The sequence below is a fragment of the Dyadobacter sp. BHUBP1 genome, assembly GCF_050587785.1.
Taxonomy (GTDB): domain Bacteria; phylum Bacteroidota; class Bacteroidia; order Cytophagales; family Spirosomataceae; genus Dyadobacter.
In genome coordinates, this window is record NZ_JBOBIH010000007.1 from 1 (window position 1) to 115,343 (window position 115,343).

Annotated in this window: 103 protein-coding genes (1 of these 103 running past the window's edge); 56 read left to right on the forward strand and 47 right to left on the reverse strand. The window is 50.0% G+C overall.

Going from position 1 to position 115,343, the window contains the following annotated elements:
• A partial coding sequence (locus ACQ4MZ_RS23715) for a phytanoyl-CoA dioxygenase family protein (protein WP_430849210.1) occupies window positions 1-725 on the reverse strand: 725 nt, incomplete at its 3' end.
• Window positions 726-830: 105 nt separating this feature from the next.
• On the opposite strand from ACQ4MZ_RS23715, the gene ACQ4MZ_RS23720 reads away from it, so the two are divergent.
• Window positions 831-1,331, forward strand: a complete 501-nt coding sequence (locus ACQ4MZ_RS23720) for a hypothetical protein (RefSeq protein ID WP_430849212.1) — start codon at window positions 831-833, stop codon at window positions 1,329-1,331.
• A 3-nt stretch (window positions 1,332-1,334) separates the two neighbouring features.
• Here ACQ4MZ_RS23720 and ACQ4MZ_RS23725 read toward each other — a convergent pair whose 3' ends face one another.
• The 11 genes from ACQ4MZ_RS23725 to ACQ4MZ_RS23775 all read right to left on the reverse strand — a co-directional run bounded on the left by ACQ4MZ_RS23725 (window position 1,335) and on the right by ACQ4MZ_RS23775 (window position 9,179).
• The gene (locus tag ACQ4MZ_RS23725) at window positions 1,335-1,490 is read right to left on the reverse strand and encodes a hypothetical protein (protein ID WP_430849214.1); all 156 of its coding nucleotides are present in this window, start codon (window positions 1,488-1,490) and stop codon (window positions 1,335-1,337) included.
• A 539-nt stretch (window positions 1,491-2,029) separates the two neighbouring features.
• A complete protein-coding gene (locus tag ACQ4MZ_RS23730; RefSeq protein WP_430849216.1) occupies window positions 2,030-2,908 on the reverse strand; it encodes a DUF6544 family protein in 879 nt (292 codons plus the stop codon).
• A 231-nt stretch (window positions 2,909-3,139) separates the two neighbouring features.
• Window positions 3,140-3,304, reverse strand: a complete 165-nt coding sequence (locus ACQ4MZ_RS23735) for a hypothetical protein (protein WP_430849218.1) — start codon at window positions 3,302-3,304, stop codon at window positions 3,140-3,142.
• Between the two features lie 83 nt (window positions 3,305-3,387).
• Window positions 3,388-3,843: a DinB family protein gene (locus ACQ4MZ_RS23740; RefSeq protein ID WP_430849220.1), complete on the reverse strand. Its 456-nt coding sequence runs from the start codon at window positions 3,841-3,843 to the stop codon at window positions 3,388-3,390.
• Between the two features lie 33 nt (window positions 3,844-3,876).
• The gene (locus ACQ4MZ_RS23745; protein ID WP_430849222.1) at window positions 3,877-4,215 is read right to left on the reverse strand and encodes a hypothetical protein; all 339 of its coding nucleotides are present in this window, start codon (window positions 4,213-4,215) and stop codon (window positions 3,877-3,879) included.
• 119 nt (window positions 4,216-4,334) lie between these two features.
• A complete protein-coding gene (locus ACQ4MZ_RS23750; protein ID WP_430849224.1) occupies window positions 4,335-5,354 on the reverse strand; it encodes a zinc-dependent alcohol dehydrogenase family protein in 1,020 nt (339 codons plus the stop codon).
• Between the two features lie 26 nt (window positions 5,355-5,380).
• Complete coding sequence (locus ACQ4MZ_RS23755) at window positions 5,381-6,397, reverse strand: hypothetical protein (protein ID WP_430849226.1); 1,017 nt, start codon at window positions 6,395-6,397, stop codon at window positions 5,381-5,383.
• 4 nt (window positions 6,398-6,401) lie between these two features.
• Window positions 6,402-6,890: an AAA family ATPase gene (locus ACQ4MZ_RS23760; RefSeq protein WP_430849228.1), complete on the reverse strand. Its 489-nt coding sequence runs from the start codon at window positions 6,888-6,890 to the stop codon at window positions 6,402-6,404.
• Between the two features lie 66 nt (window positions 6,891-6,956).
• A complete protein-coding gene (locus ACQ4MZ_RS23765) occupies window positions 6,957-8,282 on the reverse strand; it encodes a PAS domain-containing sensor histidine kinase (RefSeq protein WP_430849230.1) in 1,326 nt (441 codons plus the stop codon).
• 168 nt (window positions 8,283-8,450) lie between these two features.
• Complete coding sequence (locus ACQ4MZ_RS23770) at window positions 8,451-8,963, reverse strand: Hsp20/alpha crystallin family protein (RefSeq protein ID WP_430849232.1); 513 nt, start codon at window positions 8,961-8,963, stop codon at window positions 8,451-8,453.
• A 45-nt stretch (window positions 8,964-9,008) separates the two neighbouring features.
• Window positions 9,009-9,179: a hypothetical protein gene (locus tag ACQ4MZ_RS23775; protein ID WP_430849234.1), complete on the reverse strand. Its 171-nt coding sequence runs from the start codon at window positions 9,177-9,179 to the stop codon at window positions 9,009-9,011.
• Between the two features lie 279 nt (window positions 9,180-9,458).
• Here ACQ4MZ_RS23775 and ACQ4MZ_RS23780 point away from each other — a divergent pair, with 279 nt between their 5' ends.
• Together ACQ4MZ_RS23780 and ACQ4MZ_RS23785 are read left to right on the forward strand one after the other, a co-directional pair.
• Entirely contained in the window at window positions 9,459-10,646 is a 1,188-nt protein-coding gene (locus ACQ4MZ_RS23780) for a S1C family serine protease (RefSeq protein WP_430849237.1), read from the forward strand.
• A gap of 215 nt (window positions 10,647-10,861) precedes the next feature.
• Window positions 10,862-11,110, forward strand: a complete 249-nt coding sequence (locus tag ACQ4MZ_RS23785; RefSeq protein ID WP_430849239.1) for a hypothetical protein — start codon at window positions 10,862-10,864, stop codon at window positions 11,108-11,110.
• Between the two features lie 32 nt (window positions 11,111-11,142).
• On the opposite strand, the gene ACQ4MZ_RS23790 is transcribed toward ACQ4MZ_RS23785, so the two are convergent.
• Window positions 11,143-11,607: an NUDIX domain-containing protein gene (locus ACQ4MZ_RS23790; protein ID WP_430849241.1), complete on the reverse strand. Its 465-nt coding sequence runs from the start codon at window positions 11,605-11,607 to the stop codon at window positions 11,143-11,145.
• Window positions 11,608-12,014: 407 nt separating this feature from the next.
• Between ACQ4MZ_RS23790 and ACQ4MZ_RS23795 the strand changes: the two genes are divergently transcribed.
• From ACQ4MZ_RS23795 to ACQ4MZ_RS23830, 8 genes are all read left to right on the forward strand, one after another.
• Window positions 12,015-12,473, forward strand: a complete 459-nt coding sequence (locus ACQ4MZ_RS23795) for a DUF3659 domain-containing protein (protein ID WP_430849243.1) — start codon at window positions 12,015-12,017, stop codon at window positions 12,471-12,473.
• Between the two features lie 79 nt (window positions 12,474-12,552).
• A complete protein-coding gene (locus ACQ4MZ_RS23800) occupies window positions 12,553-12,834 on the forward strand; it encodes a YtxH domain-containing protein (RefSeq protein ID WP_430849245.1) in 282 nt (93 codons plus the stop codon).
• 123 nt (window positions 12,835-12,957) lie between these two features.
• Window positions 12,958-13,476 carry a hypothetical protein gene (locus tag ACQ4MZ_RS23805; protein WP_430849247.1) on the forward strand — a complete coding sequence of 173 codons (519 nt, stop codon included), beginning with the start codon at window positions 12,958-12,960 and terminating at the stop codon, window positions 13,474-13,476.
• A gap of 245 nt (window positions 13,477-13,721) precedes the next feature.
• On the forward strand, window positions 13,722-14,093 hold the full coding sequence (locus ACQ4MZ_RS23810) for a rhodanese-like domain-containing protein (RefSeq protein WP_430849249.1): 372 nt from the start codon (window positions 13,722-13,724) through the stop codon (window positions 14,091-14,093).
• A gap of 123 nt (window positions 14,094-14,216) precedes the next feature.
• Window positions 14,217-14,777, forward strand: coding sequence for a class I SAM-dependent methyltransferase (locus tag ACQ4MZ_RS23815; RefSeq protein ID WP_430849251.1), 561 nt, complete (start codon window positions 14,217-14,219; stop codon window positions 14,775-14,777).
• Between the two features lie 36 nt (window positions 14,778-14,813).
• Window positions 14,814-14,993, forward strand: coding sequence for a hypothetical protein (locus ACQ4MZ_RS23820; RefSeq protein ID WP_430849253.1), 180 nt, complete (start codon window positions 14,814-14,816; stop codon window positions 14,991-14,993).
• Between the two features lie 482 nt (window positions 14,994-15,475).
• Window positions 15,476-16,348 carry a helix-turn-helix domain-containing protein gene (locus ACQ4MZ_RS23825; RefSeq protein ID WP_430849255.1) on the forward strand — a complete coding sequence of 291 codons (873 nt, stop codon included), beginning with the start codon at window positions 15,476-15,478 and terminating at the stop codon, window positions 16,346-16,348.
• Window positions 16,349-16,422: 74 nt separating this feature from the next.
• Window positions 16,423-16,839 (forward strand): ester cyclase, encoded by a 417-nt coding sequence (locus tag ACQ4MZ_RS23830; protein WP_430849257.1) that lies wholly within the window; start codon window positions 16,423-16,425, stop codon window positions 16,837-16,839.
• A 104-nt stretch (window positions 16,840-16,943) separates the two neighbouring features.
• On the opposite strand, the gene ACQ4MZ_RS23835 is transcribed toward ACQ4MZ_RS23830, so the two are convergent.
• The gene (locus ACQ4MZ_RS23835) at window positions 16,944-17,861 is read right to left on the reverse strand and encodes a helix-turn-helix domain-containing protein (protein ID WP_430849259.1); all 918 of its coding nucleotides are present in this window, start codon (window positions 17,859-17,861) and stop codon (window positions 16,944-16,946) included.
• A gap of 59 nt (window positions 17,862-17,920) precedes the next feature.
• Window positions 17,921-18,721, reverse strand: a complete 801-nt coding sequence (locus ACQ4MZ_RS23840; protein WP_430849261.1) for an SDR family oxidoreductase — start codon at window positions 18,719-18,721, stop codon at window positions 17,921-17,923.
• A gap of 284 nt (window positions 18,722-19,005) precedes the next feature.
• Between ACQ4MZ_RS23840 and ACQ4MZ_RS23845 the strand changes: the two genes are divergently transcribed.
• Window positions 19,006-19,530: a TetR/AcrR family transcriptional regulator gene (locus ACQ4MZ_RS23845; RefSeq protein ID WP_430849263.1), complete on the forward strand. Its 525-nt coding sequence runs from the start codon at window positions 19,006-19,008 to the stop codon at window positions 19,528-19,530.
• 24 nt (window positions 19,531-19,554) lie between these two features.
• Window positions 19,555-19,965, forward strand: coding sequence for a DUF1348 family protein (locus ACQ4MZ_RS23850; protein WP_430849265.1), 411 nt, complete (start codon window positions 19,555-19,557; stop codon window positions 19,963-19,965).
• A gap of 184 nt (window positions 19,966-20,149) precedes the next feature.
• Here the strand turns inward: ACQ4MZ_RS23850 and ACQ4MZ_RS23855 are convergent, their stop codons facing one another.
• Both ACQ4MZ_RS23855 and ACQ4MZ_RS23860 read right to left on the reverse strand, forming a co-directional pair.
• Window positions 20,150-20,701, reverse strand: coding sequence for a DJ-1/PfpI family protein (locus tag ACQ4MZ_RS23855; protein ID WP_430849267.1), 552 nt, complete (start codon window positions 20,699-20,701; stop codon window positions 20,150-20,152).
• 341 nt (window positions 20,702-21,042) lie between these two features.
• Window positions 21,043-27,222 (reverse strand): T9SS type A sorting domain-containing protein, encoded by a 6,180-nt coding sequence (locus tag ACQ4MZ_RS23860; RefSeq protein ID WP_430849269.1) that lies wholly within the window; start codon window positions 27,220-27,222, stop codon window positions 21,043-21,045.
• A 587-nt stretch (window positions 27,223-27,809) separates the two neighbouring features.
• Between ACQ4MZ_RS23860 and ACQ4MZ_RS23865 the strand changes: the two genes are divergently transcribed.
• On the forward strand, window positions 27,810-31,844 hold the full coding sequence (locus tag ACQ4MZ_RS23865; RefSeq protein WP_430849271.1) for a response regulator: 4,035 nt from the start codon (window positions 27,810-27,812) through the stop codon (window positions 31,842-31,844).
• Window positions 31,845-31,955: 111 nt separating this feature from the next.
• Here the strand turns inward: ACQ4MZ_RS23865 and ACQ4MZ_RS23870 are convergent, their stop codons facing one another.
• A complete protein-coding gene (locus tag ACQ4MZ_RS23870; protein ID WP_430849273.1) occupies window positions 31,956-32,708 on the reverse strand; it encodes a helix-turn-helix domain-containing protein in 753 nt (250 codons plus the stop codon).
• A 694-nt stretch (window positions 32,709-33,402) separates the two neighbouring features.
• Here ACQ4MZ_RS23870 and ACQ4MZ_RS23875 point away from each other — a divergent pair.
• Window positions 33,403-33,693, forward strand: coding sequence for a hypothetical protein (locus ACQ4MZ_RS23875; RefSeq protein ID WP_430849275.1), 291 nt, complete (start codon window positions 33,403-33,405; stop codon window positions 33,691-33,693).
• 124 nt (window positions 33,694-33,817) lie between these two features.
• Here the strand turns inward: ACQ4MZ_RS23875 and ACQ4MZ_RS23880 are convergent, their stop codons facing one another.
• Window positions 33,818-36,913 (reverse strand): T9SS type A sorting domain-containing protein, encoded by a 3,096-nt coding sequence (locus tag ACQ4MZ_RS23880; protein WP_430849277.1) that lies wholly within the window; start codon window positions 36,911-36,913, stop codon window positions 33,818-33,820.
• Between the two features lie 199 nt (window positions 36,914-37,112).
• Between ACQ4MZ_RS23880 and ACQ4MZ_RS23885 the strand changes: the two genes are divergently transcribed.
• Together ACQ4MZ_RS23885 and ACQ4MZ_RS23890 are read left to right on the forward strand one after the other, a co-directional pair.
• Complete coding sequence (locus ACQ4MZ_RS23885) at window positions 37,113-37,823, forward strand: hypothetical protein (RefSeq protein ID WP_430849279.1); 711 nt, start codon at window positions 37,113-37,115, stop codon at window positions 37,821-37,823.
• A 50-nt stretch (window positions 37,824-37,873) separates the two neighbouring features.
• A complete protein-coding gene (locus tag ACQ4MZ_RS23890) occupies window positions 37,874-39,508 on the forward strand; it encodes an alpha-amylase family protein (protein WP_430849281.1) in 1,635 nt (544 codons plus the stop codon).
• A 26-nt stretch (window positions 39,509-39,534) separates the two neighbouring features.
• Here the strand turns inward: ACQ4MZ_RS23890 and treY are convergent, their stop codons facing one another.
• Together treY and treZ are read right to left on the reverse strand one after the other, a co-directional pair.
• Window positions 39,535-43,752, reverse strand: coding sequence for a malto-oligosyltrehalose synthase (treY, locus tag ACQ4MZ_RS23895; protein ID WP_430849283.1), 4,218 nt, complete (start codon window positions 43,750-43,752; stop codon window positions 39,535-39,537).
• On the reverse strand, window positions 43,745-45,589 hold the full coding sequence (treZ, locus tag ACQ4MZ_RS23900; RefSeq protein WP_430849765.1) for a malto-oligosyltrehalose trehalohydrolase: 1,845 nt from the start codon (window positions 45,587-45,589) through the stop codon (window positions 43,745-43,747). The genes treY and treZ overlap by 8 nt, the downstream gene beginning before the upstream one ends.
• A 295-nt stretch (window positions 45,590-45,884) precedes the next feature.
• Between treZ and ACQ4MZ_RS23905 the strand changes: the two genes are divergently transcribed.
• The 5 genes from ACQ4MZ_RS23905 to ACQ4MZ_RS23925 all read left to right on the forward strand — a co-directional run bounded on the left by ACQ4MZ_RS23905 (window position 45,885) and on the right by ACQ4MZ_RS23925 (window position 50,081).
• Complete coding sequence (locus ACQ4MZ_RS23905; protein WP_430849285.1) at window positions 45,885-46,850, forward strand: TIGR03885 family FMN-dependent LLM class oxidoreductase; 966 nt, start codon at window positions 45,885-45,887, stop codon at window positions 46,848-46,850.
• Window positions 46,851-46,988: 138 nt separating this feature from the next.
• The gene (locus tag ACQ4MZ_RS23910; RefSeq protein ID WP_430849287.1) at window positions 46,989-48,146 is read left to right on the forward strand and encodes a zinc-dependent alcohol dehydrogenase; all 1,158 of its coding nucleotides are present in this window, start codon (window positions 46,989-46,991) and stop codon (window positions 48,144-48,146) included.
• Between the two features lie 7 nt (window positions 48,147-48,153).
• The gene (locus ACQ4MZ_RS23915; RefSeq protein ID WP_430849289.1) at window positions 48,154-48,645 is read left to right on the forward strand and encodes a hypothetical protein; all 492 of its coding nucleotides are present in this window, start codon (window positions 48,154-48,156) and stop codon (window positions 48,643-48,645) included.
• Between the two features lie 42 nt (window positions 48,646-48,687).
• Window positions 48,688-49,404, forward strand: coding sequence for a DUF421 domain-containing protein (locus tag ACQ4MZ_RS23920; RefSeq protein WP_430849291.1), 717 nt, complete (start codon window positions 48,688-48,690; stop codon window positions 49,402-49,404).
• Window positions 49,401-50,081 (forward strand): DUF421 domain-containing protein, encoded by a 681-nt coding sequence (locus ACQ4MZ_RS23925; protein ID WP_430849293.1) that lies wholly within the window; start codon window positions 49,401-49,403, stop codon window positions 50,079-50,081. The genes ACQ4MZ_RS23920 and ACQ4MZ_RS23925 overlap by 4 nt, the downstream gene beginning before the upstream one ends.
• Before the next feature lie 102 nt (window positions 50,082-50,183).
• On the opposite strand, the gene ACQ4MZ_RS23930 is transcribed toward ACQ4MZ_RS23925, so the two are convergent.
• The 6 genes from ACQ4MZ_RS23930 to ACQ4MZ_RS23955 form a co-directional block, all read right to left on the reverse strand.
• Window positions 50,184-51,329 carry an epoxide hydrolase family protein gene (locus ACQ4MZ_RS23930; protein WP_430849295.1) on the reverse strand — a complete coding sequence of 382 codons (1,146 nt, stop codon included), beginning with the start codon at window positions 51,327-51,329 and terminating at the stop codon, window positions 50,184-50,186.
• 209 nt (window positions 51,330-51,538) lie between these two features.
• Window positions 51,539-51,892 (reverse strand): DoxX family protein, encoded by a 354-nt coding sequence (locus ACQ4MZ_RS23935; protein ID WP_430849297.1) that lies wholly within the window; start codon window positions 51,890-51,892, stop codon window positions 51,539-51,541.
• Between the two features lie 6 nt (window positions 51,893-51,898).
• A complete protein-coding gene (locus ACQ4MZ_RS23940; RefSeq protein WP_430849299.1) occupies window positions 51,899-52,636 on the reverse strand; it encodes a uracil-DNA glycosylase family protein in 738 nt (245 codons plus the stop codon).
• A 54-nt stretch (window positions 52,637-52,690) separates the two neighbouring features.
• A complete protein-coding gene (locus tag ACQ4MZ_RS23945) occupies window positions 52,691-53,404 on the reverse strand; it encodes a 3-keto-disaccharide hydrolase (protein WP_430849301.1) in 714 nt (237 codons plus the stop codon).
• A gap of 71 nt (window positions 53,405-53,475) precedes the next feature.
• Window positions 53,476-53,730, reverse strand: coding sequence for a hypothetical protein (locus tag ACQ4MZ_RS23950; RefSeq protein ID WP_430849303.1), 255 nt, complete (start codon window positions 53,728-53,730; stop codon window positions 53,476-53,478).
• Between the two features lie 194 nt (window positions 53,731-53,924).
• Complete coding sequence (locus ACQ4MZ_RS23955; protein WP_430849305.1) at window positions 53,925-56,240, reverse strand: hypothetical protein; 2,316 nt, start codon at window positions 56,238-56,240, stop codon at window positions 53,925-53,927.
• Window positions 56,241-57,381: 1,141 nt separating this feature from the next.
• Between ACQ4MZ_RS23955 and ACQ4MZ_RS23960 the strand changes: the two genes are divergently transcribed.
• Both ACQ4MZ_RS23960 and ACQ4MZ_RS23965 read left to right on the forward strand, forming a co-directional pair.
• Entirely contained in the window at window positions 57,382-58,368 is a 987-nt protein-coding gene (locus ACQ4MZ_RS23960) for a DUF1259 domain-containing protein (protein ID WP_430849307.1), read from the forward strand.
• A 42-nt stretch (window positions 58,369-58,410) separates the two neighbouring features.
• A complete protein-coding gene (locus ACQ4MZ_RS23965; RefSeq protein ID WP_430849309.1) occupies window positions 58,411-59,601 on the forward strand; it encodes a chromate transporter in 1,191 nt (396 codons plus the stop codon).
• 99 nt (window positions 59,602-59,700) lie between these two features.
• On the opposite strand, the gene ACQ4MZ_RS23970 is transcribed toward ACQ4MZ_RS23965, so the two are convergent.
• On the reverse strand, window positions 59,701-60,528 hold the full coding sequence (locus ACQ4MZ_RS23970; protein WP_430849311.1) for a universal stress protein: 828 nt from the start codon (window positions 60,526-60,528) through the stop codon (window positions 59,701-59,703).
• A gap of 34 nt (window positions 60,529-60,562) precedes the next feature.
• Window positions 60,563-60,784 carry a dodecin family protein gene (locus ACQ4MZ_RS23975; RefSeq protein ID WP_430849313.1) on the reverse strand — a complete coding sequence of 74 codons (222 nt, stop codon included), beginning with the start codon at window positions 60,782-60,784 and terminating at the stop codon, window positions 60,563-60,565.
• Between the two features lie 73 nt (window positions 60,785-60,857).
• On the opposite strand from ACQ4MZ_RS23975, the gene ACQ4MZ_RS23980 reads away from it, so the two are divergent.
• The gene (locus ACQ4MZ_RS23980) at window positions 60,858-61,070 is read left to right on the forward strand and encodes a hypothetical protein (RefSeq protein WP_430849315.1); all 213 of its coding nucleotides are present in this window, start codon (window positions 60,858-60,860) and stop codon (window positions 61,068-61,070) included.
• A 160-nt stretch (window positions 61,071-61,230) separates the two neighbouring features.
• Here the strand turns inward: ACQ4MZ_RS23980 and ACQ4MZ_RS23985 are convergent, their stop codons facing one another.
• The gene (locus ACQ4MZ_RS23985) at window positions 61,231-63,603 is read right to left on the reverse strand and encodes a phosphoketolase family protein (RefSeq protein WP_430849317.1); all 2,373 of its coding nucleotides are present in this window, start codon (window positions 63,601-63,603) and stop codon (window positions 61,231-61,233) included.
• 10 nt (window positions 63,604-63,613) lie between these two features.
• Window positions 63,614-64,786: an acetate/propionate family kinase gene (locus ACQ4MZ_RS23990; protein WP_430849319.1), complete on the reverse strand. Its 1,173-nt coding sequence runs from the start codon at window positions 64,784-64,786 to the stop codon at window positions 63,614-63,616.
• Between the two features lie 327 nt (window positions 64,787-65,113).
• Between ACQ4MZ_RS23990 and ACQ4MZ_RS23995 the strand changes: the two genes are divergently transcribed.
• The 6 genes from ACQ4MZ_RS23995 to ACQ4MZ_RS24020 all read left to right on the forward strand — a co-directional run bounded on the left by ACQ4MZ_RS23995 (window position 65,114) and on the right by ACQ4MZ_RS24020 (window position 72,238).
• Window positions 65,114-67,600 carry a YbcC family protein gene (locus tag ACQ4MZ_RS23995; RefSeq protein WP_430849321.1) on the forward strand — a complete coding sequence of 829 codons (2,487 nt, stop codon included), beginning with the start codon at window positions 65,114-65,116 and terminating at the stop codon, window positions 67,598-67,600.
• 34 nt (window positions 67,601-67,634) lie between these two features.
• Window positions 67,635-69,503 carry a proton-conducting transporter membrane subunit gene (locus tag ACQ4MZ_RS24000; RefSeq protein WP_430849323.1) on the forward strand — a complete coding sequence of 623 codons (1,869 nt, stop codon included), beginning with the start codon at window positions 67,635-67,637 and terminating at the stop codon, window positions 69,501-69,503.
• Between the two features lie 139 nt (window positions 69,504-69,642).
• Window positions 69,643-70,071 carry a DUF983 domain-containing protein gene (locus tag ACQ4MZ_RS24005; RefSeq protein ID WP_430849325.1) on the forward strand — a complete coding sequence of 143 codons (429 nt, stop codon included), beginning with the start codon at window positions 69,643-69,645 and terminating at the stop codon, window positions 70,069-70,071.
• A gap of 92 nt (window positions 70,072-70,163) precedes the next feature.
• Window positions 70,164-70,544: a helix-turn-helix domain-containing protein gene (locus ACQ4MZ_RS24010; RefSeq protein WP_430849327.1), complete on the forward strand. Its 381-nt coding sequence runs from the start codon at window positions 70,164-70,166 to the stop codon at window positions 70,542-70,544.
• Between the two features lie 76 nt (window positions 70,545-70,620).
• Entirely contained in the window at window positions 70,621-71,379 is a 759-nt protein-coding gene (locus ACQ4MZ_RS24015; RefSeq protein WP_430849329.1) for an SDR family oxidoreductase, read from the forward strand.
• 271 nt (window positions 71,380-71,650) lie between these two features.
• Window positions 71,651-72,238: a Crp/Fnr family transcriptional regulator gene (locus tag ACQ4MZ_RS24020; protein WP_430849331.1), complete on the forward strand. Its 588-nt coding sequence runs from the start codon at window positions 71,651-71,653 to the stop codon at window positions 72,236-72,238.
• A 20-nt stretch (window positions 72,239-72,258) separates the two neighbouring features.
• Here ACQ4MZ_RS24020 and ACQ4MZ_RS24025 read toward each other — a convergent pair whose 3' ends face one another.
• Window positions 72,259-72,846 (reverse strand): hypothetical protein, encoded by a 588-nt coding sequence (locus ACQ4MZ_RS24025; RefSeq protein WP_430849333.1) that lies wholly within the window; start codon window positions 72,844-72,846, stop codon window positions 72,259-72,261.
• Window positions 72,847-72,937: 91 nt separating this feature from the next.
• A complete protein-coding gene (locus tag ACQ4MZ_RS24030) occupies window positions 72,938-73,606 on the reverse strand; it encodes a hypothetical protein (protein WP_430849335.1) in 669 nt (222 codons plus the stop codon).
• A gap of 268 nt (window positions 73,607-73,874) precedes the next feature.
• On the opposite strand from ACQ4MZ_RS24030, the gene ACQ4MZ_RS24035 reads away from it, so the two are divergent.
• On the forward strand, window positions 73,875-74,921 hold the full coding sequence (locus ACQ4MZ_RS24035; RefSeq protein WP_430849337.1) for a sensor histidine kinase: 1,047 nt from the start codon (window positions 73,875-73,877) through the stop codon (window positions 74,919-74,921).
• Window positions 74,921-75,652, forward strand: a complete 732-nt coding sequence (locus ACQ4MZ_RS24040; RefSeq protein ID WP_430849339.1) for a LytR/AlgR family response regulator transcription factor — start codon at window positions 74,921-74,923, stop codon at window positions 75,650-75,652. Before ACQ4MZ_RS24035 ends, ACQ4MZ_RS24040 begins: the two co-directional genes overlap by 1 nt.
• 45 nt (window positions 75,653-75,697) lie before the next feature.
• Here the strand turns inward: ACQ4MZ_RS24040 and ACQ4MZ_RS24045 are convergent, their stop codons facing one another.
• The 5 genes from ACQ4MZ_RS24045 to ACQ4MZ_RS24065 form a co-directional block, all read right to left on the reverse strand.
• Window positions 75,698-77,950 (reverse strand): molybdopterin cofactor-binding domain-containing protein, encoded by a 2,253-nt coding sequence (locus ACQ4MZ_RS24045; RefSeq protein WP_430849341.1) that lies wholly within the window; start codon window positions 77,948-77,950, stop codon window positions 75,698-75,700.
• Between the two features lie 32 nt (window positions 77,951-77,982).
• Window positions 77,983-78,438 (reverse strand): (2Fe-2S)-binding protein, encoded by a 456-nt coding sequence (locus tag ACQ4MZ_RS24050; RefSeq protein WP_430849343.1) that lies wholly within the window; start codon window positions 78,436-78,438, stop codon window positions 77,983-77,985.
• 232 nt (window positions 78,439-78,670) lie between these two features.
• The gene (locus ACQ4MZ_RS24055) at window positions 78,671-79,627 is read right to left on the reverse strand and encodes a ketopantoate reductase family protein (protein ID WP_430849345.1); all 957 of its coding nucleotides are present in this window, start codon (window positions 79,625-79,627) and stop codon (window positions 78,671-78,673) included.
• Between the two features lie 35 nt (window positions 79,628-79,662).
• Complete coding sequence (locus ACQ4MZ_RS24060; protein ID WP_430849347.1) at window positions 79,663-80,553, reverse strand: EamA family transporter; 891 nt, start codon at window positions 80,551-80,553, stop codon at window positions 79,663-79,665.
• Between the two features lie 98 nt (window positions 80,554-80,651).
• The gene (locus tag ACQ4MZ_RS24065) at window positions 80,652-82,067 is read right to left on the reverse strand and encodes a PLP-dependent aminotransferase family protein (protein WP_430849349.1); all 1,416 of its coding nucleotides are present in this window, start codon (window positions 82,065-82,067) and stop codon (window positions 80,652-80,654) included.
• A gap of 81 nt (window positions 82,068-82,148) precedes the next feature.
• Here ACQ4MZ_RS24065 and ACQ4MZ_RS24070 point away from each other — a divergent pair, with 81 nt between their 5' ends.
• Window positions 82,149-82,778, forward strand: coding sequence for a hypothetical protein (locus ACQ4MZ_RS24070; RefSeq protein ID WP_430849351.1), 630 nt, complete (start codon window positions 82,149-82,151; stop codon window positions 82,776-82,778).
• 35 nt (window positions 82,779-82,813) lie between these two features.
• Here ACQ4MZ_RS24070 and ACQ4MZ_RS24075 read toward each other — a convergent pair whose 3' ends face one another.
• Window positions 82,814-83,227: a hypothetical protein gene (locus ACQ4MZ_RS24075; protein ID WP_430849353.1), complete on the reverse strand. Its 414-nt coding sequence runs from the start codon at window positions 83,225-83,227 to the stop codon at window positions 82,814-82,816.
• 232 nt (window positions 83,228-83,459) lie between these two features.
• Here ACQ4MZ_RS24075 and ACQ4MZ_RS24080 point away from each other — a divergent pair, with 232 nt between their 5' ends.
• On the forward strand, window positions 83,460-83,792 hold the full coding sequence (locus ACQ4MZ_RS24080; RefSeq protein WP_430849355.1) for an ArsR/SmtB family transcription factor: 333 nt from the start codon (window positions 83,460-83,462) through the stop codon (window positions 83,790-83,792).
• 57 nt (window positions 83,793-83,849) lie between these two features.
• Window positions 83,850-84,689, forward strand: a complete 840-nt coding sequence (locus ACQ4MZ_RS24085; RefSeq protein ID WP_430849357.1) for an arsenite methyltransferase — start codon at window positions 83,850-83,852, stop codon at window positions 84,687-84,689.
• Between the two features lie 197 nt (window positions 84,690-84,886).
• On the opposite strand, the gene ACQ4MZ_RS24090 is transcribed toward ACQ4MZ_RS24085, so the two are convergent.
• The gene (locus ACQ4MZ_RS24090) at window positions 84,887-85,120 is read right to left on the reverse strand and encodes a hypothetical protein (RefSeq protein WP_430849359.1); all 234 of its coding nucleotides are present in this window, start codon (window positions 85,118-85,120) and stop codon (window positions 84,887-84,889) included.
• Window positions 85,121-85,282: 162 nt separating this feature from the next.
• Between ACQ4MZ_RS24090 and ACQ4MZ_RS24095 the strand changes: the two genes are divergently transcribed.
• Entirely contained in the window at window positions 85,283-85,507 is a 225-nt protein-coding gene (locus ACQ4MZ_RS24095; RefSeq protein ID WP_430849361.1) for a Kazal-type serine protease inhibitor family protein, read from the forward strand.
• A 112-nt stretch (window positions 85,508-85,619) separates the two neighbouring features.
• On the opposite strand, the gene ACQ4MZ_RS24100 is transcribed toward ACQ4MZ_RS24095, so the two are convergent.
• The gene (locus tag ACQ4MZ_RS24100) at window positions 85,620-86,441 is read right to left on the reverse strand and encodes a universal stress protein (protein WP_430849363.1); all 822 of its coding nucleotides are present in this window, start codon (window positions 86,439-86,441) and stop codon (window positions 85,620-85,622) included.
• 3 nt (window positions 86,442-86,444) lie between these two features.
• Window positions 86,445-86,681 (reverse strand): BON domain-containing protein, encoded by a 237-nt coding sequence (locus ACQ4MZ_RS24105; protein WP_430849365.1) that lies wholly within the window; start codon window positions 86,679-86,681, stop codon window positions 86,445-86,447.
• A 234-nt stretch (window positions 86,682-86,915) separates the two neighbouring features.
• Here ACQ4MZ_RS24105 and ACQ4MZ_RS24110 point away from each other — a divergent pair, with 234 nt between their 5' ends.
• Window positions 86,916-87,758: a universal stress protein gene (locus ACQ4MZ_RS24110; protein WP_430849367.1), complete on the forward strand. Its 843-nt coding sequence runs from the start codon at window positions 86,916-86,918 to the stop codon at window positions 87,756-87,758.
• A 16-nt stretch (window positions 87,759-87,774) separates the two neighbouring features.
• A complete protein-coding gene (locus ACQ4MZ_RS24115) occupies window positions 87,775-88,608 on the forward strand; it encodes a CPBP family intramembrane glutamic endopeptidase (protein WP_430849369.1) in 834 nt (277 codons plus the stop codon).
• Window positions 88,609-88,701: 93 nt separating this feature from the next.
• Here the strand turns inward: ACQ4MZ_RS24115 and ACQ4MZ_RS24120 are convergent, their stop codons facing one another.
• On the reverse strand, window positions 88,702-89,529 hold the full coding sequence (locus ACQ4MZ_RS24120; RefSeq protein WP_430849371.1) for a hypothetical protein: 828 nt from the start codon (window positions 89,527-89,529) through the stop codon (window positions 88,702-88,704).
• A gap of 408 nt (window positions 89,530-89,937) precedes the next feature.
• Complete coding sequence (locus tag ACQ4MZ_RS24125; protein WP_430849373.1) at window positions 89,938-92,295, reverse strand: T9SS type A sorting domain-containing protein; 2,358 nt, start codon at window positions 92,293-92,295, stop codon at window positions 89,938-89,940.
• 431 nt (window positions 92,296-92,726) lie between these two features.
• Here ACQ4MZ_RS24125 and ACQ4MZ_RS24130 point away from each other — a divergent pair, with 431 nt between their 5' ends.
• The 9 genes from ACQ4MZ_RS24130 to ACQ4MZ_RS24170 all read left to right on the forward strand — a co-directional run bounded on the left by ACQ4MZ_RS24130 (window position 92,727) and on the right by ACQ4MZ_RS24170 (window position 106,137).
• Window positions 92,727-93,359 (forward strand): response regulator, encoded by a 633-nt coding sequence (locus tag ACQ4MZ_RS24130; protein ID WP_430849375.1) that lies wholly within the window; start codon window positions 92,727-92,729, stop codon window positions 93,357-93,359.
• Window positions 93,360-93,417: 58 nt separating this feature from the next.
• Window positions 93,418-96,438: an ATP-binding protein gene (locus ACQ4MZ_RS24135; protein ID WP_430849377.1), complete on the forward strand. Its 3,021-nt coding sequence runs from the start codon at window positions 93,418-93,420 to the stop codon at window positions 96,436-96,438.
• Window positions 96,439-96,571: 133 nt separating this feature from the next.
• Entirely contained in the window at window positions 96,572-97,240 is a 669-nt protein-coding gene (locus tag ACQ4MZ_RS24140; RefSeq protein ID WP_430849379.1) for a response regulator transcription factor, read from the forward strand.
• 11 nt (window positions 97,241-97,251) lie between these two features.
• Window positions 97,252-98,643, forward strand: coding sequence for an ATP-binding protein (locus ACQ4MZ_RS24145; protein WP_430849381.1), 1,392 nt, complete (start codon window positions 97,252-97,254; stop codon window positions 98,641-98,643).
• An 84-nt stretch (window positions 98,644-98,727) separates the two neighbouring features.
• On the forward strand, window positions 98,728-99,168 hold the full coding sequence (locus ACQ4MZ_RS24150) for a Rieske 2Fe-2S domain-containing protein (RefSeq protein WP_430849383.1): 441 nt from the start codon (window positions 98,728-98,730) through the stop codon (window positions 99,166-99,168).
• 3 nt (window positions 99,169-99,171) lie between these two features.
• Complete coding sequence (locus ACQ4MZ_RS24155; protein ID WP_430849385.1) at window positions 99,172-100,092, forward strand: DUF5777 family beta-barrel protein; 921 nt, start codon at window positions 99,172-99,174, stop codon at window positions 100,090-100,092.
• Entirely contained in the window at window positions 100,082-100,645 is a 564-nt protein-coding gene (locus ACQ4MZ_RS24160) for a YceI family protein (RefSeq protein ID WP_430849387.1), read from the forward strand. Before ACQ4MZ_RS24155 ends, ACQ4MZ_RS24160 begins: the two co-directional genes overlap by 11 nt.
• A gap of 7 nt (window positions 100,646-100,652) precedes the next feature.
• The gene (locus ACQ4MZ_RS24165; protein WP_430849389.1) at window positions 100,653-104,996 is read left to right on the forward strand and encodes a CusA/CzcA family heavy metal efflux RND transporter; all 4,344 of its coding nucleotides are present in this window, start codon (window positions 100,653-100,655) and stop codon (window positions 104,994-104,996) included.
• A gap of 4 nt (window positions 104,997-105,000) precedes the next feature.
• A complete protein-coding gene (locus tag ACQ4MZ_RS24170) occupies window positions 105,001-106,137 on the forward strand; it encodes an efflux RND transporter periplasmic adaptor subunit (protein WP_430849391.1) in 1,137 nt (378 codons plus the stop codon).
• Window positions 106,138-106,213: 76 nt separating this feature from the next.
• Here the strand turns inward: ACQ4MZ_RS24170 and ACQ4MZ_RS24175 are convergent, their stop codons facing one another.
• From ACQ4MZ_RS24175 to ACQ4MZ_RS24185, 3 genes are all read right to left on the reverse strand, one after another.
• Window positions 106,214-107,815 (reverse strand): Na+/H+ antiporter, encoded by a 1,602-nt coding sequence (locus ACQ4MZ_RS24175; protein WP_430849393.1) that lies wholly within the window; start codon window positions 107,813-107,815, stop codon window positions 106,214-106,216.
• A 102-nt stretch (window positions 107,816-107,917) separates the two neighbouring features.
• Complete coding sequence (locus ACQ4MZ_RS24180; RefSeq protein ID WP_430849395.1) at window positions 107,918-108,907, reverse strand: helix-turn-helix transcriptional regulator; 990 nt, start codon at window positions 108,905-108,907, stop codon at window positions 107,918-107,920.
• A gap of 114 nt (window positions 108,908-109,021) precedes the next feature.
• The gene (locus ACQ4MZ_RS24185; RefSeq protein WP_430849397.1) at window positions 109,022-109,675 is read right to left on the reverse strand and encodes a DUF5683 domain-containing protein; all 654 of its coding nucleotides are present in this window, start codon (window positions 109,673-109,675) and stop codon (window positions 109,022-109,024) included.
• A gap of 155 nt (window positions 109,676-109,830) precedes the next feature.
• On the opposite strand from ACQ4MZ_RS24185, the gene ACQ4MZ_RS24190 reads away from it, so the two are divergent.
• The 8 genes from ACQ4MZ_RS24190 to ACQ4MZ_RS24225 form a co-directional block, all read left to right on the forward strand.
• Window positions 109,831-110,754 (forward strand): DUF6454 family protein, encoded by a 924-nt coding sequence (locus ACQ4MZ_RS24190; protein WP_430849399.1) that lies wholly within the window; start codon window positions 109,831-109,833, stop codon window positions 110,752-110,754.
• A 239-nt stretch (window positions 110,755-110,993) separates the two neighbouring features.
• Window positions 110,994-111,374 carry a DoxX family membrane protein gene (locus tag ACQ4MZ_RS24195; protein WP_430849401.1) on the forward strand — a complete coding sequence of 127 codons (381 nt, stop codon included), beginning with the start codon at window positions 110,994-110,996 and terminating at the stop codon, window positions 111,372-111,374.
• Window positions 111,375-111,422: 48 nt separating this feature from the next.
• Window positions 111,423-111,746, forward strand: a complete 324-nt coding sequence (locus ACQ4MZ_RS24200) for an ArsR/SmtB family transcription factor (protein WP_430849403.1) — start codon at window positions 111,423-111,425, stop codon at window positions 111,744-111,746.
• A complete protein-coding gene (locus tag ACQ4MZ_RS24205) occupies window positions 111,743-112,252 on the forward strand; it encodes an SRPBCC family protein (protein WP_430849405.1) in 510 nt (169 codons plus the stop codon). The genes ACQ4MZ_RS24200 and ACQ4MZ_RS24205 overlap by 4 nt, the downstream gene beginning before the upstream one ends.
• Window positions 112,253-112,345: 93 nt before the next feature.
• Window positions 112,346-112,912: a dihydrofolate reductase family protein gene (locus ACQ4MZ_RS24210; protein ID WP_430849407.1), complete on the forward strand. Its 567-nt coding sequence runs from the start codon at window positions 112,346-112,348 to the stop codon at window positions 112,910-112,912.
• Between the two features lie 208 nt (window positions 112,913-113,120).
• Window positions 113,121-113,684 (forward strand): RNA polymerase sigma factor, encoded by a 564-nt coding sequence (locus ACQ4MZ_RS24215; RefSeq protein WP_430849409.1) that lies wholly within the window; start codon window positions 113,121-113,123, stop codon window positions 113,682-113,684.
• Between the two features lie 75 nt (window positions 113,685-113,759).
• Window positions 113,760-114,731 (forward strand): FecR family protein, encoded by a 972-nt coding sequence (locus tag ACQ4MZ_RS24220; RefSeq protein ID WP_430849411.1) that lies wholly within the window; start codon window positions 113,760-113,762, stop codon window positions 114,729-114,731.
• 569 nt (window positions 114,732-115,300) lie between these two features.
• Window positions 115,301-115,343 carry the start of a SusC/RagA family TonB-linked outer membrane protein gene (locus ACQ4MZ_RS24225; RefSeq protein WP_430849767.1) on the forward strand. Its footprint extends 3,113 nt past the window's final position, so only the first 43 of its 3,156 coding nucleotides appear in the window; the start codon lies at window positions 115,301-115,303; the stop codon falls past the right edge of the window.

The window sequence follows — 115,343 nt, forward strand, 5'->3', positions numbered from 1 at the left end:
CAGCAGAGCCCCTCGGGCAATGATTTTCTGCCAAATTCTATATGTATCACGCGGCGGCGATGGTTAGAAGTTGTGCGGCTGGAAGCATGAAGCAATAAAGGCTTCATCAGCATGATCCCACCGCACCTGACATCGCAGATAACCTCACGCTCAGTAGACCAGTCAATGTCCTCGGCGCGGTATACCCCTTTGCCATGGGATCCTGGCACCACCCGGAGGGCCCCGTTTGTGTGATCGGTATCATCCAGGTGAACCCGGATCGTAAAATTATCTTCCAGGATTTCCAGTGGCGGCTGAACCGCAAATTGCCCCTGTTTGACAGTCCATGGCCCAAAGCCGGGATAATCACCTCTTTTGTCGACCGAGATCGTAAGGTCCTGGTGATAAGGCACAAACCAGTTCGACTTTTCTGGCTTATCAAAATAGATAGATTTAATAATAAAGTAATCGTTTCCGAAAAGCCGGTTAATCAAATGGCTAAGCCGCTGATTCATAACCTGAAGTTGAATCTGCGGAATTTCTTTTACAAACTGCCTGATAGCGAACAGGTCGCCGTTCTGACGAAATGTATCACTGCTGGCATCCGCATTGGCAATGGTTTGCAGCAACATTTCAATTTCGTCACCAGTAAAAATCTCATTGATTATAAAAAAGCCATCGCTGGCGAACTGGCTTTGAACGTCGTCATAATTGATCACAGGTACTTGCGGGTAGATTTGAAGCAAGTAAGTGAAAATGATTAATGTTTGCGCTCAATATCTGAGGCCAATAAATGAATGTTGGATTTATATTAAATTTTCTTTTATATTGTCGACATAATCTGTTTTGCTATGAAGTACTTCTCTTTTCTTTTTGTCGTTTTTTTAATCAGCGCGTGTCGGCAGGAACAAATGCCTGTTCAACGGGAGCCGAACTTCAACATCATACTTTCATCCACAGATGATTACGGAGATAGCGTCAATCTGAAAGAGGGTTCTGTTGGTTATCCGCGCCGAATGGATGTCGGTTTCGTTGACATTAGTCTTACTGAACAGGAATGGCAACAGATTTTCCAAATTGTCCCCTGGAACTCGATAAAAGACCTACCCAACTATTATGAGCCGCACGGGCAACATCTTTTTGACGCCGGGACTTATGATAAAATCACATTTATTAATGGTAAGCTCAGGAAGACAGTAATGCTGAAGTCGTGGGATAAATTTTCGGACAATCCCGAACTGGTGGAACAAATACGTGACTGTGTAGGCCTTGTTCATCAAACAGTCCGACCCAAAACCGATATACCACCTTTGAAAAAATTTGAATGCGGAGTCGGATTTGAAGCTCGCTAGCTGCTACAAGCATTTACCATCGGCACAGGAGGTAATTCCATTACTTTCCGCTTCACAACTATTCCCGTATGTTTTTCCGTCAAACCCGCAAACTGACCCGTAAATATCCGGGCAGTTAAGCGGCTCCGGTGCATCTTCCTTACAGTTAAGGCAGGCCAAGCATCGGTATTGGCAGTAGGAATGGCGCGCATAAAAATTTTCGAACTATCATAGCCTGATGATTTTACCTGGGACGAATCGAGGATATGGTGATCCAGTTTCCATATTTTTTTTAGCCATCGCTCTCATCTTTTTGGAACCTCAACCAAACTGCTTGATTACCTGACATGTAAGACTCGGGAGCATTCGATCGATACTTAATTGAATCGACCGTGACAAACATCCGTGCTATTGAAGGAAATGTTAGGCGATTAGATACGCACGATGCCCGGCATTTCTTCGCAAACATGATGCTTAACATTGGCATTCCTCTGGAAGATGCCAGCAAATGTTAGGCCACCGAAGTATCAGAACAACGACGCGCTACTGCCGAGTGAGAAAGTCGAGGATTAACGCGAACGTTGCACCAGTGAAAAACAAGCTATTTACCAGGGCGGGTAAACTTCCGCAAGCCTCTTGACTGTCAGGAGTGGTTTGTGCGCTCGGGACCATCGCCCGATCGCACAGCCAGAATACGGCAGCATCGTTTGGCCGGTCGCTCAAATCGAGGTGTTGTAATCGATTTCTTTGATCGTGAACCGTGCATAGGGGTAATAGCGGCCATTAATCTGCCAGCCCGCTTCCAGAACGGTCGGAATGCGTATGCCATCGTGCAGCTCATAGTCGCTCAAACGGTTTACCCATTTTTGCCTTGGCCCCTCCCCCATACTCCGCATAGCGCTCATCTCAACGATTTCATGCCGGGAATTAAAAATAACCATATAGTTGATCGATATGCCAAGGTAATTATATTCCAGTCTGGCAGAATGCGCACCGATCGGAAACCACTTCAAGTTCTGTGAAGGAAGTAAATTGGTCGGAAAGCAAACGCTTTCTCCCAGCCACCGCATTAATTCGCCACGGTTGTATTTCTCACCATAGCTGTCCTGTATCTTAAAAAGAGAAAACAAAGAAACTACCAGCCTTCCCTTGCCATTGATAAACATATCCCGTGCGGTAAACATGGCAGTCTTTCCTTTCCAGACGAAGCCGGGGCGCTTTGCAGAGAAGTACTCATCGCCAGAGATCGTCATCCAACCCTTTTTCAAATCCGACTTGAATAACCCGCTGTGCGTTAGATGAACGCTACTGATGTAAGACTGTCCCGGTGAAAGCACATGCCGAAAGTATAGCTGGACCGGTTCGGGCAAACCTTTCAGTTGTTGATAGCTAAATTTCTGAGCAGAAATATCTACCGAGTTGGCCATCAATCCTGCTACTTCGCCGCTGAATCGAAGATACAAATTCAGACTACCGGCAAAAAAAGTCACAAACAACAAAGTAGCCGTCCATAGTGCCCATTTCATGAGCGCCAAAAGCTGTTTCGAGCCATTGCTTTGTGCGCCTTTGACCTTTAGCGGTGACCTGGTGGTTTCCATATCGGCTCAATGCCTGAAACGTTCAGCACCGGTTTTAACTCTGGTCATAAATGCGTGAAAATCATCCGACGGCTTTGGCATCGGCTTCTTTGGACCAGTAATTAAAGGTCCGAAAAACCGGTCAGTCATTCTTTGTATGGATGTGAGAATAGCGTTCATAATATCATTTTGGTTGAGATTGCAGACTACGTAAGTTCATACCGGTAATGCATATACGACGCCAAAAAGACCTCAATAGCGTTCATACTCGAAAAACAGCGTTTCCGATAGCACCGCAGGAAGGTCAAGAAATTGCCTTACAAATGTGTTGCGTCTTTCAGGTAACCCTTCCGGGTTGTACTGTACTCGTATGACGGCTATGCCGGTTGCCAGTAACAAGCAGTAAAGTGTTTTCATATTTGCTCAGATTTTAATGGTCCGACTTCTGGCTTGGTAATTCTTACCATACTACATCATGAGTATAAACACGGCCAAACTGACTAAGGCGCGTATTTGAGAATAAGAGCCATCTGCCCCCCATGATGGGCCGTGTGGGAAATGATCCCTCCCAGTGCCTCAGCTAATGTCATACTGCCCACATTTGTTACTGCAATCCGGTCCCAATCCTGATCCGCGTGGCCTGCAATGAGCGTTTCGAGTAATTTCCCGGATTGTTCGACATAAGCCAACAGCTCATCCAGCTTTGTCCATTCTCCTGTGTCCCGCTGGGCTATCAGTGTCGAAGGGTGTACTTCGATTGGCTCACCAAGCGTATTCTTGGCAAACATCAATTCGATTTCCGCTACGTGCCGGATCAGAAAGCCGACGCTATTTTGCGTTTCGGACAGCCTTTTTTTCAGGTCCCGCTCGGTAATACCACCGAGCTGATCTGAGAATCTTTTGCGCGCACGCCGCCATAATGAAAGCAGCATCTGGGTCGTTGTTGATTGTTTCATTGTCGCTTTTATGATCAACTGCCATCGGTTTTGTTAATCCCGAAAAATAACCGGGGCATTTTTAGAGAATAGCAAGAAAAACACTACCAAAAGAACCAATCCGTTGATTACAGTACCGAAGCGGGCCTGGCTCCATTCTGACACGATAACTGCCTGCGAAGCAATCACCGACACCAGCGCTACCGCAATCCAAAGCTTCTCGCTAAAAAGAAAGAGGATCGAAGTCATGCAAAAGAGGATCGCGCAGCCCACCCAGAAAGCTCCGGGCGCATTATAGATCTCCATCCTATCGCTCGTCGCCGGAGCGAAAAATCCTGCCAGGTGAATCAAACCATGCAGCATCAGCAGGGCGAAAAACAGGTAACGTGCCATGTTTTCTTCTATTGGTTACCCGACAAAAATTGCGCTTAATGCGGTGAAAAATCATGACCATAGTCACCCTAAAAACAATTGGTTATCAATCACATGCAATCCTATTTCGTTACATCCGATCAATCCATATATAAAACGGCTGCTCCATGGATTTTCCCCTCACGCAAGGCCCGTAAAGCCAGGTCAGCCTCAGCCAGCGGGAAAAGCTCGGTCCGTGTTTGAACCGGGGAAATACAGATTTGCTCAAAAAAGTCATGGCCATCGGCAACAGTCAGGTTTGCCACCGACCTTACCACCCTTTCCTGCCATAACAGCTTGTAGGGAAAAGAAGGGATATCGCTCATATAAATCCCTCCGCAAACGACAGTCGCCCCTTTGCCCGTATCGGAAAGCGCTTTGGGCACAAGCTCTCCTGCCGGTGCGAACAAAATCGCTCCGTCGAGCTGACCGGGCGGTTTCTGTGAGGAATCCCCGGCCCATACCGCGCCCAGCTCGATGGCTAGTTGCTGAGCCGCAATATCCCCTTTCCGTGTGAAGGCATAGATTTGCTTTTGATGCGCCACCGCAATCTGGATTAAAATATGGGCCGCTGCCCCAAATCCGTATATACCAATTTGGGTACAATCGCCGGAAAGCATCCTGTATGACCGGTAGCCGATCAGACCGGCACACAACAGCGGCGCGGCCCATGGATGCTGGTAAGCCGGTGGGATTGGAAAACAGTACCGCTCATAAGCGACATGGTATTCGGCATACCCTCCATCTGTGGTGTAACCGGTAAATAATGCACGTTCGCACAAATTTTCTTTCCCATCCCGGCAGTACTGGCATTTGCCACAGGTGTAGGCCAGCCAGGGCACTCCGACAACGTCTCCTTGCCTTAGAGCGCTCACGCCCGGGCCAACCGCGATAACCTTGCCAACCACCTCATGCCCGGGAATCAAAGGGTATTTCCCCTCTTTCAAATCGCCATCCACGATATGAAGATCGGTCCTGCAAACGCCGCAGGCCGTTACTTTGATCAGGACCTGCCCTGAATCAGGTTTTGGAACAGGTACCTGCATCTGGGTCAACACAGCACCGGGCGCTGGCAGCACCATCGCGCGCATGGTATCTGGAATATCCTCTGTTTTTTTCATCGGTAAATTGCTTTTGAAGAACATCCTTACTTTTCGGCGATCAGATCAATGTAGGATTCCATCAGATCCAGGTATTTCCGGCATTTGGCCAGCGCGACTTGCCTCACACTTCTATTTGCGGATGACTGAGCGGCGATAGCGAATACCTTTGCCCTGATATTCGCTCTCAGGCACTTGTAGTAGATGAAAACGAGAGAGTCCTCTGGAACCTGAAAACATGGAAAATAATCGCAGTAGGTCGATAAAAAGATCTCCGAAAAGGCCTGTTTGCAGTAAGACTCCATGTCCATGCAAAGAAATGCGAGTTCGTCGATAACGTCGATCTGTCTGAATGTGTCGTTGTATTCCAGGCAATCGAACAGTACCGGCTTTTTGTATAAAAATATATTGCCGCAATGAAGGTCGCCGTGAACGTCCCTGCGATAGCCCAGCCCAACCCTTTCATTGATCCGGCCGCCGTAGCGGGAAAGGCATGCGGCACTAAAAGACCTGGCTCGTTCAATCAAATCGCCGTAGCGTTGTCCGAGCTGCTCGCTGGCAAAGCTTGTCACTCCCCCAAGATCATCAAAGGTCCGGGCCAATTCAGCCAGATCAAAAGGCTTCGCGATAGTCTGGGAGCGGCTGTGCATGAAAGCGATTTCCTGGGCCAGGGCTACAATGTGCCCGGCACTAACTTTTTCCACATTAAGCATGGCGTCCATTTTTTTGGTCGCCGCCAGCCGCCGCATCACTACCGCGTAGTCCACGATCCGGCCCTTGGCCCCGCCTATGGAGAACTGCCCGTTGTGCTCTCTGACGGGCAGCACCTGCTGATAAATAGGCGAAAAGCGGCTGTTAAGCCTCAGTTCTTTCCGGCAAGCCTGTCTGCGCTGGCTGACCCGGGAGAAATCCAGGAACGAGAGCCTGACCGGCTTTTTGATTTTAAAAGCGCATCCGGCACCCAGTAAAATCCACGAAATATGGGTCTCTTCCAACGATGCATGCAGCGGCGCGCCGTTGAAATCACCCCTGCTGGCCAAACTTTCGATTTCAGACCGGTCCATCTTTCTACCCCAGATATTTCAATGCAACTTCAATCATTTCTTCGACATTATCATTCTTTGAATGCAGTAACAGGTGCGGCCCTTCGAATTTTTCAAACAGGTGCTTCATGGACTGATACACGCCAAAATCCGCTTCGCTGTCGGGTCTGGGCCAGCTTAACCGTTCTCTTGTGAGCGCCTCGCTGGCAGTAACAAGTATGAAGCGGATCTCGCAATGACAGTCCCGGGCCGTTCCATTAAATAAATCGCGCATGCTATGATGGTAAAAAGTAGCGTCGACCACGGCCGGTTTTCCAGCCCGAACGGCGGCCGCCGCCATTTGGGCCATATACTCATAAATACGGAGCTTATCGTCAAACGAGTATTTTCCCATTGCCGCAAAACGCTTTCTGACCCGGTCACTATTCAAATATTCAGCGCCAAGCCTTGCGGCAAGTCGAATGGCGAAATAACTTTTACCTGAGCCTGGTAGTCCTGCAACAACAATGATCATAGCTTCTGGAAAGTTTTCGGAGAAAAAGCTGATATAGTCGCGCTCCGGACACCAACCAGCTTCCGCTCATATCATCGAAGTTTCAGCGGGCAAAGTCGCAGGCTGTTTGTTGGCCAGTGAAACATGAAAGGTTGTCCCTTTTCCCAACGCACTTGTCAAAGAGACAGTTCCCCCCATAAGTTCGACATAGCCCTTCACAATGTTCAAGCCCAGGCCAGTCCCCTGCCCTGCACCGGCATTCGAAGCCCGGAAAAAACGGTCGAAAATGTATGGCTGATCCGCTTGTGAAATCCCAATTCCATGATCCTGTATATCCATTTTGACCTGCCGTTCACTGCAAGTTGCTTCCACAAGAATCTGCGTTCCCTCACCGGAGTACTTGATCGCATTGGAAAGCAGATTCAACAGCACGTTCCTTAAAAGCTGCGTGTCAAGCCAAACCTCAGAAATGCCATAATGTACCAGGCTGATCCTCTGGTCGGGCTTACATAACTCCTTTATTTCTTCAATCAACTCTTCGCAGAAGACCTTTAAATCAAGTAATACCGGAATGCTCTTTATTTTGCCCTCCTCGAGTTTGCCGATGGAAAGAAAATCATTAAGTATCTCAGTAAGGCCGTTTACTGTGGTCTTTATTCTTTGGATGTGTTTTTGGCGCTTCTCATTATCGGCCGTCGTTGTGTACTTACTGATCAGCGAGCTCGAAGACAAAATTGTGGCCAGGGGTGTCCGGAATTCATGCGAGGAGACGGTAACAAACTGGCTTTTCATCAGATTTAATTCACGCTCCTTTTCAAGTGCCTTCATGACTTCGCGTTGTGAGCGTTTGACTTCCTGAATCGCTTCTGCAAGCTCAGCTGTACGCTGCTGAACCCTTTTTTCAAGGTTCTGATTAAGTCTTTGAATTTGAAGGTTCGCGTCCAGGATTGCCATTTCCTGTCTTTTACGCTCGGTGATATCAATAATAAAGGCAACAACAAACTGACCTTCGCTGGTGTGAAATGGGCTTAGGCTAACCTCGACCGGAAACTCGCTGGCATCCCTACGTTTGGCATAAAGCTCTGTTTGGTTGTTCATTCCCCTTACTTTTGCGTCAAGATCGTACCGCTCGCGGTAAGCAACATGCTTGTCTGCGAACCTATCCGGGATCAGCACTTCTATCTTTGTACTTTGCAACTCTTGCTGGCCATATCCGAATAGCTCAGCGGCTTTCGGATTGACCATCACAATCCGCCCGTCGCTACCAACGACAATAATCCCTTCGGTGGCATGCCTGAACAGCGCATCCAACATTTCTATGTGACGGGTTATTTCTTTTAATGACCCAAAAAGTCTGCTCGAGCTCATGGCATTTAACAAAAACAAACGACAAAAATCAACAGTAAATAACATCCCGGTCCGGGATAACCAAATGAAAGTGAGACTACTCACTGAACACGCATACTTTCCAAAAATAGCTATCCGGGCAGGTCCTTGTAATGACTTACATCATAGTAATTTCTATTCGCAAGAAGCTCACCCGCGGTTTACGGGTGAGCTTCTTACTTGTGTTCGCCACGGTTAATTGACAGTAATCTGTTTGACCGAATTCTGGTTTCCAGCTTCCTCCATTTTAGGAATCCGTAATTTAAGGATACCGTCTTCGTAATTCGCTTCGATTTTGTCTTTATCTACCTGTTCTGGTAAGGTAAAGCTTCTGCTAAATGAGTTATAGCTGTATTCTTTTCGTTTGTATCCTTCTTGTTCTTGTTCCGTGTCCTTTTCGGTTTGCGAACTAATTGTTAACAGATTGCTTTTCACATCGATTTTAAAATCGCTTTTTTTCAGCCCGGGGGCCGCCATTGTGACTGTAAAATCGGTCTCGTTCTCGGAAATATTTACAGCAGGGACTGAATTTTGACGAAGCAAACTGCCAAAACCATTCCTGCCCGCCCAGTCGTCCCATGGCCGAAAAAAGTCTTCAAAAAGGGGATAAAGCCCGGTAGATCTCATTAAAGATGTAGTTGACATAATCTGATTATTTAAAGGTTGACAACTAGATAACAGTTCAAAATTACATCCCTGGTTTGGCATGCCTGATGAGCTAAAAAAGCATATAAGATGATAGATGTCAGCGTTTTAAAACAATTGAGTACCTGAGCGTATCAGGAGCCCGGCGGGTAATACATTGACGCTGCCGGACTGACCATAAATGAAATTGAATACACCTCCCTTCGGATTGAGTAAAGGGTCCACCCGCACATATTCCTCGTCCTCCTCAACCAGCGAACTATTGTATGCGACTATCATCTCGTGATCATATAACACGCGTGAAAATGCTAAAAGGCACTTTTCAAAGGTGGGCAATGAGAAATTTTTCCCATCAGCCGATAGCTTGCGTCATCAGCACAACTGACTGTAATCATTCATTGCCTGCCTTGCATGTAATAATTTCAACAATGAACAACTTCAAAATTGCTGTCAAGCCGGCCCAAAAAGCCATCGAATCGAGCCGCTAATCTCGGACTCTTGTATTTGTAAAAGCACTCACTGGTTTTGCTTTAAACCCAGACCTAAATCATACATACAGTGAAAGTCATCTCCTCATACAACCCCAAATCGCTTATAAAATGGCTGTTCCCGTCGGCGCTGTCGATGTTGGCATCGGTCTGTCCGGGACAAGACCATCAGAGTACCCGAAAAAGCTCCCGGACGCCGGTAGAGACGATCAAGCGCGCCCATCAAAGTACCGAAAGCTCAAGGCCGGCAAATGCTGCACATATGGCGGCCTTGAGCTTTCGGGACGCTGCCCGAGTGGCAACGCTGGCAACCGTAAAAATCAAATTGCGTTTTGATTATACCCCAATTCCGCTTCCGGATTTCTATTTCGAGTTTTTTGACCAAAAATTTGTTGGCCCATACCTTCCAGAAACGCAGAAAGACCCGACCGGCAGTGCTTCCGGTGTGCTAATCAGCAGCGACGGCTACGTGGTCACCAACTACCATGTAGTAAACGGGGCAGATAAAATACAAATTGCCCTTAACGACGGACTCGACTACGAGGCTTCCGTGGTCGGAACAGATAAAGCGGCAGACCTTGCATTGCTGAAAATCAACGGGAACGACCTGCCTTTCATCGAATTTGGAAATTCCGATTCGGCGGCCGTCGGCGACATCGTGCTCATAGTCGGAAACCCGTTAGCCTTCACCTCTACTGTCACGCAAGGAATTATCAGCTACAAAGCCAGAAACATTGCCCAAAGCACTGAGAGGTGGACCCTGCAGTCTTACATTCAAACTGACGGTGTGGTCAATATAGGCAACAGCGGTGGCGCCTTAGTCGATCTGTCGGGCAGACTTATCGGGATTGTCACCGCAATTGCTTCCCCAAACGGTGTATACGCCGGGTACTCATTTGCCATTCCTGTTCAGGTGGTCAAGAAGACAGCCGACGACCTGCGCCGTTATGGCTATGTTCGCCGGGGCAGTTTTGGAATTAAGGTAAGCGAGATTAGTCCAGAGAAAGCTAAAAAACTGAACATTCCCTTCTCTGTCGGCATCTTTATTGATAGCATCGATACAGGCGGAGCTGCTGATATTGGCGGATTGCGCACTGGCGACATAATCACCCGCATTGACGGTCGGCGGATGGATTCGAGGGCCCAGCTCAGCGAGTTTGTTGCCTGCTCATATCCTGGTCAAAAAGTAAGGATAACATTTTTCAGAAATGGCAAGCAACAAGAAATTCCGATCACCTTGCAGGATGGAAAATTATAATGCGGTGAGCGATCCGCGTCCTGACATTCAGGCGAGTTCAATAGTTTCCCTTTTCATAAAGCTCAACATCCGCTATTTCCGGACGCCATGCACATCGGTTGAGAACTGCCACTGATGACTAGGGTCATAACCCGGTGTGATTGCAATCGTTCTGCCTAAACGGGGATAAGGCTAGTTTTAATAGCATTACCATTTTCAACTAAATGTTGCAAGCGATGAAAAAGATTATTGCGGCAATTGACGGGTTAAAATACTCGGAAAGCACAGCTCAATACGCGGCGCAGATGACCAGAGAAATCGCTGGTCATTTGGTTGGCATATTCAACGAAAGTCCGGATTATCATGATTACGCTATTTATGACCTAGCCTTTGAGGATGCGCCGCTGCAGGATGGTTTGGCAGAGCTCGATGAGCATGACAAAATTACGAGAGCATTTATCCATGGAGGTTGTAAGGTTAATTGAGTTCTCTGAAGTTAATTCAATAGCGGTCAGTTTTAATTGCTAAGCATTTGGCGGAGTTCTTCTAACAGGGGAATCTGCTGCTTGTTTATCATGGATTTCGCCTCGTCAAGGCAAAACCATGCTGCTTTATCGATTTCCGGATAAAAACGTGTTCCAGTATTTTTCGGCCATTGAAGCGCAAACATATTGCTGCTAATCGCTGCCGCGTCCAAATCTCCTTCCGCAGCCCAAGCTTGAACAACCTTTCCACCTTTCTGCCGCACATGGGCCAGCGGATAAAACCGGGTTGTTGATGGAAGCAACGTGCCGGTTTCTTCGAAGAACTCCCGTATCGCAGCCGATCTCGGATCTTCCTCCACAGCAAAGTTCCCCTTGGGGATACTCCAAAAGCCGGCATCCTTATCTTTAAAGAAAGGTCCCCCCGGGTGAACCAACAACACCTGCGGCTCTCCTCTCAAAATTCTGTAGAGTAATATACCTGCGCTCTTACTGTTCATAAAATACCCGGTAATTTGACAGAAAACCGTTTATCTAAAGTCCCACAAAAATCTTACCGTGGCATGGGTAACATCTAGGGATTTACTTTGCCCTTGTAAGTTTATACCTATCTGGTACACATCCGATCAAATGGACCCAGTTCCAAGGTTCCCGCCACCATTAAAACCAAATCCCTCCCAAGTTCTTATGCGCAAAATACTGATAGCGATAAGCATAGCAGCGATTCAGTAACCAAAACGAGCCTTTCGCTTCATGGCGGGCTTCACACTTGCTGAATATCACAAAGAAGTAAGCGCGTCCCTGGCAGGCACCAACCATGAGATAAAGCTGCTGATTATGTGACCATTGTCATAATTAACCATCTCGTGCGGCGGTAAATTTGGTAAACAATTAAACAGCCAATCACATGAAGAAGATTCAGTTGTTGCTCCTATTCGTGCTGCTGGTTTCAGCGATCAGCAATGCCTATTCACAAAACTACAAGCAGCCAATACCCTCGATCAATGCAGCGGGTGAGGTGGCTGATGCTAAGGGAAAACACATTGGGTGGATAACAAGTGACGGAGTGATTAAAGATGCTGCCGGTGCTAAAATTGCCCATATCGACGATAAAGGAAACGTTGTCGACAGCCACACGGGCAAAGTAATGGGCAAAGCCGCTAAAAACGGCACATACCTGTATCATGTAAAAGGTGGCGCCGCTGACAGTCTGACAATATCTGCCCCAATGAACGGAACTTGTGAAGTGAAAGATAAAAATGGCAAGGTAGTTCTCCTGGTTCATCAAAACTACAAGCAATATGGGGCTTGCGCACTGCACTGCCTTCAAATGAAAAAAGAGAGCAAGGACATGAAAATGAAATAAATCCTTGCTTCCGGCGGGAATTCGCGAAGCATTCGTATGCCCCGTCCTATTAACGACTATTTAACTAACTATTTAAACTATGAAATATACCAGGATTGCACTCGCCATAGCCCTCGCAGCCGCAGCAGGTTTTACTGCGGGCGTTTTAACTGCTCCGGATAAAGGAAAGCGTACCCGACGGAAACTGAGCGACGCCGCCTTAGACCTGATTGAAGACCTGGAACAAAATTGCCAGGACACACTGGAAGACCTTAAGGTCAAAGCTGAAAAAGAGTACCGTAAAATGGCGCAAGGTTGCGGTTCTATGTGCCGAAAGGAGGATCAACAGCGTGAGGCTCCGGCGGCTAATACAGTTGCATAAACTCTTATGAGCACTGGAACAGTACTTATTACCTAGCTGCAATAAACAGCGGACCTGGTCATGACCGGCGCCCGGCACAATGACATCTGCAACCATTTGGACAGTATCCATCCGTCAATCACAATGGAAGTATTTGAAATCTCTTCATCATTTTCCTGGACGGCCTATTGGCTCAGCAATGCTTTTGCAGTTGTCCTGATAGCGACAAGCAAAAGGTATATTCCATTCACCCGACTAATGGTCCTGCTGATTTTCCTGGCGGCCGCGGCAGTCAACACCTACATCGCAATCGACGCCCCGTGGGCATATCAGGACTATGCGGATACAGCGATACCACTCTACAAAAAATTCATATTGGGAGCATTTATGTCGATTATCACCCCAATGGTATTAACCATTGCATTCTGCCAGTTGCTGATCGCCATTTCTATGTTTGCCGGCCGGCAGGCATTGAAAATAGGTTGCTGGGCGGGTATTATTTTTTGTGTTAGCATCGCCCCACTGGGGTTATATGCCGCTTTTCCCGCAACACTACTGCTGGCAATCGCGCTTTTCCGCCTTGAACGGGCAGTGAACCCCAACGTTAAACCCGCATCTAAGCACCTCTCCTACACGGGCTCACGCAGGACGTCTTCAAAATAACGAAGTTACCTGGCCGCAATCCGGTCACATTCCCAGTTGACCGTAAGGCGCACACACCCTTCAGGTCTTTGCAGGTGACGGGTGATTCATCCGTACAAAGGTTTGTTGATCATCTTCCAAATGACTGGGTCTTTGACCGCGGAATATCATGCTCTTCGCCATCAGCGCTCTGTGGCCGGAAATTTCCCTTACGTGACAAATGTCACTGACGAGCTCGCCGCACGGCCCGAAATTTGTATCATTCATTGAGAAAAACAAATAACAGAAGTCCACAGCAATCGAGCCAGATCATTGAAGAAAAAAATAAACTTATGGGAATCTTGTCATCATTCTTTGGATTAAAAAGTGTGGATTACCTAACCCTTGTTGAACAAGGGGCGCTTATCGTCGATGTTCGCTCTGCCCAGGAGTTTGCAGCAGGGCATATCGAAGGGAGCATCAATATCCCCCTGGGTGAAATCAACGCAAAGACAGATATGTTGTTGAAAAAAGGCAAACCAGTAATTACTTGCTGCCGCAGCGGCGCCAGAAGCGGCTTGGCAGAAAGTATGCTGAGAACGGCCGGAATAAACGCCTATAATGGAGGCGCCTGGGAGAGTCTGCTGCAGAAAATCTAAATATACAGATCCAGCATGCTGGTAACCAAATGGTTTTACCAGCCACACTCAGCTTGTAACATTATGAACGACACCTTGAGAATATATTGGGAGGATGTATACAGAACCAAACAATCCGACCAGATGAGCTGGACCCAGCCCAGGCCAGATACTTCCCTGACTTTGATAAATGACTTGCAGCTTGATAAAAACGCCCCCATCATTGACGTTGGTGGCGGAGAAAGCAGGCTGGTCGACTACTTATTACAAGAGGGCTTTACAGATATTACCGTTTTGGATATCTCACAAACGGCAATCGATCGTGCAAAGGCCCGACTGGGCCCGTTATCAGACCGGGTGACCTGGATTGTCAGCAACGTTCTGGAATTTATACCAGAACGTCCTTACACGCTCTGGCACGACAGAGCTACTTTTCATTTTTTGACCGAAAAGCAGGACATCGAAAAATATGTCGGAATCGTTGAAAAATGCGTCATTGAAGGAGAGGTAATATTAGGCACTTTTTCGACGGCCGGTCCGGCAAGGTGCAGTGGATTGCCGGTTAAACAATATGACTTTGACTCGATTCAAGAGGTTTTCGGCCAAAGCTTTCGATTGACCAGAAGTCTACGGGTAGATCACATTACTCCATTCAACACCACTCAGAATTTTATCTTTTCGAATTTTAGAAAAGTAATACAGTAATAACTGAGCAACTCCGGCCAACACGTATGGGCCCGCATGCCGACTCGGGGAACGTTGGGTCAGCTCGCGACGCACCTCTTCGAAGGGAAACGATCTGACAAAGCTCACTTTCAGATCGATCTTCCCGGCCACAGTACGGGCATGGTCGGATACATGCCGGCCAGTAATGCAGGCTGGATCAGGCGCTCCCAGACCCTGTTTTTCAGTATCCTTTAGGCCTCCAGGCCGAGATGGACCGTTCTATAAATTCTATGTTAAATAGAATACCGATAAAGACAATCTCATTGAAAAGGCAAGAGAAAACGTAGGTACGATTAAATTAAAAGGTTGTTTAGAAACACCATCTCCCAGCGTCCTAGGCTTCAATGAACGATAACTTATTTTGATTTTAAATATCTGGATCGTTCAAACATAAATGAAGCATATCTGAACATATTCTATGAGCAATTTCTTGATTTTTATAGATATTGTGTTAACCTGATTTGAGATCTACGAAGTCCAATTTCATCCATGATGAAAAGTTATGTCATGCATTGCTGTCACATAAGACTCACAGACTGGGAATACAATAAGCTCGTTTACTCTCGGATGTATTTTGATCGTCTATTGTTGGGTTCGCGAAGAGCAATCAGGAGTTCATTGTTAGATTGATCAATATCCGGTGTAGCGGGAGAAAAAAAGACATACCTTTTTGCATAATGAATACGTACTACTTGCCTGATGATCTTTTAGATGGCGCCCCGTCTTCGCCGGACGAGGTCGTGATCCGTTATTACAATTCCAATCGTGATTCGGTCAAAAACAGGATTGTCCTCAGTCAGAACATGATCAACGTTCTGGTCAGCGGAACCAAGACGATTATCTATCCGGATGCGACAGCGGTTGTTAATTCAGGCGAACTTGTCGTCCTGTCTACCGGGAACGTCCTTACATCCGAGCTGCTTGCTCATACGGACCAGTTTACCAGTATCCTCTTCTATTTTAGCAATGAGGTGTTTAGTCGTTTCCTGATCAAATATGAGCACTTGATAAAACGGATTACTCCGACGGCCAGCAGGCAGCCATTTTTGATTTTCAAGCAAGACAGCTTTATAAAGCACTTCATTACGTCGTTGATGTCCTTGCTCAGCAACGGCAGTATTCTACCTGCCGAGATCCGCCTGCTTCGGATCGAAGAGCTGTTATTGTACATGCTTCATGCCGATCCACAAAGGTTCCATTCCATTCAAATCATCACCCGCGACAAACAGCAATTGCAGATTAAGAAAGTTGTCGAAAGTCAGATAGGTCAGCCGACTACGGTGGACGACCTGGCATTCCTGTGCCACATGAGCACTTCAACATTCAAAAGGAAGTTCAACGAAATCTATCGGACCTCGCCTCAAAAATGGCTGATCGCCAAAAGACTTGAATTGGCGGCCGACTTATTGAAATCTTTCGATCAAAGTCCTTCCGGCGTATATATGAAAGTTGGTTATCAGAATCATTCAAGCTTTTCGGAAGCATTCAGAAACCACTTTGGCATTACGCCCAGCGACTACCAACAAATGCATTTGAGCGTCTTGCCATAGTTCTTGGCCGTCTATCCCTAACAGCCTCGCTGACTGCACCGGTACTTTTGAGTCATTAAATAAACACAGCAACTATGGAAACAATGACCGAAGACAACAAAGCAGTCGTACGCCGCTTCAACCAGGAAGTAATTGCCGAAGGTAACCTTGAAAGCTTTAAGGAGCTTATGGACGAGCAATTTGTCAATCACTCTGCGCCTGAGGGCATGGATAACGGCCAGGCAGGAATGATTTACTTTTTTAATGAAATCCTTCGCCCTGCGATGCCTGACATTCATGTCACAATCCATCAGCAGGTTTCACAAGGTGATTTGGTAACAACGCGGAAAACAATTAGCGGAACTCAAACCGGAGCCTTATTAGGCATTCCGGCGACGGGACGGGTGGTGAACATTGATGTGATCGATATCGTCAGGGTAAAAGACGGCAAGTACTTTGAACACTGGGGGATCACTTCGCTGCCGGAGGTGTTATCACAACTTCAAAATTAGATCGCATTTAACCAAGCACTTGAATTCCCGCCGACGTACGGAAACGGATCCTCGGCGGGACTCGCTGTTGTATGATATCATCACGAGCCTCAGCTCTTAATCTCTCAATTGAAGCTGGCCCTGAATTCAAGGGGCGAGAAGTTTGTCTTTGATTTAAATAACTTACTAAAAGACTGTGGTTGCTCGAAACCGAGCTGGTAAGCGATCTCCCCTATCGTGAGGTCACTGAACGTCAGTACTTCTTTGGCTTTTTCTATAAGCTTGTTGTGGATGTGCTGCTGCGTATTCTGGCCGGTCAGTGCGCGGAGCATGTCGCCCAGGTAGCGGGGCGAAACGTGCAGCTCGTCCGAAAGATACTGGACGCTCGGCAGGCCTTTCAACAAGGCGGTTTCGTCGTTGAAATAATTGTTCAGCAACTGGTCTAGCTTTTCCAGCAATGCATTGTTGATCGACTTGCGGGTGATAAACTGGCGTTTGTAAAAGCGTTGACTATAATTCAGCATCAGCTCCAACTGTGAAATCAGCACGTCCTGGCTCAGGTCGTCGATGGCCGTTTCGAGCTCATCGCCGATGTTGCCGGCAATTCCCTCGATGATCGACTTTTCTTTGTCCGACAAATGCAGCGACTCGGTTACAGAGTAAGAGAAAAAGCCATAATGCTTGATTTTGGCATCCAGCGGATAATTTCTCAGAAAATCGGGATGAACCAGCAATGTAAATCCAAGGGTCGATTCAGCCACTTGAATGCCCGTCAGCGGCTGGCCAGGCGATGTAAAAAACATACCACCTTGCTGAAAATCGTAAGTCGTTTGCCCATACCGCATCCGGCAGCCCGCCGATTCGTTGTAGGTGATGTTATAAAAATCCATGGCAAAAGTGTCGGCCAGCATTTCGGCGGTGATCCGCACCTTATTGAAATCCAGCAAGCTGATTAGCGGGTGCAGAGGTTGCGGCAGGCCGAATGCACGCTGCATTTCAGCAATGGAGCGGTACACGCGCGGTTTGAGATGTTCCCTTTTCATAATCACATAATTGTCTGCCGGCACAAATCGTTCAACCCGCGCCGGCAGACCGTTTTATTTTAGACAGCCGCTAACAATTGTTTGATCCCGTCGCGGAAAGCCTCGTCGCCCTCAGCCAGGCGCTTCGCATACCATTCTTTGGCATCCTCGCCGCAGACGTATCTTAATGTGTTGGTACCATCCGTAGCCGCGCCGTACACTACTTCGGCGATTTGTTCGGAAGTCGTCGCAGCTTTTTCGGGCGCCAGCATCCTCAAGAATTTGTTCGTCAATGCTTCATAGGCCGGATGCGCAGCAAAAACAGATTTCGCGCCGATTTCCGTCGCCACCAATCCAGGTTCTATGGTTTTAATCCCAATTCCAAACTCATTCAGCTCATAAGACAAACTCTCCGCCCAGCCTTCCAGCGCAAATTTACTGGCATCATACATCGAGCTTACCGGGAAAGCCATTAGCCCTGCCGATGAGCCGGTAGTGATAAAAAGTCCCGCTTTCCGTTCACGGAAATACGGAATAAAGGCCTGCGTCACCCGCACGACACCGAAAAAATTGGTTTCCATTTGTTGTACCAGCTGCTCGTCGGTCATCGCTTCCAATGCGCCGAACAATCCATATCCCGCATTGTTAAATACCACATCAACATCGCCCAAGGCCAGCGCCTGCTGCGTGGTTTCACGGATTTGCGCCGGGTTGGTCACATCGAGCGGCAACACGGTTATGTTATCCAGCGCGCTGAGTTCCGTTTCATTTTCAGGCCTGCGCATGGTCGCGATTACCTTCCAGCCTTTGGCCGCAAACAATTTGGCCGTAGCCCTCCCGATACCAGTCGATGCACCGGTAATAAAAATGGTTTTTGTCATCTGTCTCACTTGTTATTTTCGTAAGACAAATTTCCGCGATGCACGGCCGGCGCTTGTAGCGGATGTGGAAAATGTTGTAGCCAAAATGGGCTTGCGGAATACGACCGCCGGTTTCACCATCCAGCCTGCTTTGTAGCAAAGGAATCCTCCCGGAGGTACGGTTTGTTACGCTTTCTTGATCGTACCCAAAACTCCTCAGCGTGCGATCATATAATTAAAAAAACAACAGACAGACTTGTCTGTCCAATTTTAATGCCTACATTTGTATCACAACCACAACGAACATGAACTCACCGAAAGAAAGGATACTTGAGACAGCTTCGGGTTTGTTTCATCAGCAGGGCTACAATAGCACAGGTATTAATCAGATCATTAGTGAAGCCGCGGTGGCCAAAGCAAGTTTTTATAACCACTTTAAATCAAAGGATGATCTCTGCATTGCGTTCTTGAATGCAAGACATGAATATTGGTTTTCTGAACTGAACAGATTTTGTTCAAAATCAACAGGAATTAAGCAACGCTTTTTGGCTGCATTTAACTTCATTATTTACATGAATGAAAAGGAAGATTTCAGGGGGTGCAGTTTCCTGAATATTTTATCAGAAATATCGAAGGACCAGGGTCCGATACTTTCTGTTATACAGGCGCACAAGAACGACCTGAGAAATTTTTTCAAAAACGAAGATGTAAGTGAGTCCATATCCGACCATATATATTTATTATTTGAGAGTTCAATAATTGAAAGTCAGCTATTTAAATCAAATGAATTGGTCTATAAATCAAGAGAAATTGTAGATAGTCTAATATAAGTTTCACTTATAATTTATAAAAAAATGGAACAGAAACTTCCTTTGCCACCGTTCACATTGGAAACGGCGCTACAAAAGATCCAATTGGCAGAAGATGCCTGGAACAGCCAAAACCCGGAAAGGGTATCGATGGCTTACACGGTTGACAGCGAGTGGCGGAATAGAAATGTATTTGTTACCGGGCGGGACGAAATTGTGAAATTTCTAACCAAAAAATGGGAAAAAGAACTGGACTATAAACTCAAAAAAGAATATTGGGCCCATACCGACAACAGAATTGCAGTTAGGTTTGAATATGAGTACAGGGACAAAGAAGGCAAATGGTTCAGGGCTTACGGTAATGAAAACTGGGAATTTGATGAAAATGGCCTGATGGCAAAACGATATGCAAGTATCAACGATCTCGAAATCAACGAGGCAGACAGGCATATATAATCAAATTGTTCGCGCGGTCTGAGAGGCTCCGGATAGTTAAGCAGAAACGTTTCCTCCGTCGCTAAATTCGACGGAGGAAACTACACCGCAAAGATGAAAAACACTTTTAAATTGATCAGTCAAACATGGCAGGGCGATTAAAACAACAGACTGCCTTTTCCGGACGACTACTTTTCAACGACTTTCAATTCTTGAGACAAGTGAATACTTCTCGATAGAAGTCGGGGTGTGATTGCCAGGTTTGCCCAGTTACCACATTTCCATCACGGACGGCCTGCTGAGTGCAATAGGTACCACCACCCATTTCAATTTCGGTACGTACATGTTCATATGCGGTCAGCTTTCGGTTTTTGGCCAAGCCGGCTGTAACCAGAATCTGGATACCATGACAAATAGCAAAGATCCATTTACCCTGCCGGTCAAACTCGCGGACAATTTCCAACAGCTTTATATGATTGCGCAAATATTCCGGGGCCCGACCACCTAGCAGCAGGATAGCGTCATAATCATCAACTACGACCTCTTCAATGGTAAGATTTGATTCGCGACCGTAGCCAGGCCGCTCTACATATGTATCCCAACCGACTTCAAAATCGTGGATCACCAAGTTAAGTCGGCGCTTGCTGGGCGCAGCAATCACGGCAATATCGCCCTCTTCCTCAAAGCGGTGAACTGCATAAAGGGTTTCGTAACTTTCGCCGCCATCGCCTGTGACGATCAAAATTTTGCGATTCATAACGTAAATTATATAAAAGCTAGAGTGTTATTTAAGTCATTTGTGACTAATAGCCCAAAGTCAGAAGCAAGCTCATTTTACCCGGATGTAAACTCGATCGATCATGACCTCATCAGTGCGATCATCGGGAGGTTATGTTCCTTGATTGAATAATAAATCTTATCGATCAACGGCTTCTGGTTCTCGAACGAGATCGATTAATAGGCAGGCGGTGCAAGAGGCATTGTAGCATTCTAACCCTCGAATACGCGCTGGGCGCCCTGGATTCAACGATCCGTTATAAAAAAACAGGACCCGAAATTCGGATCCTGTTTCTGTTTCGCGTCATATAGAATAGCCCGTTATTTCACCACAAAGGTCTTGCTGTGCGCCTGGCCGTTTTCATACACCACACGAAGAACATACACGCCCGAACGCAGGCTGCGAATGTCTACGGTGTTACCCGATTGACTTGTGTTCAACACCTGGATGCCGGATACATCGAAGATCGACAGCTTGTACGCGCCGGCTTGCGGCAGGCTAAGCGTTAACCTTCCATCCACTGCCGGGTTGGGATACACAGACAATGCACCTTTGGCTCCGTCGAATTGCAATGCAGCAACTGAGCTGTACATGAACTTGCCGTCGAAATCAATCTGTTTCAGGCGGTAGTAGTTAGTACCTGCCAACGGCGATGCGTCTTTGAAATCGTAAGACAATGCGCCTTTGCTGTTACCCCCTTCGGTCTGGTTCTCAACGAAACCGATCGCCGTCCAGTCGCGTGCATTTGAGCTGCGCTGAATCTCGAAACCTTTGTTGTTCACTTCCTCGGTAGTGGCCCAGGCAAGGTTAGCGATGCCGCCTTCTTTCGCTGCCTTGAAGTAAGTGAGCGTTACAGGCAGAGCCGATTCGGCGGTGGTCGATACGTACACGAATGACGAGAACGAAGTAATGTTATGGAATTCCACGTAGTTCACGCCGTCTTCCACGCCACTTGCGTCAGGCGTTAGCTGTACCGCTTTGGATGCATCGAGTACACCCGAACCATACACATTCGCGATCACCTCTTCGGCAGTTCCTTCATACTTGAACCAAGCGTTCACCTGGGCGCCCGGAAGCTGCGTAGCCGCCATCTCGGTGGCGCTGTAATAGATGCGCACTTTCGCGCCAGTAACTGTCGTGGCCGAGCCGTTAGTCACCGTGGTAATGCGCGGCATGAGACTGGTCGTTCTGGCAGCGTCCGAGTAGGTTACGCCCTCAGGAGTGATTTTCACCGTGAGGTTGTTCAGCACGTCGGCAGCCACACCTGAGGTAGCGAACAGCTTCAGCGAATTGTCGGTGCTGTTGCGGAAATAGGTCCAAGCGCCGGTACCGCAGTTGTCGTTGTACTCGGTGGTTTCCTCGACCACTGTCGGCAGGTAAACCGTGCCGGTCGTGACAGGCGTCACCTTACCGAAAGTGAAGTAGCTCGCGCCGTTCGGGAAGCTGTGGGTAGCTTCATAGTCAGTGCCGTTCACAGTCAGCGGAACAGCTGTAACGTTAGACGAGAATGCCGCATCGGACGCGAACAGGATCACATACCCTGCGCAGGCGTCATTAGCCAGCGTAGTCGTACCTACGGATGCCTGCGGGAAACGGATCAGCGTTTCGCCGGTTACGTTGGTATTCTGCACTTTCCAGATACGGTTCATGCGGCGGGCATTGTTGACGCTGCCCTCGTACTCGAATGCCGTGTACGTGCCGGCCGTGTTGGTCATGGCCTGGGTATTGCCATTGTCACCCCAGATCAGGAACTGGCCGTCAGCCAACTGGCTGGTATTGGCATCATTCGTTGCTGCAATGCCACCGAGGCCGATAATTACCTGATTGTTCGTGTTGGTGTGCTGGTTGCGGCTCTGCTTTTGATGCAATGCCGAACGGAAGTCGTTACCGATACCTGCCACGTTGTTGTGGTAAGCAGCGTTGGCGGTAGCATCCCATACAACAGCATCCGTCGATGTGGTGTAATTGGTACCCGCAGCCAGCGTTACGCCGTATTTGATGGCAAGATAGCTATCTACTTTATTGCGGTCTGTCGCAGATACAGCCCCTGCGCCATAGATGATCAACTCACCGATGTTGCCTACAAAACCACCATCATCACCTGCCGTAACATCGCCGGCGTTAGAACCGAATATATGCCCGCCGGTTACTTCGCCAATGGCACCATGTACATAAGGAGTACCTGCCGCGCCACCGTTGAGGGCCTTAGCTACCGAAACGTCTTTAAACGTATGGTACATAATGCTCGGGCTGGTTGTCGAGAAGTTCGGGTTTCCACCACCTATATTGCCATTGAGCAGCAATGAACCGGTATTGTTTCTTCTGGCAATTGCACTATTGGCATACAGGCCTGGTTGATCCCAGTTCGTGCCGTTGAACGTGGTGTTGTTCATACCAACGTTGAAGAACCGGCCACCGCTCAGGCCCTCTTTTGTTGCGGTAAAAATGTCGAAATCAAGCGAGCTGAGCGTTCTTTCAGTGATGTTACCCAATTTCTGGTCCGTAGCGGTAAAATTAATGCCAGGGTTGAAGTTGAAGTAATCAGCTGCGCCCACTTTGAACTTAGGCATGTTCGACTCGCCCAATTGTGTAGAGATCACACCGCCATTAAAATCGGCCCACTCAGATGCATCCGTTCCATCGCCTAGCGACTCTACATTGTAGTCAGCTCTGTACCAATGTGTAAGCTTATTAGTAACCCCTCCCGGGCCTTGCACAAAGGCTGCGAAAGTAAAATAGCTGCCGTTCGCAAGTGTTACGTCGGCATAAGCATATTCTTTACCGCCAATGGTTACAGTAGAAGACATTTCCGTAACTGCATCCGACAAATCGATCACATCATCGCTACTCTGAACCAGTTTCAGGTTGGCATACCCTTTCGCCCAGGCTACGCGAACGGTCCCTACCGATGCGGTATTCTGAACTTTCCAAATAGCAGAGAAACGGTTGTAAGGTAGACCTGCAATTGTCCCAAATGCAACTACGGGCGCTTTTGCCAGGCCATTGTCGCCCCAAACCAGGAACTGCTGGTCATTGAGCATGGTCGCGTTGCTTGCATTATCATCGGCCAGGCCGGTGGTGCTGACCAATACCTCCTTAGACGTATTGATACTCCACGATTGCTTCTGGTTCAATGAACCCTGGTCATCTCTGGCAATACCTGCAATGTTCTTGTTATAACCGGTATTGACCGTCTGGTCCCAGAATGTGGTAGTGCCATTGGCAGCGATGTAATTGTGTGGTAAAGTAATACCATACTTGATCGCCACGTAGCTGCGCACGCGTTGTTTCTCGGGCTCGGTCAGATCGCGCTCGTAGGCGATCGCCTCCCCTATCAAACCGTTTCTCACCTCTCCCTGGGCTCCCAATACACTACCATTATTGTGCAGCGAGTTTCCTGCCGTGAAATTGGTATTAACCGTGTTGGTTGTACCATTCTGACCATACTTGATACCGCCCGACCCGATTGTAAAAGATACGTCGTTAAGGTAGAGTTTGTTGGATTGTACTGTCGTGCCTGGATTGGAATACGGGTACAGGATCGGGTTGGCACCCAAAGTCGTATACACCGGATTGTTGGCCTGTGTGAGACCAGACCCCGTTGTGGTACCTCCAAAACCGATAATGTCTGCATAACCGCTCACCGAACGGTTGACAAACGCGGTAAACAAAGTACTGGCGGTACCATTGGCTGTATATGGCTTACCGGTCGGCAGCACCATAAAGCGTGCGTCTGACCCGGTTGTTCCAAAATCTACTGCCGGGTTGAAGTTGTACAGCTTGCTGGCTACAAACGGCTGGCGGTCATTGTTCGTCTGGGTGTAGTTGTTGGCATTACCCGACAAATCTGCCCATTCCTGGGGCGCAAATCCTGCATCCGAACGCAGCCATACGCGCAGGTTCAATGCGACCCCGCCCGGTCCGTTCAATTGTGTGGCAAATGTGAAGTACTGTCCATCAGCCAGGGTGACGTCCGCGTAGTTGTAGCTTACGCCGTTCAATGAAACCGTGTTGGAGGTCATTAATGTAGACGATCCCACGGAAGCAAAAGTAGGGTCATTTCCTTGAACCAATGTCAGGTTGGCCAACCCTGCCGGCCAAGCTACCCTTACCGTTCCGACACCCGAAGTATTCTGTACTTTCCATACGGAAGCAAACCGGAAGTTGACCCCGGAAACGCCGCTGATCGCTACCGCAGGTACTTTCCCAAGACCGTTATCACCCCAAACGAGCGACTGACCGTTAGCCAGGGCATTGCTATTTGATGCATTGCTGGCGGCCAAGCCCGTTGTGCCTATCACAACCTGGCTTCCGGTGTTGATACTCTGCGACTGCTTTTGAACCAAAGCGCTGCCCTCGTCGCTGGCAATACCTGCTATGTTTTTATTGTAACCTGTATTGGTCGTCTGGTTCCAGAGAATTGTGGTACCATCGCTGGCAATGTAATTGTGAGGCAGAGTAATACCATATTTAATGGCGGTGTAAGTTCTGACGCGTTGCTTTTCAGCCTCTGAAAGGTCTCTTTCATAAGCGATTACCTCACCGATCAAGCCGTTTCTGACTTCCGGCTGAGAGCCCAGGATACTTCCGTCGGCATGCCTGGCGTATCCGGCTGCGAACGTCTGCGTATTGGAACCTGTCGTACCATTCTGACCATATTTAATGCCGGCGGTTCCTACCGTGTAGGACACGTCATTCAAATATAATCTGTTAGCCACGACAGCCGGTAAAGCCGGAGACGCATCGGCATATGGATAGACCACTGCATTAACTCCCAATCGGGTGAACACCGGCAAGTTAGCATTAATCAGGTTCGCGGTTGTAGTGGTCGCGCCAAATCCAAGTATATCTGCGTATCCTCCGACTCCTCTATCCAGATTAATCGTGAAAACCGAGCTGTTGGTACCATTAGCCGAATAAGGCTTACCCTGCGGCACTACCATGAAACGAGCGTCACTGCCCGTAGTTCCGAAATCGATGACCGGGTTGAAGTTATAAGAGGCCGCAGCAGTAAACGGTTGACGATTGGCATTGCTCTGTGTATAATGGTTTGCGTTTCCGGAATGGTCCTGCCATTCAGCAGGTGTGAAACCGTTTTCTGATTTAAGCCAAACCCTCAGATCCGTGAAAACGCCACCTGGTGCAGCAACCTTGGCTGCAAACGTGAAGTACTGGCCGTTCCCCAGTGTCACGTCGGCGTAATTGTACACAACGCCGTTGATAGTAACCTCATTGGCGGCCATACCGGTTACAACGTCTGACGCATCTATCGAGGCATCCGCACTTTGGATCAGACTGAGATTCAAAAAACCCTTCTCCCACGCCACGCGCACGGTGCCCACGCTACCCGAGTTCTGAACCTTCCAAATAGACGCAAACCGGTGGCTGATGCCGCTGATTCCGGAAATGGCAACGTTCGGCGTTTTTGCCAGACCGTTATCACCCCAGACCACGAATTGTCCATTGTTGAGACCGGTGGCATTGCCTGCATTGCTGCCTGCCAGCGCCCCCGTTCCGATCAACACCTGACGCCCCGGATTGGTACTCCATGACTGCTTCTGGTGCAACGCACCATTGTCGTCACGACCGATACCCGCAATATCATTCTGAAAACCTGTGTTGGTCGAAGCGCTCCACACGACGTTCCCGGCGGAATTTTTATAATCGCGGGTTCCGTTGGCATAGGTAGTCCCGTATTTGATGGCCAGGTAAGTCTCGACACGGTCCATCTGGTCCGCAGTCAGTTTATCTTCGAACACCATCACCTCATTCAGCTGGCCGCTGAAAGCACCACAATTGTTATCGGCACCAATGCGGAAATCCCGGGCGCCGGTACTCAGATTGGCATTGTAAAGCTGGCTGCCGTTGTAATCGGTACGCGTACCGTTGAGCGACACTGTCGCGGCGGCGTAAGATGCATTCGTGCCAGCGCCGTTCTGCCAGCCCGAACCAGCTGTGAAGAACATGCCAGTCGTCACCCCAGAGTTGCCGATTCCCTGGTAACCAGGTCCACCGGTATAGAACAGGAGGTTCCTGTCGCTACCAAAAAAATGCAGGCCCGGATAATCCATCGACGCGTGAAACCCCGCGAAGCCGCTTTGTTTCAGTGTGTTCACATAACCGGCAGCATAAATACTCCCATTGGCCCTGTCAATCACATTTACGCCTGTACCTGCGGTGAATTGTAGAAAATCGTTGCTGCCATCGAATGTGACAGTAGGGTTAAAATTGGCCAACGCGGAGCTGTTGGAGAATACCGGCCGTGCACTGGCAGTGCTTTGAAGAAGGTTCCGGCCTGAACCCTGTGCCTCGTTCCATTGCTGGACCGTGGCGTTGTCGGATGCAGCGGTGGAGCCTGCATCTGAAAATACGGAGCCGGGCGCATCAGCCCGGTACCAGACCGCCGGAGCAACCCCTCCGGGCGTCTGCGCACGTGCGCCAAAGCACGTAAGCATCGCGGATGCAAGTGCAATGGCGGCAACTTGTACATTTCGTTTCATAAAATAGTTTTCATTCGTCAAAAAATGGTTCACACTTTGTTCCTGTTCTTTTATTTATTCATAGTCAGTACATTAAGGATTAATAAATTGGTTTAAGAATTTTTGGGCGTGGCGTAACTGCCCGGAAAGATGCAGTCCGACCCGTACGGGACGATATTCCCCCCGATCACGCTTCACTGGCATGGCTTCAACCTACGGGCCCGGAACCGTTTCGCCTTGCGTCAGGAAATGAAAATGACATAGTGTGGCATAGCGCAGCTATGATTTTCCCGGACCATATATCACAGGAACTGATTCTATTTGCGGAGGTCGTTTTGAAAATATTTCTACGACAAATGTCTCAACTTAATTCGATTGACACAGGTGAAAATCTTGGCTAAATGGGAGGCTTTTCTTGGCAGAAATGTAGCAGCTCAGCATTCTCTGGTTCAAATGCACGGATATTTAAGGCGAAATTTCGACAAATACCTCAGTCGCGGTGTACCAGTGTAGCGCAACGGTGACATTGGATTTGGTTGTATGCGTCGACAGATCGTAAGTTTGTAATAATTACAAAAGCCTTCTTCTCCACCAAGTACGCTTCTTCGATGACCAGTTACAAAAGTCTCCTGCTTAGCCTGATTACTATTTTTGCCTGCTTCGATACGAGAGCCCAGTCATTTAAAAACATTTTAGAAAAAGAAGAAGAGCCCATCAATGGCGTATTTGCCATTGCGCAGGGTAAAGACGGCCTGATGTGGTTTGGCACCCAGAACGGGCTGATCCGGTATGACACCCGCAGCCTGACCCGCTACCTGAAGGATCCCGCCGGAAAGCCAGTCTTTAGGGGCATTCAGGACATCATATCCGACTCACAAGGCCGCATCTGGGTAGGTACTGACTCGGAGTTGACACTGTATGATCCAAACACGGCCCATATCACCCATTTTAAACATGATTCGACCCGCGCTAATTCGCTGTCCCACGCGTGGGTCAACTGTGTAATGGAAGATAGCAAAAACCAAATTTGGGCAGGGACGCAGCATGGACTCACCCGCATTGTTACCCATAAGGGATCCGTCAACATATCGCGCCATCTGCAAAATGAATTCGAAGGCGCGTCACTTGAAATCAAATGCATAGCCGAAGGCAAAGACGGAACGCTCTGGCTCGGCTCGGCTAACGGACTAATCAGGATGCCGGTCAATGGTGACAAGCCGAAACTGTACCGAATGCCACCGTCTGCAGCCGAACCACTGCGGAACGAGTTTATGACTATTTTCATAAACAACAATGGCCCTGTCTGGCTTGGGAATGGCAACGGCGGACTGATCCGGTTCGACCCTGCGACAGAAGTTTTCAGCACCATCAGCAGTTTGAAAAATACAGCCGGTGGCCTGCCGGTTGTACGGGATATTATTTCGGACAGGCGCGGCAGGCTGCTGCTTGCTACCGACTCGGGCCTGGCGCATTTCAACCCGTCGACAGGGGAAGTGGATTGGTATGTGAACCAACCCGGTGACCCACATAGCCTGCCTGACAATTCGCTGTATGCTGCCTACCTAGACAACCACGGCGGGCTTTGGCTGGGAAGCTACTATGGTGGGATCTGCTACGTCCACCTCAACTCTCCCCGCTTCAAACGCTGGCCATTCGGCCCTGACGACCCCCGCGCCAGCTCATTCGTGAATGCCTGGATCGGAAAAAGCAAAACGAGTTGTATGTGGAGCATTTCGGACGATCTGCAAAAACTGCTGCTCTTTGACGCCGCAGGTAAAAAATCCGAGATGTTTCCCCTAAAACTAGACGCCAAAGCAGATTATTATGCATTTTACATCGATGAAAACGAAGTACTCTGGGCTGGCGGCGAAGCTGTGTTAACCAGTGTCGATTTCCGACGGGGTATTTACCGCCATTACCCCCTTCTGGTGCCGGGAGGGCCCGAACTAAAAAAAGGACGGACTTACGTGATCGCCGAGGACAGTTACGGGCATTTCTGGGTGGGAGGAGCTTATGGTTTGCTCTTGCTCGACAAAAAAAACGGCACCTTCACCAAGGCCGCAACGGTTAACTACGCGGCCTCTATTTTCGAGGATTCGCGCCGGAATATCTGGATCGGCGGAAGTGCCGGACTTTACCGGCTCAAGCCCGAGGCAGCCAAAATTCCTAAACTTGTCATCGAAAAAATCCGCTCAAATTCGGAGTTCTCCATTTCATGGCGTGTGAATGAGGACAAGTGGGGAACAATCTGGGCCGCAGGTCATACACAACTGCTAAGCTACAATCCTGAAAAGAACCAGTTTGAGCTGAATAACGACATTCCGCAAGAAGATGTATATGATGTGGTGCCCGACAGCAAGGGTTATCTCTGGATCAATGCGTCTACGAAATTATACCGCTACCATCCCAGGGAAAAGACGCTTCAATCGTACAGCTGGCAGGACGGCCTGCCTGCGAAAGGGACCTTGATGCAAGGCGCCGGCACGACCGACCGGAATGGCCATCTCTATTTCGTGACCGATAAAGGCATGTTCAGCTTCGATCCGGCCGCGATATCCATACCCAACCGCTCCGCCCCTATTGTTCTCAGTTCCTTAAAATTATTTAACAAAACAGTGCAGGCAGGTGACAGTACCGGTATTCTTCCGGTACCCGTCGGAAAATTAAAGGAAATCACCTTCCGGCATGACCAAAGCATTTTCACACTCGACTTCGCGCTGCTGGACTACATGAGATCGGACTTGAACCGCTATGCCTACAAAATAGACGGCATCGACCGGGACTGGAACTATGTCAAAACGCCATCGGCAACCTATACGAACCTCCCGCCAGGCAGCTACATCTTCCAGGTCAAGGCGGCTAATGGCGACGGTATCTGGACGAAAGAACCGCTTCAAGTTAAAATCAACATATTACCGCCTTGGTGGCGGACCTGGTGGGCATACCTGACCTATCTGCTGCTGGCTACCGGTGTCATATATACTATTGCCCGGTTCCTCTGGATCCGGAGCTCTTTCCGGAGAGAAAAGGCATTGAACCAGGTCAAACTCGATTTTTTCACCAACATTTCGCACGAAATCCGCACGCACCTTTCGCTGATCAGCGGGCCATTGGAAAAGGCCTACCAACAAGCCACGGAGGGCAAAAGCAACGAAAACTACCTCAGTTACGCACGTAATAGCTCCGACAGGCTCATGCTCCTGGTGAATGAACTGCTCGATTTCCGTAAAATCCAGAGTGGCGGTACACGCTTGCAAGTACGCGAGCATGACGTGGTGAAGATTATTAAAAGTGTGATCGCCGCATTCGAGCATATGGCTAAGGAAAAAGGGATCGAAACCGTGCTGATAGCCCCCGAAACGCCCGTTTTGCTGTGGTTTGACGTCGCCCAAATGCAGAAAGTGTTTTACAACCTGTTGGGCAACGCCTATAAATTTACCCACGAGGCCGGTCGCGTGGAAGTACGCATTACCGAGGTTTCCAACGAAGTAAAAATTACCGTAGAGGACAATGGGAAGGGGATGTCGCAGGAGCATTTACAAAAACTTTTCACCTATTACTACCAGGCAGATTCCGAAAAACCAGGCTACGGCATCGGGCTGGCCCTTTCGAAGGCAATCGTCGAGCAGCATCACGGCTACCTCACTGCCGAAAGCCGCCTGCATAGCAACCATGCGCTGAATGGAAATGCGACGAGCACCCGCAACGGTTCGCCGGGCGACGCCTCGCCGGGTGGCACCACGCTGACAATCCGGATGCTGCGGGACAACCGGCATTTCGCACCCGAGCAAATCACATCTAACGGATACGAATATACGAAAGAAATATTAACTGACGTGGTAGCCTTGCCAGCCGGTCACCACACCGCCAATGGAAAGCAGGTCAATACTATCCTGATCATTGAAGACAACGACCAGTTACGGGTATTTATCCGCGACCTCTTTGAAACCGATTTCAACATACTCGAAGCGGAGAATGGCGCACGTGGACTCGAACTGGCGAACGAACATTTGCCCGACATTGTACTGTCTGATGTGATGATGCCGGAAATGAACGGGCTTGAAGTGTGCAAACGGCTGAAAAGCAATATGGCCACGGCGCACATTCCCGTGGTATTGCTCACGGCCCGGACGCAGAACGAACACGTAATCGAAGGGCTCGAATCGCGCGCGGACGACTACCTGGCCAAACCATTCGATCCGCGGATTCTTGAATTGAAAGTCAACAACCTGATCCGCGTGCGGGACGAGCTGCGAGCGCGCTACCGGGAGCTCGCACTGGTGGACGGAGCTGCAAACAACATCGCCCGGGACGTGAACGAGGCATTTATCGCCCGACTCAGGGCCATGGTGAAAGATAACCTCTCGAACCCCGATTTCGGTGTGAATGAACTGGCTGCACATGCGGGCATGAGCGTATCGGTACTTTACCGGAAGTTACGGACACTGACGGACATGACCGTAAACGACTTCGTGAAGGCGGTCCGGCTCCATGAAGCCAGAAAATTGCTCGAATCGGGCGTTTACAATGTGGCGGAAGTAGCGATGATGATCGGTTACGACGACAGCAAGTATTTCAGTAAGGAGTTCAAGAAGACATTCGGGAAAAACCCGATCGAAATTAAGAAGCAGCTCCCTGGCTGATTACTAAATCAAATCAATCCTCCCGAAATCCGGGAGGCTGATCCTATTTACTCAACGTATACCGAAAAATCGGTTAAGATTCAGTGTGTACAGTGTAGGCTTATCGTATACCTATTTCGTACGTCGTTTTACGTCCGTAGGAGTCTTTCCGAAGAATTTCCGAAACTCTTTGCTAAAATACTTGCTATCCTCATATCCTATCGCTGCGGCGACCTCATTTACAGGATATATCCCCATTTCCAACATTTTCATCGCTCTTTTCATTCTGATCGCTTTAACAAAATCATTTACCGTTAAGCCAGTAATTAATCGGAGCTTACGATACAATACGGAAACGCTGATACCTATCTGAAATGCGATTTTATGGACTCCGAAATCCGCATCGGCAATATTCTCCAATACCAACTGTTCCAGTTTATCAAGAAACTGGTCGCTCACCTCTTTTGATTCAGTTGGTGTTGAAATTTCCTGCGCCAACTTGCTGCGCATGGCATCGCGCAGTCTGATCATGTTTTCGATTTTCAATCTCAACACATGACTATCGAACGGAAGTAAAATGTAGTCGTCTGCACCCGCTCGCAAAGCATCTATCTGCCTGGAAAGTGGCCCCAATAAAATAATTGATACATGCCTTGTATCTATGTCCGATTTCAGCTTTGAACAAATAGTCAGCCCGCCAAGCGAAGAACTTGATATATCGCACAAGACTAAATCGGGCCTCGTTTGTTTTGCCAATTCGAGGCCATATTCAGCACTATTACTTTCCAACACCTGGAAGTTATTCCTTAACACCTCTCTTCTCAAACCATACATATTGGTGCTGTTTCTAATAATCAAAACCAGCCTCCTGTCTTCCGAATTCATAAAATGTCCGAAGTGCGACAATTTTTACTAAATAAAAAATACTTGTTAAAGTACATGCGCAATTACGGCGCAATAAGCAGCCCATGTACATGCCCGAATTGCTTATGGGCAGCCCGGTAAAATCAGAAAACCGACCAACCTGATGACCTGACTGACGACCACAAACATAACGCAAGGCACATTTACTAACAATGCAAAAACGCCCTAAACAGGACATAAAGACGAATTTCCTACCAAATAGCCAAGAATTTCTACCATCGTAAAGCGGACAAAACGCCGGTAAGCCATCATTGCCGGATCCCTCAGTCAGGCTTTCGGCAATAACATCGGAATGCGCACCGGATATTTTATTCAGGTAAGAAGAAAAACACAGTAAAATGACAATTACACCTACCCTGCCTCTGGAAATAAAGGCGCAATTTAGGATCAATACGAATTTTCAACACTCCATCATCAAATCGGAAATTGCTCTTCCAATCACACAACAAAATTGCGTAATATGAGAACTAGTAACATGAAAGAAGATTATATGGTCGTCATATTAGACAACCGTCCAATGTACAGAGCAGGGATTAAATCAATCTTGCAAGAAATGGTACCATCTTGCATATTTACTGAGTATTACTTTCTCTCCGAATTACCAATATATAAGTCGGATAGCGAGATCATTTATTTTTTTATCAGGGTCGGTATAATGTCAGATAAGGCTATTATTGAAAATATCAAAAAGTTAAGATCTGCATACAAAACGTGCAAGATTACCCTTTACGATTATCAGCAGCCCATTGAAAATATAGTCAATTTTTTCCAGGAAAAAATCGACGCATACCTACCCGACGATTTTGGAGAAGAAGAACTCAAAGAGTGTTTCAGTTCGCTGTCGAAAGACCGGATGTTTCTCAATACACAAATCGCAGTGGAGCTATTGGTTAAGACGCCAAATATCCGTTCGAGGAGAAATTTTAAGCTTGTGAGCGCCGTGTAAAGTGCGTGCCGCAATGATATAAAGTGCTGCGAGCAAATTCAGGTTAGTCAAATATGTAAAAAGGGTGCAAGAACGATCTCGCACCCTTTCTATTTACGGATTCTGTATTACATAGCTGCTGCGTCTACTTTACGAAGAAAGTGCAGGTTTGCGTTTCTCCACTAACAGAAATGATCCGCAAAATGTACATTCCCCTGGCTAACCCACGCACGTCAAACTGGCGCTGATTTTCCAGACGAAGTTGCATAACACAGGCCCCGGCAAGGTTGTTAACTTCTACCCGGTATGGCCCCGGCGCCGAAGGACCGATCGTAAGTTTGCCGTCTGCTACCGGGTTCGGATAAACAAGGAGCTGATCTCCACCATCCACCCGAAGCGACCGGATTTGGCTGTACGCAAACGTTCCGTCGAGATCGACCATCTTCAAGCGATAATAGCTTATTCCTTTACGCGTCGAAGCATCCGTAAAGTCATAGTCGAGTCGGCTTGCGCTACCGGTTTCGGATGATTGTGACGCTACAAAACCGATTTTCGTCCAGTCAGAGGCATTGATGCTGCGCTCGATTTCGAAGCCCCTGCTATTTTCTTCGCTGGCCGTAGCCCAGGCCAGATGCACGGTGTTCATCTCGGCGGAAGCTTCAAAGCTGATCAGCGTCACAGGCAATGCGAATTCGGTTGCAATGGTGTAAGCCACTGGGGTACTGCTAGCGCCCGCCGCGTCGGTCATCGAGTAGGTAAAACCAAATTCGTTTCCTGCCGTGCCGCTTCCTACTTTCCCGTAGACCACCAGTTTATTCACATCGAAATCGGGGATGCTCACCGGACCGCCAGATACATCTATCTGCTGAATGCCGGTCGCTCCGCCGAAGTCGTAATACACCAGGGTATTCGCATTGACGGTATGAATGGTGAATGTGGTCGAAGTTCCCGTGGCGCACGTACCCGCCGCTGCACAATCTTCTGCATCCGAACCTGAAAGCGAACCACCCGTCGGGTAGCCGGTCAGGCTTGTTGACGATGCCGGGATAGACTGATAACCCGCTTCTACCGGAAATGCTGCTGGAGGTATCGCACTGAATGCGCTGTTAGGGACGGTATAGCTCTTTGGATCCGCGACAGGCGGAGTCTGGATACCGAAATTAACAGGGTCCAAAGCAGTTGTAGTAGCCGGAAGAGCGTTCAGGCTCCCCAGATTAACCATTCCCGTATTGTTAGACGGAGCAACGGAGTTTGTTCCGCCCCGGTTGGTGCCGGTGTACTCATAGGCATTCAGGGGCGTATCCGCACCGGTAACAATGTCGCCGATATTCCGGCTCCCGTTCGTCAGCACCACCGAGTAGTTTCCAATGCTGGTCAGCAGGCCACTGCGCACCTCGATGTTATAGGAACCATCGGCCGCTACTTGCACCGATGCCACCACATTGCCCTGCGGGTCGAGCAAATTGGCCCACAAGCCGTTCCCGGTTCCGCTTTCCGTACCGTCCACAATTGCATCCCCATTGGCATCTATCCAGACATTACCCGGGATGCTGATCATACGTTCGACATTGACGAGCTGGTTCATGACCACAGCGCCACAGGCAGCACTATTGATTGTATAATTAACCCGCAATGTACCGGCCGATGGAATGCTGGCTACCCCCGTGACAGGGTCGATGGTCGCACCGGCAACGGTTGTCAGGCTCGCATCGATGGCGTACGTGCCGCCCGAGGGCGCTCCCACGAATGTTACCGAGCTGCCGGACAGATAGGGGCCCGGTGAAGCCACCGTCAGACTGGCGTCGGTTGTGACAGCCCCGCACACCTGTACCGCGCTGGTACGGAAGTGCACGGTATTGTCGGTAACATCGGTATCGATGTTATCGCCCATACTGCCATGGATGCGGTGGCCTATATAACCGAAGTCGTCTTCGCATTCGCGCAGCATCATGGTTGTATGCCCTCCCGATTCGAGCGAAATAATCTGGGAGTTCGCGTAGCCAGCCTCAAAACTGATAGGCTCTCCGGGATCGACGGGCGTGGAGCCGCTCACGCTCGCATGAACGCCTCTTCCCAGGGCGTAACCACTCTCCTGCCCCCAGTTAAATACCTTTTGGCCATTGGTCAATACATTAATAAAACCATAAAGCCCGTCATGTTCCTGCGGCGATATCCATTTGATATCATTCATGACCGGCCCTGCGGCCGAGGCATAGCGCGGCTGCGTCCAGGTGGTGGGTTGGTTTGCATTAGCCGGGTCCCAGTTTCCGAGCTGCTTGCGGTCATTAGCGCCCAGGGCGAACAACCTGCCGTCCTCGTAGAGTACATAATAGGCCACGGTGTTAGTAAAAGCGGTGGTCGTACCAATCATCTTAACTTTTGCCCCGGCGCCGGCAGGCGGTAGCGCCATAGGAACAGCTCTTGACCGGTTCGCGCTCGCGGCGGCTACACCGTCCCAGGAATTTGCGCCATAAACCCAAAGGTTGCCGGAATTGTCCAAGGCAATCACCCCGGTACGTGAACCCCTTGCGGCCACTATGTCGGTAAGATCACCTCCCGATTCCTTTTGCACTACATTCCAGGATAAATTATTCCCACCATTCACCCCCCGAACCCACGCACTTTGAGACAGGGTATATACCCTTCCGTCACCGCAGGTGGTGATCACGATCGAACCGGATGTAACAAACATCATTTTAACATTTGCTGCCGTAACCCCTGCCGGAAGGCCGATGGACAACTGCTGGAATGGAGTGACATTCACTGCCGGTTGTCCGGTTTCCACAATTACATTGCTGACGTTGGCCGTCAAAGCTGCATCCACGACGGCCCCCGCCCGGCCCCACACCCAAAGTTTGTTATCGCTGGTAAGCAGGATGTACTGCACAGTGTTGCGGCTTGCCGACCCAATGCCCATTTTTAACGGGGTACCGGTGAGCCCTGGGTAGTTGGTAGCATTTACTTCTGTGGGAATAAGGTGGGCGCCCGCGCCATCGGCCTTCGAGAGTTCCCCCCATACTTTGAAAGAACCGTCGATATCCCTCACCGCTGACGAGTGCCAGCCCGAAACGTAGTTGTCGTATTCGAGATTCGAAGCGACCGTAGACGCATAACCGAAATTACCGTAATCCTGACAACCGGATGCACTATAACAGCCCAATTGGGCAAATAATGAATGATTGATGGAAAGCAGCAGGAACCAAAGAAGCCCTCTGGTTAGTACCGTAAAATTTGATTTCATGCCTGAAGAAATTAAGTGATGTAAGCAGCGTTGCGCATGAGCGCGAGAGTGATGATGGAAAGTAACTGCTTTTTAGCCACACCGACGGGAGAAGAAATTGTCAATTATGTACGACTATATTTTCAGTTTGATTGCCAAACCCCTGGCACACTTATTGTGCCCGCCCTTCGCTCTACGAAACAATTAGACGTACAGCGATATGGCAACCAGGAAAAAAGTCGTCAACGAGAATGAGGACGAGGGAAATGTCGAAATACTGCAAAAAAAGACAACGCCCCGGAAGAATCTTTCTGAAAGTTACAACAAGTTCAAAACCTATCATGGCAAGCAATACACCGGCATGCAGATCGGGCGTGGGCATCACTGGCACTATGACCAAGGCGACTGGAAAGAAACTAAGATCACCCCGGATTTATGGGAAGTATCCTACGCCGTAACCAAAAGGCGTGCCGGTCGGGCGCCGGAGAATTCGGGCGTCCCGGTTGGTACGAGCTATCAGTGGTATATTCTGGCACATCAAAATGTCACCAAGCTGAATGCGAACGATTATTCGACCGAACTAACCGGGTTAAAATTCAAATTGGCGCACAAGCGGGCCGACAAAAATAAGTGGAGCGCAAAGGCACCCACGCAAAGGAAGCATTTGATCGAGTTTCTCAGGAGCATCATCGAACAGCTTGAAAAGGAGCCGATACCGCTTCAATTTGAGCATGAGGGAGTAACTTACAAAGGTGACGCGATCCCTATCGCTGAAACTTGCGCGGAAGGCGTTTGCTATGAAGCCGAGGTGACACTCAATGACGAAAATATCGGAATTATCAGGTGCACCAAAAGCGGTTGGAAACTCGATCGCGCCGACCCCGCCCTGGCCGAAAAGATCGGGAACGAGATATTCCTGCATTTTGAATAAAACGGTAAAAAAGCTCAAACGGTCATTTCAATACCGGATGCCAGAAACATATGCAGCAGCAATGGTGGAAAAAAGCGGTAATCTATGCAATCGATGTCGAGCATTTTTGTGACGGGAACGCCGATGGTATCGGCGATTTCCAAGGACTGACATCCAAAATACCCTACTTGTCGGAACTCGGTATCACCGCCGTGTGGTTGCTTCCGTTTTATGCATCCACTGAGCGAGATAATGGGTACGACATCACAGGTTACCTGGAAGTAAACCCCAAATACGGCACACTGGACGATTTGCTGCATTTTGTTCAAAAGGCCGGAGAAAGCGGCATTCGGGTCATCCTCGACCTGGTGGTAGACCATACCTCCGACCAGCATCCCTGGTTCAGGGCGGCGCGGTATGACAAGTCGTCGAGGTATCGTAACTACTATTACTGGTCGGAACACCCGCCTGTCGTGCAGCCGGGTATGGGAACGTTATTTCCAGGCGAGGAAACCGGTGTCTGGACCTTCGACCAGGTAGCGGGTGCCTATTATCACCACAGATTCTATCATTTTCAGCCCAGTTTGAATATCCATAACCCCGATGTCTGCGATGAGATCAAAAGGATCATTGATTACTGGATGAGCTATGGCATTGCAGGGTTTCGTATCGATGCGGCCGGACGCATGACCGAATACCCGGACCATCAGGTGAAAGTACCGGAAGACACCCATCAGCCATTAAGGGACATTTTCAGTTATACCAAAAAACTCGACCCGCAGGCCTTGCTGGTAGGAGAAGCCGATACGACGCCTAACGATGTCACAGCGTTCATGGATGGAACGCAGCTGGACATGTGTTTCAATTTTTTTCTGAACAATCACATTTTCCTGTCCCTAGCCTCTCATACAGCGGAGCCCATTCAGCGCTCCTACAACTTGCTGCGATTCAAACTGAGGAACCATGCGTCGGTGAATTTCCTCAGGAACCTCGACGAGCTCGACCTGAGCCAGGTCAGTGATGCCGAGAGGCAGATCATCTTTGAGGCATTTGCACCCAACGAGGACATGATCATTTATGGACGCGGCATCAGGCGCCGACTTGCGAGCATCCTGAAGGGCAATTCCGATCTCCTTAAGCTCGCTTATAGCCTGCTTTTCTCGCTGCCTGGTACACCTTGCATCGTTTACGGGGACGAAATCGGAATGGGCGACGACCTTTCTCTGAGCGGTCGGAACAGCGTCAGAACGGCGATGCAATGGAGCAGCAAAAGGAATGCGGGCTTTTCGCGGGCCCCCAAGTCCCGGGTAGGGCGCCCGCCCATTGAAAACGGCAAGTTCGATTTCCATCAGGTGAATGTGGAATCGCAGATCGGTAAAAAAGGTTCGCTGTTGGAGCATGTGAGAAGGCTGGCGCATTTGCGCCGGCAGTTACCCCTCCTAAGCGAAAGCGAGTTCCAGTCATTTCCTACCGAACAAGCCTCCGTACTGGCTCACCATTTCGAGAATGAGCTTTTCTTTTTGGTACACCTCCACAATCTAAATGCAGTTGCCGCTGTGGTGACGCTGGATTTGGACCTCCCCGATCAAACCGAACTGTATGACCTGTTGAGAGAGTTCTCGTGCCGTGTGGAGCGTCAGAAACTGGAAATTGAACTGGAAGGTTACGGCTGCATGTGGTTATCTACCCAAAAAATGAACAGTTAACCAAGCACAGACGGTCGGAGAAACTTTCACCTGCGATTGTAAATCCTGGCCCAGCGCTTCAATTTGGTTTCCGCTTCGGGAGTTAGCTGTCCCGGCACCAAACGCCATGTCCAGTTAGCCTGATCAGAGCCTGGGTTATTCATTTTACACGATTCATCCAGATTAAGTAAATCCTGAACCGGAATAACCGCCATTTTGGCAACTGACGAATAGGTGAGCCTGGCCATGACTGAATACACATTTTCTTCATCTACCGGGCAACCCACGTATTCTTCCAGCCTTTCGCGAGATTCGTCGCTAGTTTGATTTTTAAACCAGCCCTTGATCGTGTTATTGTCGTGTGTGCCGGTGTAGGCCACAAAATTGCGGGTGTAGTTATGAGGGATATAGGGTGACTCGGCCATACTTTCATCAAATGCGAATTGGAGCACTTTCATGCCCGGAAGAGAGAATTCATCCCGTAGCTCAGACACGGAGGAACCTATCTCCCCCAAATCCTCGGCCACGAAGGGCAGTTCTCCCAAAGCGGCCTTCACCGCCCTGAAAAACTCCGAACCAGGCCCGGGCTTCCATTCTCCGTTAACAGCTGTTTTTTCACTACCCGGGACAACCCAATATTCTGCAAAAGCACGGAAATGATCGAGACGCGTCAAATCAAAAAGTTCGGTATTTTTTCTGAGCCGGTTTATCCACCATTCAAATTCCTGCTCCTTGTGTGCGCCCCAGTTATATACCGGCATCCCCCAAAGCTGGCCGTTCTCAGAAAATAAGTCGGGGGGGACGCCGGCAACCCCGGTAATATTTCCATTTTCATCCAACATAAAAAGATCCCGGTGCGCCCAGACATCGGAAGAATTGTAACTCACATAAAATGGCATATCGCCCAGGAATTTGATATCCCGCTCGCCGCAATATTGACGGAGCGACTTCCATTGTTTGTGAAAGACAAACTGTACCCATTTGAAAAACCGGATTCTCTCCGGCTCCTGTTCAATCACTGCATTCAATGCTTCCGCATCGCGAAGCCTCAACGGCTCCCCCCAAGCTGTCCAGGGTTCACCATCGTGCTTTTCCCTGATGACCATGTACAGGGCAAAATTATCCAGCCATTCGGCATTTTCCGCCACGAACCTTGCAAATTCCTGCTCGGGAAATAGCTCCGGTTTTCGGTTAAATGTGCCAAATGCCCTTTCCAGCAACTCACCCTTAATTTTCGTCGCTTTTTCAAAATCAACCTTCCCATCCTGTGGAAGATGATATTCCGCAAGGTTTACGTTTTCGAGCAGGCCTTCGTCCTGCAAAAGCTCGGGGCTGATCAATGCCGGATTACCGGCCCGGCTGGATAATGCACTGTACGGCGAGTTTCCCTGCGCGGGTTCGGTTGGGTTCAAAGGAAGTAACTGCCATATCCGCTGGTCACTGCGATCCAGGAAATCGGCAAAAGCAAAAGCTTCGGGTCCCATATCGCCGATTCCAAATGGGGAGGCGAGAGAAGAAATATGTATTAACAGGCCAGCACTTCGATCGTTATCGACCCTGTTTCCTTTTAAAATCGCAAATGGCAGTTTATTAAATAATCCCGCTACGGGCATTTTGCCTTCATATCCGGTCTTATCACCGGTAAGCAAATGTTCCCATTCCCATGCAAGTGCGGGCGGCAGCTCGATGGTGGTATCCTTCCAGTCAAAAGAAGAAAGCTCTTCCGTTCCACAAATCGTAGCCAGGTGCAACGGAACGGCAACGATGATTACATTCTTCTTATGCATACGTGCAAAGGCAAGAAGGTGATCTTTGAACCGGCCTTTTGTCTGTAAAGGAACATACTCTCCTTCTGAAAAAAGCGCCGGATTTTGTTTTCGCAGTTCAAACAACTGCTGTGTGAGCCAGAGTTTGATCTGCCCGTTGCTGCGGCCGCTCCACAGCTTTTGCAGAAGTACATCCCGTTCCGCTCCCTCAAATTCATGCAGCCAGCTTTGCCTTTTTTCATAATCCACTGACCTCCGGTTATCGGGATCTACGAGGCTCAAATCCCACAACTCGCTCCCCTGGTACACGTCCGGCACTCCCGGGCAAGTGAATTTCAGGATGAGTTGCGAAAGAGAATTGATAATACCGAAGTCCACGATTTTCTTTTGGAATGATACGAAATCCTCCCAGAAAGCCCCTTGCGGATTCAATAGTTCCTGTGCAAACTTTTGCGTTACCTCTTCGTATTCTTCGTTAGGCTCGGCCCAGCTTGTCTTCCTCTTTGCCTCCCGTAACGCTTTTTGGAGGTATTCGTCGAACCGTGCGGCAAAGTCATCGTCGTCCTGTCCGGGCATCGGATAGGCGCCGATCAACGTCTGATAGATAAGGTACTCGTCATTCACATCCGGTGCCGAAAATTTCTGTCTGAGGGGTGCATTGAGTTCCTGCCAGCGTTTTACCCGAGAAATCCATTCTTCGGAAAGATCAGTAAGGACATTCAGGCGCGCCCGCACATCCTCTCCCCTTTTTGTGTCGTGCGTCGACGTGGTATTCAAAGAGAGTGGCCAGTTGTTATGGCGCTTTTTCATTTTACTGTGAAACTCCTTCGTTGGTATTCCAAAGCGTTTCGGAGAATCGCCGACATCGTTATGCCCGATAAAACGGTCATAGGTATACATCAACGTATCCTCTCCTCCTTTGGCCATCAAGGGACCCGTAAACTGCATAGCCCTCTGGTAAAACTCTACGGCCTTAGCGTTGTAATCCCGATCACCTTCGAAAGGCTTGATCAGTAAGGCATTTTCGAGAAGCGCAACAGCCTGCTCCAACTCCGGATGAAAGCTCTTCACGTCATCGAATATCTTTTGAACCTCTGCCATTTCTGACGATTTCAAAGGCATTTGATTACCATAATACCGGTATACCGGGCAATGGATCAGGAACTCCCCTATCGCCCTTCTGAGCGGCTCTTTACCAACCCGTTCCAGATCTTGTCCGTCTGCCAAATTCAATTCTACCAGCAACCCGTACAGGTTTTCCAGCTCGCCGCCCATATGTTCGAAAAGTATATGAGCCTTCTTTTTTAACAAATGCTCTTTGACCGTCTTGCTGTCTCCCGTCAATTCCTGATAAAAGCTTGTAAAGGTTTTCTCGGCATTTGCATTGGTAAATACATTATTGACCAGCGCCAGAAATTCATAACCGGTTGTACCCTGGACAGGCCAGTCCGTCGGCATATCTTCGTTTTGATCCAGGATTTTTTCCACAACCACATAGATGTCGTCTCCCACCAGTCGCCGAATGTCTTTCAGATAACGGGTCGGATCGTACAGGCCGTCGATATGGTCAATTCTTAACCCCTCGAAAATGCCTTCGTCAACCAGTTTCCTAATCAGCGCGTGATAGCTCAGAAAGACATGTTCATCCTGAATATTGAGACAGATCAGCCCATTCACAGTAAAAAACCGCCGAAAGTTGATACGGCGGTTTGTGTCTTGCCAATTACATAAGACATATGTCTGCTGGTCAATAATCTGTTTCAATCTTTCCGGATTGTCATTGACCTCTTTCAGCAGCCGCGTAATCAGTTCTTTCTCATCTTGATTTTTCATCAATGAAGATAGCTGCAAGAGAAGCTCATTCCATTGTTCGGAAAAAACCGCCGGGCCTTCGACCTCATCGATGGCTTTGCATTGCGTTGCGATCTGCACAAGCGCCTGATTGTGCCTGATCAGCTCCGATTCGAAAAGTGTGGAATATGATCGGGGATGAAGGGGAAAACTGGCACCTTCATAAGTCAACATTAACCGGTCAGACTCATAGGAAATAAGCACGTTCCCGTTTTCGATTTCCTCATCAAGGTCCGACCCGAGAAACGGGACCATCAGTTTGCCATGAAAAAGACGACTGTTCCAGGCAATGTCAAAAAAACCGGCATATATCGACTGTGTCCCTTTTTCAAGCACATCCATCAGCCACGGATTCTCTGAGTGAAAAGCCATGTGGTTGGGCACAATATCCTGCAACCATTGCATATGATTTTCTTTCAGGGTACTGCTGAGTGCTTTCAATTCTTCCATACTCCCGATTTCGGGGTTGATTTCATTCGGATCTACTCCGTCGTAGCCATGCATGCTTCCCGGCGTCGATTTAAAAACAGGCGACGCATATATAGTACTTACCCCTAGCTGCCGCAAATAGGGAATCCTTGTTTCCAGATTTTTGAAAGTAAACTCCTTGTGGAATTGTAGTCGATAGGTAGCAACGGGGTTATTCATATTGATTTGTGTAAAGTGTGATTGATTCCGGAGATAAGACCAATGCCGATCCACTTGAAACCTGGCCGGGCATCTCTTGCGAACCGCCCCATTTGAGATCGGAAGATCCGAGCAGTTTGTACCAATGGGATGCATCCGCCGGCATCTCCACTGACTGTTCCCGGCTGGAAAAATTCATGAGGCAAACGACTTCATGTGTTCCATGCCGGCGGCGAAGCACAATGACCTTGCTTTCTGTGTTGTGCTCTACTGAAACTTCCCTGCGATTGGGTATACGCAGCGGCGGCTGGCTTTTCCGGATGGATATCAACTCTTTATAATAATTGAGCATTGTGCGATGAGGCTCGCGTTCAATCGACTCCCATTGAAGTTTGGAACGATAGAAGGTTTCCTCGGACTCAGGGTCCGGCGCTTCGCCTTCCATATGAAACGCTTCGAACTCCTTTTGCCGCCCTTTTCTCACCTCTTCGGCAAGTTCGGGATCGGTGTGACTAACGAAATACAGGAATGGACTTTTTTCCCCATATTCTTCCCCCATGAACAGCATGGGTAAATATGGACTCACCAGCACGGCCCCCGCGAGCAGCTTTTGCATCTCAAAACTTACCAATTCACTAGTACGTTCGCCAAGCATGCGGTTTCCAACATGGTCATGATTCTGCGAAAAAACGACAAACTGCTCTCCTGCATTTTCTGTCTTCATGCCAAAAAACTTCTTGCGGTGCTCAGAGAACGCACCATCGTATACGTAAGCATCCTGGTAAGATTTGGCCAGTGACCGGACACCGTCGAAATCGGAATAGTAGCCGGTTCTTTCCTGCCCTGAGGCAACGCGCAATGCGTGGTGAAACTCATCGATCCATTGCGCATCCATACCATAGCCCGCCTTGTTTATCGGATTAATGAAACGGGGATCATTGAGATCCAACTCTACAATCAGATAATGCCTGCGACCTGTTTGTTGCATCAGCAAATCGACGTTCTGCCTCATCTCCTGCAAAATATGTATGGGATTGAAGTCCTTTATCGCGTGAACGGCATCCATGCGAAGTGCATCGATGTGAAAATCGCGGAACCACATCAGAGCATTTTCAATAAAAAACCGCCGCACTCCGTCACACCAGGCGTCATCGAAATTGATGGCATTCCCCCAGGGGGTATGATATTTCTCAGTGAAATACGGACCAAATGCTTCCAGATGATTCCCCTCAGGACCCACATGATTGTACACCACATCCAAAATGACCGCCAGACCTTTACTGTGACACGCGTTTACCAGGCTTTGTAAACCCTCCGCGCCTCCATAGGAATGCTGAACGCAGAAAGGATAAACGCCGTCGTACCCCCAGTTCCGGTTACCCGGAAACTGTGCTACGGGCATAATCTCAACGGCCGTAATGCCAAGATCAACCAAATAGTCCAGCTTTTCTATCGCGGCAGCGAAGGTGCCTTCAGGCGTGAAAGTACCTATATGAATTTCATAAATAATGTAATCTTTCAGGGGATATTGCTGCCAGCCATCGTCCTTCCATTCAAATGAACTGAGATCGAGTGCCTGTGAAGCGCCATGCACATCGTCAGGCTGCGAAAGTGATGCAGGATCCGGCAGTTGTCTCCTACCATCCAGTTCAAAAAAGTAAAGATCGCCTGATTGCAAGTCACGGGTTTCCGCTGTCCAGTAGCCGAGCTCTTTACCAATCAATGAAATGGTTTTGTCCTTGCCGGGAATGAGTAATTCCACCCGCTTGGCCCTTGGTGCCCACAACACCACAGATGCAACACCCGAAATATCAAAAGTGACTCCAGTTGCCCGTTTGTTCGAATTCAAAATAATCATCAATCTGACCTTGGTGAATTGTGTTTTTGTCGGCGCATTGCTATTAAATATTGTGCCAGGAAAGCCTCGAAAATGTCTTTGGAGCACAAGCCGGCAGCCAGGAACGCTGTGGATCGAACTGTCTTCTGCGTGCGAGGTGGTTGATCCACAAGGTGGGGAAGTGATTCGAATACGGATCGCACAGGAAGGGCTCCTTTGGCCACAACCGCGAAATCAGGTACCGGGCATCAGATTAGTAGAGAGGCTGCCCCACGACATTTTTTAAGGATACCCCCGACAATTAACAGACAACCGTATGACAACCATCCGTATCGGGTACCATGCTTCTCATGAACAGTTCAAACCGAGCGAGTTGCTCCGCTACGCAGGACTTGCCCAACAGGCGGGATTCACAGACATTCTCACTTCCGACCATTTTTTTCCGTGGAGCGAAACACAGGGCGAAAGTGGTTTTGCGTGGAGCTGGCTCGGAGCCGCGATGCAAGCTACCAACCTGCATTTTGGAATTGTGAATGCGCCGGGTCAGCGTTACCATCCGGCCATCATCGCACAGGCAGTCGCAACCCTTTGTGAAATGTTTCCCCGTCGGTTCTGGATTGCGGCGGGAAGCGGCCAGTTTCTAAATGAACACATCACCGCTGAAAGATGGCCGGCTAAGGACGAGCGCAATCAGCGTTTAATGGAATGCATCGAGATAATGCGTGCCCTTTGGAAAGGCGAATCAGTTACGCACAATGGATTGGTACAAGTATTCGACGCCAAACTGTACACACTGCCAGACTACCTGCCGACTGTCGTAGGCGCAGCGCTTACCGAAAAAACAGCCCGGTGGGTTGGAAGCTGGGCTGACGCCATGATCACCACTTCCCGCCCCCCGGCCGAACTGAAAAAGATGATCGATGCATTCCGCGAAGGGGGTGGCGAGGGCAAGCCCGTTTATCTGAAAGTTCAGTTGTCTTTTGATAAAGATATGGCCAGTGCCGTGCGGGGCGCGCACAGTCAGTGGCGAAATAACATCTTTGCTTCCTCACTGCTATCGGATATCCGGTCGCCCTCAGGATTTGATGCCGTTGGAATAGTGGTCAGGCCGGAGGATATGAGCGCCGCAGTCCGGATCTCCGACAGCCCCGACCAGCATCTGGAATGGCTGTCGGCCGACATCGCGGCTGGCGTTACCCAGCTGTATCTGCATAACGTCAATCTCAACCAGCAGCCATTTATCGAGGCCTTCGGTGAAAAAGTGCTCCCTCATTTGGCCTAATGATTGGTTCACCTGGCATGGTTTTAAAGAGCGGCGCCTTCTTTTTCATTCATCATCACGTGCAGCGCCTCGCAATGAACCGGACTGAACCGTGATAATGCCAACTAAACATTTCATCAAAAGAAAGGAGACAACCTCATGTTAGCAATGAATTATCGCGGGCCTTATCGGGTCAGGGCAGATCGCAACAAGCCGATGCCTAAAATCGAGCACTCCGGCGACGCCATCGTAAGGGTCACCCGGTCCTGTATTTGCGGCTCAGACCTTCACTTGTATCACGGCATAGTACCCGACACGAGGATCGGAACCACCTTCGGTCACGAGTTTATCGGCGTCGTCGAAGAAATCGGGGATGATGTCCGGAACCTGAAAGTGGGCGACAATGTGCTCGTGCCTTTCAACATTGCCTGTGGGAAGTGCATCTTTTGTGAGCAGCAACTTTATGGAAACTGCCATGAATCCAACCCACAAGCTACCGCAGTCGGAGGAATTTTCGGATACTCGCATACGGCGGGCGGCTTTGACGGCGGGCAGGCGGAATATGTGCGTGTACCTTATGCGGATGTCGGACCGACTGTCATACCGGAGGATATGGATCACGATGACGCCGTGTTGCTGACGGACGTCGTCCCGACGGGCTACCAGGCCGCCGAAATGGGAGGCATTAAACCGGGAGACACAGTCGTCGTGTTCGGTGCAGGCCCGGTTGGCATTATGGCCGCCAAGTCAGCCTGGCTCTTTGGTGCGGGACGCGTAATGGTAATCGACCACCTTGAATACCGGCTGGACTTCGTTAAAAATTATGCACAATGCGAAGCCTACAATTTCCGTTCGCTGGAAGACCCGGTTCTTTTTATCAAGAAAACAACAGACTGGATAGGTGCCGATGTGTGCATTGATGCAGTGGGATGTGAAGCAGCCGGTGACGCCTTGCAGACCATTACCGGCAGGAAATTAATGTTGCAGGCCGGCTCTGCGACTGCTTTGCACTGGGCGATTAATTCGGTCAAAAAAGGAGGCATTGTCTCGATTGTCGGTGTGTACGGTCCCACCGGAAATCTGATACCCATAGGTAACGTAGTTAATAAAGGCATAACGATCCGCGCGAACCAAGCCTCCGTAAAACGCCTGCTTCCGCGACTGATAGAGCATGTCCAGGCAGGACGGATCGACCCCAAAGCGATCATCACCCACAGGATTCCCCTGGAAGAAGTTGCGGACGCCTATCATATCTTCTCCGCCAAGCTGGACCACTGCATCAAACCCATACTTATTCCGCCATCAGCAAAAAAGTAGCATTACTATGAAAAAGAAAGCCAACAATTATGCGCACATCAATGGATGGGGAATCGATGCCGACCCGCTGGACGTGCCAGCCTATCCGATGAAACGCAGAACGGAAAACGATAACAAGGGAATGATCTGGGAACGCCCTGCACAGCAAGCGCAACTCGTCGAAATCCTCCATTCCAACGAGCGGCCAGCGGTTTCGGCGGTCTTTGGATCGGCCAATCCGCCTACCGGCCTGAGCGGAAAGCTTAGAAGGTTCGCATTCAGGTATAGCGAATCGACCTGGACGCATTGGCTGGTACTTTTGCTGGCCGATCGGATCAATATGATGGAAGGGATCGGCCAGGACCTGAAAAGCGGTCACATTCCGGATCTCTTCGCGGAGCATGGCGGCCATTCAGAGTTAAAATACAACAAGGCGGGGCTGCTCAAAAAAGCGGCGACCGGCTTGGCTGTCGCAACCCTGATAATCGTCTTTTGCAAGATACGTTCGCGGGAAAACTGAAAACATAGGCACTAAGCCGTTCCGGCTCCTACCACACTTGACATGAGAAAGCAAGACATTGTGCCCGGTGACTGGTACCGTATTCTTTTCGGGGAAACGCCCGTCATTTTCCTGGGTGAAATCCTGATCAGGACTTTTATCATGTACGTCATACTGCTGGCAATCGTACGGTTTATGGGAAAGCGCATGGGCGGCCAGCTCACTATTTCCGAACTCGCTGTGATGATTACACTCGGTGCCATCGTGTCGCCGGGCATGCAAATGCCTCAAACCGGCCTATTGCTCTGTACATTGATCCTGATATGTGCACTGGTTTTCCAGCGGGGCATCAATTTGCTCGAATACAAAAGTGAACCGTTTGAACGCATCAGTCAGGGTAAGCTGAGTATCCTGGTTAAAAACGGGGTCATGCAGATGGACGAGTTGAAACAGACGAAAATCTCACGTCAGCAGCTTTTTGCAGCCCTGCGAAACAAGGAGATATTCAACCTGGGCGACGTGGACCGGGTGTACCTCGAAGCCTGCGGGCTTTTCAGCATTTACACGGGAGCCAAGCCGAAGCCCGGCTTGCTATTGTTTCCATCGGACGACCATTCGATAGCTGGCTTTCGGCAAACCACCCTCGAAAACGACATTGTTTGTGCCAACTGCGGCACCGTTCCGGGCAATGACAACCGGAGCCGCCCTTGCCCGGAATGCGGCGTCCGGCAATGGGGTTCCGCCAGTATTACCGCACAAGATGTCGACCGACGCGCATGAAAAAAGAAGACATTCAATTCGGCGATTGGCAGCGCATGTTCCTGGGCGACGTCCCCGGCGGATTCTACTGGGAAGTGGTACTGCGTATCGCGGTTATTTACCTGGTTCTGATGGTCTCCATGCGGCTGATGGGGAAACGCATGGCTTCCCAGCTCAGCCGTAACGAGATGATCGCCATGGTATCGCTCGCCGCAGCCATTGGTGTGCCCTTACAGGCACCCGACCGTGGCATATTGGCCGCAGTAGTCATCGCGACAGTGGTCATTTTAATACAACAAATCATAGCGAGGGTCGGCGCCAATAACCAGCGGCTCGAATCTATCACGCAGGGAGATCTCTCCGTTCTTGTCCAGGACAGTAAGCTGCATCTTCCAAATATGAAAATGACAGGTATTACCAAGGAAAAGGCATTTTCTCAGCTCCGAAGTAACGGCATCCGGCATTTGGGCGAAGTTAAAAGGTTGTACTTTGAGGCAGACGGCTCTTTTACCCTGATCAGGAACAGGGAGGTCCATCCCGGGCTGGGCATTTTGCCGGAAATCGATGCGGAATTTACCAACCAGAGCTGTCGGGCAAGCGATGAGCTTGTTTGCAAGCGCTGCGGGCAAAAACTTGCCGTGACGGACACGACCTGCACAAACTGCGGCAGCAGCGAGCGTGTAAACGCCGTGGAATAGCTATTAAGACGCCCTTCTGAATGAATCTCCATAATTAAGGCGAACGATACTAAACCGCGTGAATTTTCATCATTGGGACCAGGACCGAGCGCTGGAAAGCAATTAAAGATCGCCGCGCAAAGGTCTCAGGAATTCGGTAATGTCGGCAGCCAGCAACGCTGGCTCCTCCCATGCTGAAAAGTGTCCGCCTCTGGGCATATAAGACCAGCGGACAATGTTATAAAATCTGTCGGCAAAGCTTTTCGGGGCAGGTAGAATGTCCTTGGGAAATATGGCAACACCGGTCGGAACACCAATCTTTCCCGTCATCTGCGGTGGGTTTTGATCCTCATCAAAATAAGGGGTAAAAGATGAACGGATAGTCTGGGTAACCCAATAGAGAGTTAGGTTGGTCAGCAGTTCATCTTTTGTGAAGCTGTTTTCCAGATTTCCATCGCAATCGCTCCATTGGTAAAACTTTTCGAGTATCCAACCTGCTAGCCCAACCGGCGAATCATTCAGCCCGTAAGCCAGCGACTGTGGTTTCGTGGACTGCTCGATCGCATATCCGCCATCGGCAAATTGCCAATTTTGTCCGTCTTGCAGGTATTGCTTCTCGTCAGAGGACAAATCCTCGGGCTGTACAGCAAAAAGATGCCAATACGGAATGTCCAGCAGATGGATTCCGATCAGCGAGTCGGGAACTGTCATCCCCAGACGTTCGACCAGTCCGCTGCCAACGTCTCCTCCATGTGCCGCATAGCGGGAATAGCCCAGCGTTTCGGTCATCAGCCTATGAAGCAAGCGGCTCGTCCGATCTATAAATGAAATTTTCCGGGAGGGCCGGTCTGAAAATCCAAACCCGGGCAAGCTGGGGATAATCACGTCGAAAGCATCTTCCGGATTTCCGCCAAAAGCTACCGGATCGGTCAGAAGTGGTATCAGTTTTTGAAAGCGCAAAAAGGAATCCGGCCAGCCGTGACAAAGCAGCAATGGTATACACCTGGTTCCTTTCCCTTTCTGCCAAATGAAATGGAGATTAAATCCTTCAATTTGGGCGGTAAAATGTGTCAGTTTGTTCAACTCCCGCTGCTGGCTGAACCAATCGAACCCATTCTGCCAATAGTCTGTGATTTCTTTCAGATAGCTGATATCAGTTCCAAGATGCCAGCCGGACAAATGCAGACTGTCCGGCCAACGTGTGTTGCGAAGACGCAGATTCAGGTCTTCGATAACTTGTTTTGATACGTTGATTTCAAATGGTTGCATAACAGGCATTGTTTGTTGATTGAGAAAAGACTAAAAAATGCCTGCCATTAGAGAAGCTCCGCGTTGATGTTGGTTATATTGTTGATCTGGCAACACGGCAATAAAAGCAAAACCACCGGACCAGCCTGTAAGTATGAGCTGATACCGGTGGAATAATTTCAATTCAACCATTTTAAACGGCTCGATCACCGTCAAGTTTGTCCGTCTTATTAAAGACCATTTTTGAAAGGGTGCTGCAAGTAAATAATGATCAGATTCAACAGCAAAAATGGCAGTTCGACCCCCACGCCTTTCAGGTCTTTATCGAGCAGGTGAAAGCAGATAATGAGCAGGATCGTGGCGGCCATCAGAAAATTTCCCCAAACAAAGGTTTTCGGAAAGATGATCAATACCGCACTCAGGGCTGTCACTAAACCCAGTACCGCGACGCCCGTTTTCGTAAAATCCCACTTACCAAACAAATTCAGCATCTCTGGCTTTCCAGACAACATGGCCCAACCTTGTTTAAGTCCCATAAACACGGCGACCAGCATGAGTATCACATTAATTCCTTTTAGAAGCATAGTTCATCAATGGTTAAAATCCGGAGTGGAATTGGCTGCAAGAAATTCTGTATCTGCAGCCGTTAAAGCCATTATATACTTTTCAATGTACAGGCTCTTTGCAGCGCTTTTATATTGCATAATAAACCTTGGGTGTTCCAGCGGTATTATCTTGCCAAAAAATCCATGATCCTTGTTTAGCTGCTGTAAGAACCTGGCATTTTGTCCCGTTCCAAGGCAAAAGCAGGAGTCCGTAGCTATTCCGAGATCAATTAGTTGCCACATGCTCTTAACGATAAATGGATAAACCGCTTTCGTTAGCGCTGCACTATCGTAATAGTTATAGTTGATTTGTTTTCCTTCTGAATTTGTCTTTGTAAGCGCCAGAGGGAATGGTGAGTTAATATAAAATCTGCTGTAAAAATCAGTTACGCCGCCAAAAGCATTGATCATTTCATACATAAAGACCGAGGAAACTTCGTGCGTAGGCTTTCCATTGTACGGGATCTTGCACTCGCTAACCAACCGTTTAGTATCCGTAAAGGGAATGCCTGTTACCCCGGCCCCCAACCGGCTGGGATTGATCCCCAGGATTATCCGGCGCTGATTTTTATCGTCAAGATATTTTTGGGCAAAGGCCCTGAGATTATCCATCGCCGTAGTTGACTCGATAAATGGATTGATCACGCCGATGCCTTCGGGTAAGGGGGAACCTGAATAACTCAACTGTTCGTGAAAACGAATAACGCATTGCCCAAAACTCATAAATTGTCACATTGCTTGTGCCCCTCAATTAACTGCCGACTAAGCCCTGACGGCCTAATTTTCGCGGATCCGGATATTGCGAAACCAGACCTTTTCTTTGGCATTGTGATTTTGAAGGGCGATTTTGCCCCGGTGATGGGCAGTGGCATACGGCCAATCCCGGAACTTGCTTTTTGCAACCTTTGCCTGCCATGTTGCATCGCCATACTGATAATCCGCCACCAGCTTGCCGTTCAAAAAATGACGGACATGCTCTTTGGAAACGACAATTCTGCCAGTGTTCCAGCTTTCGGCGGGCTTGAACGCGGTTGCGTCCAGGGGCGGGTTCATATCGTAGTTCGCGCCGGTAAGCTGTACGGGTTTCAAGCCGATATTTTTTCCGGTCGAATCTTTGACCACGTAATTCTGATCGTCGATAATCTGGTATTCAGGCGCTGAAAAAACAGTCCGTTTGATATCGGGCTGCTCAATAACCTTATACAACACCCCGCTATTGCTGCCTTTCGGGATTTTGAACTCAAACTCGAGCTCAAAATCGCCATACTCTTTGTCAGTGACCAGGTCTCCTCCTGTGCCGTCGGTTGTGAGCGTACCGTTTTCCACGAACCATCCTACCGCTTGCCGCTGGTTATAGCTGTGCCAGCCGTCCAGTTTCGTTCCATCGAAGAGCACCACCCAATCTCCCGACACGCGAAAGCCGGCGACCACCGCGATAATAATGTTCAGCAAAAGGAATGCAGGTAAGCGACTTGTTTTAAAGCTGGTCATGTTGATCAAAATGTTTATGTGCGGCCTTCAAATTACCAATTTGCCGTTATACCCGCAACCTAAAATAGCTGCTAACCTGCAAAATCGGCTTCCACCCCGGGCTTGAACTTCGGAATGGCGCCCATGTATTTTTCGATGACTATGGATTTCGTCTTTTTCCAGGCAGGCTTGTTCCAGTCCGCGTCGATTTTCACCGCTCTTCGGGCACGCGCCACCTCGTACGTGAGGGCAGGTTCGGCAGTTTTGTTCCGATTCCACGTTTGACCACCTGAAAAGGCAATGGAGACGCAAAAAAGGCACGCATTTAGCAGGAAGTATTTCAGCATAATCATTGCCGGACCGGACTATATTTGCCAACCACAGGCCTTTACCATTATTCTTTTAGAGAATCACGATTCAAAGCCAATATTGTTTCACATTTTCTGTTTCCGGCAAAATTATATTTCCCATCCAGCAATTTCTTGTACCATCATTCTTAATACTGATACTATCGTAGTGCACAGTTCGCATATCACAGCTGTTACCATGCCTTTTTCACCGCAGGAATCCAACGGTCCAACAGGTCGCGGCAGTTAATTACTTTTTCGGCCAGGTCGTTGCAGACGTAGAAGTAGTGGTTGGAAGCCTCAAAGCCTAACCGGCTGTCGCCACCCTGCAATTGCGCCATACGCTTGGCAAGTACTATTTCGCGGTGAAGGATATCTTCGATTACCGCAATGAGCTCCATGGCTTTTCCCCTTTCCTTTTCGCCGGCCAGCCTGTCCCGGGCCGCCACAAATGCCGCCTGGTTAGCTACGCTGTTATAATGTATCGCCACTGTTTCGGCTATCCCGCATTCAGCATCGAGAGCTTTTCGGGTCTCTGGCGGCAAATTCAAGCCGGCGGTTTCCCGGCGCAGCTGCGCTTGCGCATTTTCGAAACTCGCAGCCACTTTCTGCATTTGGGAAATGAAAGTTTCGACCGGATAGTTCGCACGCCAGCTGTTCACATCGTCATAGGCCAGGCCTACCATGCTTGCCTTGTAGCCGGTAGGTTTCGGCCATAGCAAATTCGAAGGGCCTGCCTGCAAAGGTGCCGAATACACCACGCCGACATGGTATGGAAATTCACTGAATCCCTTGCTGTATTCCCGCCAGGCTTGTGTTACCGCTTCACCGGCCGCTCCATACCGGCGTGCTGCCACCTTCCGCATAGCTTCCAGGCCGCTGATATTTTTGCCGCTGCCCATTTCGGCTACGACTTCCAGATTGGGAGATGGGTAACCGCCCAACGTCCAGCCGAGCATAAGGCCATCGACCCCGGCATTGCGCAGGTTTTCCGCATGCCGCGCGACGTTCTCTACCGCCGGAATGTAGGGGACCGCCGCAATTTCCCAGGTACAGCCTGCCTGGATCTTCGCAATGGTTTTCAGCCCGTTTTTCCGCGCTATTTCCCAATGCCGCACCGCCCGCGGCCCCGGGCCGACCGAAGAGATGGAATATTCCCCTACTTTATTTTTCACTCCGCCCCTGGTGATTTCAAGGTCCCACTCACTTACACTCATCAGTGCGGCGCTTTTAGGCAATGCAGGAATGATTTCTTCTGCCCAGCCCGCTTGCCAACCCCAATCCCACACGATCAGACCGGGCCCTTTTTGCTGTTTCACTGTTGCTAATCCCTGGTTTATTCCTTTCAGGTAAAGTTGGTTCAGCTCGGCGATTACCGCCGAGGGACCTCTCCGGGAGCAGCGCGGGCATTCGGCGCCTTTCCCGTGAGACCAGCAATTGGTATGGTTCTCCGATGCAGTAATTGAAAAGAAGCCCGCCAGCCCGGGTACCCGGGAAGTGATCATGGCCATAGAGTCGACGAGGTATTTCTGAACGTCGGGGTGGCTGGTACAAAGGGCTGCCTGCTCACCGATCTGCACACCTTTCAGTTCAGGATGTTTCTCAAAAAAAGCGAGCGGCATAAAGCGCGGTTCATTGAGGTACAGGTAAATCCCTATCCCGTGTTTTTCTGCCTTGCGGACCAGTTTTTCCAGGTTTTCCAGCCGCTGCTCCCAATGTTCACTCAAAGCAGGGTCCCAGGGAAATGGGGTTAGTTTTGAAAGCACGATATGCAGCCAGGTTCCGTCCATGCCCGAAGCCGCCATTTGAGCCAGATAACCGTCGGGGTACGGGTCAATGTCGGGTTGCAACAGGGGATCGCCGAAAAGGGCGAAATAAGCATAGCCGAATCGGGGTGAAAAACCCGATGAACGTTCTTCGCCGGTATTACCCGGCACTTTCGACAATTCCTTCACAAACTGAAAAAGCGGCTCGCTATGCTGGGGCAACCCGTTTCCGAACTCTTCCCGGATTACGTCGGTTAGCCATCTTTCGCGACTTTTAGTCGCCTCCGAGGAGGATTTAAACCGGATCGGTTCACATTCCGGCTTGATACTTCCGAGTTTGATGTAAAAAAAATCGTCTTCCTGCAAGGTAAAGGTCAGCTGTTCGTCCGTCCAGCCCAGCAATTCCAGCATTTGTTCCCTGGGCAGCAAGTGCCAGTTGCGCCGGATCACTGTCAGGTAACTTCGTTGCTTCTGGTCGGGTGGAACCGGTTTCGCCTCGGACAACCCTATTGCAGCGGCCAGTTGGAGTATATCCGCAGGTTTTGCTCCTGTCACCGCGGCAAGCCGGTCGACAGGCACCAGCCCCCAATTCCTCCATAAAAACGCGTGCAGTCTATCCGGAAAATGAGGTAAGGGGAGAGCTTGTTTTTGGATGGTATGGGCTGCGAAGGATGAAGGTATAGCGAGCAAGCCGGCTGTGGCCAGCGTGGCTGTTTTCAAAAACTCTTTTCGTGTAAACGTCATTTATGATAAGGGTTAGGATTTATAGTGTTTTTTTCTTGATGTTCAATCCGGCTTCCACGAATACTTCCCGGGGCATGCAGAGTTGTCTGTTTCCGATCCTGAATGCCAGACAATAATCCATCGCGGCATTGAACAAAGGTTGGGCAAATGAGGGCATTCGGTAATAGGCAAAGATATTGTTGAAAGCATAATTTGTCATAATACTTGCTAAGCTCTAAATTGGTTTCCCTATCTTATCGGCTGAATGGCCATAACAGCGCGGATCAGTGATATTTTCGCGGTTGGAGTGGTTCTCGAAGTGTGTTCTGCTCCTCACTACAACTTCCCCTGCATCAAAACGAGGATTGGTTAATGAAAATCCAGGCAGGCATCAGCGACGCTTGTCTCCATTACAATAGCTATGTACTCCGGGGGGATACCCATGTAGGATTAGATCCCGAGACCCGCTCATGCAAGTATTGTCGGAAGAACTATACCGAAATGATGCTCGTGGCCGGAGTTGAAATCTCTAAAACGCGCATGCTACTTGCACTTCTTAAATTATTGGCGATCTGTCAGACAAGTGACAATGAAGAACCGCATATTAGGTATAGGAATCAGGCCGTTCTATATTCCGGCATAGCGTACAATTATACAGGTTACTTACATCAAACGTCCATCTGAAATGATCCGGGACATTTGCTGAATTAGAAATCCACGTTCCAATTAACTTATTCGGATTTATGAACAAGGTAGATTCGCTGCGACAGCAAATCAACACCAGCACAATCATAAAGTAAATCGCCTTCATCTCATATATTGGGAATGGTTATTTGATAGATTCTTATATTTATTAATAGTTGGACGCCATCGCGCGGAATTTAACTTGCTCATAAATTCTGCTCCTTCGGCTGCTATAACCAACGTGGTTGTGGACGTAGTCAACAAGCGGTATCGGTAGTAAACATTGCTGCCCTGGCGCGTATTGAGGTCAGATTGTTGCAAGAAGCCGCTGTACATACATTACCTTACATTGGAATTGGGTCCTCAAAAGTAAAATCCATACAAATCGTAATTTTCATTCTATCCTTTGGTATGGCAATGTGATAGTATTGCACCGTATCCATACGTCATGACAACATGATCCAACCAAACATAACCGATGATAAACGATACACTATTTTCCAGAAGAAACTGGCTGAAAACAAGTTCAGCTTTCACTGCCGCGGGGCTGGCGGGCTTTTATACGCCGGCGACCAGTGGTAAACCGTTAAAAACACCAGCGCTGTCGGCCGAAGAGATAGCTGCAATCGAAAGCGCAATCGGTAAAAAGGGTACTTACAATGAGGCCCAGGCGGTCCATACGATCGCTTTACCGAGAAATGACTTAAAAATTTCCATTAAATCAGAAAGTGTCCCGATTTCCTTTGGCTTCGGAGGCTGGGTTTCCATCAAAAAAACGGTGGATGGCAAATCGGCTGTACTGATGAGCGACACCGTGTTACTGCAAGAAGAGGTGAACCCGTTGATTTCAGCAGCGCAGGCAGCTGGCCTGGAAGTTGGAGCGATCCACAACCACTTCTTTTACGAGGAGCCGCGCATCTTTTACATGCACTTTCATGGAATGGGAAGCCCGGCAGAACTTGCGAAAAAATTCGCACTCGCGATCAAAGACGCCAAAATAGCTCCGGCTAACCAACCAGCCCAGACCGCTCCCGCTGCACAAACCGCTAAGGAGCTATTTGATATAAGTGCCTTGGATGCGATTGTCAAATACACGGGAGTGGTGAACGGACCGACTTATAAGTACACTGTCGGCCGTCAGGATATAACCGTCATGTCAATGGGTGCTGAAATGACCGCGGCTATCGGGTTGAATTCCTGGGCAAGTTTTGCTGGCACAAAAGCCAATGCCCACATTGCCGGCGATATCGCCATGCTGGGCCATGAGGTAAACAGCGTGATCAAAGTACTGCGTGAGCATAACCTGGAAGTGGTCGCAGTGCACAACCACATGCTTGACGAAGAGCCCCGGATGATTTTCCTGCACTATTATGGAAGAGGGGCTGCCGAAGAGCTCGCGAAAGGATTTCGCGCCGCGCTGGATATTCTTGGAAAAACACCTCATGGATCACATTCAAATCACTAAACCCTGCCCTGACTGATCAGATACCTTCAAACAAAAACATGTATGGAGCCTAGTACGGCGCAAAAAGACGTCATCAAGTATAGTCTTGCAGATATCACCAAATATTTCCTGAAACTGGGTGCTCTGGGCTTCGGCGGCCCGGTGGCATTGGTAGGTTACATGCACCGCGACCTCGTCGAGCAGCGCCAGTGGATCAGCGAAGACGAGTACCGGGAAGGTCTCGCTTTGGCACAACTCGCGCCTGGTCCTTTGGCCGCCCAGCTTGGGATCTACCTTGGCTACGTCCATTATGGAGTCTGGGGCGCCACATTGACGGGCCTTTCCTTTGTACTCCCCTCGTTTATTATGGTGGTATTGCTGGGTATGGCCTATAAAGTCTACGGAGGTCTGCCCTGGATGCAATCGGTTTTTTACGGTGTTGGTTCTGCCGTTATTGGGATCATTACCCTGAGTTGCTATAAGCTCACGCTCAAATCAGTAAGCAAGATTGAACCGGAGGCAATCAAAAGCCGCTGGCTGCTCTGGGTCTTTTTTCTGGCAATGGCCGTTGTCACGGCAATTCTGGAACGGGAAGAGGTCTGGCTTTTTATCCTTCTGGGGTTCGTGTATATGGCAGTGAAAGCGCCGCCCAAATGGATGCAAAAGAAGGGAAATGCGCTTTCTGCGATCCTTTTGACCGGAACCGGGTTCTGGCAGTTCCATCCAGGCAAACTTGTGCAGCTTGGATTGTTTTTTACCGAAGCCGGCGCATTTGTTTTTGGCAGTGGACTTGCAATCATCCCGTTTCTGCAAGCCGGGGTAGTCAACCAAATGGGGTGGCTTAATGAACAGCAGTTTCTGGACTCCGTAGCAGTGGCCATGATTACCCCGGGGCCGGTAGTGATCACCGTTGGTTTTATCGGTTTCCTCGTTTCGGGGTTCGCCGGCGCGGCCGTAGCGGCATTAGGGGTATTTTTTCCGTGCTTTGTTTTTACCGTTTTGCCTGCACCCTACTTTAAAAAAATAGCCAAAAACGCCAGTATCAAAGCATTTGTAGATGGGATTACAGCCGCGGTTGTCGGCGCTCTGGTAGGATCTGTGTTTGTCATCGCCACGCGCTCGATCGTGGACGTCCCCTCTGCCATTATCGCCATATTGACTGTTTTGGCCCTGATTTATATCAAAAAGATCCAGGAGCCGTATATCATTCTTGTTGCAGCTATTGTTGGCTTTTGCATTAAAACGTTCAGTTGAGACATATAGGAAGAATCCTGTTGTTCAGGTAATGAACAGCCTTTGCTAATTAAAAAGCAGGCCAAGTGATCGACCACTACAATTGGGTATGAACCTGCATTATGGATCAAAACCGGGTAAATTCAATACAGGAATACGGGCATTATGGGCCAGCTTCCCGGCCACGCTTCGATGGAACAACCCGGAAAGAAAACCATGTTTCCTATGCACAGCGACGATCATCGATGCATTGTGCAACTGTGAAAATGCCAGGATCTGTGCGGCAGTATCATCCCCCTCGATAAAATGAAATTTGGGATCGTACTGCGCGAACGTGCTGCGCAGAGCCGATAGGTCGGCGTCGTCTTCTGCCGCACGACGCTCTTCTCCCTCATACCGCACATTTACCACATGGAGCTCCGGCCTAAACGCATTGAGAATTTCCATTAGACGATTCGCCTGCCTAACCGGCAAATCTTGAAGGTCCGTGGTGAAAACCACCGTGGCAAGTGCACCGCCGATCAATGCTTCTTCCGGCACGATCAGCAATGGATACGCGCTGGTCCGCTGAATTTGAGTCGTAGTGCTTCCGACCAACAGTTTCTCTAATCCGGACTTACCCGCTACGCCGATGGCCATTATATCAATGGATTGCTCCTCGCACAGCGTGTTGATCCGTTCTGACAGATAGGCATCCTCGGCCATCAGGTCGATCGTGATGGTACTGTCTATCAAAGGCCTGATACGATCGTGCACTAAGCCGAGTTCCTGCATGCTTTCCAGGTAGATTTGCTGTCCATCCTGAACCACAGGTATTTCGGCCCCTCCAACAACCGTTTGAAATGCATGATATAAAACCACGCGGCTGATTTGCAACGGTCCTGTCAATCCACAGGCATATTCGGCAGCCCTAAAAGCCCCCTCCGAAAAATCCGTTAATATCAACATCGATTTCATGGCGTCGATAATATGTACCCCGGTGTCAGGTTTGCGGCCCGCCGCCGCCCAGCAGTTCAAAGCTGATCTTGCCCGTGATACGGTACTCGGTAATCCGGTCTTGCTCGACAACCGCAGTAAGTTCCTTGACGTAAATCGACCGGATATTCTTCAATGTTTGGGCGGCGTGTGTTACAGCCGTCTGGGCCGCGTCCTCCCAGCTTTCGGTGGAATTGGCCATTACCTCGATGACTTTTATAACAGACATAGTAATCGACGTTTAGTGACAGAAAACACCCCGCATTACCGGGCTGCGAAAGCTGGAAAACGTGTCAATAAACATGCCCCTGGCAAAAGCCGCTGTTACAGTATGTATTGTGGAAAATTACCGCCAATTCCCATCCCCGCTGGGGAACGCCTTCCCGGCTGGTATCCAGGCCGGATATTTGCTATTTTTTGCTATTGATGGAAAATGGCTCGCCAACTCGAAGGTTTCAGATACTCTGCTGCACAAAAAAGGCTGTTTCCTTTTACGAAAACAGCCTTTTTATTAGTCTTTTCCTTTCGCTGGAATTGTCCAGACCAAGTTCTAAGGATTTATTCTCAGATCTGATAGTAAGCTTTGTTTAGCCAGCTATCAGGCCACTCCTCAAAGACTAACACGATCAATAGCTAAATAACCGTGCCACAAAGTGCCATGAAGCACCCGTACGCCTATTTAAAATCCGCTCCGACATTCCATTTCCACTCCCGCACTTCGGGCATGTCTTGTCCGTGTTCGTTGATGTAGGCCCTGTGCCGGATCAGCGTTTCTTCCATCAATTGGCCGAGATAGGTAGTAGCGCTGCTGGTTTCAGGTAGTCTCTCGATCACTTCGCGTACGAGGTGAAACCGGTCGAGCCCGTTCAACACCGTCATATCAAAGGGTGTGGAAATGGTACCTTCCTCCTGATATCCTTTCACATGAAAGTTGTTGTGGTTGGTGCGGTTATAAGTAAGCCGGTGAATAAGCCACGGGTAGCCATGATAGGCAAAAATCACCGGCTTGTCACGGGTAAAAAGCAGGTCAAAATCCCGGTCATCGAGCCCGTGCGGGTGCGCGCGGTTCGATTGCAGTTTCATCAGGTCGACCACATTCACGACCCGGATCCTCAGCGCCGGAAGGTGTTTTCTCAAAATGCTGACTGCCGCCAGCGTCTCGAGCGTAGGCACATCGCCCGCACAAGCCATCACCACGTCCGGGTCGTGCTCATGGTCGTTGCTTGCCCAATGCCATATACCTATGCCCATACTGCAATGCGTGATAGCTGCCTTCATTTCCAGCCACTGCGGGGCCGGGTGCTTGCCGGCAATAATGACATTTACATAATGCTTCGACCGGAGGCAGTGGTCGGCTACCGATAACAGGCAGTTGGCATCCGGTGGCAGGTACACCCTGACAATTTCTGCTTTTTTGTTGATCACATGGTCAATAAATCCAGGGTCCTGATGCGTGAACCCGTTATGGTCCTGTCTCCATACATGTGATGACAGCAGGTAATTTAAAGACGCGATTTTCCTTCGCCAGGGAATACCGAGCGTCACTTTCAGCCACTTCGCATGCTGGTTAAACATCGAATCGACAATGTGGATGAAAGCTTCATAGCTATTAAAAAGGCCATGGCGGCCCGTAAGCAAGTAGCCTTCCAGCCAGCCTTGACATAAATGCTCACTGAGAACTTCCAGCATGCGTCCCTCGGTGGCAAGAAATTCATCCTCTTTATTGATTGGGGCCATCCACTGCCGGGATGAGGCCTCAAATACAGCGTCCAGCTTGTTGGAAACTGTTTCATCCGCCCCGAAAATCCGAAAATTACGTGTGGCTGCATTGGCTTTGATGACATCCCGCAAAAAACGCCCCAGTACAGTGGTGTCTGAAGCACTCTCTTCCCCCGGGGCGGGAACTGTCACGGCATATTGCGTAAAGTCAGGCATTTGCAGGTCCCTGAGCAGCAATCCGCCATTGGTATGCGGATTGGCGCCCATCCTGCGGTCGCGCGCAGGAGCCAGCGCCGCAATGCCGGCATATAAACGGCCCGCTTCGTCAAAAAGCTCGTCTGGCCGGTAACTCCGCAGCCATTCTTCCAATTGAGGCAGATACTGATGATGCAACGCTGGCGAGGGCAACGGAACCTGATGTGAACGGAACGTCCCCTCGATCTTCTTGCCGTCCACCTCCTGCGGGCCTGTCCACCCCTTGGGAGACCGGAGCACGATCACCGGCCATACTGGCCGGTGCAAATGTCCCATGTTCCGTGCACCGGATTGAATGCTTTGGATTTGATGAACGGCCCGGTCCATTGCCGATATCATTTCTCGGTGCATCTGCATGGGGATTTCCCCTTCCACGAACAGCGGTTCCCAACCACAACCTCGCAGAAAATCCCCGAGCTCCTGACGGCTAATGTTAGCCAGAACGGTGGGATTGGCAATTTTGTAGCCGTTCAGGTGCAGGATCGGCAGTACGGCCCCATCCGTAACCGGGTTAAGAAACTTGTTGGAATGCCAGGCCGCTGCCAGTGGCCCGGTTTCAGCCTCTCCGTCGCCAACTACACTGGCTGCGATGAGCCCCGGATTGTCCAGCACTGCTCCGAAAGCGTGACTCAATGAATAGCCGAGCTCCCCGCCTTCGTGAATGGATCCCGGGCATTCAGGCGAAGCGTGGCTCGGGATACCGCCAGGAAAGGAAAACTGCCTGAACAGCTTCTGCAGTCCTTTCTCGTCCTGACTGATTTCCGGATAAATTTCCGAGTAAGTTCCTTCCAGATAAGTGTTTGCAACCACCGAAGGCCCACCGTGCCCCGGACCGGAAATATAAAACATGTCCAGATCGTACAGCCGAATAACCCTATTCAAATGAGCATATATAAAGTTCTGACCCGGCGTAGTTCCCCAATGGCCCAGGATGTTCCTTTTAACGTGCTCAGGCCGCAACGGACGGCGCAGCAACGGATTTTCGAGCAGGTAAAGCTGACCAACCGACAGATAGTTGGCTGCCCGCCACCATCCATCGACCATTTCCAGATCGTTCATGTTAATCTCTGCCATAATCGGTTTTTTAGCTTGCATTATCCAGCACCTGCTGGGTTTGTTCAGCGATAATTTGCTCTTCATCCGTCCGGATCATGTACACACGCGTGGACCCAGATGAGCGGGAAATTTCAAACGCATTGTGCTTGTTGCTGGTCTCATCCAGAGAAATGCCGAGAAAACCCAACCCGTCACAAATCTGTGCCCTGATGGCCGGGAAATTTTCCCCGATTCCTCCGGAAAAAATCACCGCATCCAGCCCTCTTAGTGCACCGCAGAGGCCACAGAGCGCTTTTCGGGCCTGGTAGCAGAATAAATCGACAGCTTGCCTCGCGCGAATATCCTGCCGAGCCTCTTCGAGCAGTTCTCCGATGTCCGCGGTCGTATCCGACACGCCTAGCAGGCCGCATTCGGATTGTACCAGTTTCTCAATTTCAGTCAAACCAAACCCTTCCGATCTCATCAGGTAAGTCAGTATGCCCGGATCCATGTCGCCGGGGCGGGAGCCCATCATCAGCCCGGCTTCGGGAGTAAACCCCATCGTCGTATCTATACTTTTCATCTCCCTGACCGCCGTCATACTTGCTCCACTACCCAGGTGCGCGATGACTAGTCTGCCTCCGGCAGCTTCCTCGCCTACCCTATTCCTGAATTCGCGGAGCAAATAGGTACACGACAACCCATGGAAGCCATAACGTACGATTCCCTTTTGGGTCAGATACCGCGGAAGAGGCATCATCCGGGCCACCTCAGGCAGACCTGCGTGAAAGGCCGTGTCAAAACATGCCACATGCAGCACGTCGGGCAATAGCTTTTTAATACTGTCGATGACCGCCAACGCGGGGTTCATATGAATTGGCGCGAGCAGCTTGTTTTCATTCAGCTCGGTCAGTACCTCGTCTAAAATCAACACCGGCCGCCTGCGGTTGCGTCCATGAACGATCCTGTGCCCGACTGCTCTGATGCCGCCCAGCAAATGGACATTTTCCAGATATGAGACGATCTGTGCCAGTGCCTCCTCAGCACCGCCGATCGGAGCAACGCGCGTGTCACTGCCCTCGACCTGCATAGACGACTTTCCGCTTCCGATTTGGTTAATTTTCCCTTTCAGTATTTTTTCACCCGCTCGGCGATAAACACCGAACTTGATGCTGGAAGAGCCGCAGTTAATCACCAGTATGATGAAGTTATCACTATTCACGACTTTGTAGAGAGTTATCTCCGTTGAAAGTGGGAAATCAGCAGCGAGAAATTGCTCAATAACTATGCCTTCGGCGAGGTATTTCCCAAAGCGAGCTTACGACTCGTGCCGGGCAGCTGCTCACCCGCTCCATTTGCCCCGCTTTCCTCAACAATTTCTTCCACCGCACTTGTCTTACTACACGATATATTTATATATTTGAATATTCTAATATAATAGAGCCCAAGTAGCAAACCCATTGCATGTTTATAAGGCTGAATTGTTCAAAACTGAGGATTCATCGCCATTAGAAGCACTCGCGGATCTAGTTCAGGCAGCAGTAAATAAATGAATGCGTCAATTAGTGATAATCAGAATGAAACTGGCTTATTCGATGAGCAAGAAACGCTTCTGTTGCTAAAACGCTATTTGCCGTCGCAACCACCCCTGAAAGACTTTATCCATCACAACCCGCTGCATGGTTTTCAGGACCTGAAATTTGAAGACGGACTAACACTCGCTTCCAGGATCTTTGGCTACCATGTTCATTTGCCATTGGGGGAATACAGATCCCTCTACCAATCCGGCAAAATCAGTAGTGAGGCGCTCCATCGGGTTGTGCATGAAAAACATGGCCCGGATAGTTTCCAGGAATGGGAAGACCGGCTTCTTTTCAGGCAATACCATCCCAAAGAACACTGCCGTATCGGATCTCTGCGCTCAAACTGGAAGAGAACACATCAGATTGACCTTGATGCACAGACGCACCCTATCCTATTTCGCATTTTATGCAGCTATCTGGACCAGGGGATAGCTACCTGGACGTGTCCTGTGGCCCCGGAAGGCTTTCTTGCATCCGTGCGTGAAATGGAAAGCAACGGCCTGGTAAGCTTTTTCAGGACTACCCGCGCCTCCCGACTGCTAACCGATACCATATGCGATATAAGGGACCTTCTCAATATCCTTGTAGGCCGCTCCGCGCTATATCAGCAGTACCTGTTTGATCAGCAGTTTTCTCACCCGGGATGGTCGGGAATGGCAGCCTGGATTGAAAAAAATCCCAACGGGCTTTCCATTGAGCGAAAAATTTCCCTGACCGAGCTAATTCAGCTCGAATTGCTTCTGGAAATAGACGCCCTGGATTTTCGTTTTGGTCTGCACTGGTTACCATTAGGCAGCCGGATCCGATGGACACAGCAAAATATTTTCGCACCGGCGCAGCAAAGCGAACTGGAGCAGGTACTGACGATCTGGCAAAATGCCTTTGAATGGACCTATTATGATCGTGTTCTGGCTATGCTTTCTACACAGAAAGAAGAACGCACCGGGCTGGTCGACAAATCTTTCCAGGCGCTGTTCTGCCTGGACGATCGTTCCGGTTCGCTTCGCAGACATCTGGAGCAGGCAGACCCGGGTTGTGAGACATTTGGGACACCGGGATTCTTTGAGGCCGCCTTTTTCTTTCAAGCCCGGCCGGGCGCGCCCTATACCAAGCAAGCACCGGCGGGCATTAAGCCAAAGCACCTGATCAAACAGGTAGGGCAACTACAAGCCCGAGGTACGCATTTTAATTTGCCCAGGAGCTCAAACTCGCTTTTCCGCGGCTGGCTCATCTCTCAAACACTCGGTTTTTGGGCAACTTTTAAATTGCTCGTCAACATTTTCAGGCCATCGTCGAGTCTGGTCGCCAACGCCTCCATCGCCGAACAGGACCATGCTCCATGGCTGAGTATTGAAAACGTCACCAGTTATCAGAAAGAAAATAATCTCCAGATAGGCTACACCATCCAGGAAATGGCCGGCTGCGTGGAGGGTTTGCTGCGAAGCATTGATCTGACTGCTGATTTTGGCCGGCTCGTTTATGTGATCGGACATGGGGCCAGCAGCGTCAACAACCCCCACTACGCTGCATATGATTGCGGGGCATGCTCGGGCAATGCCGGAGGCGTCAACGCCAGGGCTTTTGCATGGATGGCCAACAACAAGCAGGTAAGGCGCCTGTTGGGTTTAAGGGGAATCATAATTCCGGATCAGACCCAATTCCTTGCCGCGTTCCACGACACTACCAGGGACGATCTCATTTTCTACGACCGGCATATTCTTTCAGAGAAAAATCTGGTAATGCATGTGTCAGCCAAAACTGCCTTCGCAACGGCGCTCGACCTGAACGCGAAGGAAAGGGCTGCCCGGTTTGCCTTCATTGATCCAGGCCTGACACCGGAACAGGCACACCATCTGGTCAGGTCCAGATCTGTGTCCCTGTTTGAACCCCGCCCCGAGCTGAACCATGCAACGAACGCGGTTTGTATTGTTGGGCACCGCGCCCTGTCGAAAGGTCTGTTTTGGGACAGACGCCTGTTTATGAATTCATACAACCATGCCCACGACCCCGATGGCGAGGGCCTGAAAGATATTCTGGAATCTGCCACACCGGTTTGTGCCGGCATTAACCTGGAATATTTCTTCTCCCGAACCGATGTGCAGCGAATTGGAGCAGGTAGCAAACTCCCGCACAATGTCATGGGACTCTTTGGGGTTGCCAACGGCATTGAAGGAGACCTCCGAACGGGATTACCAAGCCAGATGACTGAAATTCATGACCCGGTACGGCTGCTTATAATCGTCGAACACTTTCCGGACGTCGTCTGGAAGGTTATTCAAAAATCCCAGCAACTCCGTCAGTGGTTTGCCGGAGAATGGGTTCGTTTGGTAGTAATCGACCCATCGACCCGGACATTCCACAAGCTCGACCAGGGCACGCTGGCCCCATATAGCCCTCCAGCCAATCCCGGCCATATTGCCCGGGCAGCGAACCATTATTCAAACGTGGCATGAAAAATCCACTACTCTATTTATCCAGGCCGCAATCATGACCACTTTTATCATCGCGTTGCTTGCCGTTCCTTTGGCGGGCTTTCTTGTCTGCCTGGCCGTTCCTGCAAAAAATGAGCGGCTGATTTCGGAGGTGGTACAGCTTACCACGTTCATGCAACTGGTCAGCTCGCTGGCATTCGTTTTCCTATGGATAATGAGCGATAACGCAGTCGTGACCTTTAACAGTGCCGCTCTGTTCAAATCCGGCCATTACGAATACAGTTTGAATTTTCTCTTTGATAAAATCACCTCCGTGTTCCTGGTCACCGGCACTATCCTGACTTTTCTGGTCACAACTTACAGCCGTCGGTATCTCCACAGGGAGCAGGGCTACAAACGGTATTTTTACACATTATTACTTTTTTATGTAGGGTACAACACCAGCATCTTGTCGGGAAATTTTGAGACGCTTTTTATCGGCTGGGAAATCCTCGGCATCACTTCTTTCCTGCTCATCTCGTTTTACCGCGACCGCTACCTGCCTGTAAAAAATGCGGTAAAAGTGTTTTCAATCTACCGTTTGGCGGATGTGGGCGTATTGCTGGCCGTCTGGGCAAGCCATCACCTCTGGAGCAGTTATATGAGCTTCGAGAAGCTCTCCGATTACAATCTGATAGACAAACAATTACACGCTCACCACCAGGTTGGTATTGTTATATCAATTTTGATTATCCTGGCTGCGTCGGCCAAGTCAGCCCAGCTTCCTTTTTCGTCGTGGTTACCGAGAGCGATGGAGGGGCCAACGCCTTCGACAGCGATTTTCTACGGCGCTCTTTCAGTACACGCAGGCGTGTATCTTTTGTTGAGAACATACCCTTTCTGGCAGCATCAGTGGGAAATCCGCGTCATGGTTGGTGTCATTGGGATATTGACCAGCATTGTAACTACTGGTATCGCCCGGGTGCAATCGTCCGTAAAAAGTCAGATCGCTTATGCGTCCATTTCACAGATCGGACTGATTTTTATGGAAGTATCAGCGGGCTTTCAAAGTCTGGCGCTGCTGCACTTCGCCGGGAATGCCTTTTTAAGGGCAACCCAACTTTTGGTCTCACCTTCGGCGGTAAGCCAACTGATCGCGCTGCACGAACGCCCTAAGACGCGTGCAATACCCGGCTTGGAGAGGCTCGTTTCAGATCGTGTGCGGACCGGACTATATGTTCTTTGCCTTAAAGAATGGGGGCTGGACTTTTTTATGTACCGTTTTCTTTGGAATCCATTTAAAAGGTTAGGTGAAAAACTTCGTTTTCTGACTGCCCGTCGGACAGCCCTGTTTTTCGCGGTGCTTTATCTGCTCGGGATCTTTTTTTGTTTGAATACCGCGCTGGTCCCGCCACCATTAATGGCCTGGTTACCGGTCGCGTTTTCTTTCACCGGGCTAATGATGACGGTCAGATCCTTTACAGAAAGAAAAAATGTCTGGCGGAGCTGGGTATTGATTATCATGAATCACCTTTGGGTGGTGCTAGCCATTTCGTTCAATGACACAGTCCCTATGGTTCACATTGTATTGTACCTGAGCGGTGTCATCGTCGGTGGCCTTGTGGGATACTGGTGTCTTTACCGGCTCCGAAAATCGGAAAGATATATCGGACTGGGTCAGTTTCACGGACATATTCAGCGCCATGGCGGGATTGGTATCACTTTCCTGCTTGCGTCGCTGGGGCTTGCAGGCTTTCCTATCACGCCCACATTTGTCGGGGAAGATCTGGTCTTTTCCCATATCCATCCAAACCAAATTTTACTTGCCCTGCTGGTTTCGTTAGGATGTATCCTCAACGGAATAGCGCTGATACGCATCTATGCCAGGGTCTTTCTCGGGCCAAATATGCGGTCACAATATGAGCTGACATACCGTTCGTCCTGACCGGGCTGATGAACGACCGTTAGGCAAACCAAACAGACTGAACCCGACAGGCGGTAATGTACAACTCACTGAGAATTGATTGATTTACATTGAAAAAGGGGCTACAATCGAAGGATAATCCCGTTAACCGAAACTAATAATGACGCAGCAAGACACAAAAGCGACGAACGATGGTATCCCTGGCGTTGACAAACCCGCCCTTTTATTAAGCAGCATTGTAAGAATGAAATGTCCGCGGTGCAGAAAAGGCGACCTCTTCGTTACAAAAAACCCCTACTCGTTCAAGAATAGCCTGACAATGCCCGACAACTGTCAGGTTTGTGGCCAGGACTTCAAGATAGAACCGGGGTTTTACATCGGTGCACTTTGGACCAGCTTCCCGATTGTTATACTGATCCTGGCACTATTGTCTGTAATCCTGCTGGTATTGCTTGGCCTCTCCCTGGAACTGTTCTTCGTTTTGATCACGATTTTCCTGCTGGCATTGCAGCCTCCGATCATCAGACTGGGCAGGTCTATTTGGATACACATTTTTGTCGGCTTCGAGCACCCCGGCGATCGAACATAAACCTTTATGGCTCTTCCGACGTTTGCAGAACGTTGATCGCCCGCTTTGGCGATTATATTGGGCATTACATTACAATTTTTGCAAATCCGGTTATGGCAACAGAAGAAAGCACCGCAGCACGGCACACGGAATTGATCAACGCGTACTTCGAACTGATCGATTCCCATCTTTCGGACCTGGCTGCCGGTCGTCAAACGGAAATGATGGAGCTTAACGACATTGCCGACGAGCTATGCGTTTCCCATAAACATCTGATTGCGGTTGTCAAACAGGCAACAGGAAACCATCCGTGTCATTTTTATATTCAAAAGATCCTGGAAAAAGCCAATGCGATGATGGATGAGACGGATTACCCGGTTGCCGAGATCGCCCGGAAGCTCAGCTATGACCCCTCCAATTTCACCAAATTCTACAAAAAATATACTGGAATAACGCCCGGTCAATACCGGCAGCGGATGTTGGTCACCGGCTGAAAAATCTGAAAAGTTCACCATAACCACTCCGCGCGGCGACTCTACCTTTGACATTATTAACTAAAAATCAACAATAATGTCAAGAAACGATCTCAAAGGTAAAGTGGTGTTAATCGCAGGCGGCGGCAAGAACCTCGGAGGTTTGCTCGCCCGCGATTTTGCGAAGAAAGGTGCCAGTAAACTTGCCATTCATTACAACAGCGAAAGTTCCCGTTCCGAAGCGGAGGCAACACTCGCTGCCGTGAAGGCCGAAGGGGCCGATGGGTTCCTTTTCCAGGGTGACCTCACCCAGATTGGTAATATCACCAGATTTTTCGACGAAACCATTGCGCGTTTCGGCGGCATCGACATCGCTGTTAATACCGTCGGCAAGGTGTTGAAAAAGCCCTTCGCCGAGACTACGGAAGCCGAGTATGACAGCATGGCCGATATTAACGCCAAAGTTGCGTACTTTTTTATCCGGGAAGCAGGCAGCAAGCTCAACGAAAACGGCAAGATTTGCACGATTGTTACGTCTCTGCTGGCCGCTTACACCGGTTTATATTCTACCTATGCAGGGCAAAAAGCGCCGGTGGAGCATTATACCCGCGCCGCTTCCAAGGAGTTTGGCGCCAGGGGCATTTCCGTCACTGCCGTTGCTCCGGGCCCGATGGATACTCCATTCTTTTACGGCCAGGAAAGTGCCGATGCAGTAGCGTATCATAAGTCAGCTTCCGCGCTAGGAGGACTGACCAATATCAGCGATATCGCCCCGCTGGTAACGTTTCTGGTAACAGATGGCTGGTGGATCACCGGTCAGACGATTTTCGCCAACGGCGGGTATACGACCCGTTAGCGATTGAAAAAGTGTGGCGGGGGTGTGATTCCCGTCACACTTTTTTTGTGACATGTCAAAGCGTATCGCCTACAATCGCGAATACCACATTACCACCTGATCATGCCATTGCATTGCCCACAAGGCCGCCGGTGCGTTTTCCGGCGGTCTAAATTTTAACCAAAGTGAAAATCTTGTCGGACAGGTTATCCGTAATTTGTAACGTTTTGGCCCTCCCGTGGGCCTGGTGATGTCAAAAAATTGCTTTATTGCTCCATCAACTCTTCAAATTATGTCCGAAAAAAACGAGATCGTCGCACGCCATTTAAGGAAGTTCGACGCATTGACAGATCAAGATATTGCCGAGAGTCAACCCTTCTGGAAACCCAGAAGGATCAAAAAGGGCGATTTTTTTAATATGCAAAGCATGGTTTGCAACGACCTTGGCCTGGTGGTCAAAGGGATTTTCAGGATATATTACCGTGATCCACAGACAGACAGGGATAAGAACCTCTTCTTTTTCTCAGAAAATCAATTCGTGGTTTCCTTCAGAAGCTTCATTTCCCGCAATCCCTGCTGGTATTTCATAGAGGCCATGGAAGATTCGGAAATTGTATTTATTTCTTATAAAGATCTCAATGGCCTTTACGAAACGAATCCCAATTGGGGGAAATTCGGGAGGTTACTGGCGGAACTGTTTTTTTCCTATGCGCAGACCCGTACGGAAGAATTCATGTTCTTTTCCCATGAAGAGCGCTACCTGAGGCTGTTGGAAGAGCACCCTAACATCGTCGAGCGGATCCCCGCGTACCATATTTCGTCCTACCTGGGCATCACCAACCCGTCGCTCAGCCGCATCAGAAAACGCGTCAAAAGGTAATGTACAGTGAGGCAGATTGCCTATTCTGCGGTCATATGCGTAGCAGTTTTGGCCAGGCGAAATGCCGAGAGCAAATAGTAAAACGCGCCGAAAGCGGCATAACCCGCCAGGCTGGTAATGCCCATCGTGGGATCGTGGGCGAGCGCAATGAACGAAATGCCGCCGGCAACAGATTGCCCACCGCTGATAATCATCGGCCATTGCCCGCCCAGTGATTTCCGGCGGCGTACCCCAAGCATGAGTTGGATCGCCCCGGTGAGGATCGCCCAACAACCGAAGATCACCAACGTTTCGGGAATACCCCGTTGCAGGGCAATACCGACGGCGATCGTCGTGACGATGCTGATCCCGGCATTCACATACTGAGGAACCTTTGAAACACTACGTCGGTTGGCACGGATATCCAGTAATGTACCCACTACGTCCCACGCCGGGTAGACGATTAGCAGGAAAGTAGCGATGCCTGCGGATGATTTGGCAAAAAGAACGATAAGCGTCACCCAAATGACCGAAAAGGCCGTGCGAATCAAGTAGAGGCTGCGTAAGGAGCGGGCGGTAGTAACGGACTGCTCGTCTGTAATGACCTGGGAACGGATTGGAGCTGACATAATCTTCATTTTTAATGTTTTGTTACTCCAAAATTGCGCGGTTCGGTGCAGTAAAATTTTCACTTAAGTTAAAATGCGGGAAACTTTCCGGTTATCGCTTCGCAATGACCGGATCGACGGAGTAAGAACTGCCTCTTTGCTCTCTCCGTATATTGTAAACAAAACGCTTTTCGTCAATCGTCAGAATTACCTTTGCAGTGTCGCCTGTCACCAAGGAAATATCGAAGTACCTCCTATATTGGTCGTGGTTCGTAAACTCCTGATAAACAACCCTGTCTCTGTAATCCGCTATCTCGATCTTATATCTCAGGCTAGCGGGATTATTGACCGCCAGCCTGACCTTCCCTGCCGAATTGATGGTGACATTAAACTGATAGGGAGCGTTAATGACATCCCCCTGGTGCATTTCCGTCGAGGGAGGCACGTCCTTCCTGACGGGTTCCACAGGTAGCTCCTCCGTTTTCAGCCTTGTCATAATCAGCTTATTTGCTGAAATCTCGGCCAGCAGTTTGTTAAGGCGCCGTTGGTTTCGCTTGTTTTGCCTGATCCATTTGTCAGGCAATTCCTCTTCATAAAGCAGGACATGATCATTGCCAAAAAACTGCACTCGCGTATTCCGGGACCTGGCATCCGTTAGTACCCGCCAGTATGAGCCGGATGAATCGGCCTTTGCGCTCAGATGGCCCTGAGGCGCAGATTGTGCCTGTACTCCGAAATGCAGGGCCTGGAGAAGCAGAATTGAGAGAAGTAAGTTACGCATGTGCTGTCAGTGAGTTGGTTGAACTTTGAACCGAATTCCGGAAGCGAATAAGCGCAACATTTTTATGGCAAATCAGGATTTTAGACGTACTACGCAAACCGTCGCCTACACCACAAAAAACAGCACGGCAGCACATGAACAAAGCCTATTAGCATATCAATCGGGTCCGTCAGGCGTTTGGGAGGTAAATTGTGTCGTTGGGCGAAAGATTGGACACCTGAACCATTGAATCTTTATTTTTAGGTTTCGAAGATCCAAATCCGAAATAATGGTCCGTCTCTCTTCTGTCAAACCATCCAAGGAGCTTTGGGCGCAATGCCTTTTCTGGCTATGCTTTTTCCTCTTTGAGTGGCTCAATACCGGCGCCTACCTGGACAATTTCCAGCAAAGCCTCTGCCAGATCAGCGTGCAATTGCCGCTATTGATCGTGGCAGGCTACTGGCATTTGCTGGTAACCGTACGCCGCTTTCTGCTTCATGGGCGCATGACCGCATTCTGGATTTCGCTCGTTGGCGGTTTGTTTGTATTCGGTGTACTTCGTCGTGTGATCAATTACAAATGGATTTATCCGGTTTACTATCCGGATGCCCTGGAAAAACCGTTCTGGTACGCACCCAAAATCCTGGCCGAAGCCATGCAGCTGCATCTGGTAGTGGGGCTTTTTGTGGTGGTGGACCTGATCAGGCATGCGCTCCGGCAGCAGCAGCTGAGCGAAACATACCGGCGCGAAAAGGTCTCTGCGGAGTACCAGTTGCTGCAATCCCAGGTACAGCCGCATTTTTTGTTTAATACACTGAATAACCTTACATCCGTCTCTATTCAGCACCCCGACAAAATGCCGAACCTGCTGCAACGCCTGGCCGGATTACTGAGCTATCAGCTGCATGAAAGTCATCGCGACAAAGTGCCGCTATCGAAAGAAATTGCCTATTTAAAAGATTATATTTCGCTCGAACAGCTCCGGTATGGCGACCGGCTGGACATCCAGATAAATTTCAATTATCTCGCGGGTACAACCCACGTGGTGGTGCCGCCGATGCTCTTGCTGCCCTTTGTCGAGAATGCGTTTAAACACGGCGCAGCGCAGACGGAAGGACAATGCTGGATCCAGATCAACCTCTCGCTCAACGATAAGCGGCTGATCTTTTCGGTTGAAAATTCGGTGCAGACGGATGCTCCGGTCCCGTTTCGGTCTGGCTTGGGGCTTACTAATCTGAAAAAGCGGCTGGAAATCCTTTTTGCCGAAAACTACGAACTTATAACCATGCCCGAAGAGGGGCAATTTTTAGCAGTTTTAAAATTCAACATCAACTAATGGCAATCCGATGTTTTGTGCTTGACGACGAACCGCTGGCTACCGATCTGATGCAGGATTACATCGGCCGGCTACCCGATCTCGAACTGGTGGGGGTTTGCAATAGCCCTACCAAAGGTTTGCAAATGCTTCAACAGCTACAAGTCGACGTCGTTTTCCTGGATATTCAGATGCCCCGGCTCACCGGCTTCGATTTGCTGCGCCCGCTCGGATACAGGCCGAAGGTCATATTTACCACGGCATTTCGGGAATATGCGTTGGAAAGCTATGAGTTTGATGTGCTCGACTTTCTGGTCAAGCCGATTTCCTTCGAAAGATTTTTGCAATCGGTGGGTAAAATCTACCGGTTTTCGCCCAATCCGGCCCTGCAACAGGAGTTGCCGCAGGCGGTTAGCCCGCTGCGCGAGTACCAATATTTCAAGGTGGACAAGGAAATGGTGAAACTGTTCCTGGATGAAATTTTCTGGATTGAAAGCCTGAAAGACTACGTGCGGCTCCACACGCGCTCGGGACCGCTGGTGTCCTATTTAAGGATCAGCTACCTGGAAGAAAAGCTGCCGCCCGACCGGTTTATCCGCATTCACAAGTCATTCATCATCTCGCTCGATCACATTCAGGCGATCAGCGCAAATTATATCCGGATTAACAACGAAGAAATCCCCATCGGCCGGATTTACAAGGCCAGGCTGGACAAGCAACTGCAAAATGCCACCGATCCACGCTCGGTTTAACCGTCCGTAAGCAAGTGGGCCCACGGACGGTTTCTGTTTTCACTGCTAAATTGTCTTATCCAACTCAGGCTGAAACGGCTGGTTGTAAAACCTGCGCCCTTTGTTTTTGTACAAAGCATTGGCGACCGCGCCGAACACCGGCGGGAATGGCGGCTCTCCCAGCCCGGTTGGGTCTATGTCGTTTTGCACGAAATGCACTTCTATTTTCTTCGGGGCCTCTTTGTGTCGAATGAGCCTGTAGTTATCAAAGTTGGTTTGCTGGGCGGCACCGTCCTTGTGGGTAAGTGCCCCATAAAATGCATTGCCTATGCCGTCGACTACCGCCCCTTGTACCATATTGGTGGCAGCCTCGGGGTTTACCACGATCCCGCAATCCATTGCGCTGAAAACACGTTCCACGTAAGGCTGGCCGTCACGGGTCACCATATCGACGATGTGCGCGGCGTACGAATTGTGGCAGAAATAGGCGGCCACGCCCCGGCTGTACTTTTCGCTGCCGGGTTTGCCCCAGCCCGATTTGTCACGAACCAGTTCCAGCACGCCTGCATAGCGGCCGGCATCGTAATCATTGTTTTTGCCGACCGGGTTCTCTTTGGCCCTTTTCAAAAGCTCTAACCGGAACTGGATCGGGTCCTTACCCATTGCTTCGGCTACTTCGTCAAGGAAAGATTGCTCGGCGGCCGCATTGAAATTCGATCGCGGCGCACGGAAAGCGCCGATCGTTATATTCGACGGAATCTGCCAACCTTCCGCCAGATAATTGTCCACAGCTCCTGCCGGAAAACGATTTGCATGAATCGGATGCTCGGGGACACCTCCGCCTTTGACATGGAACCCGATCAGCTTCTTGTCCGCGTCGAGCGCCGCGCGATAAGTGGCCGTGTACATGGGCCGGTAAATGCCGTAGGTCATGTCATCCTCCCGGGTGTATATCAATTTCACCGGCGCCTTTACCTTCCTCGAAATCAAAGCAGCTTCGGAAACGTAATGATTGTAAGCCCTGCGGCCGAAACCGCCGCCCATCCGGGTCATTTGTATCTCTATTTTCTCGGGGGGCAGGTTCAGCAGCTTGCTGATCGTCGGCTCTATCCAACCAGGAGATTGCAACGGGCCCACGAGCAGCGCTTTTTCGTCGGTAACATGGGCGAAGTAATTCATCGGCTCCATGCAGTTGTGCGCCAGGAACGGGGCCGTGTACGTACGCTCGATCACCTGCGCTGCATTTTTAAAAGCTGCTTCGGGATCCCCGTCTTTACGCAGCTCCTGGGCCGGCCTTTTGGCATATTCGGCCATTTGCGCCATTTGAGTTTGCGAGCTTTCCAGCGCACCGGGGACCGTCACAATCCTCTTTCCGTCCCTTCCGGCCATAGTGTCCTTCACTTCACCTGCGGGCTCCCACTGCGCAACCAGCTTTTTGCGGGCGTTCATCACCTCCCAGGTGCTTTTGCCTACAATTACGAGCAGATCATTGAAAGTACGTGTATCGAAACCTGCCTGTTCGAAACCTTCTTCATATAATTTCAGGCTGAAAACATCCTTAATACCGGGCATCTTCAGCGCTTCCGCCGAATCGAAGGATTTCAGCTTCATTCCAAACGCCGGCGGGTGCTGGATCATGGCGATTAACATGCCTTCCATGCGGTAATCCAAACCGAAAAGCGGCTTACCGGTGACGACCTTCTGCCCCTCTACATTCTTTTTGGATTTGCGGACAATGGTAAAATCCTTCGGCGATTTCAGCACCAGGTCTTTGGGGACGGGTAAGGTGGCGGCCTTCGCGGCCATCTGGCCGTATTGGGCCGTTTTACCACTGGAATGTGAAAGCACACCCGCTTGGGTCTTCACCTCTCCTACCGGCACATTCCACGTCTGCGCTGCCGCCTCGCGGAGCATTTGCCGGGCAGCCGCGCCCGCCTCCCGCAATGGCTTCCAATACATTTTGACCGAGTTGCTTCCCCCGGAAAACTGCGGGCCCAATTTCACATTGTCGTGCGGCCCTATTTCGACCGTTACATTTTTCCAGTCCGCATCCAGTTCCTCGGCCACAATCATCGGCAGCGAGGTCATCACATTCTGGCCGAACTCTGGATTAGGACAAATGAGTCTGATCCGGTTATCCGCCGTAATCTGAATATAACCGTTGAGTTCCGCCCCTTTGTCCGGCAAGTTGAGCACTTCGGCTTTATCGGCCGATTTGAAGCTGGACAAAAAGCTCACCGTCAGCATCATGCCGCCGCCCGACAGCAGGGATACTTTGAGGAACGAGCGCCTGTTCAACGCATTTTTATCATTGTTCATGGTGAATTTCTTTGGTAGATTCAGGTAATATTTTACTTACCGGCAGCCGATTTGACAGCCTCCTTAATCTTTACATAAGTGCCGCAGCGACAGATATTACCGCTCATCTGGGCTTCGATGTCCTCGTCACTCGGGTTCGGATTGCGTTTCAGTAGTGCAGCTGCCGTCATGATCTGTCCCGACTGACAATAGCCGCATTGGGCCACGTCGTATTCGAGCCAGGCCTTCTGCACGGGATGATCGCCTTTTTCAGATAATCCCTCGATGGTCGTGATGGATGATTTCCCTACGGCCGAAACGGGGAGCTGGCACGAGCGGACCGCATTGCCTTCCAAATGGATCGTACAAGCGCCGCATTGCGCGATGCCGCAACCATACTTGGTGCCCGGGAGGTCCAGATGGTCGCGCAATACCCAGAGCATCGGCGTGGCAGGGTCCACGTCCACCGTCCTGGGTTTTCCATTGATTTTCAGATTGAATGTCGCCACGGTATGGGTGTTTTCTTGTGAGAGCGCTCCTATAAAATGTAAATGAAGCAAAAAAGCACACATTGAACCGCTATTTTCGACAAGACGCACCAAATTCCTCCCGAACGGAGCGCTAGAAAAATATATGCCGTTCGTCGAGGAATTCAGGTGTTGGACGAAACAACCGTAGAAAACGCGGAATTGTCGTTAATCGGAATGGAGCGCATTCCCAGGAAGGAAAGAATCAGACAGATCAAGATATCTGCTGCATGGAAATATTTGATTTGAGCTTAATCAGCTCGCCCAGCAACGACGTGGTGGGAACTGCGACATTTCCCAACCGTTGCGCCAAACGGGCAATTTCGAGATTGAGTGAATCAATTTCTGTTTCCCGCCTGTTTAAAATATCCTGGTAGGTCGATATCTTCTGCCCTTCGGACATTTCACTGATACTCAGAATATTCTGAACAATGTCCTCTTCTGTCAAACAGAGACCGTGTTCCCGGGCTACAACAAGGCATTCACGGATTACCTGCTTTCCCATTTCGAGGACAGCGGCGTTTCGCCGGAATACGCCATTGTCTGTTTCCAGAAGCGGGCAAATCGAGTTGAAAACGCAATTGGAAATGACCTTTTTCCAAATAAAGGGCTGAATATCCGCTTCCGGCCTGAACGGGAAAATGCTGGTATTCAGCTGGGCAACGATGCTTGCCAGCATTTCTCCCGGGCCGGCGATTACCCCTATCGGCGAGGCCGTAACCAATCTGAACCGCACCCTGTTTTCCCCGGCCGCCTGGCTGGTTGCCATGAGCACACATCGGTACAATTTCTCAAAACCCATTTCTAAAAATGCGTTTTCGACATGTAGCCCGTTTTGCAGGAACACTATGGGCGATTGTTTCGCCCTGGCGTAAAGTTTCCGGGCAATCTGCTCATTTCCAAATGATTTATTGGTTAAAACGAGCAATCCATCCAACGTTTCATAGCTACTGATCGAGCTGATTTCAATGCGGGCGCTCAATAGTTCCTCGCCGGTATCGACCTGAACAAGTTCGTGAGATGCCCCTGAATTATCCACCGAGCCACGCAGAATGGTTACGCTCCGGCCATTGAGCGACAATGCCACAGCGAGCGCTTTGGCAATTACCCCATTGCCGATGATATAAGTTTTGTCAATCCCCGCGGGGTCAAGACCGTTCTCAACTTGCATAGCTAACCAATTTTTTGATCAAAGCATTGCCTGGTTTATCCAACCGACGTTTTACGCGAAACCACTGCGCGGATCTGCTTTTCGAGCAGATTAAAAACAAGTCCAGCCATAATGAAAACACAGGCTATCAGCTTCCATGACGACAATTCTTCACCCAGGAAAAACGCCGCGCTCAAAAGCCCTACAACAGGGACCAGCAACGTAAATGGCGTGACCACGGCTGTCGGATAGGTATTGAGCAAGAATCCCCAGATGCCATAGCCTACAAACGAGGATAGATAAACGATGTACAGGACAGCAAGAACTGTCTCGGTGGACAGGCCCCGAATGGAATGCATAATCAGTTCGGGACCTTCGAAAATATAGGAAACCGCCAACATCACGGGCGTCGCAACCAGGCTCCCCCACGCAACCAGCGCAACGGGCGATTCCGCCGCGATTTTCTTTGAAAAAATATTCCCTGTGGCCCAGGAAAGTGCCGACAGCAAGGTTAGCGCAAGGCCAATGAATGTGGTGCTTCCGTCCACGTGGCTCGCGACGATGCCGATACCGACGAATGAGATCAGCGCACCGAAGACCTTCCAAATGCCCGGCACGTCCCCGAAGATCAATGCGGCAAGCCCCATGGAGAAGAACACCTGCACCTGAATGACCAGTGACGACAACCCCGCCGGGAGCCCGAGGTACATTCCTCCAAAAAGCAGCCCGAACTGAATCGCAAATGTGAAGATGCCATAACCAACGATCAGCTTAAATGGCGCTTTCGGCTTCGGCAGAAAGAAAACCCACGGCAAGGCTGTCAACGCGAACCGTGCCGTGCACAGGAGGATCGGCGGCAATTTTTCCAAACCAATGTGGATGGCGATGAAATTCAGGCCCCAGGCAATAACCGTCACCAGGGCGAGCAAAAGATGCTTCGGCTTCAAAATCAAACTGCTGTTAGTGTTTACTGCTTTATATGCAAAGTACCACAACAGAGTGGAGCGATAAAGATATAGTTTTTTGTTTTTTTATGGGTACAGATTTACAAAGCCTGCTTTACGATATTACCTAGCCGTTTGAGGTCATGCTCCAATGCGTCGTCCCAGGGGAGCGCAAAGTTCAGACGCATGCAATTGTTGAAGTTGCTGTTTTGAGAAAACATACTTCCAGGCGCGAAGCTCAGTTTCTGGCTCAGGGCCGTCTGATAGAGTTCAGCTGTGTCCAAGCGCTTATCCAGTTCCAGCCATAGGAAAAATCCACCCTGCGGTTGGGATATTTTGGTGTTTTCGGGAAAGTAGTCCTCTATGGCCTGCTGAAATTTGAGACAATTGGTGTGCAGCGTATGCCGCAACGTCCTCAGATGATGGTCGTAACCACCATGTTCCATGAAATCGGCTATTACCTCCTGGAATAATGATGGAAGCGTCACTGTTTGCACCAGTTTCTGGCGGATAATCTTATCCTTGAACCGACCGGGGGCAGTCCACCCTACCCGGTAACCAGGCGCAACCGTCTTGGACACCCCGCCACACCACATGACGATATCCTCCTCGTCGAATACTTTGAACGGTTTCGGCCGCGTGCCGCTGAAAAACAGGTTACCGAACAGATCGTCGTCGATCAGCGGAATGTGGTGATGCGTGAGGAGTTTCACCAACTCCCTTTTATTTTCATCGGGCATAAGGCTACCCAGGGGATTATTGAAATTGGCCGTAAAACAACAGACATCGACCTTGTGGATGACCTTCTTCAATGCATCGATCTCGATGCCGGTAAGCGGGTGCGTTGGCAGCTCAATCACATGCAGGCCCATCGACTTCGCCAGTTGCAGGATGCCAAAATAAACAGGGCTTTCCGTCGCAATGGTATCACCTGGTTTGGTCGTCGCCAACAGGCATTGGTAAATAGCGTTGGTAGTTCCCGTCGTCGTGACAATATCATCTTCGGTCAGGCTTCCATCGAAGATCAACGACCATTTGGCGATGTTTCTTCTCAAAGCCGTGCTTCCTTGTGCCGGCTCGAAATCCATTCCACTACCTTCGAGCTGCCGCATCGCCTTGATGATGCCTTTGTTCAACTTCGCAATCGGCAGCAGCTTGTTATCCGGAATGCCCAGGGAAAACTGCCTGATGCTTTTATCCCTCAATATGTCGAAAACGCTGCTGATCAAATCCTCGGAGTTTTTCCCCTTTTCCGGCGAAATGAGCTTACTCACCGACGGAAGTGCGAGTTTTCTTTGAGACGTTTTACTCACAAAATAGCCCGACTTCGGCCGCGATTCGACCAGCGATTTGCTTTCCAGTTCCGCAAATGCCTGAATTGCCGTATTTAAACTTACGCCGTAAATCTGCTGAATAGATCGTATTGAGGGCAGCTTATCCCCGATTCTCAGCGTTTCAGACAGAATCTGGTCCTCAATAATCTTTGCAATCTTTCGATACAGGATTTCTTTTCGCATATTTAGCTCATCTGTACCCTGCAAAGGTATTGGAATTAAAGCTGTACCCTCGAATTTGCCGTGGGATAAATATTTAACACTATGAAAACACTCATTGGGATACTTTTATGCTCGATTTGCATCGAGGCTGCCGCGCAGAATGCTAACCCGACACTCACTAGTAAATTTATAAGCTTGTCGGGCGGACGAAGCACTCACGGCACCGGCGACATGACAGGTGTATCCCAACGGGTAACGTATGGCCAATATTTCAGAAAGAAACTATTCTGGTTTTCCGCGGTTGGGGCCGATATTCATGACGGAAAGGTTTTGAGCACAACCACTCAGGACGACGGCACTGTACTGGATCACTCTTACCGATACACGTCAGGGGCAATCCAAATTACCGGCGGTGCCGGATGGAGCATCCTGCGAACAAGTAAAAGCGAATTGGGTGCCAGGATCAGTGGGATATTACGCTACCAGTCTTCTTCCTATTTTGATCAACTGGCAGTTACCTACGATCCTCAAAAAATAGGTCCATATCCTGCAACTTTTATCCTCCATACCAGTCCTCAGCGGACATATGCCGTCGGAGTGGGACCCGAAGCATTTTACCAACAAAGTATCTTTAAATTGTTATTTGCTGGATTGTCCGCAGGATTCCAGGTAGATACCAATGGAGACGTATTAACTAACATATCCCTGTCGATTGGCAAGAGGATTAAATAGCGCTGCGAGAAACCCGGACCTGCATTATACCAGATTTACGAAACCTTCAATATTTCCTTTTCTACCCTTGACAAAAATTTGGAGCGTGACTTCAACGTCTCAATGTCCTTGTGGGAAGACAAATAAAACACACCTTCCTTCGCGGGGTCGTCCAGCAGGTAAAACTTGTAACCATACTTTACCTCACCAGGCAGCAATTCATTTCCTTTGACAGTTGGCACAAATTGGTAAAGGATAGCGCCATGCTCCTTGAAAAATTCAGGGGTATACGGGGTAGTCAGCTGGTCGGGATTAGGCGCCTTTGCTACATGGCGCTGCTCAAATCTGGGTTTCATCGTACCACCTCCCCTCTGCCCGCTGATTCCTGAAACAATTTTCGGGCATTTTCGTCTGATAGCTTTCTCATAATGATCAAAGTTGCTGTTGATGATGTACAGCAAAAATAACATTACCCTCTGAGAAGTGCACTATATTTTGATATTATTTTTATCTTATTTTTGATATTATTAAAATCAATACAATACAACTACCTGAAAGGTGGCTGCCTGAATAACAGTCCCTGAAAGTATACAGCCGGACGACCGGGGATTGAACACATCCCACCGAATCAGGAAATTTAAACGTAAAAATTTGGAGCAAATGAAAATACATCGTAATATTACGATACAATGAGACTTCATTATGGGCGCTACGAAAACGGATTTATTTACGAAGGAACAAAACGACCTCGCAGTGATGGCCAAAGCGATCGCTCACCCTGCACGGATTGCTATCCTGCAATACCTTGTCAGAAAGAATGCCTGCGTGTGTGGTGACCTTGTCGAAGAACTCGGACTAGCTCAGGCAACTACCTCCCAACATCTGAAAGAATTGAAAAATGCCGGAATCATTCAGGGGACAACCGAAGGTGTAAGCGTTTGCTACTGTATCAACCCCGAGGTGTGGAACCAATATAACGCCCTGTTCAGCAATTTCTTTAAAGAGGTTGATTTGTCGGGCGCCAAGTGCTGTTAAATTTTTTCAACCTAATAATCGCAATATTGCAATAGTACGATAAGAAAAACTGGAGACATGCAAACCGAAGAACAACTTAAAGAGCTCGTTAGGCAAAAATACAGTGAGATTGCTTTGCAGGATAAGGAAACCAATCAATCATCCTGCTGCGGTTCGGGCGGCTGCTCAACTGAAGTGTACAATATCATGAGCGACGATTACAGCGAATTGAAAGGATACAATCCGGACGCCGACCTTGGCCTGGGCTGCGGATTACCGACTCAGTTTGCCAAAATCAAAAAGGGTGACACGGTAATTGACCTCGGCAGCGGAGCAGGTAACGATGCATTCATTGCGCGGGAAGAAACGGGTATCGACGGACGCGTAATCGGTATCGACTTCACCCCGGCTATGATTGAACGTGCCAGGGTCAACGCCCAGGCCCGCGGTTTTCATAATGTCGAATTCCGGCAGGGGGATATTGAAAGAATGCCGGTAGCGGCAAACGTTGCCGATGTGATTGTCAGCAACTGTGTGTTGAATCTGGTGCCAAACAAGGACGGCGTTTTTAAGGAAGTATTTCGCGTATTAAAGCCAGGCGGCCATTTCAGCATCTCCGACATCGTATTGGTCGGTAACCTGCCCGAGGGCCTTCGCTCAGCTGCCGAAATGTATGCAGGTTGCGTGGCGGGTGCTATTCAAAAAAATGAATACTTGGAACTTATTGAAACAAACGGTTTCAAGAACATAACGCTCCAAAAGGTGAAAGCCATCGTGATTCCCGACGATATCCTGATTAATTACCTCGATGAGGCTGAAATAGCCTCCTTTAAATCAGGCAATACCGGCATTTACAGCATCACGGTTTACGCCGAAAAACCTGCCGGGAGTTGTTGCGCTCCCGGCTGCTGCGGTTAATCTTTGCCTACTCTGATCCCCTGCCGCAAATCGCTCCGGGCGTTGACCACGATTTTATCGCCTTTTCCGAAGATTACCGAACACCTCGGTGAGGTTCGAGGACTTCTGCCTCAGCGACGCGCTTGAAAAAGAACTATCCGGCTGAAAAGGAAGCTAGCCCGCCGGGGCGATTGCTTGTCGCCATGCAAAGCGGACCTTTAAAGCGCCTCCAGCGTAGCAACAACTGCCGCAACGAAGCCCTTGCTAACTGTCCCGCTATCATGTGCCGCGTCAATCACACGGTATTCGCCCTGGTCGTCTTTCTCAAAAATCAATGTCTTGCCTTCGACTTCAATATGGAGCTGATAAGTGTAACCGAGTGGCACAATGGTCACTGGCAGTTCGTGGGAAGCTCCCTGATAATCGACAGGAAGCATAATCGTTTCATTCATGCACAAAAATAGCCACAATTATCCAAAGGCTCGAAAAACACGACAGAAAGTCAGTTCTCGTTATCATTCGCTAGAACAACTCCTTGCAACCAAACCTCGTACACAGGAGTCCTGAGCTATGCTGTGGCATCTTGTTTTATTGACATTTAAAGGCTCGAAGCTATGAGAACTGCGCTTGGTTTATTTTTAGCCTTATCATTAATCACTTGTAAGAAATCAAATGAGCCCGACCCTGATTGTGTAGAACGGGCGCGGGACTCATCGGGCTGTTCCTACATTTTGGCACCTGTTTGTGGTTGTAACGGAAAAACCTATTCCAACGACTGCGAAGCCCGCGCATACGGAATTACCAATTATGTTAAGGGAGAATGTGGCAACAAGAAGTGAGTCAACTGCATTTCAATGTCGTTATACCCGACTCAATGCATATAAAACAGCGGAATACGAAGTGGTCAATCCGCGCTGGCAGATATACGATACTAAAAGCCAGCGCCAAAGCCTACCGCGGGATAGACACCTCCCGTTGCCGGAGCGGGCATGTAAAAACCGGGATTCTGGCATGATTCACTAAATCCGCTGCGACGCTCGGCCGGAACATATGAGCGGGATCGGGGTTACCCATCGTGCCGATCGCGATCATACCCGCGCCGATCTGTGCAGCATATTTAAGTATCCCCGCCGCGACCTCGTCTGCATTCACGACGGCATTTTCGTAATGACCGATCCCCAGTTTCCGGCTATATTCCGTCAGTAACTCCATGGCTGTCTGCTCATGTCGGGCCGGGTTTGTTTCCACATATAAAAAATGAAACCGCCCACTGAACAGCCTCCGCATTTTCGTCAGACAGGCTCTCAGCTCACCGGGGTCATGATCAAGGTCGATAGGAACCACAATGTCCCGCGTGCCGGCAATGCGCGGGGGCTGTTGGATAGCCAGTACCGGAACAGGGGAAACGCGGACGATTTTCTCGGCATGCGAGCCGACGAAAACACCGTCCCACCCCCGGGAACCCCTAGTCCCTGCTATCACGAGGTCTATACCGTGCCTGGTCAGCACTTCGAGCACGGCATTCACAAACCGGCCACTTGCATTTAACCGCTGGATTTGAATCCCTGCCGGAAACGCAGTAAGCCATTCGGAAAGCTGTCTGTCAGCATTTTGCCCGTAGCTTCCAGGCTGCGTAGGATCTTGTACCGTAAGGATAAAAACCTCAACCGGTATTTTCCAATCGAATTTCGCGCACGCCTCCAGCGCTTGCCGGCACGCCTCAGAATAATCACAGGGAATCAGGATGCGGAATCTGCTATTTGAATTTGTCATAAGTCAATGGTTGCGGCGGTGCGGGTAAGTCAGGTTATTGGTAATCCGACATACTCCGGTTACATGCTCAATCCGGGATTCAACCAGTTGGCGATCCGTCTCAAAATCGACATGGCCTTCCAGGAATACCCAGCCGTCATGAACGCTCACTTGGATATCGCTTTCATTAATACGAACATCTCGGTGAAGAATACTGCTGATCTGCTCAGCAATGGCAAGATCGGGGATACAGGTTGTCATAGGAATATGTGATTTAAATGTATTGATACCATAATTATATGCCGGATCTAAATTAACCCTTCGTCGGCCGCCTGGTGATGATACCAGGCACCTCTGAATATGATCTTGCTCAATACCCGATTAAAACACCGGTCACAAACCAGCATGACATTCATCATAAATGTATCCGGGAAACGACCTGAAATTTGGGCAACAGAACTACCACAATTTACTACTACTCACTTAGAAATGCTCATGAAAAAAATCCTCGTTCCTATCGACTTTTCCGAGAATGCCGAAAAGGCACTTTCTTCCGCCATCCGTATCGCCGATAAAACGAAGGCCCGACTACTGGTCCTGTTCGTGTATCACCCCTACGTCAACGATGTCGCGCTGCCTGAGTATATCGGCTCTTTGGAAATATATAAAGAACTTGAAGCTTCCTACCGCGAAAAACTGGACGAGGCTGTCACGCTTGCGCGTCAAAAAGGAATCCGTGCCGAAGGAATCTGGGCAACAGGCGGAACGCAACCCGCAATCCTCCAACACGCACAGGAGAATGAGGTCGACCTGATCGTTATGGGGAGGACCGGGCAAGGTGGATTCCTGGACAAATTGCTCGGTAGCAACAGCGCTGCCATCGCTACCGAAGCGGACTGTGCGGTGCTGGTTATCCCGCCCAGGGCCGTCGACACGGATTTCCGGAACATCGTCTATGCCACCCAGCTGGAATTTGATGAAAAGCCCGTGCTCGCGCAGGCCATCGGGCTCGCACGGCAACTGAAAGCGCACATTACTTTTGTGAAAATTAACTCCGACCAACAACTCAATATTCAGCCGGACGGCCAGTATATTCAGGAGCTAAAAGAGTACTTCGGTATTCCTTCCGAAGACATCGTGGTGCGAGACGCCGACAGCGTCATGGAAGGGCTGCAAACACATTGCCACGAGACTTCCGCTGATATGCTCATTCTGTGCAGGCGCGATAAAAATCTCCTGCAACTCCTCCTGAATGGCGCGGGCCTGAGCCGGAAACTAGCACTTGCGACCGATACGCCATTGCTGGTATGCCATTTGAAAGATCAGAAAACTGCCTGAACACCATTTCGTCGATATGCATAAGTCAGCAGAACCCGGATTGAAAGCGGCGATTGTCTTCATGTTAACCACATTTCTGTTTTCCTGGGCTCTGTGGGCACCGCTGGCAATCGACGCGCTTTTCGAAACATCCACACCGCGTTTGCCCGGCCAGTTTTTTCTGGCCTCATTCGGTCCTCTCGCCGGCGGCATAGCGGCGAGCTACTATCAAGGCGGAAAGGCAGGATTGGCGTCCTGGGCAAGAAGTATTTTCCGTCTCCGGCTGAACGCACAGGCTTTCTACCTGACCGGCATAATGCTGGCCGCCTATTTCGTCATAGCGGTAGTTACCACCCGGATTGCTACCGGAACATTCGGTCCAATCAGCCATTTGGGAGAAACCAACAAGCTTCCGGGCGTGCCGCCTGTGCTGGTGCTACTGATTTGGATGCTCACATTCGGGATGGGTGAAGAATCGGGATGGCGGGGCTGGCTTTATGCATTCCTTATCACAAAATACACGCCTGTCCTTGCCGCCGCCTGCGTTACAGCCATATGGATGGTCTGGCACTTACCTGCGTTTGCTTTCAATGAAAATTACCGGGAAATGGGCTGGGGAGTAGTCGGGTGGGCGATCAGCCTGTTCTACGGATCGGTTCTGCTCGGTTGGCTGTTTCAAAAATCAGGCAGCATTATCCCTTTGATCCTTTGGCACGGAGCCTTTGATCTGATCACCGCCAGCGACTACCTGCCGGAAGTGGTCCCGATGGTTATCAGCGGTATTGTGATACTGCAGGGTATTTACCTGGCCAGGCAGCAGGCAGCTCATCGGCATCCCAATGCCAATGCCGGTCAAATGCTATGTCGGTGATCGTGAAGTGAGCGGAAGGGAATACCGCTTCCGCCCGATCCGGGCTGCTTACAGTACCTGGTGATTGCGAAGGTATCTCCGAAGAACCCAATCCTACAATTTAAAGATCACACCCAGATTGGTATTCCCCTGGAAAAAGAAGAAATGCTGGCTCGCGCGATCCTGCGGGAAATTGGTCGTCAGGATGTCGGGCATATTGATATAGCCGCCTTTCATTTCGGCCTGGACAAAGAAATGTTTAAAAAACGTCACATTCAGTCCGCCCACCAGGTTCATACCGTACCCTGCTATATGCCACTGGTCATTCTCGTCGAAGTTCAGCAGCGTCACATCTGTTTTAGGATAAAGAATACCCACGCCCGCTCCTTCGAAGATATTGAGCTCAATATTTTTGACCCTCAGCTTTCTCTCGTCCAGCAGGTTATGCATCCGGCGGAGCTCGATATTCAGGTAATTCAGGCCGTTGGTGTGCTCGAATTTCAGAAAATCGCCTGTCAGTTTGAGGGGCTCGTTCTGATAAATCCGGTCATATTCGGTGCCTGAACCCGAAATCCGGCCGGTAATGTCGACAGTCTGGTCCTGCTTCATCACGTATTTCATGTGATCGAAACCAAAGGAAAGGCTGAATTCGGGAGTGATAAAATAGCCGATCCGGAAGTTGTACTGTGGGATGGTCATTTTGGAAGGATTAAAATACCGCGGAGTGAAGCGGGTCGGCCGGTCTTTGGCGATCACGCTTTTTAAGGTAAAGTCATATTCCTGACCCTTGAAGTGAATGTTGGATTGCGTGTAAGAAGCTCGATTCCAGCCCCAATAAACGAAAATCTTGCCTTTTTGATTGTGAGAACTCACGGGTGAATACTGCGCATACGCGACGCTACTACATGCAAGCAATGCGCTTGCAATAAAAAATCTGATCATCTGATAAAATCGGGTCTTTTAAAAAAAGCAGAGCAGCTTTTGATTTTCTTGCTGCAAGGCTCTAAAAAGGCAACTATGTAACTGTGTGAATAGTTCGCTGAGAGTGGCACGTTTTTTGCAAAATCATGCGACAGATGCCTCCTAAAAAACCTCGCCGATATCTTTCACCCCATTTTCAATCAGCCAGCGCCTGAACAATGCTACATCCGCAGGGCAAAAATGGACGACGCGCCCATTGGTTAGCATGCATGCGAACAGCTCCTTTGACTGAATAAACCGAACCACTTCGATTGCGCGGTGAGGAAAGTCTGGAAATGTCTCATTGTTCACAGGCACTGTATCGATAGACGAATGATTGACGATAAGAAAACAAAAAGCTTCTCCCGGCGATGCCGGGAGAAGCTCAAATCAGCGTTTTACCACCTTGACTGTCTCGGCAGTCCCATCCTCATACAGGATTTTTAATATACTCACTCCTTTACCCAAAGCCGGGAGCCGGACAGTTTCCGATTTCGGGCGGCCCGTGTCGAACACTTTCCGCCCATTCATATCCACCGCGGTAATGTTTATGACCCGTTTCCAATCGGCAACCGTCAGCTGTACCGGCCCGTCGGCAGGATTCGGATATGCGACGACCAGCTCTTTGCCATCTATCCTGATACTTCTGAGGCTGCTGTATGCAAAAGTCCCGTCCCTATCCACCATTTTCAGGCGATAGAAGTTGTTACCTGACCTGGGCTGCTGATCCAGGTAAGTGTAAACCTGTTTGATCGCACTTTCTCCTTTTGCATTAACCGATGCCAATGTTGCCCAGTTTTTCCCGTCGCCGCTGCGCTGGATTTCAAAACGGTCGCTATTGGTTTCCGCTGAGGTGTTCCAGTCCAGACGGACATTTTGTTCTTCGGCTGTCGCCGAAAAGGAGATCAGGATTACCGGCATCGGGTCTTCGATTGATATCGCAAAGTTGTTATCCAGGTAACTAACGTCTGCCGCAATACGTCCCGTTACGTACTGAATGCCAGCGCAGTCGGCGGTCAGGCCAATGACTCCATCCACAGTCCCATCACCCTCCCCGCTTCCCGTGCCAACGGCTCCGCCTTCACGGATCGCGAAATAACCCGCAGGCATCTGGCCTTCTGTCGAACCACCGGAAGTTGTACCCAACACCAGTTGGTGGCTACCAGCCGCAACGTTGCTGAACAAGAAAGTACCCGAAGCGCTGACCGGCACGACTGCTTGAGAAGGAGCGCCCGGCCCTGTCGTAATCAGGGTCACGTAAAGGCCTAATGTGGATCCGTTAGCCGGCGATCCGTTCACGCCATCGTTAATGCCCGTCGGATCGTCGAAAACGGTTCCGCCGATATCCATTAAACAACCTGTGACAGTGAGCGTTGCATCACGTTGCTCTGCGATACAGACATTATCAGGATGTGAAATCAATACGCGATAGGCATTACCATTTTTAGCCAGACCTACGCCGGTCAATGTGAGCGTAGCGGTAGTAGCCCCGCTGTAAATGCCGCCGTCAACAATATTGGTGAAACCGGAACCTGTGTTCTCCTGCCATTGATAATGGATCGTGGCAGACACATCGGTAGCACCGGGATCATTGTAATTTGGCGTCGATCCCGTATAGGCAGTGGTGGAAGTGGCATTGGCAGCAACTGTAAATGAGGTTGTACCACCGCTCTCCACTGACTGGTTTCCCGGACCCGTACTTACCTGCAAACGCGTCGCATTTTTTACATTCTGGAAGCTGCCCGTATAGCCCCCTTGGCCGGTTACTCTCCCATTTTCATCCACCTGCACCGGTGAAATGCCCAGTACACCGTCTCCGTCAACATCTGTGCCGCCGGCTTCCACGGCATCGGGACAACCATCGTTATCACTGTCGGTGTCCAGGTTATTGGCAATTCCATCCCCGTCAAAATCTCCACAATTGGTATTTGTCAGCGAAATGTCATCTATCGAAAAGTCATTGCCCCCCGCCTGAACTGAGGTATTTACCAGGGTTGCCCTGAACGTTCCGCTATTCGGCGCAACGAAGTCGACGCCCAAGCTTCTCCACACAACGTCAGCGATAGGACCTGTTGCCGCGGATGCGACCAGGACATTGTCAGATATTCTTCTGATTTCAATTCTCAGATTGTATGCTCCTCCTGTTCCCTGATTCCAGGCGCCCTTATGCCACATTTGGTAGCGATAGCCATTTCCACCTGTCAATTGAATGTCTTCTCTGAAAAAGGTCCCTACCGAAGTCGAGCCATTCACCAGAAGGTAACAGTCTGTATTTGACCCATCGGTGTGTCCCGGATACTCCCATATCGCCGCGGGATGGTTCACAATGGCACCTGCATAATTGGCTACCGTATATTTTCCTGCGGCATTATTACCGTTCACACCCGGACCGTATGAATATCCGGCACCGGGTGGGTTCTGTAAGTCCCGGAAAAACGCTGTCGCATCCGGTGAGGTTCCGAAAGTCCCCCGGAACTCGTTGGAGAACAGCGTTTCACAGCCTTCATCGCTGTCCAGGATGCCATCGTTATCATCATCGACGTCGCAATCATTTCCTACGCCATCCCCGTCGGTATCGACAAATGCAGGATCGCCGGGGTCGCAGGATGTCATGATGGCTATTGATTTCACCGTCGCACCGGGTGCGGCCGGTACCGCTGTGTCGTGCGCGGTTGGAACTGTAAACGCGGACGAAAATGCCACGAGTGCAGCCCAACTAAATGCTGAACAAAGTAGATTTCTGCTCATAAGAAAATGGTTTTGATAAACGATCAATTATCGAACACACGCAACAGCCACGTCAAGCGCTTTTGCGTGTCGAATTATAGCTACCGAGGAGGGCTATATTTTTAGAGTGAACGTAAGCTCAGCAGGCAAGTCGCTCAGAATCATTTCTGCCGGAATCGCCGGAAGAAGATCATATTACTCATTGTTGGAAAAATCACTCCGCATAATCCTTTACCATGGTCTGATATGCCTTCATCGACGTATCACTTCCTGCTAGGAGTCAGACAAAAGTATTACGTGTAACCAGTAGGGTCACTATCAAAAATTTAATCGTCTATTAAACAAATGCATGAATTATATTTAAAAAATTTAACAGCATGTCGAATAACTACTATCATTGATTTTCCCTATACTTGTCACAGGGTTCCGGCGACAGCTATTTCTTTTCACACATGAATATTCAGATCATCATTGCAGAAGATCATCCGTTGATTCTGGCGGGTATTCAATTTCTTTTGATGGCACATAAACCCGAGGCAGTAATTACTTGCACCAGCGATTTCAACAAGACCATCGCCATGCTCGAAAAACGAAAGTTTGATTTGCTGATCATGGACATCAATCTGCCCGGCGGTGATAAGGTAACCATGGTACATTCGGTCAGGCTGAGGCAGCCTGATCTCCCGATCCTGGTTTGTTCGAGCTACGATGAGCAGCTTTATGCAGTGCCGTTTTTAAAGGCAGGTGCAAATGGTTATATATCCAAAACGGCGATCAACGACGATTTTATCAAAGCCGTAGACCATGTGCTCAGCGGCCGGACTTACGCAAGTTCTGAAGTGATGCAACAGGCGTTTGCCAAATTGCTGGGTTCGAAAGCGACGCGCGAAAATGTAACCGAAAAACTGTCGGAACGGGAACTCGATGTTGCTCAACTTCTGGTAAAAGGACAGTCTACCAAAAATATCAGCGAGCAATTGAGCCTTTCTTCCTCTTCGATCAGTATTTATAAATCCAAGATTTTCGAAAAGCTTGGCGTAAACAATGTAATCGAGCTGACCAAGTATTTTCAGGTTAATGATTAAAATACGATTTAAGTGGTTATGTATTTCTAAAAATATACTGGCATTCACATTATCGGCAATGTGTTTGCTTGCGCCTGCGTATGTAAGCGCGCAGCAGGCGCCCGAGGGATACTCGTTGCAGCAATTTACTGACGAAAACGGCCTTCCTCAGAACAGTGTCAAAGCGATTGCCCAGGATCGTAATGGCTTTATCTGGCTGACTACCGAGGCTGGCTTGGTACGTTTCGACGGGCGCCGGTTTGTGACTTTCGAAAAATCCCTGATTCCTATTTCAAATAACCGGTTCAGAGGGTTTATTCCGTTTCCGGGCACCGTCACCGGTAGTGCTCCGGAATTTTATGCATTGTCTGATAAAAGAGAGTATGTGGGCATTCTGGCTAACGGACGAGTGTCAGTGGACAGCTCTTTTTACAAATACTACAAGAAGTTTAAGCCGCTAGCACAAAGCCCGCTCAGATACAACAGCGCATTACCTAGTTTGCCCGCTCTACATGCTCTGTACCCTGATTCTGAACACTATTTTGTCACCTCCGGCAATGATACCTCATACATTTGGCGAAACCCAGCCATCACTTGTTACAAGGCTGGCAAGCGCGTTTTTGTATCGAACGGACCATTCACCCAGTTCCTGCTGATAGGTCCGGATCCCTACGCGATCGATTTAAAAGGAAATCTCAAAGCGATAGGCCTCAAGGCCCGTGAAGTTACCATCGAGGGAGAAATCCTGGATAACAACCTGTTTTCCAATAAAAAAAACAATTACCGGCTATTCTGGAACAACATCTCCCGCCAGGCATTTCTATACGTCGGCAATGTCCTGTACCTTGCAAAATCGACCGCGCCGGGAAGGCTCACCACGCACATGGTCCTCCGGAATTTTGATCTGGAAAAATTCAAAATCCATTCGTTTTACTTCGACGAGGCCGCGGGCTCCCTGTTTCTCGGCAGCACCACAAACGGGTTATTTCAATTCAGAAAGCAGGACTTCTACGTCAATAAGCTACTGACCGACGATGCCGATAACGTATATTATGCACAGGTTGCCGGTACGGGACTTTCCGTGCTCACTTCCCAGGGGTATTCCTTCAAGGCGCAGCCGGGTACAATGAAAGCTCTCCCCGAACGACTGGCGCCTTTCCTCGAAAAGACCGGAAGCAGGTTCCACATGGCCCGCTGCAACGACGGCTCTTTCTGGATTCAGTATGAATTCGACATTTTCAAAATGGATCCGACCGGGCGGAAAATACTGGCCGATGTCAAGCTGCCCGAGAAAGCGAAATCGCTCAGTATCGAGTCCGGTGGCAGGTTGTGGGTGGGTTGTGAAACCAATGCCGTATTTTCGGTGGAAGAAGTCCATGGCCAATATGTACCAAAGCTCAGGTTCAGGTTGAGCATTGACCACTACGAGATCATCGGCAGGGAAAGCGATGAAACAATGCTTTTGGCTACGGAAGGCGACACCTATCGGCTGAATACCCGAACAGGCGATTTTAAGGTGATCAAAGCGCTGAAAAACATGACCGCCCGAAGCTCCTGCACTACGCAGGAAGGCACCTGGCTCGCGACTTACGGCAATGGCTTTCTTCTTTTGAAAGGCGAAAAAGCAGTCCCGTTCCCGTTGGATGAGGACCGTTTTTTAGCCACAGCACATTGTATCATCGAGGACGGGAAAGGCTTTTTCTGGATAACCACCAACCGGGGGCTGTTTCAGGTTCCAAAACAGCAACTGGTCGACTACGCCGACCGTAAAAGAAACCTGATTTACTACCTATTTTACGACAAAAGCGACGGCTTCGGGAGTAATGAATTCAATGGAGGCTGCTACCCCTGTGCCGTAACCCTCGCCAACGGGACCGTATCGCTCCCCTCTATCAATGGATTGGTTTGGTTTAAACCTCAGGACGTCAGGCCCGCACTTCCCAACCACAGGATTTTCATTAGTTCCGCTCAGGAAGACGGAAAACCAATGCCGGTTGCGGACACACTCGAAATGTCGCACGGTTTCGAGCAGTTGCGACTGGAAGTTACGACCCCCTATTTGGGCCATCCCAAAAACATCCGGATGTACTACTCCCTTTCCGGCCCCGGCCGAACGGAGAGTTGGACATCTGTTGACCCGGATTTTGTAATATCCATACCCGGCCTCGAATATGGGAACTATGTCCTGAGAATCAGGAAAGTTACCGGCTTTGGGATATACGATTATACGTACAAAACCGTGCACCTGCGTGTTCCGCGCACATGGTATGAGACATGGTGGTTCCGCTTACTGGCTGGATCGGCACTTCTTGCCTTGTTCGTCATATCAGTCAGGTCCCGGTCGGCATACCATATCAAAAAGGAACGCGAAGCCAACCTGATCCGGCATTACCGGGTAATCAGTCAGATCATCGCGGCAGTCAACCATGATATCCAGACACCCCTGCTCTACATCGGTTTTTCGCTCAAACAATTCAATGCGTATTTTCACAGGCAACCGTCCGTTGATCCGCTGATTACCCGGCTCAGCGACGAAACCCTCGATACCTCCCAGCGGCTGAATACCCTTACCAGAAGTATCCTGGATTATATAAAATTACAAAGCAAATCACCCGCCGACCGCTGGGAAATCACGCCTGTCAACATCGCCGGCCTTGTTGCCGCTACTTCCCGGCTGTTTGCCGGCATTGCCGCACACAGGGAAGTGGAGGTCAAAACAATGATCGATCCAAACCTCACTTTCGACAGCGACCCGAACCTGCTTTCTATCATCATTCACAACCTGATCGACAATGCGTTGAAAGTCGCCCAATCGACGATCACAATAGCTGCCGACGAAGATATGACAAGGCAAATCACTATCGAGGATGACGGAGGTGGCATGCCGGCTGAGCTTGTCGCCTGGCTTAACCAAAGGTACCAATCCTATGAAGACTGGCTGTACGCCTCTCAAAATCCCGGGCAGAAAGGCATCGGCCTGGTGATCGTCAAAGATCTCTGCGTGCTGCTGGGCATTCAAATCAACGCGAAGGTCGTTGACGGAAGCAAGACCACCATTGCTTTGCATTTCGGTATCATGCCTTTTCCGGCAAGCGCTTGATATCGTGGCAGGCAATGCCTAAGGACAGCATTATCCAGCGCATTTTAAGAATATCTTAAGAGTAAATCTGATAATTATTCCATTGCTTCTTGTTTACTTCGTATACCCTGATTGTAGTATCCGGCCCAATAGTATGCGAATCCTGATCATTGAAGACGAACCCGGCATTTTAAACTTCCTCCGGCAGGGGCTTGCGGAAGAGTCGTATTCGGTAGATACGGCGACGAATGGCCTGGATGGGCTCGAAATGGCACTCGCCGAAGCGTACGATGTCATACTGCTCGATTGGATGCTGCCCGGTAAAAGTGGAGTCGAAGTCTGCCGGGAAATCAGAAAGGAAGGCATCAGAACGCCCATCATCTTTCTAACCGCCCGCGATACAGTGCAGGACACCGTGTTCGGTTTGCAGGCCGGCGCCAACGATTACATCAAAAAGCCGTTCAGTTTTGAGGAGCTTCTGGAACGGATCAAAGTACAATTGCGACCGCATTCGGGCGAACAGGTTGAATTTCGGCTGGGTCCGATTCTGGTCGATACCCAATCCCACCAGGTTTTCAGGGATTCACAGGAAATTAAGCTGACACAGAAAGAATTCGGCCTGCTGGAATTTCTGCTCCGCAACAAAGGAAAGGTTTGTCGCCGGACCCGGATCATCGAAAGCGTTTGGGACATTCATTTCGAGTATAACACCGGTGTGATCGACGTGTACATTAATTCGCTGCGCAAAAAGCTTGGACTCACCAAAGAAGAAGACTACATCCAGACGATTCGCGGCGTGGGTTACATTGCAAAGGAAATATGAACAATGCGCGAATGACCTCCTCCTACCGAACCCGGATCGCCCTCAATTTTACCCTCGGTACCGGGCTACTGGTGGCCCTGATTTTTTTGCTGATCTATTACATTGTCAGCGCCACGGTTTTCAACCGTCTGGAAAAAGACCTCGGCTACGAGTTGGAAAAGCATTTCTATGAAGTGGGCGTCCGGGAAGGGCGCCCCTACTTCGCCGACAAGGCCGAATGGCTGGAACGCGAGCACAGTGAACTGGAAATCAACCCGGTATTTGTTGTACTGACGAATCTTTCGGGAAACGTCATCGATAAGTCGCCCAACCTGAAAAATGATTCGCTGAAACTCCATTTCTCGACAGTGGATCGTGCTGTTTTCAAGACCACTTTGCAGGGACAAGCGATCGAGCAGGTACAGCTGACCATCAAGGAAAATAACCGGCCGGCTGGCTATATCGTCGTAGCGATGCCCATTGACGAGTCGGAAAGAGTGCTTTTTAATCTTAAGGTCGTGCTTTTAATCGCCTTCCCCGCGGCGCTGGCAATCCTGTTCGTTTTCACCCGGTACACCGCCGGCAGGAGTATACAACCCGTGCTGACCGTAATTGAAACGGCCAGCAAGATTTCCAATGACAATATGGGCAGCCGCATCCCGGTACCGGCCGTCCGCGATGAACTGCACCTGCTGGTCACCACCTTGAACGAGCTGATGACCCGCGTTGAGAATGCCATCGGGCGGGAAAAACGGTTTACTGCCGACGCCTCGCATGAGCTCCGTACGCCACTTGCCGTGATTAAAGGCACGCTGGAAGTGTTGATACGAAAGCCAAGGTCGGCAGATGAATACATCTCCAAAATTTCCTTCTGCATCGCAGAAATGGACCGTATCAACCACCTGGTTGATCAACTTCTGCTCCTAACCCGGTTCGAAAGCCAGCAAAAGGCCATGGACATGAGAGCCGTAGACCTTTCCGAACTTACTGGCAACGTGCTGGTACGCTACCAGCAGCAAATCGTCGAAAAGAAGCTTTCAGTTGATTTAGAAACCGACGGAAAGCATGTCGTATACAGTGATCCGTATATGACGGACATCATGCTGGACAACATTATTTCCAATGCGGTCAAATATTCCTCTGGCCCGGCCCGTATTGCCATCAGTATCTTAACTTCCGGTGAAACGACCCATTATACCGTAACTGACCACGGAATCGGCATTGACGCCAGCGACATCAATCGAATACGCGACGCCTTCTACCGTTCGGCGCCCCTGTCGCATCCCGAAGTGAAAGGGAGCGGCCTCGGCCTCTCGATCGTCAACCGCCTGTGCGAAATGCTCGGAGTAGATTTCAGCATTCATAGCCAACTTGGCAAAGGCACCGAAGTTACGCTCTCGTTTCCAATCTTAAGCCAATCTTAAGAATCCCTTGAGAATCCTTTAAGAAAGGCAGGGATACCTTTGATTCAGATAGAAATTAATCAAAGTCAATCCTGCTAATCGACCATGAACTTCAACAAACACGCTGAAAATCTGAGCCGCCATGCCTTTCTGCGCAAGCTAGGCTTTGGCGGAGCGGCACTTGCCGCATTCTATTTTGGTAGTCATCTGCAATCATGTACCAACGACCGTGTCAATCCAGCGCCTACCAATATGACCCTCGATTTGAACGATCCGGCTTACGCCGCGCTGAAATCCAATGGCGGATACGTCGTAAAGGATGGCGTCGTCATCGCCCGAAGCAATACCGGCGCCTACATAGCGGCCACCCGCACGTGCAGCCACGAAGGCCGTAATGAGGTAATCTACCAAACCGACCATTTTTATTGCACAGCGCACGGCGCCCAATATGACAATACCGGCAAAGGCCTCAATAGCGAGGGCAGAAAAGGAATAGCCGTTTACTCGACCTCACTTACCGACCAAATCCTGACTATAACAGCCTAAGCCATGCTCAAAACGACATCTGTTCTCTTTTTCAGCCTGATCGCTTCCGCAGCCGTGGCACAAACAGACCTGATGAAGCAGTTGGAACAAGCCGACGATTCCACTATGCATTACGCGGCAGCGACTTTCAAAGGCACCCGCATTATCAACGGGCATTCGATCGAAACGGTCGGAAAGAACAACATGGACTTCATTATTTCGCACCGTTTCGGGGCGATTAATTCCGGAGCGGGTAATTTTTTCGGTCTGGACGAATCCCAGATCAGGCTCGCGCTGGAATACGGCCTCACCGACCGGCTGATGGTAGGTATCGGCCGCAGCAGCTATCAAAAAACGATCGACGTTTTCATAAAATACCGCCTGCTTCGCCAATCAAGCGGCCTGCGCAATGTGCCGGTATCCGTTACGCTCTTCGCCAGCGACGCCCACAATGCGAGTACCTCTACGCCCGATCTTCCTTTTTACACCATTACCCAGCGCCAGACCTACACCTTCCAGGCGCTGGTTGCACGGAAATTCAACGAAAAGCTGTCGTTGCAGCTCACACCGACCGTGATGCACCGCAACCTCGCAGAAAAGCCGCTGGATGCAAACAATGTGTATGCACTGGGCATCGGCGGACGCTACAAGCTTACGAAACGGACGTCGTTCAATGCCGAGTACTGGTATACACCCAAGCGTATCGGAAACACCACCCAGCGGGACCCGCAATACACCAACACCCTCTCCCTGGGCTTCGACATCGAGACCGGCGGCCACGTTTTCCAGCTTCACCTGACCAACTCGCGGGGCATGATCGAGAAGCAGTTCCTCGGCCAGACGACCGGCAAATGGAGCAACGGCGATATCTTCTATGGTTTCAATGTCGCCAGGACATTCAGTTTCGACAAAAGCAAAAAACGCAGCGACAGCAATGGATACTAAGCTTTTCAGGTTGGCATTTCTACTGATGGCCAGTCAGCTGCTGGCAATCTGCGCCAGTGGGCAGATCTACATGACCAAAACCGGGCAGACGAGTTTTTTCTCGGAAACGCCCCTTGAGAACATCTCGGCTGTAAACCAGCAGGTAGCAGTCCTGCTCAACAGCGCCAGCGGAGAAATCGCGGTTCGGATGCAGCACAGAGCGTTCAGTTTCCCAAACAAGCTCATGCAGGAACATTATAATGAAAACTATATGGAAACCGAGAAATACCCGGCGGCCAGCTTTACGGGAAAGTTCAGCGAGCCTATTGATTACGCCAGGGACGGTACTTACGCAGTGAGCGCAGAGGGCGTTCTTGATATCCATGGCGTTAGGCAAAAACGGGTATTGAAGGGTCAGCTGGTAGTAGACCACGGGCAATGCATACTGAACTGCGAATTCGACGTAAGGCTCTCCGATCACCATATCCAGGTCCCTACCCTGGTGATTGCCAAAATCGCCGAGTCTATTTCAGTCAAAAACAAGTTCGTCCTCACAGGGAAGAAAAACCCGTAGCAATTCAATGCTGAACAAAATCATCGCCTTTTCGGTCAAAAACAAGCTTATAATCGGGCTATTCGTCCTTGCGCTGATAGGCTATGGCAGCTATGAGCTTACCCGCCTGCCCATCGACGCCGTGCCTGACATCACCAACAACCAGGTCCAGGTGATCACCATCGCGCCATCTTTCGGCGCGACTGACATCGAAAGACTGGTTACGTTTCCCATTGAACAGGCCAACAATAATATTTCGGGGCTGAAAGAGATACGCAGTTTCTCGCGCTTCGGCCTTTCCCTGGTCACGATCGTTTTTGAGGACGATGTGGATGTGTACTGGGCACGGCAGCAGGTCTCCGAGCGCCTTGCGAAAGTCCAGTCACAAATCCCCCAGGGCATTGGTACGCCCGAGCTTGGGCCCATCAGTACCGGGCTTGGCGAGATTTACCAGTATGTAGTACGCGCCCGGGAAGGTTACCGGCACCGTTACGATGAAACCGCGCTCCGTACAATTCAGGACTGGATCGTCAGGAGGCAATTACTTGGCGTGAAAGGTGTTGCGGAAGTGAGTAGTTTCGGTGGTAAGCTCAAACAATACTCCATCGAGGTAGATCCAGCGAAACTGCTCTCCATGGGATTGAATATCAATGACCTGTTCATCGCATTGCAGGAAAACAACGCCAATACCGGGGGAGCTTACATCGAAAAGGGGGCGTCAGTACTCTACATCCGCAGCGAGGGGCTTGTGGAGAACCTGGAAGATATCGGCAGCATTGCTGTCAGGAATCTGCCCGACGGACAGCCTGTTTTTATTCGCGACGTTGCCGAGGTTAAGACCGGCTTTGCCACCCGTTACGGCGCTATGTGCTACAATGACCAGGGGGAAGTCTCCGGGGCGGTGGTAATGATGCTCAAAGGGGCCAACAGCAGCGAGGTGATCACCGCCGTGAAGCAACGTGTGGCGCAGATCCAGAAAACGCTTCCCGAAGGTGTGGTGATAGAACCATTTCTGGACCGCACCAAGATGGTCAACAATGCGATCGGGACCGTGGAGAAAAACCTGCTGGAAGGCGCATTGATCGTCGTTTTTGTATTGGTACTCTTTCTGGGAAATCTCAGAGCAGGCCTGCTGGTGGCATCAGTGATTCCACTGGCCATGCTTTTTGCCGTCATCATGATGAACACCTTCGGCGTCAGCGGTAACCTTATGAGCCTTGGCGCACTGGATTTTGGACTAATTGTCGACGGCGCCGTGATCATTGTCGAAGCGGTGATGCACCAGATCTCCCGGAGTACCCGATTTTCAGGCGTAGACCGGCTCACACAAACACAAATGGACGAGCAGGTCAACGAGTCGGCCGACCGCATGATGAACAGCGCTGTATTCGGGCAGATGATTATTTTAATTGTATACCTGCCCATATTCACCCTGCAAGGTATAGAAGGGAAAATGTTTAAGCCGATGGCGCAAACCGTGGCATTTGCTTTGCTGGGCGCCTTTCTGCTATCGATAACCTACATTCCTATGATGAGTGCGGTGTTTTTGAGCAAAAAAGTGAACCACGAGCCCAATTGGTCGGACCGCGTAATGAGCAAAATTACAGCCGGCTACCTGATCGCTCTGAAAAAATTGCTGGGTTTTCCAAGGCTCGTCATGCTATCCGCGCTACTCCTTTTCTGCGCAGCGATATTTACGCTTACAACCCTGGGAGGCGAGTTCATACCCGCATTGGAAGAAGGGGATTTTGCAGTCGACACACGTGTGCTCACGGGCAGCAGCCTCTCCACCACAATCGCCAATACGACCAAAGCGGCACACATTCTTAAGACCCGCTTCCCCGAGGTGGAGAAGGTGGTTACCAAGATCGGCAGCGGCGAGGTGCCTACCGATCCGATGCCCATGGAAGCGAGCGACATGATGGTGATCCTGAAAGACAAAAGTGAATGGACTTCGGCGAGCACGTTCCCGGAGCTTTCGGAGAAAATGGGCCGTGCATTGCAGGAAGTGCCCGGGGTGACGGCCGGGTTTCAATTTCCGGTGCAAATGCGCTTCAACGAGCTCATGACCGGTGCCCGCCAGGATGTGGTTTGCAAAATATTCGGAGAAAACCTGGATACGCTGGCATTGTATGCGGCCCGGCTGGGGAAACTGGTCAATCAGGTCGATGGCGCCCGGAACCTGTACATCGAGGCGGTATCGGGCCTGCCGCAGATCGTGATACGGTACAACCGAAATACAATCGCGCAGTTCGGCCTTACTATCGGGGCCGTGAACCGCATCGTAAATACCGGACTGGCCGGCCAAAGTACCGGGATGGTTTTCGAAGGAGAAAAACGCTTTGACCTGGTTGTCCGGCTCGATCCGGCTCAAAAAAGGAACGTAGCGCAGATCCGCGACCTGCTGGTGCCTACCCCCAACGGGAATCAGGTCCCGCTTTCGCAGCTGGCCGACATCCGCATCGTCACCGGCCCCAACCAAATCCAGCGGGAGGACGCCAAGCGCCGCATTGTGGTAGGCTTTAACGTAGCGGGGCGCGATGTGCAGAGCATTGTAAGCGAACTACAAACCAAAGTTGGCCATAACCTGCAACTGCCGACTGGCTACTACGTCACCTACGGCGGAGCTTTCGAAAATCTGAATGCTGCCAAAGCGCGCCTGATGATCGCCGTTCCCGTGTCGCTCGTGCTGATCTTTGTACTGCTTTATTTCGCATTCAACTCAGTGCGCGACGGCCTGCTGATTTACTCGGCGATCCCGCTATCGGCCATAGGCGGGATTTTCTTGCTTGCCCTGCGTGGAATGCCGTTTAGTATCAGTGCCGGAATCGGCTTTATTGCCCTATTCGGCGTAGCGGTACTGAATGGAATTGTGCTCGTAGCCGAATTCAACCGGATTCGCAAAGCCGGTGAAAGCACTATTCAGAAGGCTATACTCGAAGGGTCCAGCCACCGGCTTCGCCCTGTTCTGATGACCGCCTTTGTCGCCTCCCTGGGCTTTTTGCCGATGGCGGTGAGCAATGGTGCCGGAGCGGAAGTACAGCGGCCGCTGGCCACGGTGGTGATCGGCGGTCTGTTGATCGCGACGGCGTTGACATTGTTCGTTTTACCGGTTCTGTATATGGTCTTCGAAAACCGGTTCCATCTCAAAGCAGGGGCAGGTGCCATGGTGATCTCCGCTTGCTTGCTCGCACCCGGTCAGACCCGGGCCCAGAAAGAGATCAGTCTGGAAACGGCTATCAACCTCGCGCTGAAAGACAATAGTCAGTTAAAAAGCGAAAAGTTACAGGCGGAATACCGCCGGGCACTTGTAAAAACTGCCGTCAGCCTACCGCAAACCAACGTGGGTCTGGAGGCGGGGCAGATCAACAGCGCCTATACCGATACGCGGCTTGCATTATCCCAATCGGTGCTGCTTCCGGTAGTTTACCGGCGGCAGCGTTCGCTTCTGGAACAGGAGTTTGAGGCAGGCGCCCTGCAAGCGTCGGCCGCGGCGCTCGATCTGCGGCGTAATGTCACACATCAGTTTTATATAGTGCTTTACCTCAGACAAAAAGCACGGCTTCTCGGCTCACTCGATAGCCTGTATAATACTGTCGTTACGCGCGCCACCGAACGCCTCGCCCGAGGTGAGACCAACGTCCTTGAAAAGACGAGCGCTGAAATGCAGCTGGGGCAGATCAGACAGCAACGCAGGCAACTGGACACCGATTACAAACTGGTGCTGATCACATTCAACTTGCTGTTGAACGGATCCGAACAATACGAACCGCATGACGGCGCGCTTATTTTCCCTTCACGCACGGGTGCCGACACGGCCAAACTGCGATCCCACCCCTTTGTACAGTTGGCCGGCCGGCAGCAGGACATCGCCGCCGCGGCTATTGCTGTCGAGAAAGCACGGCTCTTGCCCGAATTAAGCCTGGCCTACAACAACATGAGCATGCGAGGCACCGGCGCCGACAATAAACTGTACAATGGCTGGCCGCGCTTCCAGGCTGCACAGGTCGGAGTAGGCATTCCTGTTTTCGCGGGCGCACAAAAAGCGCGTATCCGTGCAGCTGAGCTCGCCCGTGAGGCCGCCAGGGAACAATATCAAGGTCAGTACCAGCAGTTTGCATCCCGCTATATGGCAACATTGACGGGTTACCGTCAGTTGCTCGAACGCGTCGGCTATTACCGGGATTCCGCCGTACCCAATGCCGAACTGGTTGTCCTCACGGCCACCCGCCAGCTTCGGGAAGGTGCTATCAACTACCTGGAATGGAGCCAGCTGATCGCTCAGGCCACATTGATCAGGAGCGAATATCTTGATACGATCGCCAATCTGAACCAAAATGCCATAGAACTGGACTATTTCCTTAGCCAATAAGCGAATGATGAATATTAAAATTCTGCTCTATACTACGATGGGTGTCATACTTGGCTCCTGCACAGCAAAAACGGCCGACCAGGAACCTGCCGTCGGATCGCCGGCACAAGAAAATGTCGCAAAACTGACACCGGCACAGGTCCGCAATGCGGGAATCGCCATGGAATTTCCGAAAATGACGCAAATTTCATCCGTACTGCGTCTGAGTGGGAGAATCGACGTGCCGCCGCAAAATATGGTATCGGTCAGCGCACCGCTGGGCGGATATCTGAAATCAACTAACCTGTTACCTGGAATGCCCGTGCAAAAAGGACAGGTGCTGGCCGTGCTGGAAGACCAGCAGTACATTCAGCTGCAACAAGACTACCTGGCCGGCAGCGCCCGCATGAAATACCTGCAGAGCGAGTATGAGCGGCAAAAGGCCCTTAATACCTCTAAGTCGGTGAGCGATAAAACCTACCAGCAGGCGGAATCCGACTTCCGGGCCCAGGAGGTGACCGTGAGTGCTTTGGCCGAAAAACTCCGGCTTGCAGGGATCAATCCGCACCGGATCAGCACCGACCGGATCTCGCGCAGTATCAACATCTACTCACCAATCGCGGGTTATGTATCGCGGGTCAATGTCAACATCGGCAAATACCTGGCCCCCACCGAGGTACTTTTTGATCTGATCAATCCATCGGATATCCATTTGGCCCTGAAAGTATTTGAAAAAGACCTCGATAAGATCCGCAAGGGCCAGCAGGTACTTGCCTTTACCAATTCCAGGCCTGAGCGCAAGCTGGCTTGTGAAGTAATACTGGTTAGCAAAGACCTGTCGCCCGAGCGCACCGCCGAAGTCCATTGCCACTTTCAAAAATATGAGCCTGACCTTTTGCCGGGCACATTTATGAATGCCGAGCTCGCATTGGAATCCCGCAATGCGACCGTCCTGCCCGATGACGCCATCGTCAGTTTTGAAGGAAAAGAATACATATTTATCCCTGGGAAGGACGGATTTACCATGACCGCCGTTCACACGGGCCATATCGAAAACGGTGTAACCGAAATCCTGAGTCCCGGTAATCTCCGAAACACGCGTTGCGTCACGAAAGGCGCTTATTCGCTATTGATGTTTTTGAAAAACAAATCCGACGAGTAAAAGCCATTTCATCGCCGGCCGGGCTTTTGAACAATCGGGTACCTGTGTCAAAAGACGCCCGTGCGCATACGGGAGCCTACACATGCGAGCGAAGCCTGGCTTCGTCCAGATCAAGTTCCCGTTCCATTTTTTTAATCGCCGACTCGGAAAAGGAACCTTCCCGATGAAGCCGCAGCAGCAAATCGCGCTTGAATTGTGTGACAATCAGCTGGGCATCCACGACCTGACGGAGCAGATCTGCCGTCCCCGGCGCGTCTTGCTGTACACCATACTTTTTATCTTTGATCCAGTTGCTTCTCAGCTCATACAACTTGCGCACCTGATCGGCCACATCCGGGTTCATTTTGCTTTCGGAGAAATGATCGTGGATAAAATCGAGCGAGCTGTTGGTCAGCAGGAGGCGCAGCCTGGTTTCCTCTTCCGCCTCTTCCCGCCCCGAGCCGCGGAGCCCCAACCTGCGTATCAGATACGGTAGCGATAGCCCCTGGCCGATCAATGTGACAAGGATTACTACAAAGGACACAAAAAGAATCAACTTCCGGTACGGAAAGTGCTTTCCGTTTTCCATCACCAATGGAATGGCCATGGCAGTGGCGAGTGATACCACGCCACGCATACCGGTCCACGACAGGACAATGGCCACCTTCCAGTCAAAACCGGATTCACGCTCCCTGTATTCGCCTGTCGACAGCATATCCGTAAAATACACCGTCGGCACAATGAACAGCAGCCTGACGAGAATCACTACTGCACTGACAATAAACCCATAACCGATCAAATCCGCAAAGCTGTATTCCACCGTATCATGTACAATGGTAGAGAGTTGAAACCCGATAAGCACAAAAACCGCTCCGTTCAGCAAAAACTCTATCATGTCCCAGACAGACGTTACGAGCGTGCGTCCCTGGTGCGAAAACATTTCCTGAGAAAGCCAGGAGGTCACAAGGCCTGTGCTGACTACGGCCAGAACCCCTGACACGCCGACGGCCTCCGCAACCGGATAGGAAATAAACGGCACGAGCAGCGACAGCGTCCCTTCTAACATGGCATTGCTTCGGACACGCTTCATAATGTAGGCAAAGCCATAACCCACCACAGTGCCTACCAGAATACCACCTGCGGCTACCACCAGAAACTGAACACCTGCCTTCCAGAGCACAAAGGTGCTGCTCATCACCGCCGCTATCGCGTACTTGTAGGCGATCAGGGCAGAGGCGTCATTGACCAGGCTCTCTCCTTCCAGGATTGTGATCACACGCCTATCCAGCCCGGTCCCTTTCATAATGCTTGTCGCAGACACCGCATCCGGTGGCGAAACAATAGCACCCAGCACAAATGCAACCGGCCAGCGCATACCCGGGATGAAATAGTGGGCGGCCACGGCCACTGCGCAGGTCGTCAGAAAGACTAAGCCAATGGAAAGCCTCGAAATAGGTCGTATCGCGGCCCGGAAAGCCGGCCACGACGTATTCCAGCCGGCCCGGAAAAGAAGCGGCGGTAGGAAAAGCAGGAACACTACTTCCGGATCGAGTTCGACGAGGGGAAGGCCGGGTATAAAACCGATGACCAATCCCACCAAAACGAGCAGGATCGGATATGGTATTCGTACTTTGTCGGACAGCACAGAAACGACAGCGAGCGTCGCCACAATGAAAATAAACGGTACCAGGTCAATCATAAAAAGCCTCTCACAGTCGGTTTACCGTGAAAGTTGCCAAATTATTTCCGATCGGCAAGCCTCCTTTTAACAATTGTCTTTGCCATTAGCCAATACCGGCTTTCACGAACGGAAACTCGATGGCGGCGATCCGTGATAGCGCTTGAATGCCGTCGAGAAATGTTGGGGATGTTCGTAACCCAGCATGTCTGAAATATGATCGATACTTTTTGAAGAATCCAGGAGGAGGTTCACCGCAAAATCCATTCTTAGCTTACGCAAATAGGCAAACACCGTCGTTCCGAACAGTTCCCTGAATCCCTTTTTGAGTTTAAATTCATTCAGCAAACACAGCCGGCTCAGTTGCGGCAAGCTCAAATCTTCCAGAAAGTGAACATCCAGGTACGCTTTCAACTCGTTTAACCGCCCGATTTCCCCAACAGTCAAACCCGGCGCACAGGACGTGCCGGCCTGCAACTGCCCCAGATGCAGAGCGACCAGTTCCAATACCTTCGATTGGAGCATCAGCCTTTGCATTGCCCCCGCTTGCCCGCATTGCTTGATGTCCCCGATCAGTTTTTGCATGTAGGGCGTCATACCCGCATTCAATTCCGCTCCCGCAAAGGGCCTGTCTTTCAACAGCGACTCCTGCGCACGCTCGCTCCACCGGTCCTCACAGCCGATCAGCTCCGAAAAGTATTTTTTCCTCAAACTAATGTGAAACATTTCCACCTGTTCGCCCGCCCTGACGGTGTTCCGAAAGCTGCCTTCGGGCGAAAAAATCAGGTTATGCTGGTGAGGCTTCATACCCACTTCCCGGGCTATTCCCGTGAACCGGGTATTCATATGGCCTGACATCTGAAAATTAATATTAACAGTGTCGGCGCGACTCTCTTCAACAATGCTTACATCCCGGCCAACCTGCCAATGTAGGTTCATTACATGGATATCCGGAAAAAGCCAGCTTCTGAATTTAAGATTCCCCTCTTTTGCATCATGCCCGGCACCGGCTTCCCTACCAGTCCTTACCCCCATTTGCGGACGGAGCAATTGCGGGTTGGGAAAGGAATCTGCATGGATGAAATCGGCTGATTGGATGAGGGCTGCGGCCATGGATCATGTACTATTTTAATGAACGACGTAAAATAGCGGCAAAACGAGAGACTGCCATATTTTGTCGACGGAAAGCAGATTCCGTAGACAAACGGCTTCACCGGCAACCGCCCGCTACTTGAAGTTCAAAACAACCTGCAAACCAGGAACAAACGCCGGAAACGGCGTTCCTGCCGCACCGGGTCCGATCCTGACCGACAGATCATCGGAAACATCAAATGTTTTGAGGTGGGCAGCCACGTTGGCTTCAATGATGGTAAGCACGTAAATGAGTCCGGAAGTGAGAATGGACACATTTCGGTACCTGCGCCACACGTCTTTGTTCCTCACGATCTGATCCTTCGTAAGCAGTTTCACGGTACTTTTTGTGTTGAGGAGGTTCCTCACCCGGACCGGCATTTCGGTATCCTCGGTGATACCGTGCACAGGCGTACCGGTACTCTGATCATAGAACAACCAATATGCTTTCAGGTAATCATGGTATTTAAGGGAATTCAAATGGACCGTAAAAATGCTTCCTCCAAGCGCTGCATATGCGATCGGAAGTTTCCAAAAATCCCCATTGTAACCTTGCCCCAAGCCGGGTGCAATGGCGAGGAGCGTCGCCTTTCGGGGACTACGTGGTTTTACATCGCGTGTACCCGGTTTACGGAGGGTGTCAGTGGTAGCCGAGTTTTTAGGATATGCAGGGTTGGCGGATATCGTCGGCGCCGTTGTCAATGTAAGGCAAAATGCGGCGATGCACGAAAATTTCAGAATGAGAGTCATGGCTTGCTAAATGGTTAATGGTAGCAAGCAAACACGCTGAACTCTCTTCCGCAACATAAAAAATGTTAATTGCTTCGCTCCTTCCGCTGAATATTCTTTTCAGCAACATCCTATATTTGCCTGCCTGGACCCTAACCTGTTGAAACGTTCCGTTTATGAAATTTAAATACTTGGCTGTCCTGCTTGCCGTAGTTTCGGCGCTGGTGGCGCAAAAGACAGCCGCCCAGAACAATCACAGTGAAATTGCCCGGAAGCTGCCTGGGTACACCTCAGAAAAGCAGTTCGTTTTGACCGACTCCATCGTTTTACCATTTCAAACTTTCCATACGCAAGGACTGGTAAAGGCCGGCGGGTATTATTTCCTGACGGCCGTGGATGTGAAACGCTGGCCCGAAAAGTATCCCGGCCCGGTGGGTGGTTTCGACCGCGACAACGGTGAAGGCATCGGGCGGGTCTTCAAATTCGACGAAAGGGGAAAACTGGTCGCCCAGGTAACTATCGGCGAAAAGAGTATTTATCACCCCGGCGGCATCGACTTTGATGGCAAGTATATCTGGATACCGGTTTGCGAGTACCGTCCCCACGGTAACTCAACCGTTTACAGGATGGACCCGCTGACGATGGAAGCCGAAAAGATGTGGGATGTCCGTGACGCGCTGGGGGCGGTGGTATGCGTGGGAAATGAAGAGGTCATCGGCATGAACTGGGACTCCGAACTATTCTATAAATGGGCCCGCAAGGATGATACGCGCCAGGGCTGGGAGCTGATTTCGAGGGAACCCAATAACATGCTCACTTTCAAAATCCAGGACGCAAAATATGTGGGAGACACGATGATGCTCTGCTCCGGGCTCAACCGGTGGAAGCAAGGCGACCAAAACTTTGCCCTGGGAGGTATCCAGCTCATGCGGACAGACGGGTATCAGACCCTTTACCAACTGCCGTTAACGATCAAAACGCCGCGGGGCGCCAATATTTGTAACAATCCCTTCTTCCCGGAAATAAAAAACGGCAGACTCCGGCTCTCCTTCGCACCGGACGACGACCAAACGGTTATCTACATTTACGAAGCCCGCTAGAATCCGGGGTGGTGATCGCCGGCTCCCAACAACACCTGACTACACCTAACTATTAATGACTACACCTGACTATTAATGACTTCGTCGTCATTTGTAGTCAGGTATTATCAGGTGTAGTAAAGTGTTGTCAGGTACAGCCGGGTGGCTTTCGTCAAAAATTTTTAAAATTTATTTGCGCAACCGACTGGTTTCACATAAATTTGCAACCAATCAGTTTCTCATTTAAACAATCAACAGCTATGAAACAGAAAATTTTGTCCATCCTTTGCCTTCTCACTGGGCTCAGTTTCGTCAACGCAGGTCTGGATAAGTTCCTGCACTACATGCCTATGCCGGCCGATCTGCCGGAAAAAATGATCAAAACCGGAATGGCGTTTGCACAGATCGGCTGGCTGATGCCCCTGGTAGGTGCCGCGGAAATAGCCGGGGGCCTGTTGCTGACAATTCCCCGGACCCGGGCACTTGGGGCTATCGTCCTCGTACCTGTCATAGTGGGCGTTCTGCTGACCAACATGACCGCCGCTCCGTCGGGCCTTCCCTTTGTTTCGGTATTGATCGCCGTGATCGCCTGGGTGATCGCAGATAACTGGAGAAAGTATTTGCCGATCGTATCCAGGTAATGGGGTTCCGGTGAAGTTATCTTGCACAAAAATATCTGTGATAATCCCATGAGAAGAGACATTTTCCAGGCTATCGCCGACCCGACCCGCAGGGCTATTATCGTGCTGATCGCCGTGCAGGCTATGACCCCCAACGCCATCGCGGAGCATTTCGATACCACACGCCAGGCTGTTTCGAAGCATTTGAAGGTCCTGACCGAGTGCGAACTGGTCCAGCCGCAGCAGCAAGGCCGCGAAATCTATTACAAACTTCAGATCGATAAAATGAAAGAGATCGATCACTGGCTGGAACAGTTCCGAAAGATCTGGGAAAACCGGTTCGATCAGCTCGACGACCTTTTAGAAACACTTAAAAAACAACAGCAACAATGAAACACAACCTTCAATTCGACTTCGTAGCAGACAAAACAAAAAACACATTGACCATACGCCGTGAGTTCCGTGCCGGCCGCCAGCTGGTCTGGGATTGTCATACAAAAAAAGAACTGCTGGACCAGTGGTTTGCCCCTAAGCCGCTGACTACCAAAACCAAGTCCATGGACTTCCGCGAAGGCGGCCACTGGCATTATGCGATGGTGGAACCAAACGGCAACGAATACTGGGGCTGGACGGATTATATCAAAATCCAGCCGATCGATTTTTACACCTCGACCGACGCTTTTTCAAATGCGGAAGGTGAAATCAACGAATCGCTGCCCCGCGCCGAATGGGTGGTTACGTTCACCGACAAAGGCGAAAACGCCGTAGTCGAAACGGTAGTGACCTACAAATCCCTGGAAGACCTCGAAACGACCATGCAGATGGGTATGGAAGAAGGCATGCTTGCAACACTGGAAAAACTGGACGAGTTGCTGGACAAACTCACCGGAAGAGCATAGAAAGCAAGGCTTATTGGCTGGGCAGCATAACTGTCCAGCCAATAGTTTTGTATATTGAAACGCTAATTCAAAAACAGACAAAACACGATCGAAATGAGAAAATTGGTCCTATTTGCACACATGTCCCTTGATGGTTTTGCCGGCGACAAAAACGGTGGTCTTGGCTTTTTGTCTTACGACAAGGAGCTGCAACAATTCGCGGACGAGCTCGTCAAAACAGTGGGCGCACCCGTGTACGGCAAAAATACTTACCATTTAATGGAAGGCTACTGGCCGACCGTGCTGAACGACCCTAATGCGGACGGTCATGCGCTCGCGCACGCGAAATGGGTGCAGGAAATTCCCAAGATCGTTTTCTCAACGACATTACCGAGTGCCGATTGGAACAATACCACGCTGATCAAAGACAACGTCGAGGCAGAAGTCAACAAACTGAAACAGCAACCGGGCAAAGACCTCGTCATATTCGGCAGCCCCGGCCTTGCCAAAAGTTTAGCGAAACTCGGACTGATCGATGAGTACCAGCTAACCCTGCATCCGGTGATATTAGGAGAAGGAATCAGCCTGTTCGACAGCGACGCCCCCATGAACAATCTGGTTCTGCAGGAATCGAAAACACTCGGCTCGGGCGTCGTTACGCTACATTACACGAAGCGATAACAGGGTATCGGACCATCTCATCGCAAATGTGTTCGCAAGACAATTTCAACAGAATAAAATGTTGAAATTCTATAATTTAAATACTCCAATACTCATTTTTACCTCAATTCCATAGTTTTAATTCTGCATTTTTAGCAGATCAAGCAATATTATGAATGCATTAATGTATATATTTGGTTAACAACAACTGGTTTGCTGCTAACCCGCCATGAGAACCCTGCCTCCCTCTTTATCTGACGATCAGCTCGCGGCGCTGCTGAGAGAGGGTGAGGAGCGGGCGTTCGATGAAATCTACACGCGGTATTGGGATAAGCTTTATTATACCGCCCATCGGATGGTCAAATCAGCGGCGGTTGCCGAAGAGATCACGCAGGATACATTCATGCTCCTCTGGATCAAGCGGGAAGCACTTGAAATACAATCACTCGGGCCCTATCTGGCTGCTATGCTCCGCTATGAAGTGTACCGTTATCTGGCCAAATCCAAACAGGCCGAGGAAGTTGAACAATCGATCCGGTACGAGGCTGCGCCGTCGGTATCGATTGATCAGGAGATTGAAAACCGCCTGCTGCTCGAAATCATTACCAACCTCACCAACCGCCTGCCCGAAAAATGCAGGCTCGTTTTCCAGTACAACAAATTACACGACCGCTCGCTGCCCGACGTCTGCGAAGAATTGAACATCTCACACAAAACTGCGGAAGCGCACCTGACCAAGGCATTGAAGATCGTCCGGTCGAGCCTGAATCATGTAGTGGCTTTGCTGCTGTAATTTTTTTTCCATCCAACTAAGGGGTTTTCCCAACATCTCCCCTCTATGTGTTGCAAAGGGCCAATCCGCTTTGCAATGACACAGGAATATATCAGATTGCTTGCCAGGAAATTCTTCGAAGGAACCGCTTCGGAAGAAGAAAAACAGCTGTTGCACGATTGGTACGACCGGCTCGCTGACGACCAAAGCCCGGAAACCGTCACTACCACGACGGCCGAAGGCGCCTCCGAAGTTCGCGACCGGATGCACGCCAATCTGCGAAGCCGGCAGGAGCAATACAAGCCTGTGAAAAGGTTTGGATGGATTCAAAGGTTCGCGGCCTGGTCTTCGGCCGCTGCGGCGGTCGTTCTCGTTGGATTTTTGCTCTGGACTAACGGGCATAAGCCAACGGGGAGCAACGTCAGACTCGTGACCGCGCCGCTTGGTAAAACCGTCAGGGTAAATCTGCCCGACGGCTCGCATATCTGGCTCAATGCGGGTTCGATACTCAGCTATCCGGCGGCATTCAAGGGGAAAACGCGCGAAGTGGTACTGCGCGAAGGACAGGCATTCTTTGACATCGCCCACGATACCGCCAAGCCTTTTATCGTACACGCCAAAACGCTGGACATTACCGTGCTGGGGACTTCATTCGACGTAAAAGCCTACAAAAACGACCGGGATATCAAGGTAACGGTCAAGACGGGCAAGGTGGGCGTGCAGGTGCGCGACAAACCGGGACAGCCCGCTCTCATGCTGCTACCCGCCGAGCAGGCCGTCGTACCCGAAAAAACGCAGAAAATACTGGTAAACGAGATCAGCAAACCGGCCATTGCCCCCTGGAAGGACAACCGACTGGTGTTCGAGGATGAACTCCTGGTGGAAGTGCTGCACGCATTGGAAAGAAAGTACAACCAGCATATCGTAATCGAAAAACCGGGACTCTCTACCGAAAAAATATCGCTCACCCTCGACGACCAGCCTATGAACGACGTGCTGAAAGTCCTGGGGTTCTCCAAGAATTTCAATTATTCACAACTAAACGACAGCACGATAGTAATCAGATAGGAAGAACAAAAAATAGGGCTGGCTTTCCAGGAAGGCTGGTCCGGTGAATACCGGGAACACTGCGAATGTCCCCGGTATCGGTTGTCCCCTGCCAGGCAATGCTTGGAACCATGAATGGCGGGCGGACGCGGTTTAACAGCTTAACTATTAAACATCAGACAAATATGGTGAATTATTACCATAAGGGGCTCCCCTTATTCAAAAAATGTATGCGCATTTCTACGCTAATACTGGGTATTAATGTCCTGACAACCGCCTTGCTCATGGCCGGGCCTACGGAGGCCCAGCACGTGAGCATGGATATGCGGCAAACCCGGGTAAAGACAGTCTTGAGACAGATCGAGCAGCAAACCGGTCTCACTTTTGCTTTCGACGAGAAGCTGGTGCGCAAAGCACCCGAAATCACCATCTACGCGCTGGGACAGCCGGTCCCGGCAATCCTGAAAATGATCGAGAAGCAGACGGACCTGGAATTCAGGCAGGTAGGCAATATGATCGGGATCACCGAAAGGCCGAAAACGGAGATCCTCCGCGAAATCGTACCGGTAACGCAAACGCTGGCCCGGCCGGTGAAAGGAAAGGTGACCGACGAAAAAGGTGAAGCATTGCCCT

Coding starts and splice junctions, on each gene's coding strand:
- ACQ4MZ_RS23720 (WP_430849212.1), top strand. CDS start 831: ATGAAGTACTTCTCTTTTCTTTTTGTCGTTTTTTTAATCAGCGCGTGT.
- ACQ4MZ_RS23730 (WP_430849216.1), bottom strand. CDS start 2,908: ATGGAAACCACCAGGTCACCGCTAAAGGTCAAAGGCGCACAAAGCAAT.
- ACQ4MZ_RS23735 (WP_430849218.1), bottom strand. CDS start 3,304: ATGAAAACACTTTACTGCTTGTTACTGGCAACCGGCATAGCCGTCATA.
- ACQ4MZ_RS23740 (WP_430849220.1), bottom strand. CDS start 3,843: ATGAAACAATCAACAACGACCCAGATGCTGCTTTCATTATGGCGGCGT.
- ACQ4MZ_RS23745 (WP_430849222.1), bottom strand. CDS start 4,215: ATGGCACGTTACCTGTTTTTCGCCCTGCTGATGCTGCATGGTTTGATT.
- ACQ4MZ_RS23750 (WP_430849224.1), bottom strand. CDS start 5,354: ATGAAAAAAACAGAGGATATTCCAGATACCATGCGCGCGATGGTGCTG.
- ACQ4MZ_RS23755 (WP_430849226.1), bottom strand. CDS start 6,397: ATGGACCGGTCTGAAATCGAAAGTTTGGCCAGCAGGGGTGATTTCAAC.
- ACQ4MZ_RS23760 (WP_430849228.1), bottom strand. CDS start 6,890: ATGATCATTGTTGTTGCAGGACTACCAGGCTCAGGTAAAAGTTATTTC.
- ACQ4MZ_RS23765 (WP_430849230.1), bottom strand. CDS start 8,282: ATGTTATTTACTGTTGATTTTTGTCGTTTGTTTTTGTTAAATGCCATG.
- ACQ4MZ_RS23770 (WP_430849232.1), bottom strand. CDS start 8,963: ATGCCAAACCAGGGATGTAATTTTGAACTGTTATCTAGTTGTCAACCT.
- ACQ4MZ_RS23775 (WP_430849234.1), bottom strand. CDS start 9,179: ATGATAGTCGCATACAATAGTTCGCTGGTTGAGGAGGACGAGGAATAT.
- ACQ4MZ_RS23785 (WP_430849239.1), top strand. CDS start 10,862: ATGAAAAAGATTATTGCGGCAATTGACGGGTTAAAATACTCGGAAAGC.
- ACQ4MZ_RS23790 (WP_430849241.1), bottom strand. CDS start 11,607: ATGAACAGTAAGAGCGCAGGTATATTACTCTACAGAATTTTGAGAGGA.
- ACQ4MZ_RS23795 (WP_430849243.1), top strand. CDS start 12,015: ATGAAGAAGATTCAGTTGTTGCTCCTATTCGTGCTGCTGGTTTCAGCG.
- ACQ4MZ_RS23800 (WP_430849245.1), top strand. CDS start 12,553: ATGAAATATACCAGGATTGCACTCGCCATAGCCCTCGCAGCCGCAGCA.
- ACQ4MZ_RS23805 (WP_430849247.1), top strand. CDS start 12,958: ATGGAAGTATTTGAAATCTCTTCATCATTTTCCTGGACGGCCTATTGG.
- ACQ4MZ_RS23815 (WP_430849251.1), top strand. CDS start 14,217: ATGAGCTGGACCCAGCCCAGGCCAGATACTTCCCTGACTTTGATAAAT.
- ACQ4MZ_RS23820 (WP_430849253.1), top strand. CDS start 14,814: ATGCCGACTCGGGGAACGTTGGGTCAGCTCGCGACGCACCTCTTCGAA.
- ACQ4MZ_RS23825 (WP_430849255.1), top strand. CDS start 15,476: ATGAATACGTACTACTTGCCTGATGATCTTTTAGATGGCGCCCCGTCT.
- ACQ4MZ_RS23830 (WP_430849257.1), top strand. CDS start 16,423: ATGGAAACAATGACCGAAGACAACAAAGCAGTCGTACGCCGCTTCAAC.
- ACQ4MZ_RS23835 (WP_430849259.1), bottom strand. CDS start 17,861: ATGAAAAGGGAACATCTCAAACCGCGCGTGTACCGCTCCATTGCTGAA.
- ACQ4MZ_RS23840 (WP_430849261.1), bottom strand. CDS start 18,721: ATGACAAAAACCATTTTTATTACCGGTGCATCGACTGGTATCGGGAGG.
- ACQ4MZ_RS23845 (WP_430849263.1), top strand. CDS start 19,006: ATGAACTCACCGAAAGAAAGGATACTTGAGACAGCTTCGGGTTTGTTT.
- ACQ4MZ_RS23850 (WP_430849265.1), top strand. CDS start 19,555: ATGGAACAGAAACTTCCTTTGCCACCGTTCACATTGGAAACGGCGCTA.
- ACQ4MZ_RS23855 (WP_430849267.1), bottom strand. CDS start 20,701: ATGAATCGCAAAATTTTGATCGTCACAGGCGATGGCGGCGAAAGTTAC.
- ACQ4MZ_RS23860 (WP_430849269.1), bottom strand. CDS start 27,222: ATGAAACGAAATGTACAAGTTGCCGCCATTGCACTTGCATCCGCGATG.
- ACQ4MZ_RS23865 (WP_430849271.1), top strand. CDS start 27,810: ATGACCAGTTACAAAAGTCTCCTGCTTAGCCTGATTACTATTTTTGCC.
- ACQ4MZ_RS23870 (WP_430849273.1), bottom strand. CDS start 32,708: ATGAATTCGGAAGACAGGAGGCTGGTTTTGATTATTAGAAACAGCACC.
- ACQ4MZ_RS23875 (WP_430849275.1), top strand. CDS start 33,403: ATGTCAGATAAGGCTATTATTGAAAATATCAAAAAGTTAAGATCTGCA.
- ACQ4MZ_RS23880 (WP_430849277.1), bottom strand. CDS start 36,913: ATGAAATCAAATTTTACGGTACTAACCAGAGGGCTTCTTTGGTTCCTG.
- ACQ4MZ_RS23885 (WP_430849279.1), top strand. CDS start 37,113: ATGGCAACCAGGAAAAAAGTCGTCAACGAGAATGAGGACGAGGGAAAT.
- ACQ4MZ_RS23890 (WP_430849281.1), top strand. CDS start 37,874: ATGCAGCAGCAATGGTGGAAAAAAGCGGTAATCTATGCAATCGATGTC.
- treY (WP_430849283.1), bottom strand. CDS start 43,752: ATGAATAACCCCGTTGCTACCTATCGACTACAATTCCACAAGGAGTTT.
- treZ (WP_430849765.1), bottom strand. CDS start 45,589: ATGATTATTTTGAATTCGAACAAACGGGCAACTGGAGTCACTTTTGAT.
- ACQ4MZ_RS23905 (WP_430849285.1), top strand. CDS start 45,885: ATGACAACCATCCGTATCGGGTACCATGCTTCTCATGAACAGTTCAAA.
- ACQ4MZ_RS23910 (WP_430849287.1), top strand. CDS start 46,989: ATGTTAGCAATGAATTATCGCGGGCCTTATCGGGTCAGGGCAGATCGC.
- ACQ4MZ_RS23915 (WP_430849289.1), top strand. CDS start 48,154: ATGAAAAAGAAAGCCAACAATTATGCGCACATCAATGGATGGGGAATC.
- ACQ4MZ_RS23920 (WP_430849291.1), top strand. CDS start 48,688: ATGAGAAAGCAAGACATTGTGCCCGGTGACTGGTACCGTATTCTTTTC.
- ACQ4MZ_RS23925 (WP_430849293.1), top strand. CDS start 49,401: ATGAAAAAAGAAGACATTCAATTCGGCGATTGGCAGCGCATGTTCCTG.
- ACQ4MZ_RS23930 (WP_430849295.1), bottom strand. CDS start 51,329: ATGCAACCATTTGAAATCAACGTATCAAAACAAGTTATCGAAGACCTG.
- ACQ4MZ_RS23935 (WP_430849297.1), bottom strand. CDS start 51,892: ATGCTTCTAAAAGGAATTAATGTGATACTCATGCTGGTCGCCGTGTTT.
- ACQ4MZ_RS23940 (WP_430849299.1), bottom strand. CDS start 52,636: ATGAGTTTTGGGCAATGCGTTATTCGTTTTCACGAACAGTTGAGTTAT.
- ACQ4MZ_RS23945 (WP_430849301.1), bottom strand. CDS start 53,404: ATGACCAGCTTTAAAACAAGTCGCTTACCTGCATTCCTTTTGCTGAAC.
- ACQ4MZ_RS23950 (WP_430849303.1), bottom strand. CDS start 53,730: ATGCTGAAATACTTCCTGCTAAATGCGTGCCTTTTTTGCGTCTCCATT.
- ACQ4MZ_RS23955 (WP_430849305.1), bottom strand. CDS start 56,240: ATGACGTTTACACGAAAAGAGTTTTTGAAAACAGCCACGCTGGCCACA.
- ACQ4MZ_RS23960 (WP_430849307.1), top strand. CDS start 57,382: ATGATAAACGATACACTATTTTCCAGAAGAAACTGGCTGAAAACAAGT.
- ACQ4MZ_RS23965 (WP_430849309.1), top strand. CDS start 58,411: ATGGAGCCTAGTACGGCGCAAAAAGACGTCATCAAGTATAGTCTTGCA.
- ACQ4MZ_RS23970 (WP_430849311.1), bottom strand. CDS start 60,528: ATGTTGATATTAACGGATTTTTCGGAGGGGGCTTTTAGGGCTGCCGAA.
- ACQ4MZ_RS23975 (WP_430849313.1), bottom strand. CDS start 60,784: ATGTCTGTTATAAAAGTCATCGAGGTAATGGCCAATTCCACCGAAAGC.
- ACQ4MZ_RS23980 (WP_430849315.1), top strand. CDS start 60,858: ATGCCCCTGGCAAAAGCCGCTGTTACAGTATGTATTGTGGAAAATTAC.
- ACQ4MZ_RS23985 (WP_430849317.1), bottom strand. CDS start 63,603: ATGGCAGAGATTAACATGAACGATCTGGAAATGGTCGATGGATGGTGG.
- ACQ4MZ_RS23995 (WP_430849321.1), top strand. CDS start 65,114: ATGAATGCGTCAATTAGTGATAATCAGAATGAAACTGGCTTATTCGAT.
- ACQ4MZ_RS24000 (WP_430849323.1), top strand. CDS start 67,635: ATGACCACTTTTATCATCGCGTTGCTTGCCGTTCCTTTGGCGGGCTTT.
- ACQ4MZ_RS24005 (WP_430849325.1), top strand. CDS start 69,643: ATGACGCAGCAAGACACAAAAGCGACGAACGATGGTATCCCTGGCGTT.
- ACQ4MZ_RS24010 (WP_430849327.1), top strand. CDS start 70,164: ATGGCAACAGAAGAAAGCACCGCAGCACGGCACACGGAATTGATCAAC.
- ACQ4MZ_RS24015 (WP_430849329.1), top strand. CDS start 70,621: ATGTCAAGAAACGATCTCAAAGGTAAAGTGGTGTTAATCGCAGGCGGC.
- ACQ4MZ_RS24020 (WP_430849331.1), top strand. CDS start 71,651: ATGTCCGAAAAAAACGAGATCGTCGCACGCCATTTAAGGAAGTTCGAC.
- ACQ4MZ_RS24025 (WP_430849333.1), bottom strand. CDS start 72,846: ATGTCAGCTCCAATCCGTTCCCAGGTCATTACAGACGAGCAGTCCGTT.
- ACQ4MZ_RS24030 (WP_430849335.1), bottom strand. CDS start 73,606: ATGCGTAACTTACTTCTCTCAATTCTGCTTCTCCAGGCCCTGCATTTC.
- ACQ4MZ_RS24035 (WP_430849337.1), top strand. CDS start 73,875: ATGGTCCGTCTCTCTTCTGTCAAACCATCCAAGGAGCTTTGGGCGCAA.
- ACQ4MZ_RS24040 (WP_430849339.1), top strand. CDS start 74,921: ATGGCAATCCGATGTTTTGTGCTTGACGACGAACCGCTGGCTACCGAT.
- ACQ4MZ_RS24045 (WP_430849341.1), bottom strand. CDS start 77,950: ATGAACAATGATAAAAATGCGTTGAACAGGCGCTCGTTCCTCAAAGTA.
- ACQ4MZ_RS24055 (WP_430849345.1), bottom strand. CDS start 79,627: ATGCAAGTTGAGAACGGTCTTGACCCCGCGGGGATTGACAAAACTTAT.
- ACQ4MZ_RS24065 (WP_430849349.1), bottom strand. CDS start 82,067: ATGCGAAAAGAAATCCTGTATCGAAAGATTGCAAAGATTATTGAGGAC.
- ACQ4MZ_RS24070 (WP_430849351.1), top strand. CDS start 82,149: ATGAAAACACTCATTGGGATACTTTTATGCTCGATTTGCATCGAGGCT.
- ACQ4MZ_RS24075 (WP_430849353.1), bottom strand. CDS start 83,227: ATGTTATTTTTGCTGTACATCATCAACAGCAACTTTGATCATTATGAG.
- ACQ4MZ_RS24080 (WP_430849355.1), top strand. CDS start 83,460: ATGGGCGCTACGAAAACGGATTTATTTACGAAGGAACAAAACGACCTC.
- ACQ4MZ_RS24085 (WP_430849357.1), top strand. CDS start 83,850: ATGCAAACCGAAGAACAACTTAAAGAGCTCGTTAGGCAAAAATACAGT.
- ACQ4MZ_RS24090 (WP_430849359.1), bottom strand. CDS start 85,120: ATGAATGAAACGATTATGCTTCCTGTCGATTATCAGGGAGCTTCCCAC.
- ACQ4MZ_RS24095 (WP_430849361.1), top strand. CDS start 85,283: ATGAGAACTGCGCTTGGTTTATTTTTAGCCTTATCATTAATCACTTGT.
- ACQ4MZ_RS24100 (WP_430849363.1), bottom strand. CDS start 86,441: ATGACAAATTCAAATAGCAGATTCCGCATCCTGATTCCCTGTGATTAT.
- ACQ4MZ_RS24105 (WP_430849365.1), bottom strand. CDS start 86,681: ATGACAACCTGTATCCCCGATCTTGCCATTGCTGAGCAGATCAGCAGT.
- ACQ4MZ_RS24110 (WP_430849367.1), top strand. CDS start 86,916: ATGAAAAAAATCCTCGTTCCTATCGACTTTTCCGAGAATGCCGAAAAG.
- ACQ4MZ_RS24115 (WP_430849369.1), top strand. CDS start 87,775: ATGCATAAGTCAGCAGAACCCGGATTGAAAGCGGCGATTGTCTTCATG.
- ACQ4MZ_RS24120 (WP_430849371.1), bottom strand. CDS start 89,529: ATGATCAGATTTTTTATTGCAAGCGCATTGCTTGCATGTAGTAGCGTC.
- ACQ4MZ_RS24125 (WP_430849373.1), bottom strand. CDS start 92,295: ATGAGCAGAAATCTACTTTGTTCAGCATTTAGTTGGGCTGCACTCGTG.
- ACQ4MZ_RS24130 (WP_430849375.1), top strand. CDS start 92,727: ATGAATATTCAGATCATCATTGCAGAAGATCATCCGTTGATTCTGGCG.
- ACQ4MZ_RS24135 (WP_430849377.1), top strand. CDS start 93,418: ATGTGTTTGCTTGCGCCTGCGTATGTAAGCGCGCAGCAGGCGCCCGAG.
- ACQ4MZ_RS24140 (WP_430849379.1), top strand. CDS start 96,572: ATGCGAATCCTGATCATTGAAGACGAACCCGGCATTTTAAACTTCCTC.
- ACQ4MZ_RS24145 (WP_430849381.1), top strand. CDS start 97,252: ATGACCTCCTCCTACCGAACCCGGATCGCCCTCAATTTTACCCTCGGT.
- ACQ4MZ_RS24150 (WP_430849383.1), top strand. CDS start 98,728: ATGAACTTCAACAAACACGCTGAAAATCTGAGCCGCCATGCCTTTCTG.
- ACQ4MZ_RS24155 (WP_430849385.1), top strand. CDS start 99,172: ATGCTCAAAACGACATCTGTTCTCTTTTTCAGCCTGATCGCTTCCGCA.
- ACQ4MZ_RS24160 (WP_430849387.1), top strand. CDS start 100,082: ATGGATACTAAGCTTTTCAGGTTGGCATTTCTACTGATGGCCAGTCAG.
- ACQ4MZ_RS24165 (WP_430849389.1), top strand. CDS start 100,653: ATGCTGAACAAAATCATCGCCTTTTCGGTCAAAAACAAGCTTATAATC.
- ACQ4MZ_RS24170 (WP_430849391.1), top strand. CDS start 105,001: ATGATGAATATTAAAATTCTGCTCTATACTACGATGGGTGTCATACTT.
- ACQ4MZ_RS24175 (WP_430849393.1), bottom strand. CDS start 107,815: ATGATTGACCTGGTACCGTTTATTTTCATTGTGGCGACGCTCGCTGTC.
- ACQ4MZ_RS24180 (WP_430849395.1), bottom strand. CDS start 108,907: ATGGCCGCAGCCCTCATCCAATCAGCCGATTTCATCCATGCAGATTCC.
- ACQ4MZ_RS24185 (WP_430849397.1), bottom strand. CDS start 109,675: ATGACTCTCATTCTGAAATTTTCGTGCATCGCCGCATTTTGCCTTACA.
- ACQ4MZ_RS24190 (WP_430849399.1), top strand. CDS start 109,831: ATGAAATTTAAATACTTGGCTGTCCTGCTTGCCGTAGTTTCGGCGCTG.
- ACQ4MZ_RS24195 (WP_430849401.1), top strand. CDS start 110,994: ATGAAACAGAAAATTTTGTCCATCCTTTGCCTTCTCACTGGGCTCAGT.
- ACQ4MZ_RS24200 (WP_430849403.1), top strand. CDS start 111,423: ATGAGAAGAGACATTTTCCAGGCTATCGCCGACCCGACCCGCAGGGCT.
- ACQ4MZ_RS24205 (WP_430849405.1), top strand. CDS start 111,743: ATGAAACACAACCTTCAATTCGACTTCGTAGCAGACAAAACAAAAAAC.
- ACQ4MZ_RS24210 (WP_430849407.1), top strand. CDS start 112,346: ATGAGAAAATTGGTCCTATTTGCACACATGTCCCTTGATGGTTTTGCC.
- ACQ4MZ_RS24215 (WP_430849409.1), top strand. CDS start 113,121: ATGAGAACCCTGCCTCCCTCTTTATCTGACGATCAGCTCGCGGCGCTG.
- ACQ4MZ_RS24220 (WP_430849411.1), top strand. CDS start 113,760: ATGACACAGGAATATATCAGATTGCTTGCCAGGAAATTCTTCGAAGGA.